Origin of the sequence: Atlanticothrix silvestris CENA357 (assembly GCF_016056295.1) — a bacterium.
Lineage (GTDB): Bacteria > Cyanobacteriota > Cyanobacteriia > Cyanobacteriales > Nostocaceae > Atlanticothrix > Atlanticothrix silvestris.
On the sequence record NZ_JAECZB010000105.1, the window covers coordinates 1 to 115,013 of the forward strand.

A 115,013-nucleotide genomic window follows, 5' to 3' on the forward strand; every position below is an offset into this window, starting at 1 on the left:
ACTAATAAATGAATATGGTCGGAGGCAATCTCTACTGCCTTGATAATCCATTTTTTCTCATTAGCAACAGACTGAAATATCTCAATACATCGCAATTTTAACTTTTCATTGTTAGCAAAAACCCTCCTACGTCTACATGGTATCCAGACTAAATTAACAGTAGCTAATCCGACTGCGTGATTGTAGTGATTATATACAGTTTTCATGTAGATCCACATAGATTGAAGGAAAAGTGAAAACCTTAACTATAAAACGCACTCCATTGGGTGAATAGCGTCTTTGGGGTAGAAAAATATCAGACTTGGCTTTTGGTGAGTTTATACAAATCTTAGAATGGGTTGCCAAAAAGAAGAATAAACTGGTTATTTTCATTGACCAGTGGTATTCCAGTAGTAAGACTTGTTCTGGCTGTGGACACGTTCTAGAAAGTTTAGATTTGTCCATTCGAGAATGGCGTTGCCCATCTTGTCAGTCAGTCAATGGCAGAGACGAAAACGCCAGTCAAAATATTTGTGCAGTCGGGGCATCGACTGTTGGGTTAGGCGATGTCAGACAGGCTGTGCCTGCAATTGCTGTTTGAGCCTAGAATCTCCTGAATTTAGCAAAACCAGATTCGGGGGAGTATGTCAATTTCATTTCTTCTCACTACGCCACAAAGCAATACCGCCTAATAAACCAGTGATATTGGGGATGAGTTTCACATTTAAAGGCAATTGAAGATCTACTCTCACGGCTTCACCACCACCAATATAAAGATAATCATAATTGAACAAATGGTGTAAAGATGCGATCGCCTTTTCTAAACGCCTGTTCCATCTTTTTTCACCAATTTTTTCTAGTTCTGCACGTCCTAGTTGTTCTTCGTAAGTCTCTCCTTTACGAAATGGATGATGTCCCATTTCCATGTTGGGTACAAGTTTACCATCTACAAATAAAGCCGAACCAAACCCAGTGCCCAAGGTAATTACCAATTCCACGCCTTTACCTGCGATCGCGCCAAATCCTTGCATATCAGCATCATTAATTACCCGTACAGGTTTGTTTAAGCGGTTTGTCAATGCTGTTTCCAAGTCAAACCCAATCCAGTCTGGATGTAAATTTACCGCTGTTTCCGTAACTCCAGACCTCACCACTCCAGGAAAACCCACCGAAACGCGATGAAATTCACCTTGAGCAGCTGCCAAAACAACAATTGCATTAATTACAATCTCAGGTGTAGCAGGTTGGGGTGTATCTAAACGCTTCCTTTCCGTTAAAGGAACCCCGGTAATATCTAACACCATAGCTTTGACACCACTACCGCCAATATCAACCGATAAGGTGCGAATCGATCCATTCTCTTCAGTCATTGAGTTTTGTCCTTGTGGTTATTTGTGATTGGGCATGGGAACAGGCAAGATAGCGGTTATCGCTTAGGTACAGTAAAGTTTTGACCTCTCTCCTGCAAGTGAAGAAACTGGGGGTTAGGTCTGTATTCCATGCAATTGAGAAGCGCTATAGGCAATAGGCAATAAGTGGCATTGGTTATTTTATTCTTATCTCCTCTGCTCCCCTGCTCTCTTGCTCACCTTGTCTCAGAATCCAATTAACATAAAAATGACGCGACAGTAGTAAAATGCACAGCTTTATTCCTCCACAACACTTTTTCCCTTACCTTACTTGGACTGATATACAGACAATGCCAAATAAGGAAGATGTAGTCATCATCCAGCCTGTAGGGGCAATTGAACAACATGGCCCTCATCTACCGCTGATTGTCGATGCTGCCATTGGTGTAGGGGTATTAGGCAGAGCATTGGAAAAGCTGGATGCTAGCATTCCTGTTTATGCTTTACCAACTCTTTATTATGGCAAATCTAACGAACACTGGCATTTTCCTGGCACGATTACCTTGAGTACAGAAACTCTCACAGCAATCATTATGGAAGTGGGAGAAAGTATTTATCAGGCTGGGTTTAGAAAATTGGTGCTGATGAATTCCCACGGTGGACAACCCCAAGTGATGCAAATGGCAGCGCGAGATTTGCACGTTAAGTATAATGATTTTTTAATATTTCCACTGTTTACTTGGCGCGTACCTCATATTACTAAAGAATTGCTGACTCCCAAAGAAGCACAGCTAGGAATGCACGCTGGAGATGCAGAAACTAGTATTATGCTGGCAATTTTACCAGAACAGGTGAAGATGGAGAAAGCGGTAGCTGAGTATCCACCAGAACATCCAGAAAGTAGTCTACTAAGTTGGGAAGGTAAGTTACCTGTGGCTTGGGTGACGCGAGATATTAGTAAAAGTGGAGTTATTGGTGACGCAACAACTGCAACCAAAGAAAAAGGCGATCGCATCCTCGAATCTGTTGCTGATGGTTGGGTACAAGTTCTTAAGGATATTTACGCTTTTAAACAACCCCAAACAGATGAGTAATTAGAGAAAACCGTACCTTTATCTTATCTAGATTTGCTACTGTAAGAATAGTGCAAATATGGTTAATAGTAGTGGTATAGCTGCATAACAGCTATCGGGCGACAAATTGTTATTAAAATAACACTAAGAGATCATAATTATGACGGACTTTGAACCTAAGAGCCTCCGTTCTTATAGCCAAGAAGATGTGCAGAAAATTCTTCAGTTTGCGATCGCCCGTCAAGCTGACGACCAAGACAAAGAATTTTCTTATAACCAGCTGTTAGAAATAGCTACTGAGTTAGAAATATCGCCTGAGTCTTTAAACTTAGCAGAACGTGACTGGCGATCGCAGTCCAGTGAAATCCAGCAACGCCAAGCTTTTGACACTTATCGCCTCACAAGATTTAAGAAGCGTTTTGGTAATTATGCCATTATCAACAGTTGTTTAATGTTGGTGGATTTTATCGGCGGTGGCGGTCTGAGTTGGTCGCTGTATATTTTGCTATTCTGGGGAATGACAGTAGGGCTTGATGTTTGGAACACCTTTCAAGCCAAAGGCGAAGAATATGAAGTGGCTTTTCAGAAGTGGCATCGCAAGCACCAATTCAAACAAACTGTTAACACAGTTTTAAATAAGTGGTTTAAGGCTTGGCAAATGTAATGAATTGAGAGCGAATTTTTAGCGATCGCTCTTAGATTTAAAACAATAGTCAACTACCTACACTGACCTGACTACTTATCCATAACTCATAAATAATCTTATACAGCAACAATTATTTATGAGTTCTTTTTCTAAGGATGTATACCATGAACCCACCCCTGATTATAGACCACTAAATCAAAGATTTAGTGGGGGCTTGTACCCAAAATTAATTAATTAAAAATTATTATTTCTTTCAATTTTTAATCTTTAATTTGTAATTTTTAATTAAAACTGGTCAAAGTCTAAGCTTGGGTATTTTTCGAGAAGTCTAAAGAATATGGCTAGATTAACTGTTGTGCTTTGGTTACGCACTGATTGGAATTGTTCGCCTTTCCCCGACTCCACCTTTGCCCTGGATTGCTAGGGCGTATGTAGACTTTTTCCGGGGGACACCGTTACTGGTGCAGATTTTTATGATTTACTTTGGGTTGCCTGCTTTAGCCCAAAATTTTGGTTTCATCTTCAGTTTAAATCGTCTAGCAGCAGCGGTGATTGCATTGAATCTCAATAGTGCTGCCTATATTGCTGAAATTGTCCGGGCAGGCATTCAATCAATTGACCCTGGGCAAACAGAAGCCTCTCAAGCACTGGGTTTAAGCTCAGTGCAAACGATGCGTCACGTAATCTTTCCTCAAGCCCTCCGGCGGATGCTGCCACCTCTGGGTAATGAGTTCATTAGCCTGCTCAAAGACACCAGCTTAGTCGCTATCATTGGGTTTGAAGAATTGTTTCGTAAAGGGCAGCTGATCGTAGCTGAAAACTATCGTTCATTTGAAATTTATGCTACTGTCGCCTTGGTTTATTTGTTCCTGACTCTGCTTTCTTCCCAAGCGTTTAGTCGCTTTGAGCGATCGCTCAATCCCATTAACGAAAAGAGCAATTAATTTTATTCCCGACGACTAAAACATTCGATGGGTCAGAAAGCTGATTAGAGGTGCAAGAAAATTCTCCACTTTTTTTCCACTATTTAGATTTAAATTTAGACTATATCTAAAATTTAAAGTGCATTAAACTTTACTTGTATAACCTGTTTTAGTACTTCAATTATCGCTTTTTTTACTAAGCTGCATCAATTGCATGTATATGGGTAAACAAAAATTAAGTATTAGTTAAATATGAGATGCATTTTGCAAAACATATTCCTTTGGGTAGTAGAGTTATCACCTAAAAAAGCAAGATGGTTAGCCCTAGGAGGTGAAAATGCGTCAACTGATTATTCAAGTGCCACGAGGAAACGGAACAGCAGTCATCGACATTGCTAAATCTCATAACGGCTCAAACCTGGTACGCTTTGAAGGGAATGCAGACGAACCAATCGATGTGGTAATTGTTCACGTTTCCAATCGAGAAGTTGGAAAAGTCCTAGAGGAATTGCAAGACTTGCCCAAAGTACAAATCACGTTCATACCAACTGGTGTGATGGCTCTGCAACCCCCTGCCTCGGAAGCCGCGCAGCAGGTTGTAGATGTAGAAGAACGCAGTCCGATTGAGATTTTTCTTTCTGGTTTGCAAAGTGTTGGCTCCTGGCGAGGCTTTCTTGGTTATGCAGCACTGGCAGGCTTTGTAGTTTGGATTGGTTTGTATACTAATACAAGTTATTTGCTAGTGGCGGCAATGCTGATTGCACCGTTTGCAGGCCCGGCCATGAATACTGCAATTGCTACTGCATGGGGCGATCGCAAACTTCTAGGGCGGAGTATTTTACGATATTTTGCAGCTTTAGCAGTCACAATCGTCACTACTTGGCTACTTAGCCTGATTCTAAGGCAAGAAATTCCTACTAGTTTAATGCTAGATAATAGCCAGGTTTCAGCAGTGGCAGTGATTTTACCATTGGTAGCCGGAGCAGCAGGAGCGCTCAACTTGGTGCAGTCAGAGCGCAGTAGTTTAGTATCTGGGGCAGCAACTGGAATGTTAGTTGCCGCTTCCTTAGCTCCACCTGCCGGAATTGTGGGAATGGCCAGTGCAATTGGTAGGTGGGACATGGTAATTTCGGGGCTGTTTTTACTGTTTTTGCAACTATGCGGTATTAACTTTTCAGCAGCTTTGTTGTTCCGAGTGTTTGGGTTGTCTGCTCAAGAAACTCGCTATCAACGTGGTCAAAAACGGGTATTCGGTATTGCCTTAGTAATAACTGTCATAGCATTGGCAGGCTTACTAACTTGGCAGTTCTCTAATTCTCCCAATTTACAACGTTCCAGCCTTGCCCAACGTGCTAACGCTGAAGTTCAAAAGGCTGTAGAGGAAGTTGGGTTAGCAAAATTAGTCGAGTCGAATGTACGCTTCACACGCTCCAACATTGAAGGTCAGGATACTCTGCTATCGGTTGTTTATGTGCAGCGTCAACCGCAAGTTACAGCGTCTAATGAAGAAATCCGCGATCGCCTCACCCAAGCAATTCAAACTCAATTATTAAAACAGGACTTAAATGTGACACCTCTAGTTGATGTCAACGTGCTAGAAACACCTGCAAGTAAACAATAAGACCAATTCTCTAAAATTCGGCATTAACTTACGAATTACGTTAGCGCAGCGTTAGCGAGTCATCGAGCGTCATTACGAATTACGAATTAATACTATGAGTAGTTCTAAACTTTTAGAAAAACAAGCCCTAGAAAGAGAACGTAACGAAGTCTTGCAACAGTTGGAAGATTGGCTAGAAACTCCCATGCTGGTGCTGGGCTTTGTATGGCTAGCAATATTCATCATCGAAATCATCTGGGGGTTAAATCCTTTACTAGAAGCCTTCAGCATCACTATCTGGATTATTTTTATCTTAGATTTTCTGCTGAAACTAGCGATCGCTCCTCATAAAAATTCCTATATCAAAAGCAACTGGCTAACAGCTATTTCTTTGGTGTTGCCAGCGCTGCGTACTTTTCGGATTATACGAGTTATCCGCGTACTACAAACAACACGCGCTGTGCGAGGGCTACAACTATTGCGAGTTATGACTCGTGCTAACCGAGGGATGCGGGTTTTAGCAGCAAGTATTAGCCGTCGAGGATTTGGTTATGTTGTGGCGTTAACAATGATTGTTACTTTACTAGGAGCAGCAGGGATGTATGCGTTTGAAAATGAAGTTCCTGTGGAATCAGGGCTGCACAGCTACAGCACTGCTTTTTGGTGGACAGCAATGTTAATGACAACGATGGGTTCTGACTATTCGCCCAAAACGCCCGAAGGACGGGTGCTTTGTTTTTTCTTGGCATTATATGCGTTTGCTGTGTTTGGCTATGTCACTGCAACCCTGGCGACGTTTTTTATCGGTCGTGATGCCGATGATGACCAAGCAGAGTTAGCTGGAGCGAAATCGATTCAATTGCTTCACAGAGAAATTGCAGCGTTGCGGGAGGAAATTCAAGAATTATTGCATCAAAATTCTGAGCGTTAACGTTAGCAAAAATTACTTAGTGAGGAAACTACATGAATTTAGAAATCGCTACAGCTTGGGACAAGGTTCAAAGCATGATCAACAATTTCATGGCTTTGCTACCAAACATTGTTTTAGCGTTGATTGTCTTTCTACTGTTTTTGATTATTGCTAGCAGAGTTAAGGCACTGGTCAAGCGATTGACTCGCAACCGTCGTTATGCCCGGAATTTAGGATTAGTGTTGGGCAGGTTAGCGCAAGGAGTAATAATTTTGATTGGGTTGTTTATCGCCCTTTCTATTGTGATTCCTACATTTAGAGCAGGTGATTTGGTGCAACTGTTGGGAATTAGTGGTGTGGCAATTGGTTTTGCCTTCCGCGATATTTTGCAAAATTTCTTAGCTGGGATTTTAATTTTGCTGACTGAACCTTTCCAAATTGATGATCAAATTGTTTTTAAAGGTTTTGAAGGAACGGTCGAGAATATTGAGACACGCGCCACAACAATCAGAACTTACGATGGTCGGCGGATTGTGATTCCTAACTCTGAGTTGTTTACTAATTCGGTAACTGTCAACACTGCCTTTGATAACCGCCGATTAGAGTACGATGTCGGCATTGGCTACGGCGATGATATTGACCAAGCCAAGCAGTTGATGCTAGACGCAATGCATAGCGTAGGCGAAGTTTTAAGAGATCCGGCTCCTGATGTACTGGTAATGGAACTAGCCGAAAGCACTGTTAACATCCGTGTGCGCTGGTGGATTCATCCACCACGAAGGATAGACGATCTTCAATCACGGGACAAGGTACTATCTGCAATTAAGAAAACGTTAGTCGCCAACGGTATTGATTTGCCCTTCCCAACACAACAAATTTTGTTCCACGACCAGACAGAAGAGACAGATGGGAACCGCTCCCGTCAACGCGAAGGTTGGCCATCTGGTAAAGGTGAAGTACCAAAGCCTCGCCGCATCACTGATTCACTCAGGTTATTGGCTCAATTGCGCTCCTCACAAGATGGTAATGGCAAAGTAGATTCTCAACTCAACGAATAATGAAAAATGTCAAGGTAAGCAAACTTTGGGATCAACTCCACTCAAGTTACTGGTTTATACCAGCAGTAATGGCAGTGGGAGCTACTGCTTTAGCCTTTACAATGCTCACTCTTGACCGTACAGACAAGTTAAAAATTGATTATTGGTGGGTTTATACTGGTGGAGCAGATGGAGCGCGATCGCTCTTAGAAGCTGTTGCAGGTTCGATGGTGAGCGTTGCTGCTACAGCCTTTTCAATTACAATCGTGGCGCTTCAACTGGCTGCTTCCAATTTTGGCCCCCGACTTCTGCGTAATTTCATGCAGGACACTGGTAATCAAGTTGTACTTGGCACATTTATTAGTACGTTCATCTACTGCTTGCTCGTGCTGCGAACAATTCATGGAGACGGAGATGGATATAGTGAGTTTGTGCCACAACTTGCGGTAACGTTCGGTATTTTACTAGCAATTATTAGTATTGGTGTTTTGATTTATTTCATTCATCATGCTTCAACAATAATTCAGGCATCTCACGTAATTCAAAATGTAAGTGCAGATTTCCATTCAGCAATTGAGCGCTTATTTCCCCAAAAAATAGGACATAGTGAACCAGAACTTAGACAAACAGTTGAAGAAATTCCCATGTCTTTTGAGGAGGAAGCTTTACCAATTCGAGCTAATGGTACTGGTTATCTACAAGCAATTGATGACCAAGAATTAATGAATATTGCTTGTCAACATCATTTGCTAATACGCCTTCAGACTCGACCAGGAAAATTTGTAATTCAAGGTAGCGATTTAGTCTTGGTTTTTCCTGGTTACAAAGTAAATCAAAAACTTACCAAAAAAATCAATAATGCCTTCATTCTAGGTAAAGAACGTACAGAGCAGCAGGATGTAGAATTTCCGATCAATCAGTTAGTAGAAATTGCCTTACGTGCTATCTCTCCTGCTGTGAATGACCCATTTACTGCAATTCGTTGTATTGACCAATTAAGTGCTGGATTGTGTCATCTCGTTCAAAGGAACTTCCCTTCACCTTATCGCTACGATAATAATAAACTGCGCGTAATTGCCGAAGGCGTAAAGTTTAAGGGATTAACTGATGCTGCTTTTAACCAAATTCGCCAGTACGGGCGGTCTGATGCCGCAGTAAGTATTCGTTTGTTAGAAGCTATAGCTTTAATTGCTAATTACACTAACAATTCTAAATATCAATCAGCACTGCGGCATCATGCTGACATGATTTTACAAGATAGCCGTGAGGGACTTTCACAAGAACAAGACTGCAAGGATGTGCAAGAACGGTATTACGAGGTCATTAAAAGTTTAGATCACAGCAGCACTATTAAGGATTGGGATTAACCAGAAAAATAGCGTTTTAAATTAATAGTTTTATTTAGGATTAGGAATAAATAGTATGAATTGGAAAGGTTTTCGAGTCATGGCGTGGTTTGGACAAGCTCTATTAGCAATATTTGTCATAGCCGCAGCAGCTCAGGGGAAGTGGTCAAATGCCTTGGGTCTAGCATTTTTCCTCATAGCATCTTTTGTGTTTGTAATTCGGGATGATAAATTACCCACTTTGTTTGATTTTCTGTTTGTCTTGGCTGCATTGCTAAATGCTACTGGTTGGGTATGGAATTTATTTGGTATGCCGGGGCCTTATGATGAGATTGTTCATGCTTATACAACTTTTGCAATTACCCTAGCACTCAGTTTTTTAGTCTATAGTTCAATGTTGAATATATTTCGGAATCATACACTTTTGTATCTGGTGACAATTACCAGTTTTGGAATTGCTATTGGTGCTTTATGGGAAGTTACGGAATGGTCTGCTGGTAAGATTCTCAATACTCAAGTAATTGAAAGTTTAAACGATACCATTATTGATTTAATTATGGACTCTCTTGGGGCTGGATTAGCAGCTCTAATTAGCCTTTGGGCATTACGAAAGTGGACAAATCGTCATCCAGATGCAAACAATTACCAAAATGAGACATACGTTTAAATTAGATAATTTTTGATACTTGAGAAGACAACTATGAAGGTTAAATATATACATAATCAACAGAAATTTACTACATCAAATTTGGTGAAATTACAAAGGCATTCAATATGGAAACAATCGACAACTTATCTGCTGTTACCTTTTATAGGAGTAGTGGTAGGGTTTTTGAGTAGCTGTTCGAGAGAGGTTAGTCTTTCACCTGTTGTTTCTCCTACAGTTGGTGAGTCACAAAATCAAAGTTCGCGCCCCTTGACACCAACTGCTGAGGACAGCAACTTTGTAGTTGAAGTTGTGGAAAAAGTAGAACCAGCTGTAGTTCAAATTAATACATCCCGAACTGTCAGAACTGAAGTACCACAATTACCTGATGCATTAAATGACCCATTCTTTAGACGTTTTTTTGGTGAAACCTTACCAACACAGCCTCAAGAGCGAGTGGTGCGAGGTGTAGGCTCTGGTTTTATCATTGATCCCAATGGGCGAATTCTCACCAATGCTCACGTTGTCAACAATGCAGATACGGTGACAGTATCATTTTCTGATGGTCGTACTGTTGAGGGCAAAGTGCTAGGCCAAGATTCGGTGAGCGATGTTGCAGTTGTGCAAATTCCTGGTAATAACTTACCAGCAGTAGAAATAGCAAATCCTGACTCTGCAAAACCAGGACAATGGGCGATCGCGATCGGTAATCCTTTAGGTTTACAACAAACAGTAACAGTAGGCGTTATTAGTGCCATCAACCGTTCTTTAAATCTTTCCACTAGACCTAGTAGCTATATTCAAACCGATGCAGCAATTAATCCTGGAAATTCAGGCGGGCCACTCTTAAATGCTCGCGGTCAGGTGATAGGAGTTAACACTGCAATTATCCAAGGTGCTGAAGGTATTGGCTTTGCTATTCCTATAGATACGGCTCAACGAATTGCCCAGCAATTAATTACTCAAGGCAAAGTAGAATATCCTTATTTAGGTCTTCAGATGCTGACGCTAACACCCGAAGTCAAGGAAAGAATCAAGAATTATCCCAACAGTAACGTCCGCATTTTAGCAGACCAAGGAATTCTTGTTGTTCGCGTTATCCCTAATTCTCCTGCTGCAAGAGTCGGACTGCGCCCAGGAGATGTTATTCAAACAATCAATAATCAACCCATTACCACATCTGAAGAAGTTCAGCAGATTCTCGAAAAGAATGGCTTAAACAATAACTTACAAATCCAAGTGCTACGCAACGGACAGAACTTACAATTTACAGTAAAACCTGAACCACTGCCATCTCTAAATAATACCCAGTCTTAAGTTTGTCAGGTAGGTAATTACTATCTGACTGATTAACTGTTTTCAACCGATGATTCAGACTTGCTATTTACCACAGCTAATACTTTTTGTTCTTGATTATCTTTTTTATTTTCATGCCACTTGTTGAGTACATCCTCGACCAAAACTTCTTTGATCCAAATCTGAAAGACAATTACTAACGGAACAGCCAGAAATACACCTAAAAAACCGAAAAAACTGCCAAAAAAGACCACTGCTACTAATGTAACTGCTGGCAAAAGAGATGCTTGGCTTTTCATCACTAAAGGCACTAGAACTAGACTCTCAATCTGCTGAATTCCAAAGTACAAAGCTATAACAGCGGCGATTTTCCAAGGTTCTTCATTTAATGCTAGCAGTGCAGGCGGAATCACACTCAAGGTTGGCCCAACATTTGGGATAAATTCTAATAATCCTGCCAAAATAGCATTAACTAATGGCAACGGTATTCCTAAAATCAACAGTCCAATATAGCTCAATGTTGCAATGACCAGCATAGTCAGGAGCGTGCCTTTGATCCAGCCAGTTAACGAGACTGCACACTTATTGAGAATGTCATCAACTCGCCGACGATAAAAGGCAGGAAATAGCATTATAAATCCCTGCCGATAGGGCGAGGGATTGGCTAATAACATGATGGTGAGAGCTACAAAAAGCAGTAAACCTAAAATAATAGAAAGTGAGCTACTGACCAAGTTAAAAAAGTTGTTTATTAGGCGATTTAACCAATCTTGTAAACCTTGAGTTAGATACCTAAGTCCCCGAATATTTTCTAAAAGTTGATCAGGAATTACATTGTGTAACCAGTTGTTCCACGATCGCAACCGTTCTAGTCCTATAGGCATAATATTACCAAATTGTTGCAATTGGTCAACAAGACGCGGCACAATCAGTGCAAAAAAACCGACCAAAACCACTAATAAGAGAATAATTGATATGGCAACTGCAATTCCTCGCTTAATGCGAAATCTTTGGAAAAAACTCACTAATTGATTTAGGACTGTAGCTAAAACTACGGCTGCAAATACCACCAAAAGTATTTGCTGAATTTGCCACAAAATATAAAGAGATGTAACAAGAGCGAGAAACCCGATTAATTGTCCGAATCGCACAAGCAGCCCCCAGTTTTTGTTATTTACAGCTATTCTTCTGAGTTTAATTACTTCAAAATAGCTGTATCACTACATTTAAAAAGCCACTAAAAGACTGATTTTTCAAGACTAACAATATATCCATCTTGCGACAGAATTTAGGTGTTTTATAAGAGACTAATCTGAAATAAGCAACCCTTGAAGGCTGTACTCATAAAAATGCAAAAACCACGCCCCAGTAATATGTTGATACGTGCCCTTTGTATTGATTTTTGTCAGTTTAGCTATCTTTGTGATTGGCTCAATATTCTTTAACTTGAGCAAACAATTTCAAGAAAGCCCTGAAAGTATTGAAGAGCCTGAACAAGGATTATTGAAATAATACAGTAGGAACCTCAGCAGCTAAGACTTATCTAAAGTAGTAGGGTTGGTAAATTTGCATCATGTATAAACCGATTAAGTTTATTTGTTGGGTATTGATAGGCATCCTATTTTTTTCAATGTCCGGTTTGTTTAGTTTGGCTAGAGATGTACCCCAATTCCCGCTTTCAGAACCTCAACAGCAGCAACCAACTGAGCCAAAGCAGCCTGTAATAACATCTCCGACTGCACCGGGATTAAGTAATCCCCAAGAATTTGAAGGCTTTGTAGACAAAATTATCAATGAAGAAATATCAAAGTCTCATGTTCCTGGCGCAGCCATTTCTGTGGTTAAAGATGGGAAACTATTTTTTGCTAAGGGCTATGGTTATGCGAATGTAGAAAAAAATATACCAGTTGTCATAGATAAAACTTTGTTTCGCGTAGCTTCTCTTTCCAAGTTATTTACAGCTACAGCAGCAATGCAGTTGTATGAACAAAAAAAGCTTGATTTGGATGCTGATATTAATAAATATCTCACCAGTTTCCAATTAGAAAACCCTTATCCTGAACCAGCTAAAGTTGCTCAGTTGATGACACACACTGACGGTACGACAAAGCGAAGAATTGGTCTTGCAGCTCGTACCGCAGCAGAAATGCAGCCATTGGGAGATTATCTAAGTAAGTATATGCCACCCGTTGTCTGGCAGCCCGGTAAACTCTACAGCTATTCCAGCCATAGCACAGCTTTATTAGGATACTTGGTAGAAAAAGTTTCCGGTATTCCTTTTGTTGAATACATTAATAAAAATATTTTGCAGCCATTGCAGATGGGCCGGAGTACATTTCTTCAGCCACCTCCACCGCCTTTAGCTGATAATTTAGCTTTAGGTTATCAGTATCAAAATGGTAAGTTCAAAGCTGTTCCATATCTATATTTGAATATCGCTCCAGCTGCGTCTATGAGTACGACAGCTACAGATATGGCTAATTTTATGATTGCTCATTTACAATACGGTCGCTACGAAAACGCCCGCATTTTGGAAGAAGATACTGTGCGACTGATGCATAAGCAGCATTTCACCCATCATCCTAAATTGCCAGGTACTGGTTACAGTTTTCGTGAACGTTTAGAAAATAATATTCGGCTGATTGGACATTTGGGAAGTTTACGGGGCTATTCTAGCTCCCTTACTTTAATGCCTGAGCAAAATATTGGCATTTTTATTGCCACTAATAGCTTTAGTGGGGTGGCTGGGAAATTACTAACTCAGTTTCTAGACCGCTATTTTCCCGTTACCAATAAATCCACACCTGTTAAACCTCTTGCTCTGACAAAGGAACAACTTAATCGCTTAACTGGTACTTACCGAGATTTGGAGTATCCCCGCGACACTTTTGCTAACGTAACTGCACCGTTTAAACATATTAATATCAAAAAAGGCGAAAACGGTACTTTGACGATTAGTACCCCTGGTTTGTTCTTTTTGGGACATACTCCAAAGCACACATTAGTTCCTGTGGAACCACTGTTATTTAAGCGACTTGAGGATGATGCGTTTACCGCTTTTGGGGAAGACAGCAGGGGGAATATTGTATTTGTCTTTAATCCACTGTGGTCTAAGATAGGAGCTTATGAGCGGATATCGTGGTATGAAACTATTTGGCTACAGTTAGGAATTATTGGTTTTTGTACAATTGTTTTTCTGTCAGCCTCTATTGTTGGTTTGATACGCCCTCTAATACGTCGCTTCAGAGGAAAGCGTTTTATAGTTGAGCAGAAGTTTAGCAGTGCTTGGGTAATAGCTGGTATTGTTGGTACTCTCAATTTAGTATTTTTGATTGGCTTGCCTTTGTCGCTGTGGCTTATAGGTGTATGGAAACTTGTGTATGGTGTACCTGGCATTGTAGTAGCATTATTTTGCCTACCATTGATAACTACCGTTCTAGCACTTGTACTAACTTTGTTTACTGGATTAGCTTGGGTAAATAATAGCTGGTCTTTTATTGAGCGATCGCACTACTCTTTAATTACTCTAGCCGCCCTAGTTTTTATTCCCTTGTTAGCTTACTGGAATTTGTTGGGCTTTCAATTTTAAATCTTTATCAGATTTTAAATGGTTGCTCTATTTACGCCGTGGTGTACTAGACGGTTCAAAACGCGAGTAGCTAGTTTGGAACCCACAATAGGTTTGCTCACACAATCATCAGCACCGATCGCAAATATTCGCTCAACAATATCTGCTTCTAAATTATCAACAACAAACAGTACTGGTAAGAATTTCCAGTAAGGATCATTACGTACTATTTGACAAAGTTCAATGCCATTGATATGAGGCATCTCCGCATCTAAAATTAGCAAATCTGGGGAAAATTCTGTCAGAGTATCCCAAAAATAGCGTGGATCTTTAAGAGTTTTTAGAGTAAGCCCTAAAGCTTCTAGAGATTGTTTTATAAAAGTTAAAATCAGTGGGTCATCGTCTACAACCATGATTCTCGCTTTAGTAATACGAGTTTGCTGTAAAATTTGACTCACTGCCTCCAAAATTTCGTTAGGAGGCATGGATTTTTGCAAAAAAGCACGACCGCCAGATCGTGCAACCTCAAGGCGTAGGCGAAGCCCGCCGCAGGCATCGCTAAAATTATTTTGTTCTGTAAAAACTAACACAGGTATCTGTGGCGTTGGCGTTTTGCCCACCGTAGGCGATCGCTGGGATAATTCTCTTATTAATTTCAAGCTATCTTTCTCAAGATCAATATCAAGTAGCACCACATCGGGATTTAAAGATGGGATTATTCTTCTAGCGGCGGTGAGATTAGTCTCAATTTTAACTTGTATCTCTTGATTTTCAGCTTCTTTTACCAATTCCTCAACTATTTGGCGATCGTTGCTAATTATTAATAGTAGATTTTGGGTTTGTTCAACTGGGCTTTTTCCTAGCTCTCGTTGCAACTCTATCAAAAGCTTATCTAAATAAAAACATTTAGCTTTGTTAATAAATTTTTTAGTCTGAAATAAATCTTCTATCTCATTGGCTAATAACGAACCTTTTGGAAAGCCAAAACTACCCAATGAACCAGCTAGCTTGTGAGCTTCTTGCTCTGCTTTTTGCCGCAGTTGAGTATCAAGTTTACCTTTTCTTAAAGCATCAGCTGCTAGTTTCAATACTGCAATGCGCGAACCAACCTTAGCTTTGAAATTTTCTCGCTCTTGAGCAATGGCTGTTAGTAGAATTTGCTGTTGATTTAAATCTATTTCTGGTTCATGTGGAGAACAACTTTTCTCATGAGATAGAGCTTTTAAACGATAACCCATTCCGTAAACAGTCTCTATAAAATCGTAGTTAGCACCTGCTGCTTTTAGCTTCTGCCGTAAACTTTTGATATGAGATTTAATCGTATTCTCTTCAGGTGGATCTTTTTCAGCGCTCCAAAGTTGATCTACAATTGCGCCCCGGCTAAAGATGCGCTGATTGTTGCGTAAAAAAAGGTCTAAAAGACTAAATTCTTTTGCTGTTAAGTGTAGTGCAATGTCTGCATAAGTTACCTCACAAGTACTAGGGTCAAGACGTAAGCTTCCCCATTCCAAAACTGGAGGTAAAGAAACATTTCCCCGACGTAGTAAAGCACGAATCCGAGCTGATAACTCTTGAAAATCAAATGGTTTGACTACATAATCATCTGCTCCGGAATCTAAACCCATAATTTTATCGGTTCTAGTATCTTTTGTCGTTAAAAGCAGAATCAGCATTTGATAACCTGACTGGCGTAATTGCCGACAAAGACTTATACCATCGAGTTTTGGCAGAATCACATCTAGCAAAATCAGGTCATAGTTACAAACACTTATCAATTCCCAACCAACTTCACCGTCAGCAGCAATATCAACCACATAATTTTGTTTTGTAAGAGCTGTTGCTACAGCTTGAGCAAGCAAATCATCGTCTTCAACTAACAGAATTCTCATGAAAATGTTTGCTTGTAGAAGCAACCTTGAGCGCTGTAATCAAATTTCTATAACTATTTAGGTTATGCCCTTTTCGGTTTTAGACGACATCTATCAAAGGCAAGGTTTAGGCACCAGATTCGCTCTGTCAACTTATCTTGACAAAACCCCGTGCTTGGGGTTGTTACAAGCTAGGACAGTAGAATACCCCATAGTAATGTAGCATTATCAAAGCCATACTGTTACAGACTAGAGTGAGAACATGATGAACTTGTGATGACTGAGCAACTAAGTAGTCTGACAGAATTAATTACACAATGTCATTGCGAATGGAGCTTTCGCAATAACAGTAAATATTTTGGTTCATCTATAGGACTCATATTTGATTTCTGAACAAAACTCAGTACACTTTTATTCCCTATTCCTTGCCTAGGCAAATGATTTCAGGAATCAAAGCAGATTCCTATAGTTACGACTACCTACGATATGATTACGCCGAACGTCGTTTGACTAACAGTCGCACCAATAATACGCCATCGATTTTGTTAGGGTAACGTCTGTGCAAAGTCAGCAACGCCAAAAAAAACATCTGTCGCAATCATTTTCCAAATGGGTATTAGAGTCTTTTTTACAACCCAGTAAAGTTATAACCTACTCCGATCATCAATCCTACATCTGTTTCATCTAAAAACGCCGCATTCACTCCTGCTGTTGCCGTGAGGTTAGTATTTAAAGGAACATCTACGCCACCAGATAAAAGCAAGCCAACATCTGCATCATCACTAGTTTCAATCGCTACGCCAGCTCCAACGTATGGTGCTACAGCGAATGTATCTTCAAAAGCTTCTGCTGTCCGAAAATTAAAGTCATAAGTGAGAGGAACCAGAATAATGGGGTCGTCCTCAATCGCCACAGATGGTCGTACAGATAAGGTACGTGTCAGCCCAATTTTGCTAATTGCCATAAAGCTGCCTTCACCTAAAGCTGAATCACCACCTAAACCAATGTTGCCAGCAACTCCAATGTAGCTGGAGCCACCACGGGTAGTTCGACCTGGGTCAACATCTACTTGCGCCACTTCAGTAGAAGTTTCAGAAGCAGGTTGTGTTGACTGAGGAACCAAATCGGCTGCTGTTGTTGAAATTTTACCGGGAGTCGATACAGTTTGCGCTTGAGCAGATAATCCACTTCCAAGCATTGTGATTGTGGAGGAAATAAACAACGCGGAAAATCGCTGTAACCATGTACTATTCATTTTTCCAATTTCCAAATAATTTTGTATGAAGAAATCAGGCATCGAAAAGCAATCTAATATGCAACCAAATTGCTGTTACTTTCCTAACTGATTCAAGCTGAACTCAGGCAACTTCATTAACTGCATGGATAACACCATTTTTTGCCTGAATTACACTTTTGAAGTTATCTTGGAAAAGTGGAAAACTTGTGGATATGAACAATGTTTTCAAAATTGCTCAGAGTTTACCAGACATTTTACCCAGACTGGCAACAACCGCAATTAACTCAGCTGCTCTAACCGGTTTAGCTACATGTAGCTGAAACCCAGCTGCTAATGCCTCTTTATAATCTTCTATCCTGGCATACCCCGTCAGTGCAACAGCAGGAATCCGCCCGCCTAGCTCTGGCTCAAGCTCTCTAATTTTACGCATCAGCGTATAGCCATCCTCGCCTGGCATGCCAATGTCGCTTATCAACACATCTGGATGTAATTCTTTTAGTGCCTCAAGTGCCTGCCTTGTGGAGCTAAAAGTACTAACTTTCGCTCCACATTCTTCGAGTACTGCGGTAATCCATTGCCGCACATCCGCCTCGTCATCTACAACCAGCACTCGCAAGTTATTAAGGGGATTGGGCAACTCGGGGCCCCCTCTGGGGATAAGGGGTAATGGGGATTGGGGAGAGAAGTGTAAGTTATTCTCTCCTGTCCCTTTGCTCCCCTGCTCCTCGGTCACTGAGCGACTTGCCTTGAGCGGAGCCGAAAGGAGCCGAAGTGCTGCCCCTCTGCTTTCTTCTAAAATGGGCAACTTGACTGTAAATGTCGCCCCTTGCCCTATTCCTTGGCTTTGGGCTTGGATTGTGCCACCATGCAGTTCTACCACATGACGGGCGATCGCTAGCCCTAAACCTAGTCCTTTATTTGACCGAGTATGAGTACTATCTGCTTGGCAAAAGCGCTCAAATACGTGAGGTAGAAAATCAGCACTGATGCCCTTACCCGTATCACTTACTTCAATTAGTGCTGAGTGCGAAGAGTTAAATTCATGACTGAATGACAACTGCACCTTAACTCGTCCGTCGTTGGGTGTAAATTTGATTGCATTAGTGAGTAGATTTAACACAACTTGTTGCAAGCGATCTGAGTCACCCCAAATTTTTTCTATTGAAGTATCAAGTGTAGTTTCAATTTGAATACTCTTAGCATCTGCCAGTGATTGTACAACCTCGATCGCAGCTGTAATTACTTCTACTAAATCTACCAAATCAATAGAGAGTGAAAGTTCTCCTCTAACAATACGCGAAATATCAAGTAAGTCTTCAATAAGTTGCATTTGCAAGTTAGCATTGCGTTCAATTGTCTCCAGTGCAAGAGATACTTTAGCTTCATCTAGCGCACCTGTTTGCAACATCCCTGCCCAACCAATAATTGCAGTCATGGGGGTACGTAATTCATGGGATACTATTGCTAAAAATTCGTCTTTGGAACGGTTTGCAGCTTCTGCTGCACTTTGTGCCGCTTCGCTAACAGCGCGTGCGGCTTGTTCTCGGAGCAGCAGTTGCTCTTTTTCTTCCTCGGCTTGTTTGCGCTCAGTAATATCTTGCATAATTTTAGAGAAGCCGCGCAAATTTCCATTTTCATCTCGTAAAGGTGTGATTACACAATACGCCCAGAAAAATGTACCATCCTTACGGAGATGCCAACGATTTTCTTTAGAAAAACCCTCAGTGACGGCTTTTGTTAATACTTGTTGTGGTTGTCCACGCTCAATTGCTTCTGGTGAAAAAATTCGCTCAAAAGGTTGACCAATAATTTCTGCTTCTTGATAGCCTAAAATACGCTCGGCTCCAATGTTCCAACTGGTAAAGTTACCGTTTGGATCTAACATAAAAATTGCGTAATTAGTTACTCCTTCTATTAGCAATCGATAACGTTCTTCGCTTTGGCGCAGAGTGTCTTGAATTTGACGTAGAAACTCGTAATTATCCTGGGCGGCTCGCGCGTTTTTCTGAGCTTGCGATCGCGCCTTACGCAATGCAAAGTTAAGTGAACTGATCAACACTGCTACCAGCACAAACTGAACCAACCCTACCACACTGAACCCAGTAACAGCCAGAGAATAAAAAGGAGGCAAAAGGAAGTAGGCGCAGGCTATAGCAGACAAAAAAGTTGCCAACAGTCCTGGGTTTAAACCACCATACCAAGAACTAAGCATGACAGCAGCTAAAAACAGTGGGTAAATGGAATTCAGCCTGTGTAACTGCCATAGAAGCAATGTAAGCAGTAAAGCTAGTAAAACCGTTAAGAATGCAATGCTATAGCCTTGTAGTTGCGATCGCGTAGCGTCTCCGTATGAGAATCGCCCAAGGCGGGGCAAAGTCCATCGAGTCAATCTCCACATTTTCTATTACTTCTGGTTATGCCATCTGTTTATTAAACTTCTACCCTAGTTTTCCACTTTCAAGTTTTACCTTGGAGAATGAATCTTAAGATTATGGTAATTCTAAAAAGTACCCATCATTACGCCGGAGGAATTGAAGTAGGAAGCAATCATAATTTCAAGTAGGAAGATAATAACAATGAATACTAAGCAAATTTTAGTTATTGATGATGAAGATGACATCCGTAAATTGATTCAAACCTGTCTGGAAATAATGGGGGGTTGGCAGGTTTTAACCGCCACATCAGGTAGTCAAGGATTATTATTAGCTCAGTCATCTCAACCCGATGCCATACTTTTGGACGTAATGATGCCTGATATGGATGGTTTGAAAACTTTTCAGAAACTACAGGCTAATCAAATCACTAAAGATATACCTGTAATTCTGCTGACAGCTAGAGGACGAAATACTGACCAAAATCTATTTGCTCAATTAGGCGTTAGAGGCATCATCAATAAACCGTTTAATCCTCAAAAATTAGCTAATCAAGTAGCAGCGGCTTTGAGATAAATAAAGTAAATCTTAAAAATAAGACTACTTTTTCAAGCTCAGCTAGCTATTAATCCATAACTAAATAATTTAAGAGTTTTTTTTTACTTCTAGAAAGACAGTTGCAGCTATATTGGAAAAGTATTAACCCTAACCTTAAAGTGTCGCTGTTTCTCAACCATAAAGTGTGATTCGTTTGCTAGATGTTTTTGCAATGTTAGCAAACGTCAATATGATTTGCGCTCACCTTTTGGGAATAATTACTTCTCTTTATCTACTTCATTGGGCAGACAATTAGTAAAATGTACTGTTTGTTTCATAATACCAGCTATTTCTATTGAAGTAGTAACTCTACTTCTAAAGTAGTATTTACGAAGTGTTTTTGAATTCTGATCGACTTTTCCACTATTGAGATTTAACCTTAAAGCATGGCCTATTTTCATAACTCCTTTTTTGCTAGGTTGAGCGGCTAAACTTTACCTAAATTATATTTCAAGGTTTCTGATTATTACAAATACAAGACGTTATGAATTAAGACTTCATGCTTTTTAAAGTAATCATCAGAAAAATATGTTATGTAAAATTTATTTTTTACTTTGGGTTACTAAATGCAACTCTAAATGCAACTATTTATTTCTAAGTGAATTTTGAACAAAAAATCAAAAAATGAAATTATCGGGAGGTTATTTATGTATAAGTTAAATCGTTCTTTTTTGCGAAAGATTGGATTATTTGGAACGCTTTTTGGAAGTTTACTAGCTAGCTTGTCTGCAATTACTCAATCGGCAGTAGCACAGCAACGAACTCCTAGAGTTAACCCTTGTCCAGGTATTTTTTACGAAGAACCACACCGTAATCGAGTCTTGGTTCCACAGGGATGTCCGCCGAATGCTGCAACTTTAAAGTTCAAAGCACAAGGAGGAGTTGTAGTGCAACCAAGAGTTTTGGTGAAGCCGGAGGGTTTACGTGTCAATCGCCAACCAATACCTGCTCCAGAAAGCCGACAATACGCTATAGCTAACGTCACACCAACAGCAAGTACAGTTGATGTGAAATTGAAAAACAACACTAACGCTGGTATCTCTTATCAAGCAATTGGTCAGACACAACCCCGATATCTTGCTGGTGGCCAAGAGTTTACTTTACAAGATTTACCGACACCTATCAGTATTACTTTGGTACGTCAAGACGGTGGACTGCTAAAAGTTATGCCCATGTCTACCTCTGAAGGCACACTTGCAGTGTCGTTGGATGAAACAACCAATCTTGATAATAATCAAGGCGTATTGAGAATTCAAAAAGATGGTCAAGTCTTTCTAAATTAATATGGTTCACCGCATTAATTTTGTAGAGCATTAAAACAGTGATGACAACAAATCAAAATTTTGTATTTATCCAACAATTTCAGGTTCAGTTGAAGGCTTAGTTATTAGTAATTCATCATCTGAACTTGATATTAGTCAACCCAAATGGAGATCTTGAAATGATTAACTTTTTTCAAACTAAGTGGAGTTCTAAAGGAGCTATTGCTCTAGCACTCTCCGCAGTGTTGCTTCCCGCATGTACCAACAACTTAGAGCGAGAGGCTGCAGTTCCTGAAACTAACGTTACTACAGAGGAAGTCACAGACAATACAAACCAGCTAATCGGCAAAACTGTAACAGTTAGAAGTACACCCATTACAAAATTAGGGCCATCAACTTTCACAGTTAGCGATAAGGAATTCTTTGGCACTGAATCCATCTTAGTTGTAAATGCTTCTGGTAAAGTTTTTACTCTGCCTACTGACCCAAATACACCAATTCAAGCGACAGGCCCAGTTAGTAAATTTGTGATTGCAGATATTAATCGAGATTACAACTTGGGTCTAGATCCCAACTTATATGTAGATTACGAAGGTAAACCTGCAATTATCGCTCAATCACTGGCACTTGCTCCTAAACCAGGTGAACTTACCACAAACCCCAGCCTATACTACGGTAAAACTCTAGCGGTAACAGGTGAAGTGGAAGATATTAGAAATTCTAGTTCGTTTACCTTGGATGAAGAAAAATTGTTTGGTGGACAAGACTTGTTAGTTATACGCGCCGGTACTCCCAAAGGAGTTGTCAACGAAGGAGAGAAGGTTGCAGTTACGGGAGTGTTGCGTCCGTTTATTGTTGCTGAATTAGAACGGGATTACGACCTGAACTGGGATTTAACTTTGCAGAGGAAACTGGAAGCAGAATACAGCAATAAACCTGTGTTAGTTGCGAATGAAGTTTACCCCTCAGCAATTCCGCAATAATTCTACAGCACTGTCTATCAGGAAAACTTTGCATAAATAACCTCAAGATAAATAACAATAAGGGCAATGAGTGACAATTCCCAAAGCGGAGGTTTATTACAAGCACTGGGTCAAGCAGGGGTGTTAGTTTTCCTGGTAGCGATCGCTATAGTAATGAAAAGTTGTACTTAGCAACAGACCTATTTTAGTTGCTAAAACTGTATACCTTTCTTAGAAATTCTCAGTTTGTCATGTCCGTCTTAAATACTATACTTTCTGTGAGGTTTTATGGGTATCCTCAACGAAGCATTTCTTAACCTACGAACAATTAAACTTCGACGGTTTTTAGGATCGCTGTTCTACCCGCTGCAACGAGATTGGTTAGAACGTCAGCTTCGTAAGTCTCAAACTTTAGAGGCTGTTGAGGAAACTGGAGAAATTCAGAGGGCTGAAGCAACTAAGAGAGGCGGACAATTTCACTTCAAACACATTGAGTTAGAAATTTATTTTCTGAGCGCCGATTTAGTCCGAATTGAGTGGAAACCTGGGATATATCCCATTTCTTATGGCATCTCGCGTAAAGATTGGCCACAGATAGAAACGACGTTTCAAGAGATGGAAGAGTGCTGGACAATTTCTAGTCCACAGCTAAAGGTGATTGTTGGCGTTGACGGCAGTTTGAAATTTCAAAATCTTTCTGGGCAGACACTACGGGAAGAACTACCTCCCCAGCGACCAACAAAACTATCGCGCCAAACACAAGATGAGACTTGGCTACATCAAGCGAAACTACGTCCACAGGAACATATTTATGGTTTGGGAGAAAGGGCGGCTCCTTTAAATCTCCGTACATCGGGCGATAAAAATAAAGCCAGAACCTACCGGATGTGGAACTATGATGCAGGAGGCATATATGGGCCGGGAACTGACCCATTATATCTTTGCATTCCACTCTATTTAGGTCTGCATGAAGAAGGTAGTTACCTAATTTTCTATGAAAACTCCTTTCCTGCTAGCTTTAGTTTTCAAGAGTTAGCTACAGCCGAGTTTGAAGGCGGGGCGTTGCGCTATTACTTTACTGCTGGCACATTGCCTCAATTGTTGGAGCGATACACAGAATTAACAGGTCGCCCACCCCTACCACCCCGTTGGGCATTTGGCTATCATCAATCACGTTGGGGATATGACAAAGAAAGCGCACTGCGGGAAGCCGTAAAGGGGTTTGAGACACATGACATTCCAGTGAGTGCAATGCATCTAGATATAGATGTTCTAGATAATTTTCGTGCCTTTACCATTGACCCCGATCGCTTTCCCCATATTTCTGAGTTAGCTGAAGAGTTGGTAACGAAGGGAATACGGTTAATTACCATTATTAACCCTGGTGTCCGAGCATCTCGAAAAAACAGACTTTTTGAGGAGGGACGCGCCCAGGATGTATTTTGCAAACTCCCAAATGGTAAACCTGCAATCGCTCCTGTTTGGGCAGGTTTATGCGCTTTCCCTGACTTTACCAACCCCCAAGCCCGTCACTGGTGGAGCAGACAATATGAATATCTGCTCGATCTAGGCATTACTGGATTTTGGCATGATATGAATGAACCAGGGGTTTTTGTCCTTTGGGGCGACCCTTCACTACCGCCCCATTCAACTTGGCATTCTTTGGAAGGTAGAGGCGGCGACCACCGCGAAGCTCATAATTTTTATGGATTACTTCAAGCTGAAGCTGGATACGAAGCCCTATCTGAGTATCAACCTGAACGACGGCCTTTCATCGTTTCGCGTTCTGGTTGGGCAGGTTTGCAACGCTACGCCTGGACTTGGACGGGCGATATTGAAACTAGCTGGGAAGGACTACGCCAAACTATTCCCACAGTTTTAAACCTGGGATTATCAGGAATTCCCTACAGTGGCTCTGATATTGGTGGATTTAAGGGCAATCCCAGTGCAGAATTATACTTGCGTTGGTTTCAAATATCCTGCTTTATGGCATTCTGCCGCACCCATTCTGCCAACAACACCAAGCTCCGTACACCCTGGAGTTTTGGCGAACCAACCCTGAGTATTGTAAGGCAATTTTTGCAATTACGGTATCGGTTGATGCCCTACTTCTATACCTTAGCTTGGGAAGCGTCTCAAACCGGACATCCTTTGGTACGTCCTTTATTTTGGGCAGATACAGACAATCCTCAACTTTGGAGTATAGATGATGCCTTTTTGTTGGGCGATGCTCTTTTAGTTGCTGCGATCGCCCAAGAAGGCGCAACCTCACGAGCGATCGCATTACCTAAAGGACACTGGTATAACTTTTGGAATGATGCACTCCTAGAGGGAGGAAAGCAGGTCAACTTAAAAGCACCTCTAGAACAGATACCGCTATTGGTAAAGGCTGGGAGTATTTTACCAATGGAGGAAGATAATCAACTGATTCTTCATATTTACCCGTCCGCGTTCTTAACTAGTGAAGGTCAGGTTTACAGTGACGCGGGAGATGGCTATGGGAAATCGCGGTTGGATAGTTTTTACTTAACGCAGAATCAAGACTGCTTGGAACTAACTTGGAAACAACAGGGAGATTATGCTTTTCCTTATGCGGGGATTAAATTGCACCTCCACGGATTTGAGCCGCAACAAGTTTGGGTGGACAGCAATGAAGTTGTCAATCAAGGACAATGCTTAAGTGTAGAGCAGTTTGAGCAAGTTCGCTGGCAGGGAGTGTTCACCAATTACGAACACCGTAGTTAACTTGAATAAGCTTATTTCATTGTTTGACCTCTTGATTTAAGGATTCCAAATATTTCAGTTAATTGAATATCTCCACTCAAAAAACATTATATTAATTCTTTTAGAGCTTCATTAATTTTATTTTAAATTAATAAAAAATATTTATATTTAGGAATAGTAAACTGAATTAAAAAAACTAGTTGTCAATTTCAACATTATTTTAATAGGTTATGTCAAAAAGTCCCCGTATAGAAAGAAACTTATGTAAGTTGTGTGGAGATAGACTAGCAAGCTCATCAGATTCCACTGTACACTGTTATCAATCACTACGCTGACAAGTTCTGTTTTAGCTGGGGGGCTGGTTGGTTTAGCTATTAGTTTCCGTGATTTGCCAAGTGTTAGAAAAATACGGAATTTTGTACCTGCGGAAACAACTTATATTTATGATATTAAAGGCAGGCTATTAGCAAGTATTCACGGTAAATTCAATCGTGAAGTAGTCCCCTTAAATAAAGTTTCTCCTCACCTAAAAAGAGCAGTATTAGCCACCGAAGATAGTTATTTTTATGATCACAAAGGTATTAATCCTGTAGGTGTGGCGCGTGCTTTAGTAGTTAACTTGGAAGCCGGGCAAGTAGAAGAAGGCGGCTCTACTATTACCATGCAATTGGTCAAAAACCTGTTTTTATCTCAAGAGCGTACTTTCACGCGTAAAATAGCAGAAGCAGTGCTGGCAATTCGTTTAGAACAAGTTCTCAAGAAAAATGAGATATTGGATATGTACCTCAATCAAGTTTATTGGGGTGATAACAATTATGGTGTCCAAATGGCGGCACGTTATTACTTTAACAAATCAGCGGCAAATTTAAACTTGGCTGAATCAGCTATGATGGCAGGGTTGCTTCCAGCACCAGAAAGTTTCAGTCCTTTTATTAACATGGAGTTAGCTAAGCAAAAGCAGAAAGAAGTGCTTTTTAGGATGCTGGAATTAAACTGGATTAGCCAGCAGGATTACAATCAGGCTCTTAAGCAAAAAATTCAACTGAATAAAAATAGATCTTTAGAAGGTAGTGCTTCACCTTATATAACTAATACCGTAGCGCAGGAGTTGGCGAAAAAGTTTGGACGTGATGCGTTGCTCAAAGGTGGAATGCGGGTGCAAACAACCGTTGATGCTAAATTCCAACTCATGGCAGAAAAAACGGTCAAGCGTTGGCATAAAAGGCTAACATATCAAGGGCTAAGAAATAATCAAATAGCTTTAGTAGCTATTGATCCGCGCACCCATTTTATTAAAGCTTTAGTCGGTGGCATAGATGCCAAGACTAGCGAATTTAACCGAGCAACCCAAGCACGTCGTCAGCCAGGGTCTTCTTTTAAACCGTTTGTTTACTACACTGCTTTTGCTAGTGGCAAGTTCACACCCAATACAATTGTGCAAGATACTCCAGTCAAGTATCGTGATGGCAACCGTTGGTACTACCCGCGCAATTATGATAATAGTTTTATGGGAGCAATACCAATTCGCACAGCTTTATCACTATCTCGGAATATTCCGGCAGTCAAACTTGGCAAAGCTGTAGGTCTAAATAAAGTTATTAAAACTTCTCGGACTTTAGGTATTACGAGTCCAATGCAACCTGTAACTTCTTTGCCTTTAGGTGCAATTGGTGTAACGCCTGTAGAAATGGCTAGTGCCTATGCTACTTTAGCTAATTATGGCTGGCAGTCACCATCTACATTAATCATGCGTGTCACTGATAGCAATGGTAACGTTTTGATAGATAATACACCTAAACCTCGTTTGGTTTTAAATCCTTGGGCATCTGCATCGGTGATTAATGTGATGCAATCTGTAATTAATAACGGTACAGGTAAATCTGCTGCTATAGGTCGTCCGGCCGCTGGTAAGACGGGAACAACCTCATCAGAAAGGGATGTTTGGTTTGTGGGTACTGTACCACAGTTGGCAACTGCGATCTGGGTAGGAAGAGATGACAACAGAAGACTAGGTTACGGTGCAACAGGTGGTGGCACAGTTGCTCCTATATGGCGTGATTTTATGCGAAATGCACTTAAAAATGTACCAGTCGAGAACTTCAAGCGACCTTCTAAGTTTCCTCGCCCTCGACCACAGCAGAAATAAGACTTTTGATGATATTACAGCTATTTGAGCAATATCATTGTCATATTGCAAGGGGTAAAAATATACTAACTATTTTTACCCCTTAAGAGCCATGCAAAAATAACTTGGACACTGATGAAATAGCTCTGGTTAAAGGTCATGGTAATTACTGTGTAGTATTAATAGATTTAGATACGTTCAAAGTAATTGCAATTTTAAGCGATCGCAGGCAAGATACAATCAGAAAATTCCTTGTAGAGTGGGGAATTGAGGTTTTAGAGCAAATAGAAGGTTTAATCAAGTTTAATGAGTCTCTGAACTAGATTAGAACATTAATTTGCTCATCTTGGAAACCAGGCTTTTTGAGTTGGCGGAACTAACCCTTGTTCTTCTCATGTAGAAAACCTAGTTGTTTAACTTCAATATAAATAAGAACTTTTTTCTGGCAATTCAAAGATAGATGCTAGCTCTGAGAAAATGCGTGCTATGCCCAGTGCCCATTTAAATATTTTGAAGTTTAGGAGCATTAAAATAAGCTTGTGGATTTTGAGGATCAAACTCTAAGCCGTTAAAAAATTTCTCTACCCCTCGTGATGTGCTTGCGGGGATAGCTTTTTCTTGTCCGATGAATTTGGCTGCTTCTCGCCACAAGTCTTCTCGGTTGACGGCATTAATGATTGGTTGGGGATCAAATTCTTGAGAGCGATTACCCCAACGCATATCTTCAATAAAGAACCACAAGTCGTGACTTTTGTAGGGATAGGAGGCATTTTCTCGCCAAAATTTAATTGCATGGGGACTATTTTCGACTACGCGCCCATTACCATAATCGAACTTACCCAAAAGGCGATCGCGCAAAAATTCACTGCGGACTCCAACCCACTGCCGTTGCGATAAAATCTGAAACAGCTCTGCTTTATTCTCCGGCTGATCGCACCATATTTGCGCTTCTAAAACTGCCGCTAATAAAGCCTTTGCTGCTTTGGGATGTTTATCTACCCATTCAGCACGCACTCCCAAAGCTTTTTCTGGATGATTATTCCATAGCTCGCCACTAGTAACGGTAGAGTAACCAATCCCTTGTTTAATTAAGCGATGATGCCAAGGATCTACCACACAAAAAGCGTCCATTGAGCCGCCCTGCATATTAGCTACCATCTGCGGTGGTGGAACTACAATCAGTGATACATCCTGATCTGGATCAATCCCACCATAAGCTAACCACCAACGCATAAAAAAGTCACCAGTTACTCGGCGATAGGGTATGGCGCAACGCACATTTTCCTCAACTAAACGTTTTTTGGCAAACACTGACTTGAGGGGAGAACTATCTAGTCTCAGTTGCAAATCTTGATAAGCATTAGTAACAGAAACACCTTGTCCGTTAACATTTAACCGAGCCAAAATATACATCGGGACTTTACGCCCATAGCTAATATCGCCAGTGGCCATCAAATACACCATCGGAAACAGCAAATGACCGCCATCCAAACCTTCATTAGCTGAACCTAACATCAGTTTGTCGCGCATCACCGCCCAAGAAGGCTGTTTTAATACTTCGACATTAAGCATTCCATACTTGGCAAAAAATCCCTTAGCTTTAGCCACAATCAACGGACAAGCACTAGTCACTGGAATAAAACCTAGTTTTGCTTCCGTGATTTCCGGTGCATCACCATTGCTATCATACAAATTTATATTAGATGGAATAGCCGCCCAGCGATGACTAACAGTTGTAGACAAGAACGCTGCACTACCAGTCGTTATGAAATTTCTTCTAGTGAACTTTGCCATATCTAAATTACTATGAATATGAAAACAAAATCCTTGTTTTTTTCAGCCAAGGATTGTGCAAAATTAAATTTGGAATTTTTGAACTTTGAGAGAAGTCTGAGTACTTAATGGAAGTGTCAGAACGTTGGCAATTTTGAATTTTTATACAGTCGATTTCAACACGTTTATCCTTAATTAACCCCACTACACCCAGATAGATAATTGCCAGTATTATTTCACTAATATTAGAACTGTTGTAAGCATCCACAATGAAAAAGCCGAGTCCATCATCAGAAAGTAACATTTCCGCAGCGATAACCGCTAACCAAGAAAGACCAATAGCAATTCTTAAACCAGTAAAAATGTAAGGTAGTGTTGCGGGTATCAGGATTTTGTAGAAGTTCTCAAAAAATGAGAGTCCTAAAATTTTTGAGACATTAGTGTAATCCTTGGGAATCATCTGTACACCCAAAGCTGTATTAAAAATGATTGGCCAAATAGCAGTAATAGTGATCACAAAAACAGCCGATGGATTTGGTTTAAGAAATATAGCCTGCGCTAAAGGTAGCCAAGCTAGAGGTGCAACAGGACGTAAAATTTGAATAACCGGATCTATAGCTTGTTTTAAAAATTTATTTAGGCTAATCAAAAAACCAATGGGAATACCAATTACGACAGCGAGCAAATAACCAAACATAACTCGTTTGAGGCTAGCAAGAAGCAACCAAAATAAACCTTTATTTAATCCACCATAATTAAAAAATGGATTAATAATCAATTCTCTAGTATTGTTGATAACGGTGATAGGAGAAGGCAAAGATGTATCAGGACTAAGACTCAGCAAATGCCACAATAGTAAAATACTACTAATACCGCATAATGGAGCAAAAATTCGCTGAAGGATTCCCCCAAAAAACTGCTTGGGTTTTTGATTTTGAGTAATTGCTCTTTCGGAGTGTGTTACCATACTATTTAATTATCAGCAATTGCACTAGCTATTAAAATTACCAATAATTTTGGCATTTTTGACAGCGAATGGCAATTATAACTAGATATTTTAGGAACAACACCATTTACTGGTATTTGATAATATCTGTGTGTATACTTATAGACTAAAATTGTAGATTTACGGATTTATTCAGGATTACTTAGCGATTTATACAGCTACTTTATATCTGAGATGTATGAACCCTTTTATATCAATTTGTTTTGTTAAGGGCTTCTACATTAACGTGAGTTCGATAAGCTGGAAATGACCCCTCTCCAAACCTCTCCCCTGCAAGGAGAGAGGCTTAAAAAGCTGATTATTTCGTACCACGTGAGATATTTTTTGCCCCTTCCCTTGTAGGGAAGGGGTTGGGGTTAGGTTCCGTCGAATTCACGTTACATTAGTAGTCCACCACATTAATTTTGACAGGTAGTGTTCTAAGTGAAAATTTAGTCTCAAAATGCTTCTGCCACCATGCTAGTTAAATATACTATTAACTTAATTAAAGAAAAACCTTAGCAATTAGTGGATTTAACTAAAAAAGAGAAAAATTCTGCTTTAAAGGCTGAGCTTTGATTTGTGATTTCTATTCAGTTCTCACCTACTCAACAGTGAATTGATTATCTTGAACTTTCGTACTCCAGAATTTGTTGCTGTTGCTAATAGTACCAACAAATTGGGATGATGGATAGAAGATTTACCGGATTAAAATTTATCCAAGAGTTAGTGCAAGAAAATAAATATTTTGTTTTGCTGATAAAAAACAATTGGAAACTAGAATTTAAGGACTTAGCTGGGTTGGTCAAAGTTGTTACATTTGATGACGCTCAAGCTTATAAAGTGATTGATCTTTGTGATTTAGAAACAAAAACTTAGTTTCGCTTGGTGACTAATTTACCTGTATCCGGAAGGGAAATTTATCGATACTTTGGGAATTGAAATGTTGTGAGATTTTGTAAAAACGCGCTTAAAATTTTAATGGCATTACCATACAAAGTTACGTTATTTTAATATCTTGTCTGAGTTTACAGCTTTTATCTATATGCGTATGATAGGGACATACACTATTAGATAAATTCCGTTATTTATAATCTGGTATGTGTCAGAAAATCATTTATGTTCGTTGGTTTGAGGAGATAATGTTTTGTTGATTAATTTAGGCTTTTTAAGCCTAGTGTAAATTTTTGTATCAGCACACAATATTTATGTCTTTGTAAATATCAATAAGCACTTATTGAGATAGAATGGTGAAGCAAAGCGCAACATTTATACTGTAAAAAATTTGTTTGATTTTAGTAGTTAATGAAAGCGTAATATGTAAATTTTTTAAGTAACTTTTTGTATGCGTACTATGACATTTACCATTTAAGTTTGTTTACTAAAAATGACACTTAATTTGCTAACAGACAGTCCGCTGATTGCATTTACTATTCTTCTAACAGTAATTTTTACTGTACCCCCTATATTTGAGCGACTACGACTACCTGGATTAGTCGGGTTGCTGCTAGCAGGTATAATTTTAGGACAAAACGGGCTAAAATTATTAGACTCTGAATCAGAAACAGTGAATCTACTCTCAGACATCGGTAAACTTTATTTGATGTTTGTAGCAGGTTTAGAAATCGACTTAGAACAGTTCCGTAAAACTAAAAATCGTTCAATAGTTTTTGGTAGTCTGACATTTCTAGTTCCGCTAATTGCTGGCATTATTGCAGGACGTTTATTTAGTTTTAGCTGGAATTCTTCTGTCCTAATTGGTTCTTTGTTGGCTTCTCATACTCTTTTGGCATATCCAATTGTGAGTCGTCTGGGAGTTGTAGCAAATGAAGCTGTCACTGTTACCATTGGTGCCACAATTTTTACTGATACAGGTGCTTTGCTAGTATTAGCAATTTGTGTTGGAATTCATGGGGGAAACTTCTCTGCTTTAAGCTTAGCAACTTTGTTGGGTGGATTAACAATTTACTCTGTTGTAGTTCTGTTTGGTTTTGACTGGGCAGGAAAAGAATTTTTTCGACGTTCTGGAGATGAACAAAGTAACCAGTTTTTGTTTATCTTATTAGCCTTATTTTTAGCATCTGTTGGAGCGCAGATAATTGGAATTGAAAAAATTGTTGGCGCGTTTTTAGCAGGTTTAGCTGTCAATGATGTTTTAGGACGTAGCCCAGTCAAAGAAAAAATTGAGTTTATTGGCAGTGTTCTATTCATCCCTTGTTTCTTTGTAGACATGGGATTATTAATTAATATTCCTGCCTTTATCAAAACCCTTAGTTCAATTTGGCTAACTTTGGTAATTGTAGTGGCTTTGATTGGTAGCAAATTTATCGCGGCGTTTTTAGCAAAACTACTATATCGCTATAACACGGCAGAAATGTTGACGATGTGGTCATTGTCACTACCACAGGTAGCAGCTACATTAGCAGCAACATTGGTTGCATATCAAGCCGTTAATCCTGCTGGCGAGCGATTAATTAATGAAGGTGTTTTAAATAGTGTAATTGTTTTGATGCTAGTTACTGCCATCCTCGGCCCGATAATCACAGCGAGATTTGCTACTTTTTTACAGCTTTCTTCTACAGGTTTTGAAACAGATAAATTAACAACTTGGTGGGGAAATTCTGAAGATCAGTTGGCAGATAAAAATGATGAACTATTTACTGTCATAGTACCGATCTACAATCCTCAAACCCAGCGCTATTTAATAGAAATGGCAGCACTTTTAGCCCGTCATGAATCGGGAAAAGTTGTGCCATTAGCTATTACCAAAGCTCATGTAAATATGGACAATCCAGAATTAGCAACAGCATTAGATCAAAGTAAGCAAAGATTGGATTTGGCTAGAAAAATCAGTCAAGAATTTGAAGTGGAAGTATCACCCGCAATTCGGATTGATGATGATGCAGCTTTGGGAATTAGCCGCACCAGTCGAGAACAAAACGCTAGTTTAGTTGTGATGGGTTGGTCGCGGACAACAGGCTTGCGTGCCCGTTTGTTTGGTAGTGTAATTGACAGTGTTTTTTGGTCTTCTCATTGTCAGGTAGCAGTAACACGTCTTTTGAGCAGTCCTACAACCATCAGAAGAATTATTGTACCAGTTGGAGACTTAACGCGACAAACCATAGGCGCTGTGCGGTTCGCTCAAATTTTAGCTGATGTGAATCCAGCTGAAGTGGTACTATTGCACGTGAGCGATCGCAAAACACCACCAACTTTGGTAGAAAAATTTACATCTCAATTGTCGGATATCGCTGCTAAAAGTCAGTTACAAGTGAATACAAACATTCAAATAATTAAGGATAATGATATTGCTAGAGTGATAATTCGAGAATCTCAAGCATTTGATTTAGCCGTGTTACGCTCTGTCCGTTATCGTACAGCTGGGGGACTAGCCATAAGCCAAGTGACAACACAGTTACTTCAAGAATTGAAGTGTTCAATTGTGCTACTGGGAGAGCCTAACTCGTGATCAAGCATAAGATTTCACTATGATCAGATATTGCTGTGTAATGTATAGTTAAAGCGATCGCGGGTTGTTGATCGATCATGGCTTGGCTATCAGACAAAGCTAGTTCCATGTCATCTTCTCGCGACATGAATAATGTTGGTCATGCAGAAAAGACTTAGAAAAGCTTAAACTCAGCCTCAAAAACTTGTTCTTCACTAGACGAGCTACTCAAAAATTTGCAAGTCTTAAGTTAATCAATTAACCAATCGGAGCTAGCTAATAATTTTTACTTTTCATAACCTATGAGATAACCATTTGTCATGAGTCACTACAAAATCTTTATTTAGGCAAAAGTATTTAATCAAACTTTAACTAACATTATTTTAATTACCTGGATAGAGTATGGCTGTTTATCTTGTTGTCCAAGATGTGATTAGTAACTCACATCAGTTTAGTCAGTATACCCAGAGTCTGGAATCAATTATCCAACGCTGTGGTGGTCGAATGATTGCTATCTCCCCATTAGATATTTCTGAGGCCCAGCAAACAATAGTTTTTGAGTGCCTGTCACGGGAAGATGCAGTTGGATTTTGGTATTCAGATGAATATGCGACAGTACGCAATTTCCAAGAAACTGCTCCATTTCAAGCGCTCATTGTCGAAGGAGAAATACAGTTATGAGCGTAAGTCAGCAGTGCATATATTTTTTTACAATTCTTGAGCTTCAAAAATCTTCATACTCACCGCAGACTAACTAACTGCTGTGTGGAAGTAACAGATTTAGTTGGAATTACTTGAGAAGATGGAGAGACTTCACATCAGTTGATTGGTAAAGAGCGAATTAACTCTCGAACTACATCTGTTGCTGCTCTGCCTGTGGTTACACAGTATTTTTCCAGCTTTTCACTTTCGGTAGACGTAAGACTTATCATTATTCGTTTAATAGGCCATTTTTTATTCATAATTTCCTTCATCAATTAACTCGTTAATAAAAATAGAATTTCTCGGCATTAGTAGTGTAAATCTTGAGGTTTACAAAGTCTTTCTACCAAGTATCTGTATCTGTGCTTGTAAATTTAAAAACTAAGTTATCAAGTAAAATATTGCCGTTCTTTACCAAAGAATACAATGCCCCCCTTGGGCATTTTTAGCTTATTTTCCCGAATAATAAGGAAATTTTTTATTTCATCTTGCCTGTAAATTGGTTGTCAAACAGCTAAAAAGTGAAAATAAGGTACTGCAAAATTTCAATTGTTACTTTGTATATTTATTCCAATACCATTTTTATATAAAGATGCGTATAACTAGCCTGACTCCGCAGCTACTGAAGAGCAGCATCAACTGATTGTATAAAATCTTGATTTAACCAACCTACCTTATCTGTTAAAGTGTGCTGCTTACAAAGTGTACGTACCTGCTACGCTTTTACCTTGGCTTTTTTTCTAGTTCACATCAGGTGTAAGTTCTATCTTTTGTAAGGTGCGAAAGCCATTTAGAACGCACTAAGCTATCTCTTATTGAAGATGCTTAACTATCCTTAAAGAAAAGATGGATTTCAGCGAAACTCTCATTAATAAAAGTCATGCCATTGTTGATCAATGGGTAGAAGTAGTCTATCAAGATGAACAAATTGAAGCAACAAAGGAGCTAACTTTGAAAGCTGTACGTAATAGTTTACCTCGTGTTTTAAAAGCGTTAGCAACAGTACTTTCTGAGTCTGAAAAAAGCGATTTACAAACAGTAGTCGATGCAAGTTTAGAACACGGCTGGCTGTGTGCTGAACAAGGATTTGAGCCAGCAGAAATTGCGCGAGAGTTCCGTTTACTGCGGTTTGTTATTTTTTCTTTTCTGGAAAAAGATTTATTAAAGGCATCTCCTATAGATATGTTGCGGGCTGTACGCCTGATAGATACGGTAATTGATGAAGCGATCGCTCGTTGCTTTAATAGCTATACTCACGGAAGACTACAAGAGTTAAAACAACTCCAAAGTCAGTTACGCTTGACTAACCAAGAACTAACTCGCTTGGTTTGGGCTACTAAAGATAGCCTATCACAGTTGGCTCATGAACTAAAAACACCTTTAACTTCAATTATTTGTTACGCAGACTTATTTCTCCGCCAGCATCGCCAACAAACAAAACTCAAAAATTCGTATCCCAATCTCGAAAGTATCGAACGAGTTATGAAGAGTGGTAGGCTGATTCTGCGCTTAATTAATGATACTCTGGAAATCTCTCGTTATGATGCTGGCAGAATGATATTACGGCCAACTGCCACTGATGTACGTGGGTTAATTAGCTCAGTTGTCGAGATAATTGAACCTCTGGTACGTAATAAAGAATTATCTTTAGTTGTTGATTGCGATCGCGCTCCAGATCAGGTTACTACAGATCCACTTCGAGTTCAACAAATTCTGACGAATTTGCTTAGTAATGCCATTCGATATACAGAATCCGGGACGATTAGTTTGCAATGTTGTCAGGAATCCGAACAAAAATGGGCTATATCTATTACTGATACAGGATTGGGAATTTCATCCGATGCTCAAACAAAAATCTTCCAACCTTATTTTCGTGCAGTCCGCGATCAACAACAGCAAGATTCCAATGGCACAGGGTTGGGATTGGCGATTGTGTCTCGCCTAGTTCAATTATTGCATGGTGAAATCAAGTTAGTTTCAGAACTGGGAAAAGGATCTACATTTACGGTAATTTTTCCCTTAGATGCAATGCTCATGAGCCAAGTTTCTGCGACAAGAGAAGACACGCCTTTGCTAATTGCTCATCAAGATAAAGTAGAAAATGCAGAATCAGAATTGTGACGATTATTCTATTGAGCAGATAAAGCGAAATGAAAGCCAATTAGAGAAGTTAGCGTGAATTAGCACTCAACTTTGTTTATAAGTAAACATGGAAAATCCATTTCAAAAAATATAGGTTTAGTTTAGTTGCGGAAATCACTGGCAAAACAAATACATCTAATGGCTAGGCACAATGATCTGCCAATTACAATATGCTCATATAATACATTGTTTTTATTTTAGGGAATAACTAGATGTTCATCCTTTACTATTCGGAGGATTTCAAATAATCGCTATACAATAGATATACTGCACACAAGTGTAAAATTATATGGTGATGTTTAAGTTTTAAGCAAGCTAATGAAAACAATAATTTCAATCTTTAATGAAGAACGCAACCAACTTCAGACAGATATTAATAGTTTAACGAGTATTGAAGAGGTAGTTAAACTAATCCAAAGCCGACTTGATCATATAGAAAGATTTTATATTAGCGAATTAAATATAACTCAAGTACGTTTGTCGGCGTTTTTTCTAGAGGTCTTGCGTCAGTCTATTGCCAATCTTGCGGCAGTTCAAATTGCTCAGATTGCTTCAAAAGAACATAAGCAAGCTAATAATTTTGCGGTTACGTCTTCCCCCAGTCGGCTAATCTTAAAAATGCTAAAGGTACTACTTTATGTAGGTATTTTAGGTTGGTTATTTTATTTAACAAAAACTACCATAAATGCATGGATGGGGATTTTACTTGCTTCTGTGCTGTTAGGATTGGAAGTGTTGCTGCAATTTGATAGAAATGATTCAAGTTCACAAGAGATAATAGAACTAGCCCAACCTGTGTTGAAAATTGATAGTTTAATTCTTTTAGATAACCTAGCTGATGCGCTCAACACTATCGACTTAGTAGTTGCTAGATTTGCCGAATCTCACAAAGACGAAGATGAGCGCAACATGGAAGAATTGCCAGAACTATTAAATTTTCTACAAAGGCTGATGGGTGCATCATTTCTGAATAAACCTCAGATGATGATGGAACTCACGAAACTTTTGCCACAAATTTTAATGTCTCAGGGGATTCGCGCTCAAATTTACCAAGCAAAAGAACCTCATAGCGATCGCACTTACTTTGATTTTGAGCCAAGTATCGACCCTGATACCAAAGATTATGTCACGATTACGCCCGCTTTGTTGAAAGGCGATCGCTTGTTGAGACGCGGTAGGGTAATTGAGCCAGCATACTCCCAAGCCAGAGAATCATAGACAATATATTGTATGGAAATTTTAGAAACAGTCGGTTTTGATTTGGGACACGGTGAAACAGCAGTAGCTAAAGCGATTGCCCTGAGCATCGAACCGCCCCAAATGTTGGAGATTAATAATAAAAAGACCCAAATCACCGCCCTTGCTTGGCATCCAAAACTCGGTTATCTAGTTGGCGAACAAGCCTTAATTCAAGCTGGCGTTACTCAATTGGCAATCACTTTCAAGCAAAAACCCAATAACGATCCCAAATATCGCAAGACAATTAGTACTTTTGTTGCCACCTACTACCACCTACTAAAAGAAAGTAGACAAATTGAATCTCAGGACAATACTTACTTTTACGTTGGTTGCCCTTCAGGATGGACAGTTAAAGAACGTTCAGAATACCAGAAACTGCTGCAAGAATCTGGCATTCATTTACTAAATGTCGTCCCAGAATCACGGGCAGCTTTTATGCAGGCCAAAGAAGCCGGTAAACTGGAATACGAAAAACTCCTTTCGTCGGTATTAATTATTGATATTGGCTCCTCAACTACAGATTTTACCTTAGTTAAAAACTTACAAGAAATCCCCTTAGATTTTGGCAATAATACTTTAGGTGCATCTTTAATTGATAAAGCCGTTTTTGCTACCACTCTCGCCAAACACGAACAAAAGTCATTACTCGAAAAAGTATTCCAGGAATATCCACATCATCAAGCGCGTTGTGAATTAGCTTGTCGCAAAGCCAAGGAAGATTACTTTTCTAATGAACAGCTTTACAGCGATGCTCAATCTTTTGCCCGTGGCTTTGAATCTATTAACGAACAGATTTATTTTATCCCCCAAGTCAACAAATTGATGATGGACGAAATATTGAACCAACCTTTACCCGAACTAGAGCAAAAAAGTTGGCTGCAATCATTTCACGAAGCTTTAACAGAAGCACAACAACAGCTAAAACAGCAAGGTATTGTGCCGAAACTAATATTAATGACTGGTGGTGCATCTCGGATGAAATTTACCCACCAGCTTTGTCAGGAATTCTTCCCTGAACCAGAAACCCAACTGCGTCCAGACCCGGAGCCTGAAAGGTGCATTGCACTTGGTTTAGCACGTGTGGGACGCTGGGATTTACGTGCTAATGCCTTCAAGCACGAAGTCAATAAATTGATGGAATCAAACAAGCTCAAAGAATTGATTGGTCAACATATTCCAGAGTTAATAGAATCATTGGCTAAGCCATTAGCTGAGGGGTTAATTGAGAACGCAGTTAGACCAGGGGTAAAAGATTGGCAAAAAAACCAAATTCGTACTTTGGCTGATTTGGAAACCTCAATGAAGCAGCGAGCCCAAGAGTGGCTGCAAGGCGATATCGCTCAACAGATAGTTAACAACCAATGTATCAGCTGGTTTACTCATAAAATTCAACCAGATTTAGCCGCAGAAACTGATCCAATATGCCGAAAGTTCCAGATACCCAGAAGCAGTTTGAGGTTTGAAGATAGTATCGAGCCTGCTTTGGTCAACCCAGAGTTACGCATTGGAGATGCTATTTTGGCTGACACAGTAGCATTCATCGTCAATGTATTAATTGGTGGGGGTACTCTCGCCAGTATCATCACTCTGATATTGACCGGACATTTAACATGGCCTATTGCATTGGTTTATGGCGCTTCAGTAATGGCTGCTGGTATGGAACTAAATCGAGAAACTGTGAAAGAGGCAATTAAAACAAATGTCAATGTTCCTGGTTGGATTCGCTCTAGTTTTTTGAATGACCGGAAAATTGACGATATGTGCAACCAAGTAAAGCCTGAGCTAGATAAGGTTATTCAAGAACAACTGACAGCAAATCAAGATGCTTTTGATAAACTAATTACTAAAGTTGAGCAAGGTTTGCAAAAAGCTCTATCTACTAAGGTTCAAGAGGCAATAATTTTGATCCAATAATGTATCTAGATGGTCAATTTGCTCATCTAAAGAAGCTTCGCAGTGGATGAATAGAGATACCCTACGGATTACAATACATACATTGGGCTGGATTCGCAAATTCCATACCATTAGGGAATAGTTTCTCTTGATTAAAACCACATTTTTTACATTGATAAATTGCGGTCAGTGGTAAGGTGGTTGGGATATGACAAAATTCACAGGGTAATCCCTGAATTATTTCAGTTATTTCAAAACCAGGGGCATTACATTTTGGGCAACAACTGCTAATTTTATTGAGTAGATTATGGGTAGCTTTTGCGATATTTTTCATCCGGGTGGGATTATACATTGCTCGCATATCTGTCTCGATATTTACCTGATTATTTGGCGAATGACGCAATGCCAAATCAACTGATGTTATCAAATCTATTTCTTTTGTAATACCTTTCGTTATCTCATTACATCTATTCTCTAAGTTTTCAAACCAGACAACTAATCCATGTTCTGGAAAACCAACTTTATTAGCAAAAATATATGTCTCATCTAAATTTGTTATAATTTGATGATTAAAGTTAGTATCTATAGAAATTTCCTCACCAATAATTTCTAGATTATTAATTTTATCTAAGAAAATAACTATTTCTCTATTAGAGTAAATATAAGGGACTAATGGATGGGGTGTAAAATTACCTTCGCTGGCGATCGCTAAATTTCCTCGTGTTAATTCTAAGGCTTTCTCTGCTTTGAATTTAGCTGCGGCAATTTGTGTTCCCGGACGTTTTACTTCTCTAGTAAATGTGCCAAAAATATCAGTATTAAAATTCTGTGGTACTATAACGTTGATGCCCAACTCTTGTTCTAATAGTGGAGCAATTACCTTTTCTTTTTGGTGCATTGTCGCCAACACAGCCAGACGATCATTAAATAATTGCTGGTCATTCATTCTGCGCTAATCCCTATTGTCACCTGAATCCTTACAAATTTTTTAATTACGAACCGCCCTACGGGTGACGCTCGCAAGCTCGCTACCGCTACGCTAACAGCAGTTCCTCATGGGGGAAACCCCCAAGACCGGACTGCTTCACCAAGAACGCCAAAAGCGCCAAGGAAGAAAAGGATAATCATTAAGTGTAAGTTTATAGAGAATTGGTATTAGTTTGAGGACTGCAAAGATTCAGCATTTGGAGGAATAATTTCAAGGCCATACCTGGGAGCAGCAGCCAAAACTTTTTCAATGTCTGCGGGACTCACCGTAGGTGATGACATCCTCTCTAATACTGGCACACCTACTTCTATGAAAAACTTTTCTAACCCTGCTGGCGTGACCCAGCATAGCAGTTTTGCTGGCTCTGAACCGATGTTTGTAAACCTGTGGAGTTGTCCTTTAGGAGAATGAAGAAAGGTTCCAGGAGTTGCTACAATAATTTGCTGATCAAGCTGAAATTCCAATTTTCCCTCTTGAATATAAAAAGCTTCGTCTTCGTGACCATGAATGTGGGGAAGTGTACCGCTTTGTGGTTGAACGATAATCTCAACTAAAGCATAGGCTTGACCCGTTTCTTCGCCTACAGCTTTAAAAGTATATAAATCCCCAAGTACCCAATAGGAAGAACCTTGTCCTGGTTGCTGCAATAGTCCTTTTTGATTCACTGTCATGGTCATGTCCTCACTTGTATACACTAGGAATTGGGTAATTTATCGCTCAGCAACCATTGCCTCTTACCTAAATATCATTTCGCCGCCGCGGCGAAAAATACAGCGTTTGTTGTTATGGTCATGTAGTTTAGCGCAACGCACAGCCTTTTTTCCTTTCAGTCTCACCTAAACTTCTGCTGCTAAACCATTCTTAAAAATGGCGCAGTGAAATAAACCCAGATACCTTTGTTATTATGAGATGGAATTTTCGATAGTTATATAGGAACAGTCAAAGGAATACCGTTATCTGTAGGTTGCAACTTAAGAATAAATGGAACAGCTTTCAATGCCCACTCAGACGCGGGTGTATAGTTAGCAGCTTCTTCGCCAAAGCTAATATCCAGCATATCAGTATGAATAATCCCCGGATTGAGAGGAATAGCTGCCATCCCACTAGGTAACTCTTGAGCTAAAGAACGAGTTAACCCTTCAATTGCCCACTTGGAAGCACAATAGGGCGCAACCTGGGCAGAACCAGAGCGTCCCCAGCCAGAACTAAAGTTAATAATAATACCACGTTTGTTTTTCACCATTGCTGGAACAAAATGGCTAATTATATTAAATACCCCTTTAATGTTGATGTCTATCAACTGAGAAAACTCCTCAGAAGTAACCTGCCACAAAGGCGCTGGGTGATTAATAATCCCAGCATTGTTAATCAGTATATCTGGTGGCTGATATTTGTTCAGTAAGTGTTCTGCCCAATTTTCTACTTGCTGCTCATTTGTCACATCTACAACAGTAAAATCGTTTGGTGTAGTGAACTTCTGACGCAGTTCCTCGATCGCTGCTGATGAACGAGCGCAACCAAGCACAGTATGTCCCTGATGAATAAAATGCTCGGTCATCGCGAAACCGAGACCTCGACTTACACCAGTAATCAAGATGAGCTTGGTCATGTCTTTCTGCTATTAAAGGTATCTTTAACAATCCTATCTGCTTTAAAATAATGTTTAGAGTAGTACAAATAGATCGTCATATCTGTAAACACGAGCCAACAAAACAATAGTTAAGCTTCGACCACCGCGATCGCACTTGCTTGTGCTTTGAGTGTTCAAATTATACAAAACCCTGGCAGGTAAGTATCACCAAAATACAAGACCCACGAAAAGTCAGTCTAAATAAGCAATACAGTATTATTGTATCTGTAATACTAGCTGGATTTGATCCTATTTATCCTGCTAATTCTTCCTATAGCGCCAAATTTAAAATTGCTGAATTACTTGCTACCTCTAGCCTGTTATCATTTTAGCTATAATTAGTTTTTAGCTTTACTACTAGGAGAATAGCCAAACACATCAACATGCTTGTTTTGAGTCTGTTACGGGAGATATTTCTGTGAGTTTAGTTTTAACTAAATATTATTACAATAATGAGTCTATCGGCACTAGACAAGAAGTACGTGTTTATTGCCAAAAACAAGGCGCAAATGGCAGAATCGTTTTAGAAGATATTATATCTGCCTTACTTACTAACATCACATTTTCTATTAAAAAAAAGTCTATACCTGCTAGTATTGACAACAATATTCTACTTATAACGAAAGAAAAAATAGAAAAAGCTAAAATTAATCCATTTATACACGAAGGATTACATCTTGCTGATGTAGAACAGCTTTATGAATTTTACCATTTTTGTAATGATATTTCAGATGCTGAATTTTACAAAATTTTCGGAAATTGGTTGAATTTGGAAGTTTGTTCTCTGATTATTAAACGTTTAGCCCATTTAGGTAACTTAGTTAACCCATTACCTTTTGAGGAAAAATATTCCTTAAGAATAACAAAATTATTTAAGGATAAAGAAAAAGTAACAATTGTCGAATGGCTAACTACAAATTACGGCTTGACCGTTCCTTGGGTAATTACTATTCTGATTCAGAAAGTTAAAATTTTAATACTTGGCGGGTTTCAAATAAATACTGAAGCACCTTCCACTAAAAATCAAACTAACGTCAATATTTATTCTCTTAATACTTTTAGATTTATTGCTCAAGCAATAGAGTGGTTATTTTCTGGCAGTGATAATTGGAATTGGTTAAAAGAATCACTGAGTCATGATTTTGTTCAGAAAGCTGTTGATGCAGATAAGCAGTTAATCAAGTCTCTTCGAGAAAATGGCAAAAATGACGATGACATTATTCAAATTATTTGGATGGTAACTCCCACCTCTAATCTTATTGAAAATAAGAATTATCAATATCAAATATTAAAGGCCTTCCTAGCAATGGTATAAGAAGATGTTTGAAAAGTCCTATTGTCGGTAGCAAAACATTTTAGATCCCTCTAAATCCCCCTTAAAAAGGGAGACTTAAATTCAATTCCTCCCTTAAAAAGGGGGGGTAGGGGGGATCAATTAAGTGCCTAAAATCACAGTTAATCACTTTTAAAACAACCTCTAAGGGTGCAAAATGCTATCTGAAGAAGAAGCAATTATTATACTGGAATCAAACAATATGAAGCCTAGCATACGTCAATTAGGCATCCAGAAGAATTTGATAACAAGATTAATCAATGGATACTCATTTATTGTTACACAAGATGAGTCAAATCCTGACTACTTGTGTGCATTTCTAAATCATCCAAAAAATGGAGTTTTAATCATCTGGCATGAAATTGATCACCAGTCTCTGTCTTTGGCAATAAAAAATGTACAAACACTATTGAAAATCAATTCTAAACCTAAATTGGTTACTGACCGCCAATTTTTAGTTATTACTCTTACACTTTTTAGTGTATTGATAGGTACAGGTTATATTGTTGGCACGCAAGTGGTAAATTATTGTAATATTCAGCGCCCAGAAACACCGCTGTTAAAACCTTAATAGCATTATAATTACCTGCATTGCATAATGCTTTAAGTGAATAAAAAAGAGATGTCTAGCTCTTCTGTTTTTCAAACATTTTTACAGAATGACTAATTTCCAGATAGCGGTGAAGATATTCAGTAATAATCCCATGCATGATTAAATCACGGGCGGCTTGAAAAGGACTGTTTGGTGCCAAAGGATGGCGATTGGTAACGATGTGATTCCAGTTATAATCATTAATAATTGTACTAATGTATACGGCAAAATTTTCATCAAACTGTAGTGATAGTACTGCTCGTGTAAATTCATCACTAGTTAAACACAAGGAATAAAACACTTTAAACAGTTCAATTGTTGATTCCAAGTCAAGAATCTTCCAAGGAGGACGGGTGTCAAAATCTATATCTATTTTTACAGGCGTAATGCTATCGTAATTTAGTTCTCGTTGTTTGAGTTGTTCTAACCATTGGGGATTTGCTTGTTGCGCCTAGTGATAGTCAAGGACAAAGTTATAAAGAAGTAAGTCATGCTCTAAAAAAGCATTTTTTTAGCTAAATCATCAACTGTACGTGGATAAAGTTGAGATTTTTCTATCATTGGGTCAGGGCCGTTATCAATCAGAAAATTGATAATACTAGATCCAAGTCTTGCTTTGAAAGGCTGCCCACCGATTTTACCCAGGTAGTCTTCTATCTGGTTATTGCTAATAGGTTCGCCAGGTAAAACTTACCGATACTATTGATATAAACGCTGTTCATAGTAAAAATTATTTACTCAAGGATAAGTACATATACTGCCCTTTTGAAAATGAAAATATGTAATAAATTCTCATTAATCATTAGAAAAAAATAAAACTGTAAATGCTGAGAAATTATCTAATTGCAGTATGTAATTATACTGCTAACATTCCATAAATATTGTGACAGTTTGATTAACGCACGTTTAAAACCTAATCAAATTACTCAATGGAAGTGAATAGAATACAAACCATATTCTCGAAAGAATGTGACAGTTTGATTAACGCACATTTTTCCGAAATCCTCCGCAACGAATTGGGATCTAACACTATCCAAAATACTCAAGTTAGGTGAGTTATGAATAATGGAAATTTTAAGAACACATCTATTAACTTTGGTAAAGCGTTTCTAGCCGCTACAATACTGATTACGGCTTCTGTTGATCCGGCCCTTGCTAACGACAAAGTTGAGATTTTAGGCGCAGAATATGGTGGTAACGGTTGCCCTGATGGTTCTGCTAGCGTCAGCGTCAGTCCCGATGGTCAAGAGCTAAGTATTCTATTCGATCAGTTTATAGCTGTGGGGAATAAGGTTGCACAAAGCCGCAAAAGCTGTAATATGAGCATCCCCATCAGAGTGCCCCAAGGCTTTCAAATTTCCCTCTACGATGCTGATTATCGAGGCTATGTTGCTCCCTCCACAATTGGGAGACTAAGAGCAGAGTACTTTTTTGCTGGTCAGCGTGGCCCTGTTTTTTCTAGGACATTTAGAGGCGAAAGTGACTACAATGTTCGAGATCAATTAGTGACTATGGCTGATGTCTGGTCACGCTGTGGCGACAGTGTAAATATGCGTGTAAATGCTGCAATGACTGCTAATGGTCAAGGGATGGCGACTGTTGACTCTTTTGACCTTGCCCACCGTGGTTTAGTTTATCACATCAAATATCGCCAGTGTCGTTAGTCTTTGCAACTAGACTGTCAGGAGTCCCTCACTGATTTTGAGTACAAAATTAGTGAGAGGGATGCCAGTTCCCCCAGGGAACTGGCATTGGCGTTTTTACTTATCCTGGAACACAAGGATTGCTGGACAAAATACGGCTTAAAACTTTTTTTCTCTTGTTACACTGAATTTACCTCAACTAAAGATACACTTTTCCTGGAGAGTTTATTAAATATCGCTACAATAATTTGATTTTAAAAAACATTTGCTAACCACCTATTAAGAGAACGGCTAGCTATGATTATCAATGGGACTCCAGAAATAGCTAGCAAAAGTACGTCAGGTGAAATTCATATAAACCATTGCCTCAAGGGGGGCAAACCCCAAGTATTACCTGAAAGTACCTTCAAGCAGATATTAAGGTGCAAAAAACAGAACAATTTTTATTAAGGATAAGGCTATGGCGACTGAACAGTTAACTAAAGACAGCGACAATTTAGATTTAAATCAGCTATTAAAAACGTTGAGTGCTGTCAAACGAGGTGACTTTTCTGCTCGGATGCCCATAGACCAAACTGGTATGGCTGGAAAAATAGCCGATACCATCAATGATATTATTGACCAAAATGAATGCATGGCCGCAGAACTACAACGAATTGGTAATGTAGTTGGCAAAGAAGGCAAAATCAGTGAACGTGCTTCTCTTGGTGATGTGCGCGGTTCTTGGTTAGATTGTGTAAATTTTGTCAATACTCTCATTACAGATTTAGTACAACCAACAGCGGAAACAGCACGTGTGATTCGAGCTGTAGCTAATGGCGACTTATCCCAAACCATTGCCCCAGAAATTGAAGGCAGACCCCTCAAAGGTGAATTCTTGCAAACTGCCCAAATGGTTAACACGATGGTTGGTCAACTTAATTCCTTTGCTAGTGAAGTAACACGGGTTGCTTGTGAAGTGGGAACCGAAGGAAAATTAGGTGTGCAAGCCGAAGTCCAAGGCGTTGCAGGCACTTGGAAAGATTTGACTGATAATGTTAACTTGATGGCAGGGAACTTAACGGCACAATTACGCAACATTGCCGAAGTGACGACTGCAGTAGCGAATGGCGACCTCTCGAAGAAAATTACTGTCGATGTCAAAGGCGAAATTTTAGAGTTGAAAAACACCGTTAACATTATGGTGGATCAGCTCAATTCTTTTGTAAGTGAAGTGACACGGGTTGCTTGTGAAGTGGGAACCGAAGGAAAATTAGGTGTGCAAGCCGAAGTCCAAGGCGTTGCAGGCACTTGGAAAGATTTGACTGATAATGTTAACTTGATGGCAGGGAACTTAACGGCACAATTACGCAACATTGCCGAAGTGACTACAGCGGTAGCAAATGGCGACCTCTCGAAGAAAATTACTGTCGATGTCAAAGGTGAAATTTTAGAGTTGAAAAACACCGTTAACATTATGGTGGATCAACTTAATTCTTTTGCTAGTGAAGTAACGCGGGTTGCCCGTGAGGTAGGTGCAGAAGGTAAACTGGGTGGTCAAGCTCAAGTACAAGGCGTTGGTGGCACTTGGAAAGATTTGACTGACAGTGTAAATTTCATGGCGGGTAGCTTGACAGCACAGGTACGCAACATTGCCGAAGTGACAACTGCTGTAGCAAACGGCGACCTTTCTAAAAAAATTACTGTCGATGTCAAAGGCGAAATTTTAGAGTTGAAGAATACCATAAACACGATGGTGGATCAACTCAATTCTTTTGCTAGTGAAGTGACGCGGGTTGCCCGTGAGGTGGGAACCGAAGGAAAATTAGGTGTGCAAGCTGAAGTCCCAGGAGTCGCTGGGACTTGGAAGGACTTGACCGATAATGTCAACTTGATGGCTGGCAGCTTGACGGCACAAGTACGCAACATCGCTGAAGTCACAACAGCGATCGCAACTGGCGACCTTTCTAAGAAAATTACTGTCGATGTTAAAGGCGAAATTTTGGAGTTGAAAAACACCATCAATATTATGGTGGATCAACTAAGTTCCTTTGCCAGTGAAGTAACGCGGGTAGCCCGTGAGGTAGGCAGTGAAGGAAAATTAGGTGTACAAGCAGATGTGAAAGGGGTTGCTGGTACGTGGAAAGATTTAACAGATAGTGTAAACTTCATGGCGGGCAGTTTAACTGCACAGGTGCGGAATATTGCCGAAGTGACGACAGCTGTAGCAAATGGCGACCTTTCTAAAAAAATTACTGTTGATGTCAAAGGCGAAATTTTAGAGTTGAAAAATACCATCAATATCATGGTAGATCAACTCAACTCCTTTGCAGGTGAAGTGACGCGGGTGGCTCGTGAGGTGGGTGCAGAAGGAAAGTTGGGTGTACAAGCAGAAGTTAGAGGTGTTGCTGGTACTTGGAAAGATTTGACTGATTCAGTTAACTTCATGGCAGGTAGCTTGACGGCACAGGTGCGGAACATTGCCGAGGTGACAACAGCAGTAGCAACTGGCGACCTTTCTAAGAAAATTACCGTCGATGTCAAAGGCGAAATTTTAGAGTTGAAGAACACTATTAACACAATGGTAGATCAACTCAGTTCCTTTGCTAGTGAAGTCACACGCGTCGCCAGGGAAGTGGGAACTGAAGGAAAGTTGGGTGTACAAGCTGAAGTCCCAGGTGTTGCAGGTACTTGGAAAGACTTGACCGACAGCGTAAACTTCATGGCAGGAAGTTTAACGGCACAGGTGCGGAACATCGCCGACGTGACAACTGCGATCGCTAACGGTGATTTATCTAAGAAAATTACTGTACAAGTAAAAGGCGAAATCTTAGAGTTGAAGAACACCATCAACATCATGGTGGATCAACTTAACTCTTTTGCCAGTGAAGTCACACGGGTGGCACGTGAAGTGGGTAGCGAAGGCAAGTTGGGTGTACAAGCGGATGTACGCGGTGTAGCTGGAACTTGGAAAGATTTAACCGACTCGGTTAACTTTATGGCAGGAAGCTTAACCGCACAAGTTAGAAATATTGCGACAGTCACAACAGCCGTAGCGACAGGCGACCTTTCTAAGAAAATTACTGTACAAGTAAAAGGCGAAATCTTAGAGTTGAAGAACACCATCAACACGATGGTAGATCAGCTGAACTCTTTTGCCAGTGAAGTAACGCGGGTGGCGCGTGAAGTGGGAACTGAAGGTAAGTTGGGTGTGCAAGCCGAAGTCAGAGGTGTTGCCGGCACATGGAAAGACCTGACTGATAGCGTAAATTCAATGGCAGGAAGCTTAACTTCACAGGTGCGGAACATTGCCGAAGTGACGACGGCGGTGGCAAATGGCGACTTATCCAAAAAAATCACTGTCGATGTCAAAGGTGAAATTCTCGAACTCAAGAACACCATTAACACAATGGTAGATCAACTCAATTCCTTTGCTGGTGAAGTGACGCGAGTTGCCAGAGAAGTGGGAACCGAAGGTAAGTTGGGCGTGCAAGCTTATGTCAGGGATGTTGCCGGTACTTGGAAAGATTTGACCGATAACTTTAACTTAATGGCAGGTAACTTAACGGCACAATTGCGAAATATTGCCGAAGTTACGAAAGCAGTGGCAAATGGCGACTTATCCAAGAAAATTACCGTTGATGTCAAAGGTGAAATTCTCGAACTCAAGAACACCATTAACACAATGGTGGATCAATTGAGTTCTTTTGCCAGCGAAGTAACGCGGGTTGCTAGGGAAGTGGGAACCGAAGGTAAACTCGGTGGACAAGCTGAAGTCCAAGGTGTTGCAGGTACTTGGAAAGACTTAACTGATAATGTGAACTCAATGGCGAATAATTTAACCGCCCAAGTTCGAGGCATTGCCAAAGTCGTGACAGCAGTTGCTAATGGGGACTTGAAGCGAAAATTGATGCTGGATGCCAAGGGAGAAATTGAAACTTTGGCAGAAACAATTAACGAGATGATTGATACCCTAGCGACATTTGCCAACCAAGTCACGACTGTAGCGCGGGAAGTGGGTATTGAAGGGAAGTTGGGTGGACAAGCAAAAGTACCAGGGGCGGCAGGAACTTGGCGAGATTTGACAGATAATGTCAATGAATTAGCTGCTACTTTAACTACACAGTTAAGAGCGATCGCAGAAGTTGCAACAGCAGTTACGAAAGGCGACTTAACTCGTTCCATTGCCGTCGATGCCGAAGGTGAAGTTGCCATCCTCAAAGACAACATCAACCAGATGATTGGCAATTTGCGCGAGACAACGCAGAAAAATACAGAACAAGACTGGTTAAAAACTAACCTCGCCAAGTTTACCAGAATGTTGCAAGGTCAGCGAGACTTAGAAACTGTATCCAAACTGATCCTCTCAGAACTAGCACCATTGGTAGGAGCGCAACATGGTGTATTTTACTTGATGGACGGTGCGGAAAACATTGCATATTTGAAATTAATTAGTAGCTATGCTTACCGCGAACGCAAGCATTTGGGTAATCGCTTCTACTTGGGCGAAGGTTTAGTGGGACAATGCGCTTTAGAAAAAGAGCGAATTCTGTTAACAGAAGTACCGAGCGATTATATCAAGATTAGCTCTGGTTTAGGAGAAGCAACTCCGCTGAATGCCGTGGTGTTACCTGTGCTATTTGAAGGGCAAGTAACGGCGGTAATTGAATTAGCTTCTTTCCGCCACTTTAGTGAAATTCATTTAACATTCTTTGACCAGCTTACCGAAAGCATTGCGATCGTTCTCAACACGATCGCCGCTTCGATGCGGACTGAAGAATTGCTCAAACAGTCACAATCTTTAGCTGAAGAACTGCAAACCCAGCAAAACGAACTCAGAGAAACTAACAAACGTCTAGAACAACAAGCCCAATCGCTCAAAACTTCAGAAGATTTACTCAAAGGACAGCAAGAAGAATTACAACAAACTAACACCGAGTTAGAAGAAAAAGCAGAAATGTTGGCACTGCAAAAGAAAGAAGTAGAGCGCAAAAATCGTGAAATTGAACAAGCAAGACGGTCTTTGGAAGAAAAAGCTGAACAACTAGCCCTTTCATCGAAATATAAGTCTGAATTTCTTGCCAATATGTCCCATGAACTACGGACACCGCTTAATAGTTTATTGATTTTAGCCAAATTATTGACGGATAACGTCAACGGCAATTTGACTACTAAACAAGTCGAATATAGCCAAACAATTTACTCAGCAGGTAACGACCTTTTGGCATTGATCAATGACATTTTGGATCTCGCCAAAATTGAATCTGGAACTATGTCAATTGACATGAATCAGATGGTATTAGTAGAGTTAAGCGAGCAAATTGAACGCACTTTTGGGCAAATAGCTCACAACAAAGGACTTGCTTTCACAGTTGACTTAGCTCCCGAATTACCCAGAACAATATATACTGATGCGAAACGCTTACAACAGGTGCTGAAAAATTTACTTTCCAACGCTTTTAAGTTTACAGAGCGTGGAGAAATACGCTTGCATATTCAAGTAGCTAAGCAAGGATGGAGCCCCAATCAAGAAACTTTGAATCGCGCCCAGACAGTGATTGCCTTTGCAGTCATTGATACAGGTATTGGTATTGCTCCCGAAAAGCAGAAAGTTATTTTTGAAGCCTTCCAGCAAGCTGATGGCACTACTAGTCGTAAATATGGCGGAACAGGTTTGGGCTTGTCAATCAGCCGCGAAATCGCCCATCTTTTCGGTGGCGAAATTACACTTGTCAGCACCCCAGAGCAAGGTAGCACCTTCACATTGTACCTACCGCAATTAAGTCCTGAATCAACAATCCTTAATGCTGAGTCTACATCCCCAACACTCAGACCTCACTACTCAACACTTAGCAATCTTAACTCAGCGCTTCTTAATGACGATCGCGCTGATATCCAAAATGGCGATCGCGTGTTGTTAATTGTCGAAGATGATATTAACTTTGCACGTATCCTAATAGAGATGGCGCACCAGCAGGCATTCAAAGTTATAGCTGCTCAAAACGGTGTTGCAGGTTTAGCGTTAGCACAGCAATTTCACCCTTCAGCAATTTTGCTGGATATCAGAATGCCTGAAATGGATGGTTGGACAGTGTTAGATCGCCTCAAACATAACCCGAATACGCGTCACATTCCTGTACATATCATGACAGTTGAAGAAGGACGACAACGCGGTTTACAACTAGGAGCGATCGCATATCTGCAAAAACCATTAACTAGTGAAACAATATCCGAAGCATTGACAAAAATTAAAGGTTTTGTTGAGCGTCAGGTGAAGAATTTGTTGATAGTTGAAGATGATGATATGCAACGGCTGAGTCTTGTAGAATTGATTGGTAACAGCGATGTTGCTACTACTGCCGTAGGAACTGGTGCAGCAGCCCTGGAAGCGATTCGCACCCAGCATTTTGATTGCCTTGTTCTCGATTTAGGGCTACCAGATATGACTGGGTTTGAACTAATCGAGTATATTAAGCTTGAACCAAATGGTGAAGCATTGCCAATCATTGTCTACACTGGCAGAGAAATTAGCAAAGCTCAAGAAACTGAACTCAGACGCATAGCCGAGACAATCATCGTCAAAGACGTGCGATCGCCTGAGCGATTGCTTGATGAAACAGCTTTATTTTTACACCGAGTCCAAGCAAATCTACCTGCAACCAAACGCCAAATACTAGAACAGCTGCATTCACAAGACCACTTCCTTGTAGGGAAAAAAGTATTAATTGTAGACGACGATATGCGTAATATCTTTGCCCTGACAAGTATGTTAGAGCAATATCAAATGCAGGTGTCGTATGCTGAAAACGGCAGAGATGGAATTGTTTCCTTAGAAAATACACCAGATATTGATATTGTTTTAATGGATGTAATGATGCCCGAAATGGACGGTTACGAAACAACACGCCTAATTCGCCAGAACGAGCAATTTAAAACTTTGCCGATTATTGCATTGACTGCTAAAGCCATGCAAGGCGATCGCGAGAAATGTATCGAAGCAGGTGCATCAGATTACATTACCAAACCCGTAGATACTGAACAGTTGCTTTCACTCTTACGTGTTTGGCTGTATCGGTAAGGAAAGAATGAAACAAAACCAGCAGTTTGCCGAAGCAGCCAGCGCAAAACGTGCTGGCTGCTCATAGCTGGGATTACTAACTGAAACTTATTTAAAGGCTAGATGTACTTAGCACCTTTTGATCAGCTCCAAAGTAAAGTTCGCCCAATTCTTCCAAAAAAACATCGGTCTGCGATTCTGGATTACGAAAGTAGGGATGGATGGGAAGCAGTTCAGCACGAGGGCGGGTTTCTGGTGAAGACAGAATCTGCTCAAGCAAAGTCAGATAGTTTTCAGCTGTACATTCCCAAGTGTACGTCTTCAGCACTCGTTGCTGACCAGCTTGGGCAAAATACTCCCACTCCTGAGTATCACATAGCAATCGCTCCAAACCCCGTGCAATATCAGCAGGATCTTCTGGGTCAACGAGTACGCCATATTCCTTATTTCCCTGTCGCAAGCTCTCGCTGGTACCACCGTTTTTGGTTGCTACCACTGGTAAACCTGCAACTGCTGCTTCTAAGGGAGCAAGCCCAAAGGGTTCATAAAGTGCGGTCAGCGCAAATACTGAGTGGCGTTTAACCATAAACCGATAGGCTGCTGCCAGTGACTCTTGAGACTGATCTGACAAGCCAAAGGCACTGATTTTGCCCCACAAGTCATTTTCTTTGACCACCTCCCGAATGGGGGCTAATACCTCTTCAGCTAAGTTGTCACTAGCTTCCTCTCGTAAAGGATCGTCTAGCCCTCCTGTAATTAGCATCAAGTTAGCTCGTTCCTGGAGTGTTGGACTCATTGCGAAGGCTTGCACTAGCCCTAATATATTTTTTTTAAGCTCTAATCGACTAGATGCTAAGATGACGGGCAAATCTCGACGGGCTTCTGCAATGTCCCGTGCCAATCGCTCCTGAATCAACTCTTCGGTAGCTTCCTCATTTTCGGAACGTGCCTTTGCACCAAAAATCGAAAAATCTGCTCCCGGTGGAATCACTGCAAAGCGGTTGTCGTCGTCTACATCTACTGCACCACTATAGACTCGATGAGAATACTGCTCAAAGCGTTCTTGTCGTGTACTGGTGATATTAATAGCCGAGCGATTCATGCTCAGGCGTTCGGCTAAAATGCGATATTTAAAATGAAATTGATCATCTATTTCTGGCAGATTTTCTGGGTTGGCTTCTAGTTTGTCCATCTTTTGAGCGCCGAGAGAATGAGCAGTAAAGGTAAAAGGTATTCCTGTCTCCTCTTCAATCAGAACGCCACACAGTCCCCCATCGCCGTAGTGAGCAGTCATAGCATCGGGTGAGCCACCTTGTTGTTGATAAAATTTCAAGATGTTGGGAACCCAATCAGTAACCAGATAAGGCCACAATAACTCTTTAGGTAAGAATTCTTTTGGCCCTGCTGGTAAGCGGATAATGCGGACGTTATTGACTCCTGGGTATGTCTCAAATGTTTCAGCAAACTCTGGCCATTCTGGGTCAATAATTTGACGGGTAAGAATATCAACTTTATGACCCATTTGAGCTATGGCTAGGGCGACTTGCTTAACATAGATCAGCTGACCCCCAAAATCTGGGTGTTTCGTGATATGACTATTGGCTGAATCAAAATTGCCTTGAGGGTTGAGAAATCCAATGTGCATCGCCCACTTCCTAATACAGGTTGATTTCTATTAGAGATTTTTGCCTAAAGACGGCAGCATCAGAGCTTAGTGAGCTTGTTAAAACTCCCAAGGCTGAAAAACGCAGGCAGTCAGGCTGTATATAAATGCCATCAAAAGCAAGCCAAAGGGCTTTTATTGCTTCCCTTTAACTTAAACCCAGTTAATTCGCGCATTTTCCTAATGCTTAAGTTACTCGCTACTGCGACTCACGCACATATACCGGATGACATAAATGGTAAGGTGATATTTGTCCTTAAAATTCCACTTCTTCTCGCTCTTTTCCTGTAGTTCTAGTCTTATCCACACCTTTTGCTGCCCAACACATTGTATCAATGCTCTTAGCAAGTTGTTCAATAGTTGGTGCTTCAAATAAATTGCGTACAGTTACATCTATTTGAAATGTATCTCGGATTCGGGAAATTAACTGAGTCGCTAGTAGAGAATGACCGCCCAATTCAAAGAAATTATCATGAACGCCTATCTGCTCTTTACCAGAACTTTAGCTTAAATTTCTGTAAGTAACTCTTCAACTTGCGATCGCGGTGCCACATAATCATATCTATCGAAAGTTACTATATCTGTTCTAGGTAAAGCACGACGGTCTACTTTGCCATTCGGTGTTAATGGTATTGATTGAAGTAAAGGAATTTTGAAACAGTCTCTGTAATTGTGTAGTTAGATCTGAATAGCTCTTTTATTTCCTCACACAATTCTCACAAGACAAATTCACAATAGAAGCTGATGGCAATCAAAGTAAACCTCAGACCATTTTGGCTGGAGGTGAAAACAATGAAATTTAATCTACTCAAACCAAAACCTATTTTTTGGGTGAGTGTCTTTTCCTCTGTCATCTTTCTTTTCCCTCTTTCTGGCTTGGCTGTAACCGTACAAGAAGTTCCAAATCCCCGCAAAGAATATGGTGGTTGGGTAACTGATATGGCAGGAATCCTCAGCGACGAGACAGAAGCCCAAATTAATCAGATGATTTCTGAATTGGAGGCAAAAAAAGGCACGGAAATGGCGGTAGTAACTGTACCAAAAACAAGCCCTAGTGCATCACCGAAAAAATTTGCCACGGAATTGTTTAATTATTGGGGAATCGGTAAAAAAGGACAAGATAATGGCATATTATTGTTGATTTCCGTAGGCGATCGCCGCGTAGAAATTGAAACTGGTTATGGTGTAGAAGCGATTTTACCCGATGCCAAAGTAGGCAATATTATCGATACCCAAATCATCCCTCAGTTCAAAAAAGGAGATTTTGCAGGCGGTACGCTAGCAGGAACTAAAGCATTGATAGTAGTTCTCAAGCCTGATCAACTATCATCTGCAAATCAGGTAACACCTCCAAACACTCAAACAACCCCGAATAACACAGGTGGCAGGATGCTATGGGGAATTTTAGCTGGAGGTGGAATCTTAACACTGGCAGCCGGAAGCGCTGTTTACCTAACTCGTCCTCGGAAAATCTTCATTACACCAGAAGGGCACACTCGTAAGAGTGAAGGCAATTACACTTTTTTGTGTGCAGATTGCCAACAGTTAATGAAACAAGTAGACGATTCCACAGTCCAATCCTATCTGAGCAAGCCAGAAATAGTAGCACAAAAACTAGGCAGTGTTAAGTTTCAAGGTTGGAGATGTTCTAATTGCTCTGAAAAACAAACTGGTAATGGTTTCCACATTGTCGCCCAACAGTCCCATTCCTCCCGATTTCATCAATGTCCTCAATGTCAAGAATTGACGGTGACTCATAATGAAAAGACTGTTCAATCACCAACTCAATACACTTCTGGAAGGCGGCTAATTACTGATGACTGTCACAGTTGTGATTACCATCATCAGCAAGAGGAAATAATTCCTCGTTTGCCTCCCCCTCCTCCGCCTCCTCCTCCCAGCAGTTCTTGGGGTAGTGGTGGTGGCTTCAGTGATGGTGGTGGTGGTAGCTTCGGCGGTGGCAGTAGCGGCGGTGGCGGTGCTGGTGGTAGTTGGTAAATAATTTTATGAACAATCAAGATAAAAGAATTCCCGAAGATATTGCCCCAGAAGTATTAGAGTTAGCTTCGCGCTACTATGCCCATCGCACACAAAGTTATTCAACTTCTGAGTTAGTAGCCGCAGGGAAGGAAGTTGATATTCCTGCCGAATTTATTCAGCAAGCCATTCTGGATGTACAGGCAAAGCACAAACAACAGCAACAGCAACAACAGCGATTAACCCACCTGCGTCAAAGACTACTGATCGCGGCTGCCGGCGTGATAGCTGCATTGACTGTCTGGAGTACTTGGACTTACAACTCCATCCAAAACAGTAACTCCAGAGTAGAAGCAGCTTGGGCACAAGTAGAAAATCAACTCCAGCGACGTGCTGATTTGATCCCCAACCTTGTGAATGTTACCCAATCTTATGCCAAACAGGAAAAAGAGTTAGTTTCTTTATTAATGCGATCGCGCCAAGCTTATTTGCAGGCGACGACTCCCAATGAAAAGGTTGCTGCAACAGTGCAAGTCAATCAAGCAATTGACCGTTTCCGTGATTATGCCAGCCTCAATTCCCAATTACGATCAAGCCAACTATTTATCAATCTTCAATACGAACTCACGGGTACTGAAAATCGATTAGCTGTAGAAAGAATGCGTTATAACCAAGCAGTGCAAGCTTATAATCAAAAAATTCAAAGTTTTCCTAATATCTTGGTTGCTAATACTCTTGGGTTTGAGAAGAAAGAATTTTTCCAAGCTACAAATACTGATGTTCCCCAAATTCCTAGGGAATGAAAGTAATAATAATAGCTATTACACAAAAAGCTTACAACGCTGAGCCTTAATCCTTTCTTGCTCTGCGTTAACGTGACGGTTCATCGAATTCACGTTGCGTTAATGCCTTGGTTGGCAGTCAAACCTAACCTTTCATGATGCACCAAAAAAATAAATCGCTCAAGTCAAATATATTTAAACAGTTGCAGGAGAGTGACCAAAGCCAATCACTACCCTGCAACTCTAAACTAGCTATTGAGCTTTTGCTTATGCTGGAATTAACACAGTATCAATTACGTGAATAACTCCGTTATCAGCAGCAACATCTGGTGTTGCAACAGTGGCATCATTTATCTTGACACCATTTGACGCATCGATTTTTACGTCAGAACCTTCAACAGTGGTAGCTGATTTTAGCTTCACTACATCGGCTGCCAAAACTTTACCTGAAACCACATGATAAGTCAGGATTTTCTTAAGCTTCGGAATATCTTTGAGCAATGCATCTACTGTACCTTCTGGAAGCTTTGCAAACGCTTCATCAGTCGGTGCAAAAACGGTAAATGGACCCGCTCCTTTAAGAGTATCGACTAGGCCAGCAGCCTTAACCGCAGCAACTAGAGTGTTAAAAGAGCCAGCATTCACAGCAGTATCAACAATGTCTGCCATAATTTTTTGATTTGTCCCTTTACATTTCGTTATAAATTTAAACTTTTGGACATCAAATAATATCTATCTTCAGACATATACTTAATCACAATTACAGATAAATAACTAAATGCTATGTATAGTCTTTATCTATGGATTGTTTGCCCTTAAAATAAAATCTTTATGGGCAGTAACAAGCATCTGTGCCTGTCTCAAAACATTGCCAAATAAATAACTAGGAATCTGCCAAGCAGCAACAGTAACTTCTTTGGTAATATCTTGTACACTAATTGCTATTAGTTCATGCTCTGGCGGCTCTCCCTCAACTGCACCAGACCAACTAAAAGCTAATAAAAAATCATCGTATCCAGGTAAGGATGCAACTAAGCACTCTTCTGGCACTGCATGGCAATTAATTCCATGTTCATTTGCAATTGCGATTAGTTTTTGGTAACTATTCAAATTCGTCATTTCTTGTTAAACCACTAGCAAATTTTTTAAAGGTCAAAATTTAATTATTTGGTTTTAGCCAAGCTGTTAAAGGGTTGTCAAGGGTAATCCCAAAATACTATCGCAAGCTACTAATTCTATTAGCAACAATTGTTACTGTTTCATAGAAATTTACTTACCTATCGACACCACAAAACGACTACCTAGAACAGTATGAAGAAGAGGGAACCCCATGTTTAAAAATAGGCGAAGTCTTCCGGACAGAGGATTCTGCCCAAAGAGCTTCGCGCGAAGCTCGCCACGTGGAATCTTCCATGTGGCAGACTTCGCGGGCTTTATACCATCTGGGGAAAAGTTTTAACTTTAATTCCTTTACCCCTTATAACATTTCACTAAAAATATGATACAGATTTAACCATTGAAAACTTTGCTGCATCTAAGTTCTTTAATTGCGAATTGCGAATTGCGAATTGCGAATTGGTATTACCCCAATACTTCTCGGTTAAAGGGAAAAGGGAAAGAAAAAACCTTTAACCCTTCCCCTTTAACCTTTTCCCAAAACCCGATCCGAATTAAAAATACTTAAGCGAGAAGTATTGGGTATTATCCCTTATCCTTTACCCCTTCTTGATAAATTTAAGTGAATAGAAAAAGTCTTGACATTCACGTTGTCAAAAGAGCATTTAAGAAGTTTTCATTGCCAAAATCTTCAAAGCCACTGCTTCTAAAATAGGCATTACTAATAACCGATTCCTAGTCTGACAACCATTATCCCTGTTCTGTCACTCTCGGAAAACAATAATCGAAGCAATATTCTGAAACTTTGATTGAGCCAAGCTTTGAGGCTTTATTTTCTAACAGTAACTAAAATTTATAGCCAAAACTTAGAAATTAAAGCCTCGAAAGGCTTTCAGCGATTGGGTTCTCCCAAAGTGATAAAAGAGGGTTATTTATAGGACTTACGCATTGACAAAGTAGACAAACAATGAAGAGACAAGAATCAGGATAAAACAGGCGATCGCTAATCGTAATCGTAGCGAACTAGAGAGGTTAATTGTTTTTTTTGTCAATAGTTTAGTGCTACGTAGCGATTTATCAGGGAACCCGACATTTCGAGAATTATTAAAACGAGTGCGAGAGGTGACTTTAGGAGCATACAGCCATCAGGATTTGCCCTTTGAAAAGCTAGTGGAAGAACTTCACCCAGAGCGAGATTTGAGCCGCCATCCCTTATTTCAAGTTGTATTTAACCTGCAAAATACTCCTATTGAAGCCCTAGAGTTACCTGGGTTAAAGCTAGGGATTCAGGTCTAGAATTCGGGTCTTCCTGTTTTATCACTCTCAGAAAATAGCTGATTCTCAAACTTTATGCTGTTAGCACAAATGATAATGTAAATCAACATAGATCCTAATTTTTCACCGCAGACGTGTATTGAAAAATGATAATTAATTTAGCCTATAAAGAAAGCAAAATTTTAGAGAAAAAATTATATATTTTTAGATACAGCACTTTGTGTAACGATTTGGTACAGTAATTAAAAAGATAAAAGTAAAAAATCAGATGAAACCCTACTCAGTAGATCTGCGGGAGAAAATTATTAGCGTTTAAGAAGCGGGAAATACATTTATTCGCAAAGTAGCAGAAAGATTCAAGGTAAATAAGAGTACAACTGTTGTCACTAGGAGGCCTCTTATGCTCAAGCCAGTAACTCCAAAACTATTTTTCTCACTGCTGCTACTGTACCAGTTAGTCGCGCAAAGTGCTGTATTATTAGCTCTCAAGCCTTCCATAATAGAAAAATAGCTCTAATCAAAATGGCACTAAAAAAAGGTGAAACTTGGAGAGGATTCTTTGTTGGAGGTAGGTGTAGGATATAGGAAAAAATCAAGAACAGTAAAAACAAGCGCAAATATTAATAAACTTCTTGATTACTACACCCTATACTCCAATCCAACAGCCTTATAAATAATGGATTTGCCGTTATCTTAGTGCCATTCAGATCTGATTAGTACCTCACCTAAAAAGCAAATATTTTTTTAGTATTTTTAGGTGGAACGTGGAAGTATCTCTGCCAAACTCAGGCAGTAGCTTGGGCAACATTGACATAAGAGCCATGCTTTAATTCATTAAGAACTGATGGAGACTGAGGTTTCCAATCTAATAATTGTGTTGCTTTTGTGCCTGAAATTTTTTGGTCAAGCACTAAGGCATCTGCAAATGGCCCCATCAGCTGCCGCGCCTGTTCAAGAGGCCATGCCTGTGTTTGTCCGGAGATACCCACTGCCTCACTCACCGCTTGTGCAATCTCGCTAACTTGTACTGGCGAACCACTAGCTGCAATCCACAGTGTCTTTGCTGGTGCTTTTTCCAAAGCTTGCACATATAGTTTGGCAAGATCCTCGACATGAACTAAAGTCCAATAATTTGCTCCCGTACCAATAAAGCGGACAATACCATTTTCCCGCGCAGAATGGACTATATTTGCCAACACTCCACCGCCACGACCGTAAACAAGGGCGGGGCGTATAACTACCGTACGCACTCCACGCTCGGCAGCTTGAAGAACTTGTTGCTCAACAGCGGGACGCCAAGCTACCAGAGGAGTAGGATCAATCCGGCTTTCTTCGTTGGCAATATTCTCGCCTGTGTTACCCATTACCCAAGTGCCACTAGTATAGATTAATGGCTTACCTGTTCCTTCTAAAGCAGTGAGAATAGCCTCAAGTGCCGTGATGTCGGCTTCTGGTGCATCAAAATTGTTGGTCGATGCGGTGTGAATCACGCCATCAGCTTGGCGGGCTGCTTCTATTAAACTTTCAGCAGACTTCAAGTCTCCTATATGTGCATCAATGCCTCGGTCTTTCAGGCGGCGTACCCCATCTTGAGAACGGACAAGACCAATCACCGTGTGTCCTGCGGTCTGGAGTGTATCTGCGACAGCACTGCCAATGTATCCTGTTGCGCCAGTCAAAAATACTTTCATGTTTACTTCTCCAATTTCTATTTGAATAAATAATCAAAGTCTTCGCCTACATCATTACTCACCAAGTTCTATAGCAGTCCTAAATCATTTGTAAAAATAATTTAACCGCAGAGAGAAATTAGAGATTTTCACGACTCATTTAGGATTGCTATAGATTTAGGGTTTATACCAATTCACGAAAAAAATGAAACATATGAGTAGGTTGGGTTGAACGGAGTGAAACCCAACAATAACAAGACTTTGAGGTATTGGGTTTCGTCCCTCAACCCAACCTATACCTGCATCATATTTTTAATGAAATGGTATTACTTAGTCGAAACTCAGACAAATGAATTAACTTTAAAGTCACACCACAGATAGATGTTTCCAGCTTTTTAGGGCTGTTGAATTCCAGAAATGCCCCAAGCGAGTGACTGTGTAAGTTGCTGATACTTGAAAGGGAACAAGAATCGCAGCGTGGCCATACGGAATGTTCGATCCACAAAACCTAAAATTGAAGGTGACCATATTAACCAAGCCATGTAGTGAGCCCGATTAATTACGTTTTGGTTGAGAGGACGGCGAATACTTTCATACGTTGCGTAAGCGTTATCCAAAGAGCATTCTGCACTAAAAGCTCTTTGCAATTGTTTTGCAAGTATTTCAGCATCTTGCAAAGCCATATTCATCCCTTGCCCCGCAGCAGGGTGGGTTACATGGGCAGCGTCTCCTAAAAGAACAATCCCTTTATTTGCATATTGCTTTGCGTGCATCTTTTGGATTCGATAAATGTGTTCTCCATGCTGTTCTAACTCCACATCAGCTAAATTTGGCAGACGGCGGATTAATTGGCGCTGTAGTTCTGACTTAGATAAAGCCATCCATTTACCACCAGTCTTTCCCTTTATCAAACAGACAACACGAATCTTGTTACCAGGAAGTGGCAAAAGCACCACAGGGCCTTCCTGGTGTAAGAAAACTTTTGTACGGAAACGACCAGTAAACCAATGAGGGCGTTTAGTATGCAACACTATCATGTCATGGTCGTATGGCTCAAAAGTTGTTTCGATTTCTGCATACTTACGCAAGAAAGACTTGGAACCATCTGCACCTGCAACAACTGGCGCTTTGATTACAATTTCTTCGCCATTAACTACAGATCTAACTCCTATGGCTTGATTGTTCTCGAATAGAACCTGCTTCACGTCGCCATAAAGAATCTGACAATAACCACTGTTTTGTGCGTGTGCAGCGAGTAACTCTTCAATTTGTGGATGGGGCAAGTTCAACATATATGGATATTGTGTGTTGACGATACCCAAATCAACCTCTAATAACTTGCCAAAAACAGGATGATGTACTTCATTGCCGTAGGAAGGTATAGCACCTGCTTCAATAAAGGCTTTGAGGACACCCCAAGTCTCCATAATCTCTAGAGACCGGGGTTGTAAGCCATCCCCGCGATTTAAATCTCTGGAGTTTTTGCTACGCTCAAACAAAATCGAATGGATACCTTTGTGGGCTAAAGCACAAGCCAGCGAGCTACCTGCTACGCCACCGCCCACAATAATAACTTGAGTTTCGGTAGCACTCATAAGATGATACCTTTGAGTAAAAGTGATGATATTGAATGCTTCAGTTTGGTTAGAATACAATTCTGTTTTTCAGTAATTGTACTATTTCTAAGTTGATAAAAGTAGCGTTTTAGAGCTTAACAGCCTTGCCAATATAAAATACAGAGGTATCATTATTGACTACGATGTTGAGATCACCAGTTTCTTTATCTCTCCCTTTGATACTCAAGCCTTTAGTGACTACATTGCCAAATCCAACTGTTTTTAATAAACTCAGTAGTTCTTTTGGCTTGATAAATTTTCGCCAGTCATGGACTCCCTGATCAATCTCCTTAGTAATATATTCTAGGAGCCAGATCATAATAGCTTTAGATTTAAAGTTTCTGTTGATTGTATCGAACAGAAATAAACCATTTGGTTTTAGTACCCGATGAATTTCTGAAATCACTTGTCTTAAGTCGGCAACGTGTTCTAGAACATCAACACAAGTAATAATGTCGAATGAATTGCTATCAAAGGGTAAATTTTCAGCAAAACCATACTTGTAGTTAATGTCTAGATTATTTTTATTGGCATGGTCTTGGGCTACTTTGAGGGATTCTAAAGATTGATCTAAACCTGTGACACTAACACCTCTTTTTGCCATGAATTCACACGTCAAACCTCCTCCACAACCAACATCTAATACCTTCAAACCATTCCAGTTAGCAACATAATTGTCAAAAAACTCGAATCTGGGTTTGTTGAAATAATACAAAGAGTGCAAATTAGTGTTTTCTTCCCACCATTTACTGGCATTTGCGTTGTAGTATTCAAGGTCATTAGCTTTAAATGTCTGCATTTTTTCTCCTTTTAGTTGAGTAATAGTAATCAAGGAAATTGGATAGTAATATCATGTCCGAATGAAGGCTTATAATTAAGACTGACGCTGAAAGTTTTAAATTATAAGTCATCAAGCGAACTTGATATAACAGGCAACTACAACAAACCTAAGAATCATGAATACATTTATCTGCTTTTTAGAGTATTAAGTCTATTGAATTGCCTGAAATAGATTTTAAGAAGCGGATGAAGCAATTTTCTTCGCTATTTTATTACTTCCACCCTCTATTCGATTAATGAGCCATTCCGCAAGTGCTGGTACCCAGCGTTGCATAGCCATCAGTAATCGAATAGATCCGGCCAAAACAGGTGTAGGTTTTCCTTTTGCTATGGCCTCTAACAACTGTCGTGCAGTATCTTTTGGTAATAATTTGTTAGAGGACTCAAGATGCCATGATGGTAATTGCTCTAACGGTAAATGTGCGCCAGCTTCAGTTAATGTGGGGCCTGGATAAACTGTGATAGCACGGATGCCAGTGTTAGCTAATTCGCGACGGACAACGGAAATAAAGCCGTCTGCTGCTGCTTTTGTGGCTGTGTATCCACTTGACCAAATAAATCCCAATTGAGCTATAGGTGCAGAAACATGGACAATAGTACCTACTTCTTGCCGATGCATAATCGGTAGCACAGCCTGGGTTAAATGAAATAGACCAAACAGATGAGTATCGACCATAGCTTGAAGTTCTGAATCTTTCAGAAACTCAACAGGGCCAAGATACTCAATACCTGCATTGGCGATCGCGACATCAATACGACCAAATCTTTTCACTGCCTCATCTATGGCATACATAAGCTGCTTTTTGTTCCCCACGTCAGCAGTCACTGCTAAGGCTTGTCCTGAACTTTGGTTTATTTCAGATGCCAATTCTGCTAAAGAAACCTCTGAGCGTGCGATAACAATTACTTTAGCTCCAGCTGCTGCGGCCTGTCGTGCCACTTCCCGACCAATTCCTTTAGAAGCCCCAGTAATTAAGACTACCTTGTTCGAGTACCAATCTAGAGACATTAGTATCACCTCCTCACAACTTCATAATTTATGACAGGATCTAGCGCAGCCAAGTTAGGTATACAGTTAATACCAGAGCCAAAATCAAGACACAAATAGTCCAAAATGCCAGTTCCTTTTGTTCATCATCATCTACCGAAGAACCGTGAGCTGGTAAACCCTGAGTTAACCGTTTTTCCAGACGTTGGTCAATAATAAGCTTTCGACCTAATGCCAACACAATGAGTGAGGCAGCAATTAAGGGTACATACGAAACATATCCTGTACCAATAGTGCGTACTCCCTGTACAGCTACCACAATTATTGCTGCAAACAAAGCAGTTCTGTTGTAGTTTTGCCAAGAATGTACACGAACATCATCTATTACATCTACTACGGATTGTTGAACCCCAGGGGTTATTGCTTTTAAAAATAGTGGACGTACACAAGCAGACATAACGATTCCACCACCTAGTACAAATGCCAATGAGAAATTTTCTAAAATCGTTAAAAGCTTTTCCATGATGACTCCTTAATTCAAACTCATTCTGTGAGTTAAGTGTTTACAATTTCTTCTGTTCTGGATTCATAGGCGTGAATTTCCCAATCAGAAATTACACCAATGAAAATATTTCTTGTGATTCTTGATGCTTATTTTGCAAGAATGCAATGCTTTTTTGAGAACAAATATTGTAGAGAAGTCTTGCAAAACTCTTGATAAATAGCAGCCTTTTTTTGCTTTATTTGCTGCCACTAGTTAGCTGCTCAATTTTCTACATTAATTCACTGTTAATACTTACATCAATTAAGTATTAACGATTGCCTGAAAACTTTTTTAGCTTTTGAGAAAATTGTTTTTTCAACGCTAACATTTACTTTGATTATTGCTTGTTTAGTGTAAATTGTCAAGTAAAAATTGTGAAAAAATAATTTCAGTAGTATTTTACGGCATCGGATTAAACTCCAATTCTTGTGTTTAATTAGTGTCATACATCAGCACATTTTTGTTGATGAAATTGAAGACTAGAGCGACAGTATACTAATCTCAAAAAAACGCTTTATTTGAGTTCTAGCAGGAGGCAGGAGGCAGCTATACTGGAGGTAAAATATTACTATTCTTAATATCCATGCTTGTCATTATGCCCTGACCTTTATTCGCTTGCTGTACTGTCGCTCTAGTTATTTAAACGCAGACAACAGTTTTGCTTAATGCCTGTAACGTTTTATCAATTGAAGTTCGATCTTCGACGTTTAATGTTTGAACTCCATTAACGGTACGCTTAATAAGGTTAGAAAGCGTCCGACCGGGGCCAAACTCAATAAAGGTATCTATGCCATCGCGCACCATGTGTTGGACGCTTTGTACCCAAAGAACTGGATTAGCTACTTGCCTAACCAGCATTTGTCGAATCTCAGTAGCTTGAGTTATTGGTTGTGCTGTGACGTTGGTAATGACAGGAAAAAGTGGATCGCGGATAGGGACGCTTGCGAGAATCTCTGCAAAGCTCTCTGCTACAGGCTGCATAAGATGAGTGTGAAACGGTGCAGAGACTGCTAGCGGAACTACTCCACTTGCGCCAACTTCGTAGGCAAGTTTGCTGACTTGCTCTACAGCAGGTGCATCACCGCCGACTACAGTTTGGCTTAGTGAATTGTAGTTTGCTGGTTCACATACACCGAGTGCAACCACCTGCTTACACAAGTCTTCGATCTGCGCTGCATCCAATCCTTTAATAGCTGCCATTGCCGTATCTCGACTGGCGATCGCTTCTTCCATAAGAAGTCCTCTTTGCCTGACGAGAAAAACGGCATCCTCAAACTCCAATGCCTTTGCTGCAACAAGCGCGGTGTATTCTCCAAGGCTGAGTCCAGCTGCTACTGCTGGTTTAAAATGTTCGGATTCTAGGGCGGCTAAACAAGCAAGGCTAGCTACAAGGATCAATGGTTGTGCATTTTTAGTCTGCAATAACGTCTCTTTAGAACCGAATTGAGACATTTCTAACAGATTAAAACCAAGTATTGCGGAAGCGCGATCATATAATGACCTAGCTGAAGAATAGCATTCAGCAATTTCTACACCCATTCCAACACACTGACTACCTTGCCCAGGAAAGACATATGCTATTTTCATGAAACCTCACAGAAATTTGAGAAACCATTTGGCTTTAACCTATGTAAGAAAATGACAAAACAGATTTATTCATTGACTAAAGAATGATTGCTTTTGATTGCAACTTCTACGATAGAGAAACTAAATCGAGTTGCTTTAACATACCAAGCTGGTCAAAATTATCCCAGAATTCCACAATTTTTCCGTTAGCAATTCGACTGATAGTAACTCCTTTTACTATCATTTGCTTATTGGTAGGCGCAGCGCCCATCAGATCGCCTTTGTGTGTACCGCGTGCTGTCCAACGAGCCATAACCTTATCTTCTTCAGCAATAATATCCTCAATGGTGAAGTGGATATCGGGAAATGCAGTGAGATATTGATTAACTAAGTTTTTGGCTGCTGCAACGCCTGTTGGTTGTCCAGGGTAATCATGAGCAACGAAATTAGCATCAATTAACTCGTCTGCTAAAGCTATATTCCTTTCGTTCCAAGCTTTTTCGTACCAATTACGAATGACCGTTTTGTTTGTATTCAAAGACATGAAATACTCTCCTACACATTAACGTTTGCATTTTTGTCTGAGTAACGCAGACACGACAATTAAAAAAGCTTTTATGACTTGTACACTGAAGCGGCTGTATACTAATACCAATTCGCAATTAAGAAATTCAGATTATATCTAGGTTTCAAGGTTTGAATCTATTGCCGAATTTTAGAGAATTGGTATAAGTCACATTATCTTGTTTAGTTTGCAAGGAAGAAACTGCTTTGCTTGCTTTTCTAATTACAATTTTGAAGAATAATACTAGGTAAGCAAAACAAATTGATTAGGATTACTAAGGTTCAAATCCTGAAGTGCAACTCCTTGAACAATGCCAATTAATTCAGGAGATTGATTGCCTGCTGTTAGAGCGACAGATCTAAGGAAGATAGCTACACCAGTTGGTAAACTTTCAGGAGATGAAGCTAGAAAGTAGTTATTGAGTGAGCCACTAAGCTGGATTTGATCTAAATTTTGTAAGCTAAAGTCTGTAATGTGGGCATAGTCTTGAACACCCGTTGTTGTAGAGTCGCTATCGTTGTAATAAACATTGTTGGCAGATCCAAGGATAAATTTATCACTTCCTAATCCACCTGTTAAAACATCAATTTCACCTTTGCCATACCCAAATGTTGGATTAAATGGGTCAACACCAATTAGTAGATCATTGCCCTTACCACCTTGCAAATAGTCATTACCTTGACCACTTTGCAGATAATCATCACCTAAACCACCAAAAAGCCGATCATTCTCAGTATCACCATAAAGCTGGTCATTACCTTGACCACCTTTGATAAAGTCATTACCACCACCACCACCTATAATATCATCACCATCTTCACCAAATATCTGATCATTTCCTAAACTACCATTGACGCGATCGCTGCCTAAACCAGTATAGATAATATCATCATCATATCCACCATTGATTAAATCTTGACCAGCACCTCCATAGATGAGATCCTTACCATCACCACCTGTAATAATGTCATTACCTTTACCACTAATGATAATGTCATCACCATCTCCAAGACTTGGTTCTTCACCATTACCATTCAGATAATTATCTCCATTACCGCCAATAATAATGTCATTTCCTGCACCACCATTGATGTTATCACCTCCACCTCTACCAATGAGAATATCATTGCCTAATTCACCTCTAATTTCGTCTTTACCATTGCCACCGACAACAATATCATTTCCACTTTGGCCATTGAGAACATTAATACCAGAATCGCTGGCATAAATCAGGTCATTGCCATCTAAACCATAAATAATATCATCGCCGCCTACCCCGTAAATTATGTCATCTCCGGGTGAACCAGCAATAAACTCATCATTAGCAGTACCAAAAACTTGAAAAGCATCAGAATTTGCTCCTGCATTGGAAATAGTATCTTGAAAAACATTGAGAAAGTAATTTACTGATGGATTGTTTATGACTGACACCAAAATTTGCTCTTTTAGTAGTTGGATTTCTTCGATAGATTGCATAATTTTTTCCTCATTGATTTGATTTTTATTAACTAAGCAACAGTTACGCTTAGGTAAAAAGAAGATATGCAAACTTGCTAGTTTCAAAAATTTAGACTAGATGGCTCATGCAGAGCCATCTATCAATAGAATTTCTAGACAATTAGTGAGGGTGTTTGTATAGGAATTGCCAAATTTTTCACGTAATTATGTTGACAATACCAATTGACTTCATCACAAAGTGTATTTTCCAGAGGGCGAAAAGTCGCACCTAATTCTCTAATGGCTTTATCAGAAGAAACTTGCACTCTTTTACGCATAGCTTTTATGCCATTGAGAGATATAGAAACCTCTTTGTCAGATAGTCGAGCATACTTTTCAGAAAACCAGGCGTAGGCTACAGTTACAGCGTGAGGAAGTTGAATTGGAGATGGAATACCGGTAATTTTTTCGAGGGCTGTAAAAACATCTTTAATACTGAAGTAGCGCCCCCCTAAAATGTACTTTTCTCCACTTTTACCCAAGTCAACAGCATTAATCATTGCTTGGGCTACATCTCGCGCATCAACAATACTAGTCCCTCCAGGAATAGTTAATGGAAGTTTGCGTTCGATATAGTCCAGAATTAACTTACCACTATTGGTAGGGGCAGCATCCCCAGGGCCAAACATCCAGGCTGGCAAGATAGTTGTTACTGGTAGGGTGTGTTCCTGTAAAAATTGATGAATTGCTTTTTCGGTAAGAATTTTGCTCTTGAAATAGAGGTTTTTCTCTGCTATTGGATGAGGAGGTGTCGTTTCATCTCCAGGAGCGCCATTCGGTTTCATACCGATAATGCCAGCAGAACTGACGTAAACAACTTTCTTGATACCAACCTTTTCTGCCGCAGTCAGTAAATTGATTGTGCCGTTGATATTGATATCTTCAAGATGTTTCCAATGATTTCCCGGTTGATAATATTCCCGGAAATATGCTGCTGTGTGGAATAGAACATCGCATCCTTCTAAGTCTGGCACAAAGTCGTTGACATCGAGCATATCACCAGGAATAAAAGTTACATTCGAGTTTTTCAGAAGACTGAATGCTTTTTCTGGAGAACGAACCAGTGCCTTGACTTGATGTCCCTGCTCAACTAGCGATCGCACCAAATTATTACCGAGTAAACCTGTAGCGCCTGTAACAAAAGCTTTCATTGTTTGCCTCCTGATTGCAATTCCAGAGTGGGGCTAGAGCTGATAATTCCCTGAGATTGAGAATCTTCGGAATTGAATGCTTGAACTTGAGGTGCAGTGAGCGCTTGAGCTTCATTAGCTCTGAGTTCAGGATGGGCAATTAGAGAACCGATTTCGTCTGTTTTAGCAAAGAATACTGTCCCTACAAGGGTCATAATCAAAACTATTGCTGAAAAATATTTCGGTACTTCTTTTTTTCCCCAAAACAGTACAATCCCAAGTAAAGCAAGCCCACCGAGTATCCCCATTGAGATAGAGGCTTTATTTGCCATCTCCATGTGACTGGCAATGAAAGCAGGAGAAACATTAGAAAAAGAACTCACATAAGCTACAGAATTCTTTCCCGTCCAGTAAACACTGATAGTCATCAGTGCAAAAAGAACCGACAACCATAACGCAACTTTGGCAACAAAGTTATTGTTGTAGAACAGGGCTACCCCAAGCAGAATTGTTACTACTGAAATACCAATAACTGGAAAATGATTCAATGCAAGGTGAAAAAATGGATAACTCATCTGTATTTCCTCTTAATAGTAAAGTGCTGAATATAAACCCGGTTGCATCAAAACTGAATACCATTAGTTTTCAGTGCTGCTGGATCTTTTCTGCATACCTGCAACATAGTTAGCAATAACCACTTCTGGTAACTCTGGTACCCACGGGATGCGCCGAATGTTGATTAGAAAATCAGATACCCCGTGTAAAGCACACCAAAGTCCTTGGGTAGCAGCCTCAACAGGTTGCTGTGCAAAAATTCCTTCTTTGATGCAGCGTTTTACCATCCGTTGCATTTGCACTCGGAAGAGAATGACTCCTGGTGCTGGTTCATCTGGTTCTGGCATAGAGTCAGAACGAGGCATGGTGAGAAAGCGGTAAGCATCAGGGTTTTTCTTAGCCCATTCCACAAACGCCAAACAAGCTTGATGAAGTTGCTCTAGTGGGCTTTTAGCAGTGACTGCCTCTACAGCTTGTTGCAGACCTTCAGATGCTTGACAAAGCGCTGCATACCATAATTCGTACTTGCTAGAGTAGCTTTGCTGGAGAAGTTCTGGTGATAACCGCAGACGCTCGGCTACTGCTTGTATGGTAGCTTCATCGTAGCCACGTGAAAGAAAAACTTCGTATGTCGCTTTAGCCAGTTCGGTTTTCTGGGGAAACGTCTGAGGCTTTGGCAGCAAGAGGTTGTTCATAGTTGCAATTTTAATTCCAATTGTTTGCTGCACAAGGTTCTGCCGACCAGTCTAGAACTATACCAGCGTATAACCACTTGCTTGTTTCGATCGCTAAGAGCATAATCCTGTCACCTGACTTCAGTTTTCCTGTCTTCCAGGCATAATCTAAAGCTAAAGGTACTGCTGCTGAACCAGTATTACTGACTAAGGAAAGATTCTCAAAGATTTTGTCACCAAGAACAACCCACTCTGATGTTTGCAGATGGGAATGCTCAATTTCAGAGCGCAGGTACCCTGCGTTGCCTTCAGGCAGGAAACACAAATCAATTGATTCAGCAGTCGTGCTACTGCGTTTTAAAACATCGACAAGAGCTTCATTCAAGACATGAGGTGTAAATTTGCCTGAGTTAGTAAAATCAACTTTTAGCTCCATCAAGCAAGCTTTCTTCTGGTCTAATGTTGTTAGCAAAGCATTAGTACCACCACCGGGAATGATCATACCGGGTTTTTTATTGCCGCCTACACACGCCATAGCTGACCCAACAAATCCCGGCTCATCCTCAGTGGCTGTCAAAACCATTGCAGCAGCCCCATCACCAAAAGAGTAAATATTTAAGCGATCGCGCGCCCGTAACGAAGACGGATCTTTACCGAGAAATTGCGGTGCTAGTAGTGGAGAGATGGCTTCACTACCAATAACAATAGCAGTTTGATAGATACCTCTTTCCAGATAAAGACGCGCTACATCTAAAGCTTCTACAGTTCCACAACAACCAGAACGGACTTCCAAGGTAGCACAACGGCGTAGCCCCAATTTTTCCTGCACCAGAGTCACCATCGGCGGTAGGGGATAATCTGGGCTAGCGGTGGAGAGAACTAAAAGATCAACATCATTGGGATCGATATTAGCCAGTTCCAGAGCCTGCTTTGCAGCTTTAGCCGCCATATCAGAATTAGTTTCGTGATATTCACCTGTAATTGGATTAACTAACCAGTGGCGGCGTTCTACCTGAACTTGCTCGAGTAATTCCGGGCTGAGTGGCCCTAAAATAGATTCTAAAGTTTCGTTAGTCAAAGGTTCACCAGGCAGGTATGAACCAGTACTAACAATCCGGGCTGATTTAATCATTTACTTGTCTTGTTTTGTTGTTGAACACGAATTTAAGGCAATTGAAAAATGAGTTCCACCTAAAGAGCAACTATTGACTAAAACTGTCCCGGTTGGTGTGGGATAGTATCCTGGTTGCTGCCATGCTTTGAGAGCTAAGGCAGCATTTAACATCCCGCCAACTCCTATTGATTCACCCAAAACCCTTTTAGGTGTAATTACATCCAGCTTGACTTTATTAAATAGATGTCGCACAGCTGTGGCTTCAGCGATATCAGCAGGGCGATAACCGGCTGCATTAGCCCAGATAGCCATAACATCCGCGGGTTCTATATGCGATCGCGACATGGCTACCTTCATGGCTTGCTCTAGTCCAACTCCTCTAAGATTGAAACGTCCTACACCTTTACTATCCGATGCAATCCCGTAACCTTGCATTTGCCCATATATGCGAGCCTGTCGAGCTTTAGCACTAGACAGTCGTTCTAAGACAAGTGCTACACTACCTTCAGCGAGAGCAAAGCCATTACCAGCCGATGAAACAAGCGAATTGCTAGACAGCAGTTCTAATTCTTTGTAGCCAAGAATTACGTGATCAGTCAGGGTATCAGTTGCAATGCAGACCATAGTATCCGCTTGACCTGAAGCAACTAAATCATATCCATAACACAGTGCTGATGCTCCGGCTGCGTGTCCTGCGGTTACCGTGGAGGATGGGCCGACAATGCCTGTGTGAATTGAAACAAGACCTGCGGCGGCATTGTAAACTGTGTTGGGGAAGACCGCCGGATTTGCTCCTTTGATTCCTTCTTCTAACAGAGGATGGAAAAACTTCTCCAGACTCTCGATTGGGCCAAGTCCAGTGCCGAACATCACACCAATCCGATTTTGATTTTCTGGTGTTACCTCAATTCCTGCATCTTGCAGAACTAATTGAGTGGCAACAACAGAGAGGACACCCAAGCGATCCATGCGCCGACGATCTCTCGGTGTTAAGAAGCCCGAAGGGTCTAGGTGTACACGACCTACTTGGACACCATTTTCTACTTGTGTACAAACTTGATTGGTTACAAAAGCGTTCCAGGCTGCATCCAAAGAGTTGCCAGCCGCGGTCAGGGTGGAAATACCAGTTATTACAACCTCCTCTGGCTCTATGGTAGGAGGCGAAGCAACATTGGCATCACTGCGCGCAAACACAACACAAGCGTTATGACCACCAAAAGCAAAGTTATTGGAGATGGCCACATCCATAGACAGGGGGCGGGCTGAGTTGGGGACATAATCGAGATTGCATTCGGGAGCTTTTCCCTGGAAATTAGCAGTCGGAGGAGCGATTTGTTCTTGTAGAGCTTTGAGTGTGACAATTCCTTCGACAGCACCAGCCGCACCTAATAAATGACCAATCATTGATTTGGTACTGCTGAGAGCTACGCTGTCAGCAGCATCACCCAAAGCCAAACGAACTGCCTTTGTTTCAGCTGGGTCGTTCTTGGCAGTGCCAGTTCCATGACCATTAATATAACGTACTTGAGTCGATGAAACCCCAGCTCTGGCGATCGCCGATCTAATTGCTTGTGCGGCCCCCACTCCTTCAGGGTGAGGAGCTGTCGGATGGTATCCATCAGCTGAAAGACCATAGGCGAGGATTTGACCCAACAGGGGAGATCCCAGCCGTCGGGCGATGTCTTCACGCACAAGAACCAGTATACCGCTACCTTCACCGAGTGAAAGCCCTTGTCGGTGCTGAGAATATGGACTTGCGGGTTCAGGAGAAAGGGATTCTAGAGAGTTGAAGCCAGCAAAAAGCACGTCTGAGAAAGCATCAGAACCGCCAGCAAGAACAACGTCTGCGTGACCATTGCGGATTAGTTCAGCCGCATAGCCGATGGCATTGGCTCCTGCTGCACAGGCTGTGGAAATAGAAAGCAAAGGCCCTTGTAACTTAAAAGTACCGCCTATAGCTTCAGCAAGGGCTTGGGGCGGGAAAAACAGCAGTAACTCTGGTGCAGGAGATTCTTGAAAAACTTTGCCAGAGTACCACTGACGAGCGCTGGGAAATCCAGCCATACAAGTACCGATAACTACACCCCAGCGTTCAGGAGGTACTTGCTGAAATCCAATTCCACTATTAGCGATCGCTTCTTCAACAGCTTTCAGGGCAAAGTCGATAGTTGGCTCTCGGAACCCCCTTGAATGCCAGTGTGTCAGCGGAGGAAAAACTAATTCTTTTACCTCACCTCCCAAACGGGTTTGGTAAGATTCCATTGGCATGGACTGTACCGGTTTAATGGCAACGCGACCTTGCTTAACTCCTTGCCAAAGGGATTGAGCGGTGGAACCTAAAGCGGTGACTGCACCCAATCCGGTTACCATTACACGTACAGGTTCTTCGTTTAAACTAGTTGTCACCATGAAATTAGCTCCTCTTTAATTAAACTTGGCGCATGGCAAGAGCAACATTTTGCCCTTCCAGACCCCGCGCAAGAGAGAGCACTTGTTTTAACTGCGTTTTTCGGGCTTGATGAGAAACCCAGTCAAGAGCGCACTCAGGATCTAAATCCTCAAGATTTAAGGTAGGTGGCAGGATTTGATGATGAATTGCTAACGCTGCTACAGCTGCGTTGAGAGCGCCAGCTGCGGCTACCAAATGGCCTGTTGAGGGTTTGATGCTACTTGCTGTTAAATGATTAGCAGCAGTGCCAAAGACTTTGTGCAATGCTTTGGCTTCGCTAACGTCACCTAGTTTTGTGCCGCTACCATGAGCGATAACATAGTCAATAGCTTCGGGGGATGTATCTGCTTCCCGTAAGGCACTGGACATAGCTCGCGTTAAACCTCGTCCTTCAGGATGGGGGGTGATTAGCCGATGAGCATCGTACCCATTGCCAAAGCCAGTAACTTCGGCGTAGATATTAGCTCCTCGTTTGATGGCTGCTTGGTATTCTTCGAGAATTAAGAAAGCTGCACCTTCTCCAACAATGGTTCCCGAACGGTTTTTATCAAAAGGCTTGTATGCTTTTGCGCCCAAGTCATTGCGGTCACTCATGACATTTAAGGCTTCGAGCTTAGTTAGATTCCACCAGGAGACTGTATCATCAAAACCACCCGCGATCGCCACATCAACTTCACCCCGGCAGATGGCTCGATAAGCACTGCCAATGGCTATAGCACTAGCATCAGCTGTGCCAGCAAAGAAAGTGTTAGCACCTTTAATGCCGTATGCTTCTGATAAGTAATATAGACAAACGCCTGGCAACCCAACTACAAATAATAGCGGATTTACTTTGGATGGAGCAGATTCTTGGAAGCGATGCATATCTACGGTGCCGTCAGAGTTGCGGGCATCCAAAATTGCATCGGTCATATTTGTCAAATCGCAGACATCTTTGTTCGCACCGATGAACAGACCTGTGCGATCGCCATCCAACTGCTCAATCTTTAGATGTGAATCCCGTAAAGCTAAGGTAGCACCAGCAAAGGCAAGTTGTTCACCGCGAGTCATCAGCCGCAGGGTACGCCGATTAGTCACAAAATCCTTAGGATTGAATGCAACTTCGCCAGCTAGTTGAGTTCGCAAGGAAGAAGCGTCTAAAAGAGTGATTTGACCAATGCCAGTACGACCTTCAATCAACCCATTCCAAGTCGCTTCCGTGCTCGCCCCCAAAGGAGTCACAAGACCAATGCCAGTGATCACAGCACGTTTCACGAGTCTACTCCTTTGCCAATGGGAAATAAGCGAATCTGACGAGCAGTAACAACCACTTTTCCTGCTACCTGGATTGTCCCACTCAATAATGCAGACTCAACTGATAACTTCTTCAACTCTACTGCGACTTCCATCTGGTCTCCTGGTTTTACGAAATGCATAAAACGGACTCGTTCTGCTCCAGCTAATTTCCACTGCTGTCCGGTTTGCTCATTCAACAACCAAGCTGCAAGTTCTGCAAAATTTCCTAGTAGCAGTACCCCAGGGACTACAGGAAAGCGAGGAAAGTGGGTTGAGAAAAATGAGAGGGTATGAGGAACATTTTGCCAAGCTTGGGCTTTTTTCCCAGGATCTATAGTGGTTATCCGCTCTAGTGGGAAAAGATTCATAGCTGTACCTCCTGGAAGTTAGGATGACGCACCACTAAACTTGCATTAGTACCACCAAAAGCAAAAGCGTTAATCATAACAGCTCTCACTGGGGTCGGCTTGGCATAATTGGGTACATAATTGAGGTCAAGCTTGGGGTCTGGATACTCGTAATTGATCGTTGGTGGTACTATCTGGTCACGCAGGGAACACGCCGCAACTAACAAGTTTAAAGCTCCAGATGCAGCAGTCAAGTGACCTGTCATCGACTTTGGCGAACTCACAAGTAGACGATAAGCGTCCAATCCAAAAACTTTTTTGATTGCAACAGTCTCACTCGTATCATTGCCCGGAGTACTTGTGCCATGAGCAACAATATAATCTACTTGATCGGTGCCTAAACCTGATTCAGTTAGTGCGTTAGCCATCGCTAGAATCGCACCACTACCATCGGGTGGTGAATCCGTGACCCTGTAAGCATTTAAGCTAGACCCGTAACCAACCAATTCGCCGTATATGTATGCGCCTCGCTCCAAAGCAGAGTCCCAATCTTCTAAAATAACGACTACGCCACCTTCTCCTAGAACAAAGCCGGAGCGTTTCCGGTCGAAGGGGCGAGAACCTCGACTCGGATCATCATTATAGGAAGTGGTTAATGCCCCCAACATACTAAAACCGAGGACATCAAAGTAAGAGGTCATAGCATCATATCCACCCGCAGCCATCAGCCTCGCTTCGCCTTCCTGAATTAGGCGGAATGCTTCACCAATGGCATGGGCAGAACTAGCACAAGCTGTACTAATACTGATCATCGGGCCTTGACAGTTGCCAATCAGCGCCATAGTTGCCATACCGCTATTATGAGAACGGAGTAGCACATCCGACGGAGCTAGAGAGGGAAGCTGTTTTCCGTCACTGGAGTGCATTGTGTAAAGCATATCGGATAACTGCTGTAGCTCAGGCCATTTTAAGCCACAGCCAATTGCAATACCTGTTTCATGCGGCTGATAAGTATCTGGCTGAATCTTGGCATCTGCCATTGCTTGCACAAAAGCAGCAACACCAAAGCTAGCCCCATTGTAAAGATAACGATTTAGACGATAATTTGAAAGCTCACTATTCACGTCAAAGTTTTTTACAGTACCTGCAATATGAACCGAGTACTTATCCGGGGAGAAACTAGTGATGGGTTCAATACCGCTTTGACCTGCTAGTAGTGAATTCCAAGTGGTAGATGTATCATTGCCAACAGGAGTAACAGCGCCAAGACCTGTAATTGCTACTCGTTTTTTCATTACGCACCTCTTCGTGTGAGCAGATGTTGCATCCGGGTAGTTTCTTGTGGGTCTTCCAATTGACTGGCTTCAGTCAGAGCTAACAAAACCTCCTTTACCTCCATTACTGTCTGCTGTGCTACTAATGCCCGACCGGAAATAGCGGCAACTTCATCGCCCATAGCAGTCAAGTTAACCTCTAGCTCCAGCACATCAGATGGTTGAACAGATCCCTGGAATTCTACCGAACCTATAGAAAGCAGGGCTGCACGTTGGTGACTTGCGGTAGAAATAAATATTAACCATGCACCAGCTTGACAAAAAGCCTCTAGAATCAATGGTTCTGGCATCACTAGCTTTGAACCAATGCTGTCCCAGTACTCTTCTTGGGAAGAAGTTATTTTCCGAGCTTTTATGGAGCGCTTTGCTTCCCACGTTTCAATTTGGTCAATTAAGTAAAAACGCACAAAGATTCCTCTAAGTCATTTCCAAACTGCTACAGCACAAGCGATCGCCATGCCTACTGTATGAGATAAGGTAATATCTAAATCTACTAGTCCTCGCCGTTGTGCAGATGCAGCTACCTCGTTATGTAGGCAAATATGCGGCTTGCCGATAACATCGTTAATAACTTCTACGTCAGTCCAATAAACTCCCTGACCAATCCCAGTTCCAAATGCTTTCAGTACTGCCTCTTTAGCAGCAAAACGAACTGCTAGACGCTCGTATTGGCCACGCTTCCCTACACAATAGGCACTTTCATGGGTGGTGAAGATAGTATCGAGAATATCGGGGTTCTCAGTAATCAGTCGAACTACACGCTTAACCTCAACAATATCAACACCAATTCGGATGCCTGACTTATTCCTCAGTGGAAAGTTTAACACGTTCAAACACTATATCAACGAAGTTTTCTATCGTAAATAAATCAAGAATCTTTTCAACTTCTAGTTTGCCAGCTAGTTCATCAGAATTGATTTGTGGCATAACTTTCTGTAATTGGGCTAAACCTACCGCAGAGATAATACCCTGCTCGTCAGCAAACTCTTCATCTGGAATACCGCCTTGGACATAGGCAGCAAGGTCAGAAGACTTAATTTTCACTCCCAGTTTGCGCTCAATACGGAACAGAATATCTAACAAATCAATGGATTCGGCTCCCAAATCACCTAATAAAGTTGCTTCGAGAACCACCTCATCTTCGCTCACTCCCAGCGCATCGACAATAGCAGATTGAGTAGCGCTGAAGATTTCTCCTTTGCTATTTATTACAGTTTTAGTCATGAAAATTCTCCTCGGTTTGCTAGTTAAATTAGGAAAATGTGGATTTATACGGACGGTTTACCCATCGCTAAAGGGGTACTTAAGCCACCATCTACAGTGACTAGAGATCCAGTCACATAACTGGAGTCAGAAGTTGCTAAGAAAGTAACTACTTTTGCTACTTCTTCTGGTTTAGCAAAGGTACGGGATGGAATCTGCTTGAGAATTTTGTTACCTTCTTTAGCAAGCAAATCTGTAACCAGGTCAGTAGAGCAAAAACCTGGTAGCACTGCGTTAACACGGATATTAAAGCGAGCAAGTTCCATAGCACAGCAGCGAGTGAAGGCGTTGATAGCACCTTTTGATGCAGCGTAATTGGACTCGCCAATCCAACCTCTTTCACCCATTACAGAAGATATGTTCACAATTGCGCCGCTCCGCTGGCTCATAAAATGTGCGATCGCAGCCTTGGTGCAATTAAACACACCACCGAAGTTCACTTGCATCACATCGAGCCAATCACCAGGTTCTAAGTTAAAGATTAATCCATCTTTTGCAACTCCAGCATTGTTAACTAGAATATCTAAACCTCCTAGTTTATTGATAATGTCCTGTATCATGGCATTGACTTGCTCGTAGTCAGTCACGTCGGATTGTATAGCTATTGCCTTACCACCAGATGCGTGGATTATATCCACTACTTCCTGTGCTTGAGACTCACCAGAACGGTAATTAACAACAACAGTTGCTCCCTCCTGTGAAAGGTCTAGAGCAATGGCCCTACCAATACCACGAGAGCCACCTGTTACCAGAGCGACTAGCCCATTCAACTTCTTTTGCATAATCCCTTTTTGGTTACTTTGAGAAAATAAAAGTTAAGAACAGAAAAAATTATGCAGCTGCCATAATAAAGCAAGTATTTCAACAAATTGTTCATGATTAGTAAACTACAAATTTTAGTTATCACCTGAGTCTTTGAACATATTTTTTCAAATCTTGTATGACTTTCAACATTTATAAGATAAGTATTATTCAAGGTATTTTCAAGGGAAAATATTGCATAAAAATAGGATATTTATTATCATTACACCAAAAAATTTTCTCGAAAGGGCGATCACTACGCACGACGCAGGCATCACCAACAAATGACTACAGAAAACAATAAGTATTAAATCAGATAAATATTGTTGTGCCTTTTGAATACCGACAATACTAGTCCCAGTGCTAATAGTGTAAAACCCTTCGTTTTTAAGGCAATTAATAAAAAGATTGCGGGTTTGAGATGGTCTTAGCATTTATTTGTCAAGCTTTTTCAGAAAAATCATTTGTAACAATCAATCGCAAAATACTATCTGCACCTGCAACTACATTTATTCGCAAAATTCTTATTTATCAACTTGCCACTTTTTTAGTATTTTAACCAGTAAATATCTAAATTTTAAGGATCAATTTAAGAGGATGTTTGAAAAGTGAAGTGTAGCGATCTCAGCTGTAAAAGATGCGGGGTAAGCAATACAGCCTTCATCGCCGATTGTAAAGCAGGCTCTGTTGCAACACGGGGGCAAATTGTAGGCAATGGCGGAATTTATTGTGTTCCCCTATAGTTGCAGTTAATCCTGGCTGAAATTCAACTATTTTTTTCTATAAGTCAGAGGGTTTTTTGAGCAAACTTTCAAACTACCGTTTGATGGGACTTTCGGTTAGTTGCATTTAATCCTGGGTCTTGGCAACTTTTGATGATCTTGGTTGGGGTAAGGCAGAAGGAAGAAAGATATAATTGAGACACTTCAAACTTCACTCCATCAAACATTTGAGGGATAAGCCTCAGCAAGCCTTATGTCGGTGCTAACCCACCTCTTACCAGATTCAACCAATTTGAAACTTGAGAATTGTCTTCTTGACGAGATAAAAACTCAAATAAAATTGATTGTTTCCGCAATCAAAACAGTAGTTAATTGTCCAGTTTGTAACCAACCAACTCATAAAATTCATAGTCGCTATGAACGCTTCTTAGCATGGCTAGTGCTACGGAAACCGGAGTCGCAACAGCCAGATTCGGAAGAATTGATTGCACTACTAATAGCGCAACATCCAGATTTAGCCAAAGCCATCAACTTAGCTCAAGGTTTCGCTCAAATTGTGCGCCAGCGACTGCCGAGAAAACTCCAACGGTGGCTAACTGTTGCAGAAAATAGTAATTTGACTGCTTTTCGTCGCTTTGCTAAACGATTGCATGAAGATTATCCCTGTTCTGTCACTCTCGGAAAACAATAATCGAAGCAATATTCTGAAACTTTGATTGAGCCAAGCTTTGAGGCTTTATTTTCTAACAGTAACTAAAATTTATAGCCAAAACTTAGAAATTAAAGCCTCGAAAGGCTTTCAGCGATTGGGTTCTCCCAAAGTGATAAAAGAGGGTTATGATGCTGTGAAAGCAGGTGTAACTATGTCAGTCAGCAATGGGCCCGTTGAAGGGCATATTAATCGACTGAAAATGTTAAAGCGGCAAATGTATGGACGCGCCAAGATAGACTTGCTTGAGCGACGATTCTTGTTAGCAACCTAAAGGGTATAATTCTTGTACTTCAAACTTTTTCTTGACTTCTGAAGTCAGACTTCAAACTTAGTTATGAGCTATAGAAATCAGTTCATTTGGCAAAGAGCAGTTCAACTTGCCATCAATTGTTATAAATTTACACGCCTATTTCCTCAATCAGAATTGTATGGCTTAACTAGCCAAATACGGCGTTCTTCTGTATCTGTAGCATCTAATATAGCAGAAGGCTATGGCAGGCGTTCCAAGCCAGAATATATACAGTTTTTACATATTGCTTTAGGTTCTTTGAGAGAACTAGATACGCAATTAATCATTGCCAAAGAAGTAGATTTAGCCGAGAAAAATCTTTTCACACCCTTATTGACCATCTCAAAAATATGTTTCAAGTAGAACATTCAAGGCATCGTAGTGTATTTAACTTTTTAGTCAACTTAATGGCGGGTTTGGCTGCTTATACCTATTTACCTAAAAAGCCGTCTATTGATATTTATCCAAAAGACTTGCCTGCTTTACCTCCTGCCATTTTTTAGTTAGTCGAACTCACGTTCAATTAATCGTAATGATGTCTTTGCCACTTTGTGTGATCGCTGCTGTGAATGCCACTTGAGCAAATTCTTACACAGCAAGCTTTTTGCGCCTTCCTATTCGTCGAACTCACGTTGGATTAACAGAATTTTATTAGTGGGATAGGTTCCTCATAGCTGCTGGAAGTGCTGTAGCTCTGATTAGAAATTTGTTAAAAGTCTTGCTTTTCTGAAGAGAAACTGTAGTACTGTTTCTTGAGAAGAAATGATGTCTGCTCTCCCTTCCATGCCAGATTGAATTGTACACTGGCGATCGCCAACACTTAATACTAGCTTTTCTGGTTGGATAGTAATATCATAATTAGCAGCATTTTTATCTTTATTTTCAGATATGTTGGCGTAGCCCAACTCAGACATCGCATCTGGAGAAATGGCGCTGACTTTACCTTTTAGAGTTCCGTATTCAGTATACGAACAGCCAGAAACCCGCATTTGTACTTCTTGACCTTTTTCTACTTTGCGGATATCTTGAGATCCCACTAATGCCTTAATTATTAAGGGTGAATCATTAGGAGAAATTTGAGCAACAATCTCACCAGAACGCAACACTTGGGAAGGATTACGCAAATTTAATTCCTGGATAACGCCAGATGCTGAGGCACGAATTGCCGTATCTGCAATCTCTCGAAGAATTTGTTGAAGTTCTTGTTGATCGCGGTTAAATTGTTTTTGAATTTCAACTTTTTGTTGTAATAATTGCTCGCGTTCTTGATTTAATTTTCCCAGGCTGACTTTACCTGTAGCACTTTCAGCAGCAATTTTCTCTTGAGAAATTGCAACACTAGCATCACTAGGATTGAGATTAACAAATGTGCTTTGTAATCTAGCTGTAGCTGCTTCTACTGCTTGTTGCTGTTGCTGGATTGCTTGTTGTTGTTCTTCTACACTAGCTTTTTGAGATTCTAGGAGTTGTTCTTGTTGTTCAACAGCTAGTTGCACTTCTTGAAATTGATCCTGAGAAATCGATCCGGTTTGGAGTAAGGGTTGATATCTGTCTCGCTTTGCCTTTGCTGCCCTTAATGAAGCATCGCTAGACTTTAAATTCGCTATTACTGATTTTAACTGTGTTTGAGTTTTTTGTAATTCCTTTTGAGCTTGCCTTAAATTTGCTTTAGCTTCCCTAACTTCAGCAGCTGAGGTGATTCGCCTATCTTGCACCTCGCGTTGACTGCGATTAAGTTCAGCTTTAGCTGAGGCGATAACTCGGCTGGTGCGATCGCTTTCTGCTGCTATTTGCCCATCTAAAGCCAAAATTTGGGCATCAAGTTGAGATAGTTGCAGTTTAGCTTGTCGAATATTTGTTTCCAATTGGCTTTTTTGAGTCTGAAGACGATTATCTTCTATCAGCGCGATCGCATCTCCCTTTTTCACTGGTTGATTTACCTGCACAGCAATGCTTTTAATCGTTCCCTCTGTTGCTGCTTGCACCAGGCGCAGTTCTCCAGCAGGGCGAATAGTCGCTGGGACTTTGACTGTAATTTTATATTTAAGAACGCTTGCCAAAATAAGACTAGCAGCAAAGATACTAAGGAGAACTATACCGCCGATAGTTGTCCAATTACTAATGGGGGGCAAGAATTCATTAGGAGTAGCTGGGCGCAGAGAGTCGGGGTTAGTTACCTTTTCTGCATTGGTGTAAGAAATTGCAGGTGAAGATAAGTTTGCATCAGCCATTTTTGAATTCAATATTTTTTAGTTTTATTTTAGACAATAAAAGTTGGAATTTACTTAATTTATACTTACTTAACTGAATTCTGTAGAACTTCAGCGATCGTTTGTGAAATCGGTAAGCCAGGACAGTGTTCCAACCAGAAGAACTCGCCAACTGGGTTAACTTCAAGGAACACATACCGACCATCAGGAGTCAAAATAATATCAATAGCTCCGTAGTTCATACGGAATTCTACCATGAGTTTGAGCAATTTCTCTTCCACATCTTGAGGCAGAGTATATGACTCCCAAGCGTTAAGTAAGGCAATTCCTTGTTTACGCCAATCGTAACGCGCCTTATCCAAAGCTTGAGAATCAACCGCAGCCGTCAGAACACGCTTACCTACAATAATTGTCCGCAATTCCAATGCTTTAGGAATTTTCTCCTGAAATGTCATTGGGCAGAAACGTAAGCCATCAAGGTTATCCAGATCCTCAGATGAAATTGGATTTGTAAACACAACTTTTTCTCGTCCTTGTTCATCGTAAATAGCGAAGGAAGAGAGCATTTTTGTAATTATTCTCTGCTGGCACTCTTGGGCAAATTGTTTGACTGCCAGTGGATTATTTGTAGTTAGGGTGCGTGGTGTATCTAGACCTACCTTCCGCGCTATTTGTAATTGCAGTTGCTTATTTTCGGCTCGGCGAATATTTGGTAGAGGGTCAAGATGAAATCCCTTAATACTGGCAATCATTCCCTCAATGGTGACGCGAGATTCTTTCAATGAAGCTTGTCTGAGTTGCTTATCCATCGAGTCGGGAATTTTTGAACCAATTGCAATACGTCGATACCAAACTGCTGAGACTTTATTTAAATCTAATGTCTGGTCATCAACATTTAGAGTAACTCGCTCAGTTTCACCATAGTAAACATCTAACTGGATTTCTGTGGGAAATCGATCTGTGTCAAAACGAAATGCTTTGCCTCCTTGGGCTTCAATTGCCTGAATCACTAGAGGAATACTTTCGTTGTCTTGGCTGTGAGTAATTATTAAAACAGTCACGTTGCTTCGCTCCGAATTTTAAACTCAAAATTAACAACTTCCTAAACTTATAAAGCCTGTTAGCTAGGTTTGAATTTTTAAGTAAGGGTATTAGATTTAGGACTTGTTGAAAGTAGTGCAGATGCGATCGCATCTGCAATGGGATAGTCCAAATCTCTCTCTAACATCCCCCACTCTCCTGTGGGATTAATTTCTAAAAAAACGTATTCGCCTGATGGCGTTTTAATAAAATCAAAGGCTCCGAAAACCAGTCCAAACCTTGCCATAAAAGCATCCAGACAACGGATTAGTTTGTCGGGTAATTGATATGGTTGCCATGTAAAAATCTCTTTCGTCCCACGTCGCCAATCTTGCGTATATGCTGCATACTCAGACGCATCTAGCGCCCCGACAAAGAGATTGCCATTCACATACACTGCTCGTAGTTCCTGCTGTTTGGGGATTTGCTCTTGAAACACAGTTGGACAATAGCGCAGTGTTTCAGCATCAAGTAAATCTTCTTCTTTAACGGCACTGGTATACATGAAAAATGAGGAGGCTTGCATACCATAAGAAAGGGGTCTGAGCAGCTTGGCAACCATTTTTCCCTTAACTTGGTGGAAAAACTCTCGTGCTTCTTGAGGGTTGTTGGTGACAAGAGTCCGAGGTATGACAAGGCCTACTTCCGATGCAATCCGCAGTTGGCGTAACTTGTTTTCAGCTGCACTAATCCTCTGTAAATCATCCACCCACCTAGCTCCTCTGAGGCTATCCCAAAAGCCATCTAAAACTGCCAGTGATTCAGTAGAGCAGGCTGCTTGAAATTGTGGAGCCAATTCTTTACCTAAATCGGGTTGCCAAATACGTCGCATCCATACTGCTTGCACTTGCTTGGTGTTAAAGGATAAATCCCCATATTTCAGCCTATGATTGCTATCATAATTACTTAAATTAGCCTGGAGTTGAAGTGTCATTGGAAACTTATCAGTATCAAGGCGAAATGGCTGTACGCCTCGTTTTGATACAGCTTCTGCAACTCTATCTATTGTAAAGAAATCACCACTATGGGTAATTAATAAAACCACATCACGCTCAAGGTGCATAAACTGTCTTCATTCAGTTTTTGAATTTTTCCTATTGTCAACTATTGAGGAAGCAAGGTTTTTAAAAAAGTAAACTTAGTTTTAATGGGAAGCCAACCCCTAAATGGAGTTGGCAAAGCTAACAATATTTTTGTTGTCATAATTTTTCAAAACCGCATTTTTGATGTACTCAAAAGTATGCAGTTATCGTAACTAAGCTAGCTCATCATTATCAGATGGGTACTTTCTCGTTTCTATCGGGCTTGGGCTATCTTCTTGATCAGATGGGAATTTTAGAGTTTGGACAAGTTCATCATCCTTCTTCTTGGTTACACCACAAGTTCCACCGCTAATCGCTTCTGATTCTTGATCCGATAAGTCTTCAAAGCTTTGCCCTTCTAAAAATCGGGCAAAAAACGGTACTGCTTGAGAATTTAGTTTTTCTAGTTTATTTTCAGACATAATTTTTTCTTCCGGTAAAGTGAAGATAAACCTACACTTTCTGCATGGTATTACATAGAGTATAATATTTCAAGTATTAATTTATTCTTAAATAAAATTTAATTTTTAAGTAAAAATCCCTTAAAATAAAGTAACACTTTCATCAAGAAGATCTTTTAAAAGTATAGGGCGAATATATAATCCGCTACTAGACAAACTCTCGTCCACACTAATTGACTATTTGCTTTAGTTTTATTTTTCTAACGATTATAAACTATCAAACAGCACACTAAGAGGCAAAAATAGAATGAATTTACTGTCATCTGCTAATTTTGTCATCTAGAAAGAATGAAATATCAAATCGTTCTGCAACATAGTGAAGAAGACTGTGGAGCAGCGTGTATTGCAACTATTGCCAAACATTATGGACGTAGTTTTGCGATCGCTCGTGTTCGGGAAGTTGTTGGTACAGGAGCGCAGGGTACAACCCTTGTAGGTTTGAAACGTGGTGCCCAAAGCCTTGGATTTAACGCCCGTCAAGTTAGAGCTACGCCGCAACTAATTGAGAAACTTCATGAAGCACCTCTTCCCGCAATTATCCACTGGAAAGGATACCATTGGGTAGTTTTATATGGAAAAAAAGGTAAAAAATATGTAATTGCCGATCCTAGTAGTGGCATCCGCTATCTCAGTCGTGAAGAATTAACTACAGGTTGGGCAAATTATGTCATGTTACTGTTATTACCAGACGAAATACGCTTTTATCAGCAACAATCAGATAAAATTAGCGGTTTTGGTCGTTTTTTAGCACGAGTTTTACCCTATCGTCATATTTTAATCGAAGCAATTTTGATTAACTTGGCGATGGGAATATTTTCCCTTGCAACCCCTTTTTTAATTCAAATTCTCACTGACGACGTACTAGTGAGGGGAGATACACAACTTTTAACCACGGTTGCTATTGGTGTGCTGGCAATAAATACCTTTAGTAGCACCCTAACACTGGTACAGTCTAACTTGATTGCTCACTTTGCTCAACGCCTAGAATTAGGACTTACTTTGGAATTTGGCAGACAAATTTTGCGCCTTCCTCTTACTTATTATGAAGCTCGTCGTAGTGGTGAAATTGTTAGCCGTCTCCGAGATATTCAAGAAATTAATCAGATGGTTTCTCAAATTGTTATTGCTATACCGAGTCAGCTTTTTGTTGCGGCAATCTCATTGGTTTTTATGGGATTTTATAGTCATAAATTATTAGGTTTGTCGGTGGTAGTCGCTCTAATAATGTCTCTATCGACAATTATTTTTCTGCCTACTTTAAGCCAAAAAATTCGTGGTCTTATTGTGGTAAAAGCTGAGAATCAAGCAATACTGGTCGAGATATTTAAAGGCATACTTACCGTAAAAACTGCTAATGCGGCTCCCCAAGCTTGGGAGGAAATTCAAAGTCGTTTTGGAAATCTTGCTTATCTGACTTTTAACACTGTTCAAATTGGCATTATTAATAATGTATTCTCTGGATTAGTTGCTGGCTTTGGTAATCTTGCTATACTCTGGTTTGGCAGTAGTCTAGTTATTAGTCATGAATTAAGCATTGGTCAACTGCTAGCATTTAATGCGATGAATGCTAACTTTCATATATTGATTACTACAATCATTAGTTTTGTCGATGAATTTACTAGAATTCAAACTGCAACACAACGGATTACCGAAGTCATTGAAAGTACTCCAGAAGACCAAAATGAAGAGAAGAAGCCTTGGGCAGTAATCTCTGGTAACGCTGATATTATTTGTACTAATGTCAACTTTCACCATACAGGTAGGGCAGACTTATTACAAGATTTTTCTCTAACTATTCCAGGAGGCAAAGTCACAGCCTTGATTGGTAAATCTGGCTGCGGGAAAAGTACTTTAGCTAAATTGATGGCTGGGTTGTATCCCTTGCAATCAGGTAATATTCGTTTTGGCATTTATAACCAGAAAGATTTATCCTTGGAATGTAGACGGCAACAGGTAGTATTAGTCCCACAAGAACCCCACTTCTGGAGTCGCTCAATTTTAGATAACTTTCGCCTGAGCTACCCTCACACTACATTTGAACAAATTGTTCAAGCTTGCCAAATTGCATCTGCTGACGAATTTATCTGTGAATTACCGGATAACTATCAAACTGTATTAGGTGAATTTGGTGTAAATATTTCAGGTGGACAAAAGCAGAGATTAGCCTTAGCTAGAGCAATAATTACTGACCCTCCAATATTAATTCTAGACGAATCTACTAGTGCATTAGACCCAATATTAGAAGCTCAGGTATTAGATAAAATTTTACATTCTCGGCAAGGCAAAACCACAATTGTAATTAGCCACCGTCCCAGAGTTATCCGACGTGCAGATTTTATTGTCCTATTAGATAAAGGGCAGTTAAAAATGCAAGGCGTTTTAGAGGAAATGCAAGTTACCTCTGGAGAACACTTAGATTTTTTAACACCTTAGATAAGGAAGATAGCTCAATGCTACACTCCAAACTCGGCATTATCCCTGTTCTGTCACTCTCGGAAAACAATAATCGAAGCAATATTCTGAAACTTTGATTGAGCCAAGCTTTGAGGCTTTATTTTCTAACAGTAACTAAAATTTATAGCCAAAACTTAGAAATTAAAGCCTCGAAAGGCTTTCAGCGATTGGGTTCTCCCAAAGTGATAAAAGAGGGTTATTGATTGGAAGCAAATTGCTGATACTGCCACTGACCGCCGGGAATATGGTCACTTTGTTAATGGTCGTGGTGTTAACCGATTTAGTGATGCTGACGCTCTAGCCAGCTTTGGCATTCCCTACCAAAATATTGGTGTCTTGGCAGCAGAACATCAGGTGATAACTGGGCAACCTGTCAACCTGGAAGATAAAAACAGCACTTTCCAAAAGTATCTCACCGAGCTGATAAATGCCGAAATTATCTAAGAGATTGGGCGATTACGCGCTCATCGTCGCTCCAATGTGGATCTAACATTTTACTTCTGCGCTGACTATGACCTTAGTTTCCTCCTCGCGGAACTGCCAGGAGTCAAATTAGAGGTTGTCGATGCCAGTGACTTCTACATCGAAGCTGGTAGCCGAGATCAGCAGACCGGACACGCCATAGTCAACGCTTTCACTCAGCTTTGGCAGTCGCACCAGAAAATTGGCCAAACGGCGATCGCTTCCCTTGCTGATGTTTCCCAAGCCTGGGTAAGCCGATTTACCCAACGGTGGGGAGGCTGGCAACGCTTTAAAAAAATATTACTCCTGCTATTAGACAGTCTTTATAGCGGTAGTAATGAAAATTTTACAGACATGAGCGAGGACGAAAGATGGTTAGCCCGTGAATACTTCCCCATCCTGATTACTGAGTCAGAATAATCATAACGAACATCGCGTCGTTTGCCAAAGATAATCTCTCTAATATATCGAACTTCCTGTTTAGCATTCGAGAAAATACGGCCAAATTTTCGCCATTTGTTATACCTGATGCTTTGCCCTTTTGATAGCCAAACTCCATGATTACTACGTATAGCTACAACAAAATTGAGTTGTAATTGATTCAAAACACTAATAAAATTTCCATCACTTTCCCTATACAGGCTTAACGGGTGACAAGGGAACTCTAAGCTATACGGGACAAAACTTTGAAAAAATGGTGAGGACAAAAAATAGGGAGCACTTTTGTAGCTCCCCTGTGAAAATATGTTGCCTGTATCTTACCAAAAAACCTTGCGTGCCCATCTGAATGAAAGCCAGTATCTAACCATACAAATTCTGTTAATATTAATACAGGCTCATCGGCAGGTAAAACTTTCCATATTAGCCAGTGTCTTTCCGCAACCGATTCAATATCAAAGTCGAAAACGGAACTTGCAACGCTTTTTAGTATTACCGCAATTGAGCATCAAAGCCTTATGGTTTCCCTTGATTAAATATTGGATAAGACTTGAGCAAACCGGAATCTGCTGCAATTTCTGGCTTGGTTTTATATTTATCTCCTGCCTTCAATCTCTCGCGTGGTTTACAAAGAAAGAAATGTTAATGGAAAGGTCATATCTTCAATCACACCATAGGGTGTCACTACCACTATTCCATTTTCTATTTTGCCTAAGTTCCCAATATACTGCCGTTTTACATAGTCTGTAGTACGACCTTGTTTTTTGTCTCCTGTTTCATCAATTATTAGAATTAGCGATTGCTCATTTAACACTCGCAGTATTAATTCTAATCTTCGCTTCTTCAATGATTCTACTGACCACGGTGATTCTGTTAAAAAATGGTGTAATGATTGCTGATTTTCTAAACCTACTACCTTGGCTATTTCTGGTAAAGATTTCCTTTTTATTTCTGATATCATTCCCAAATGTAAATCTCGGAAATTTTCAAAACTCCTGACTTCTGGAAAGATGTTTCTGTAGATTGCACAATATTCATCCACAAATTTGATGCTGGGTTTGGGGCTTCTTGGCTGTGTCATCGTCCCCTCCTGCCTTTCAGACTTCTTTTCTGATTTTACTCTTCCCCGAGTGACAAAAGAAAGATAAAATCAGAACAAATTTGAGAACAGGTTTTAATGAACCCTATGTCAGGAAGCATCCCGTTTTGGCGGATCGCCCGCTACGCGAACAGACTAGAAGTCTGGGGCTATAAAAGCCACTCAAATTGAAGGCTAGGTTTCTTAGGTTATTTTTAGAGTTTCTGCTCGTAGGTTTCTAGCTGAATTAATCGGGGATCAGTCGCTCCAATCCACGGGCAATCCAGGGTAAAAATCCTAGCACTAACAATACTCCTAGCAAATTAAATATCAACTGTGCATTAGCAATCTGACGTGCCACATTATCCCCTACCCCTGCTAAGCTAGAAACCCATAGAGATAATGCTGCCAATTGACTAGCAAATAAAAGCCCTATAGAGGCAGAAGCCAGATTAAATATTAGATGAAACACTCCCGTTCTGATGGCGGGACGCTCACGCCCAATGGTAGCAACTAGGGTATCAGCACAAGTGCCAACTTCAGCACCCAACATAAGGGCAATACCTGTGGGTAATGAAATCAAGCCTTGGCTAGCCAAAGTGACAACAATAGCTAGAGTAGCAGAGGAAGATTGAATCAAAATTGTAAACAATCCTCCCACTAAAGCACCTTGTAAAGTGTTATGCCCTAAACTCTCCATCCAATTAATAAACTGCGGGTAATCTCTAAATGGTGCTGTGGCATCCTCAATGTAGCCAAGACCAAAAAAGAGTAAACCGATACCCAGTACAATTAGGCCACTTTGTTTGAGAGGTTCATTTCTTCCCAGTAAAAATAATAAAAAACCGATGAATAATGCGATGGGTGCATATTCGTCAATATTAAAAGCAACAACTTGCGCTCCAAAAGTTGTACCTATATTAGAGCCTAAAACTACACCCAGAGATTCGACAAAAGTTAATAAACCTGCACTCACCATTGCAATCACAATGATAATTGTTACTGATGATGAATCTAAAATAGTGGTAGCAATTGTGCCAGTCATCACTCCTGCTAAGGGGTTTCTAGTAAAATTACGGAGGATATTTCGGACGCGATCGCCTGCCAGTGCTTCCATACCTTCCGCCATTTTGGTTACACCATACAAAAACAGCACCAAACCTGCAATTACGCCCATCACAATATGAAAAGTATTTAATTCTTCCTGTGGTTTTCGTTGATTAACTGCGCCTATAGTTTCGGTCTTCTGGAATTGTTGCTGATTTTCAATCTTTTTAATACTTATTGCTGTTACTTGCTGTCCGATGATTGAAGATTCTGTGACAACAGGATAGAAATCATTTTTTAAATTGAAGACACTAATAAATAAAAATAAAGACAAAATCAGTAAAAATATAAATTTGATAATAATTTTTTTGAAGGACATTTTTCCCTCCTAAAAATTGAAGAATATGAGAGTTTTGATAGCTTTTGTGTCCATATTGCTGCCAAATTCGCATTTCCTACACTAATTTGTTGCTTTGTCGTAGTTTTGGCAATTATGTTAAAATATTCCCAAGTAATCTTGTTTAATTGACATCAAGCGGAACTTGATTTTTTACAAAAAAGGGATGGGTAAAATATCCATCCCTCAAAAGGTTGATTGATTAGGAGCACGCCCTAGCTAACTTCCTCTTCTGTTGAGGCAGGTTCTATATTACTAGTATGCTGTTCAGCTAGTTCAGCTTTGGCTTCAGCAATGATATCTTCAAAATTTTCACCAACTTCTGCAATTACTCCTTTACCCTTTTCATAAAGGACAATTCCACCTTTGATAGTTGCCTTGGTTAAGGATTTACTAATACCTCCTACCGCAGGAATAATTACAGGTAGAAGAACTATTGCAGCAATACCAGGGACACCAAGACCTTCAACTACTTCGTCTAATTCAGGTATCATTTTAAGAGCCATGAGGATTCTTAACTCCTAAATTCCTACACCTTAATCGTACTAATCTTGATTAAATGGAGAACCCAGCATAATTGATATTGTTATCAATATTTACATAATGATTTTCTGAGCATCTAAATAAATTGCTCTAGTTTATACCTAGTTACAAAAGCTAGCTTTCTTTGAAATCAAATTAGCTCTTATACTAATTTTTGAGCTAATAACTTACTTAAAAGTTTTGTTATATAAGCTTGGAATCTGTAATTTAAGGCAATATATTGCGAATTGCCTTTATAGTGGTGATGGCTGTAAGGGTGGTTGGCGATCGCTAATTGGCGATGGTGATCGCTTGTTGGGTAAAATAAACATCGTAGCTGATTTTATGCCCTTGATGAAGGTTTTTGCACCCTCTAATACCCGTTCCCAAATATCTTTTTTAGACTGTTGATAGCTACTAGCTTGTCGTGCTTGGTTAATGTTACGTGTACTATCGATAAAATTGATCACAGCATCAAAAATAGCTCCCACAATTGGCTTTGTTGTGGTTTTAGCAGGTAAAGCTATATTGGGTGCATTTTGGATGAGATGAATTAAATGCGATCGCATTTTACTATCAGTAACATTTCCTCGTTGATAACTGATCACAATGGATGCTGCACTAGGATTAATACGGACATCTTTAATCCTAGAATCTGATGCTATTAGTTGCTGAAGTTTATTAGCATACTCAGAATCTCCACCAAGTCGAGGAATCCGAAAACGTATACGCCCTGGAATTGCATGGGCAACAGTATATGAGATCTTTGGCGGTACACCTGTTTGATTAACTGAGTTTTTAGTATTTTTTTGATGCTGTTGTTTATGCAGATTGCTAGTAGCATTCTGGCCAGAGTGGGGCAATTTTTTAGAAGTCATCTTCTTAGATTTCAATTAAATCACAATGAATTTTGTCACCTAAGACCTGCACCAACCCGTTTGCAATTATTACACAAGTAACACCAGCTTTTGCTAAATAATCAATAACCTTAGATACTGTTGCAAGTCACATTTAATGTACAAAATTCTAATTAGTTTTTACCTATTTATGTTAATCAATTCACCCGTCGCTATCATCTTACTAGGGACAGGTGATAATGGCATCTACTATTATCAACGGATATATAGGAATCCGCTTTGATTTGGGAAATTATCTACGTAAATATGGAGCAAGTAGTAAGAAAAAATACTTCTAAAGTCTACAGAGTTTTTTTAGAAATCAAATATGAGTCTTATATCAAATTTAACTCCCGGTTCGCCCATTTTTTACGGAGTTAAAAAAATAAATATATCGAAAGGCATATTTCCAAAAATGAGTAAGTATAAGTTTGGAGATATGGCATCCTTCCTATATAAATCTGTAGCGGAAATTATTTGTCAGATATTATTTTACGCAACTATCTATATAGGTATAAATAAAAAAGCTCATTTTTAGAGAATTATATCTCTAGATCAACGTAATTTGAATTTAAAAACGTTAACACTAAAAAAGAGTTTTATTAACCATTAAAACTGGTTGTTAGTAAAAACTCTACGTCTAAAAAAACACAACAGAGAATAATACAATAAATGACAACTTCTACAGACCGCAATCAACAGATTCAAAAACTGCGTGAACTAATAGCAGATATTGACTGTGGTATGTTGACCACAGTAGAAGAAGATGGCAGCTTGCATAGTTGCCCAATGTCCAAAAATGGTGAAATAACCTCTGAAGGGACACTTTGGTTCTTCATTTATCGCAGTTCCCATAAAGTTGCTGAAATTGAACACAATCAGCAGGTAAATGTGAGTTTTTCATCAGCCGATCAGCAGCAATATATTTCTTTATCCGGTACAGCACAACTGGTGCAAGACCGAGATACGATGCAAGAAAAGTGGGAGTCAAAACTACAAACTTGGTTCCCAAAAGGATTAGATGAACCGGACATTGCATTGCTAAAAGTGAATATTAATAAGGCGGATTACTGGGATAGTCGAACAAGTTTCAAAGCACAAACAATTAATTTATCTACACTATCATCTCGCTAATTTGCTGAATTTTTAAACTTGATTAGCATAAGTTAAATTTTCAATTACAACGATTAAATAGCAGGCAAAAATAACTATGAAGCCGCCAAAAAGCATTTATCTTTAAAAATAAAGCGGCGGCAATTTTTACAGGGGATCGGTTTTATTGGTGCAGGCGCGAGAGCAATTTTTTCTGAGCATATCCTCAATTAAAGAACTTGATGCTAATGTAGGCAGAATCCAACACAGCTTTCCACCTCAAAGCCAAACGGCAAGTTGATAATTGAGAATTGGGGAATGGCGCATAGGGCATTGAGAAGAAGGGCAAGTGTTAAGGCATAGCCCTTTCAAGGTAACTAGAAAAATCTCTTGTTTTTTCTCAGCGCTCTCAGCGACTCTGCGGTTTAAAAGTAATTTATTTAATTACAGAAACACTGAGATTTAACCCTTACCCCATAACCAATTCCAAGCTAAAAATACTTAATTGAACAGTATTACCTAGCCTCTAGCCCCTACTAGATTGCATACAACCAGGAAGTGTTATGTGCCTTATCAAAAAATTGATGATTTACCAGATTCAGTCAAAGAACACTTACCTAAACACGCTCAAGAAATTTTTCAGGCTGCATTTAACAACGCTGAAGAAGAATACGACGAAGAAGAACGTGCTTTTCGTGTTGCTTGGAGTGCGGTGAAGCGCGATTATGAAAAAGGTGATGATGGGCAGTGGCACAAAAAGCCAGAATAGCTGCTAAATAGCAATTTTTTTATGAATGTAATACCAATTTGAAAAAAGAATGCGACAGATTGTAGGGGCAAGGCAATGCCTTGCCCTTTAGAATATATTTATCTGTCGTAAACATTATTTAATTTGGTATGATACATTCCTAGTCCCTAGTCCCGCTGCGCGTAATTAGTAATTCGTAATTACGCTTTTGCAAGGGTTTGAGACATTTCTTATGGGTGGTTTATTTCCGCCGTACTATACTAGCCCCTAGTCCCTACTAACTACTTTTTGTTGCTGATAAAGCTGTTTAAACTGTTGTTGCTGCTGTTTATGATCCACAATAGGCTCAGGGTAGCCGATACCATGACGCTCTAAAGGTGAAATTTTATTAGTTACTAAATATTCTGTATCTACAGAACGTAATTCAGAAACCCATTGTCGGATGTATTCGCCTTCTGGATCAAATTTTTGTGTTTGACTGGTTGGATTAAAAATCCGCACGGGTTTGGGATCCATCCCACTAGAAGCACTCCATTGCCAACCGCCATTATTTGCAGATAAATCGCCATCAATCAGTTTCTGCATAAAGTATTTTTCTCCTAATTGGGGATTAATTAGCAAATCTTTAGTTAAAAAACTAGCAACAATCATGCGACAACGGTTATGCATCCAGCCAATTTCATTTAACTGTCGCATTGCTGCATCCACAATAGGAAAACCTGTTCTTCCCTCGCACCAAGCCTGGAAATTTTCTTCGTTAGTTTCCCAAGGAAAGTCTTTGAAGGTATCGCGGTAAGCACCCTCTGCCAATTCTGGGAAGTTATACATTGCGTGTTGATAAAATTCTCGCCAAGCTAGTTCCTGTTGCCAAGTACGGATACTTGCTTGTGCTTCTTCGCTGCGACTGTTTTCTTGTGCTTCCATTGTGGCTTGCCATACAGTCCGAATGCCAATAACACCAAATTTAAAAGCTGCACTCAATTGTGACGTACCGTCAACTGCTGGAAAATTCCGCTGTTCTTGATATTCAATAATTGCTTGATTAGTAAATTCTTCTAACCTAGATTGTGCTGCTGCTTCTCCTGGTGGAATGATTAATCCTCCATCCCAGATAAATCCTAAATCTTTAGCTGAGGGTAATTCAATTGCCCCTGCTTGTAGGGCAATTTCCTGTTCAGCTTTTGTCAATGCTTCGGTATTTTGGAGAGTTTCTGCTGGTTGAGCCTTGGGTTTACTACTCCAATTTTTCCAGAAGGGGGTGTAAACGGTGTAAGGACTATTACCACCTGTGCGAATCTCCTCTGGTGAGTGGAGGAGTTGATCCCAGTTTGGTGGAAGAAACTCAATGCCTTTTTCTTTTAGCGTATCAATTATGCTGCGATCGCGAATTTGTGAATAAGGTTCTACATCCCAATTCCAAAACACAGCTTTAGCATTCAATGCCGCAGCTAAAGTTGGTATTGCTGCTATCGGATCACCATGTAAGATTAACAATTGGCTTCCCGCTTCAGCATATCGCTGTTGTAATATTTGTAAGCAGCCAATCATGTAAGTCACTCTCGCAGGGGCAACATCATCCCGTTCTAAAATGTTGGGATCAAGGCAAAATACGCCCACTACTTTGGGACTCTGCTCTCTTGCTGCTGCTAGTCCTGTATTATCAGAAATACGTAAATCGCGGCGATGCCAAAACAAAATTAAATCAGACATTCGATATCAATCATAGTTCGCTTGTACTAGATTAGACCCTAGTGATACCCTTGAGCATCATTCTGTTGATAAATTTATTTGGGCTGCACGGGTCAGGTGTCAGTTGTCAGTTGTCAGTTGTCAGTTGTTAGTTGTCAGTGGTCAGGTGTTATTCCCCTTGCTTATGACACTCCCCTGCTTCCTTTTCCCCTTATTCTTCTATATAAACCCCGGTAGATCTATCGGCAATAGTGGCTTGTGGAGTTAAAGTGTAAGTATACTTTTCTTATTCCGAACAGTTAAATTAGTCTTCCTGTCATGGCTACTTTATTATTAGACGACGGCACAGTTGAAAGTGACTTAAGTGAGATAGTTAGTCAACTTGCATCTTTGGGCATTTACCTAAAACGCTACGATCCAGGTACATCGCTTTTCTCTTTTGATTTATTAGAACAGGATTCTTTAACTGATTCAGAAAAACGCTACATTATAGAACTCCATAACAGTGTCTTTGAATTTATCCAGCAAGAAAATGGCTATCTCTGGTGCGATTTGCTGAATTTGCATCCAGGTTCACCCACTCTTCAAACATTAATAGCTACCTACGGTAGTTATCATACTCATACTGCTCCTGAAGCTCTTTATGTACTGTCAGGAGAAATAATCTTTGGGTTTGTTAAACCTGATGGTAGCCAAGTACAGCTTTTGGTTCAGTCGCAAGATTACATTTATATCTCAGCGGGAGTAGAACACTGGTGCAGTCCGGGAGCATCATTAAATTTTAAAGCTGTGCGCTATTTCACGACCGCAGATGGTTGGGTTCCCAACTATACAGGTACTCAGTTAATTGATTCTTTGTACAAGCCTCGCTAACTTGAACTACGAAGCACCAATTTTTTACGCATTTATACTTAAAACGCCCTGGTCTGCATCTAAAGTTGCCAATACACCCACTGGTAATGCTGCATTAGGACTATCGTGACCAAAGGGTAAATCAGAGACAATAGGAATACCCAAATCGCCCAAGCGATCGCGCAGTACTTCTTCAACACTAAAGCTAGGTATGTTTGGTGGGGCTTCACATCGGGTAAAACCTCCCAAGGCAATACCACGAACTTTTGATAAAGCACCACTTAAACGCCACTGCGTTAACATTCGGTCAATGCGATAGGGTGCTTCGGTGACATCCTCCCACGCCAAAATTACACCATCTAAATTTGGCTGTATTGGTGTAGCTAAAAGATGGGTAGCCACAGTCAAATTACTCGGTAATAAAACGCCACTAACAACGCCTCCACCCCAAGCACAACCTTTGAGAGGGGCGAGAGGACGACCTTCTAACAAATCAAATAATCGCTGAATTGACCAATCTGGCTCATCTGCTAAAGTGGTCAGTACGGGAGCGTGAACACTAGAAATACCTGCTGCATAAAGACTCCATAACAGCGTGGTAATGTCAGAAAAACCAATCAGCCATTTGGGAATTACTGGGTTACTTAAAGACTGCCAACTCCAATCTTCTAAAATGCGGGTACTGCCGAAACCGCCTCTCGTGCAAAGGATACCGCGACATTCGGGATCTTGCCAGGCTGCGGCTAATTGTTGGCGGCGGTTTTCATCTTTTCCGGCTAAATACCCCCATTTTTCCTCGATATTGGGAATAACTTCGATTTGATAACCACGCGATCGCCAAATTTCTATACTCCGTCCAAACGCCTCAAATTCTCGCAAAGCACCACTAGGGGCAATTACTCGTAGTAAGTCACCAGGTTGCAAGGATGGGGGTAAGATTTTGGATTGCATGAATAATTGGCGAGTAGTTTAATTTACTTTTAACTTTTGACCTTTTATATCATGTCCGTTTGATTACTTAGTAATTTTTACATCTGTGAAAAAATTTTAAAACCCTCTACCTTATTGCTTGTCTTGAACTAACTCAACCCTAATTCTTGTTTCAACGTTTCTGGCACATTAAATGCTGTTTCTAATCCCCGTACACCTTCCCATTGTTGCTTTTTACCCCAGTTCATCTCTTCTAAGTTGGCATCGCTGAGGTCAGCACCGCTAAGAATGGCTTGGCTTAGATTGGTACGTCTAAGATCTGCACCATTGAGAATTGCACCGCTGAGATTGCTACCACTGAGGTTGGCACTGTTGAGGTTAGAATAGCTGAGGTCTGTACCAAAGAGAATCGCATCGGTGAGGTCAGCGCCTCTAAGATCAGCATCATTGAGAATTACTCCACTGAGATCAGCTTCGTTGAGTGTGACCCCACAAAGTTCTACACCACTAAGATCAGCGCCTAAAAACATTGCACCGTTGAGTTTAGCGTAATTTAATTTGGCACCATTGAGTTTAGCGTAACTCAGGTCTGCGGCAACCAAAATAGCATCACAAAGGTTAGTACTAAAAAGAATAGTGTCGCTGAGGTTAGTACCATTGAGAATAGCGTGATTGAGATTAGCACCACTAAGGTCAGCACGGCAAAGGTCGGCATGGCTAAGGTTGATATGATTCAGGTTGGCATCGCTAACATTTGCACTGAAGAGAATCGCGTGGGCGAAGTTAGCACTACTGAGGTCGGCATTTTTGAGATTGGCGCTACTCAGGTTGGCATGTCTGAGATCAGCATTGTGGAGGTTACTGCTACTCAAATCAGCACTACTGAGGTCGATGCGGTAGAGGTTAGCACTGCTCAAATTAGCCCCGCTGAGATTAGCGCTACCCAGGTCGGCATTACTGAGGTCAGCATTTTTGAGATTGGCACCACTGAGGTTGGCATCACCAAAATTAGCCCCAGTTAAGTTAGCACCACTGAAATTAACACCTGTGAGGTTGGCATCACCCAGATAAGCACCACTAAGATTAGCACCACTGAAATTGACACCTGTGAGGTTGACATCACCAAGATAAGCACCACTAAAGTTGCCACCTTTGAGGAATTCCCCGACTATACTACTAAAATTACCAATTTCAATGGCATCACTGTAGTTAATAATCCGCAGCAGTTGTGATGTAAAAAAGTTATCTGTATCAGGTTTAGTTGATGGATAAAAGGTAATTTGGGGCTGGAACTTCTCTTGCTCTTGTCCATAGCGATGTAACTCTAAAAGTAAAATTAGGACATTAAGTCCAGCATATATATCTACTTGTCTGAGTCCGATCGCAATATCTTGTGCTAAAATTGCCATCATTTTTTTTTGAGGCAAGTTATGACTTGGTGCAGCATCAATAAATTCCCCCTGACACCAGCGAGTATAAAAATCTTCTAGACGCTGGAAAAGTATATCAAGACGAGATGTTTTCTGTTGTTTTAACCAGTCCATTAGTTGGGCGACTATTTCTGGTGTCAATGCGCCATTACCTAAAACATCGTAAATCTCTTCATGCAGCTGGTAATCGCTGGTGTTAAAAGTACAACTTGCGCCAGATTTTATCCATGTTTCCAGACTTTTTTGCAGTCGTTGTGGCGATAAAACTTTCTGTAGGTTATCTTGAAAAAATTTAACACTTTGGTCTTTTTTGCTTGTGGAAAAAAATACTGCTGTTTTCAGAGACTTTGACTTTGATATTTCTTGCAACCATGAACCCTTGGCATAATTTTTCAAAAGCTGCCAAATCTGAGATATTTGTGACATTTTTGTATCCTTTTTTACTATTTAGCTAGTATTTATTTAAAGATTTTCTAAAGATTTATGTTTATTAAGTTAGTTTTTAGAGATCAAACATAAAAACATCAAGTAATATATATATTCTTAGTTGAGAGTTTGTTGCTGAAAGCTCAAGGGCAGGTGTAAAGAGCTTTTTGTCTTGGCAAAACCAAGTTTTAGCTTAAATATTTGTTCATTTTTCAGTAGAATTAATTATTTGGCATTATTCTGACTAGACTGTTATATTTTTTCCAGCATCTTTAAAGGTCTGATTTAAAATCAGACGTAATGTTTGCTACAGATACAATTATTAGGAAGAATATTACAGTAAAACATCGCAATTAAACATAAAAATCTCAGCTAACACTTAACTGAAAATTCCATCTTTGATATTAGTAAGCTAGGAGCATTTTCAAGTTGGCTGCATTAGATGAGATTAAGATGCTTTAGTTTGTCAAAAATTAAAAATTGATTAGTGGTATTTATCAGGGATGGTTTGAATGAACAGAGTAACTTTTTATGTAATTTTGTTGCATAGCTTATTTTTAGGAATCTCAACTTCTAGTGCTAAGGTGCTACCTAGTAATAGGATCAATACAACGTTACCTGCTAACCAGAAAGCAGATAAGCTGCTGGTTAATCCAGGAGTAAAGATTGATCCCAAAACAAGTTTTTTGGGAGCATTACAGCCGCATGAAAAAGCAGGGGAACAGCTTCGGAAAGCAGCAGGAAAAGAGTTGTCCCTCCGCACTACGTACCCTGCCTCATATCAATCTTTGGGACGAATGCCTGAACAGGTATGGGTGATTAATCATCATCAACAAGCACAGCACCAGCCTTTTAATTGGGTAGTTAAAGATACAAAAAAGGCAGGGCAGCAACCATTTTTGCAAGCTGGCAATATTGCCAGCAAACCTAATACAAATAACAAAACCCCAAAAAAGGATGACTTAGAACCCTTTGATGAAGTAATTAAAGATACTAAAAAACAGGGGGGACTTTTTACCCTATATCGCAATCAAGAAAAGAATAAAATTTATCTAGAAATTAAACCAGAGCAGCTGAATAAAAATTACTTAGCTACGGCAACACTAGAATCGGGCATTGGTGAACAAGGCATTTACAGTGGGATGCCATTGCAAGATTTTTTATTTTACTGGCAGCGGGTAGATAAAAACTTACACTTTGCTGTCCGCAATGTCAATTTTCGCACTCGTGAGGGAGATCCGCAAGCGCGATCGCTAGCTCGGTCGTTTAGTGATTCTGTTCTTTACAGCATTCCCATCAAAAGCATTCATCCAGAACGCAAAACTATTCTCATCGACTTGAGCGATTTGCTGCTTCAAGACTTGGCTGGGTTGTCTTTAAGTTTGGGTCTTTCTGCAAGCACAGACCAGTCGTATTTTGGCAATGCTAAGGCTTTTCCTCAAAACTTAGAAGTTGAATCGGTTTTGAATTTTTCTAGCAGTAGCAAGAAAGACATACCCAATTTTGCCGTCTTAGCTGACGGACGTGGCTTCACTTTACGCGTTCATTACAGTCTTTCTCAACTCCCAGACAACGATTTTCGTCCACGTTTGGCTGATGAGCGTGTTGGTTATTTCGTTACTGCTTACCAAGACTTAACCAAAGACGATCGCGGTGATCCCTTTGTCCGCTACATTAATCGCTGGCATTTAGAAAAACAAAATCCAAAAGCAGCAATTTCTCCACCCAAAAAACAGATTGTTTTCTGGATTGATAACGCTGTGCCACTTGAGTACCGTGATGCCATCAAAGAAGGGGTACTGATGTGGAACAAAGCCTTTCTCAAAGCCGGATTCAAGGATGCAATTGAAGTGCGGCAAATGCCGGATAATGCGACATGGGATCCCAGCGATATTCGTTACAACACAATTCGTTGGATTAACACAGTAGATGGTTATTTTGCGATGGGGCCATCCCGCGTTAACCCGTTGACTGGAGAAATTCTGGATGCAGACATTCTCGTAGATGCTAGCTTTGTGCGGGCACTCAAAAGTGAATATCGCCAAATTGTCCAACCCAACCAAATGTCAACGCGCACTTCTTTATCAGCATTAATGCAAAATCGCCTGCTTTGTGCCAATAGCTTAGATGCCAAAGATAAAGACACTGACGAAGAGGAAACATCAGAACCCAAGAAGTTGTTTCCTCAGTTATCTAAAATGGCAAGTGAGTACGATTTGTGCTATGGGATGGAAGCTGCCAATCAGTTTGCCTTTGGCTCTCTGGCAATGACACTGTTGCCTGATGCCGCAGCAAGCCAAGACCAACTCAAAGAGTATATCCATCAATATTTACGATTAATCATTGCCCATGAAGTTGGACACACTCTTGGTTTACGTCACAACTTCCGTGGTAGTACCTTGTTACCACCAGAGCAGATGAATAACACCGAAATCACTCGCGCCAAAGGTCTGACTACTTCGGTGATGGACTACATTCCGCCGAATATTGCACCTGAAGGCACAAAACAAGGTGATTATTTTCCTAATATGGTGGGAGTGTACGATGACTGGGCGATTAAGTACGGTTACATGCCAACTCAAGCAACAAGTACAATAGCTGAAAAGCCAATTTTGCAGGAAATTGCTGACCAATCTTACAAGCCTGAGTTAAGTTATTCCACTGATGAAGATGTGTATGACCTTGACCCGACTGCTAATGCTTGGGACAACAGTAACAATGTGTTGCTTTATTCTCGTTGGCAGTTAGATAATTCACGGTTGATGTGGGAACGTCTCAATAAACGTTTCCCAATGGCAGGGGAAAGTTATAGCGATTTGAGCGATCGCTTTAGCACGGTATTGGGTAGTTATTTCCAGCAAATATACTATACAAGTAAGTATATTGGAGGACAGTCTTTTCACCGAGTCAAGGCTGGTGAAGTGTCATCTAGTAAGACACAACAACAGCGATTACCCTTTGAGTCAGTACCCGTCGAAGAACAACGACAGGCATTAGAGACACTGCACAAGTATATGTTTGCAGAAGGTGCGTTAAACTTTTCACCAGAATTGCTGAATAAATTAGCACCTTCGCGTTGGCGACATTGGGGTAGTAATCCACGGATTGGTCGCTTGGATTATCCCATTTCTGAGTTAATCTTGTTCATGCAGAGTGCAGTTTTGCGGGATTTACTCTCAGCCGATCGCCTCTTCCGCCTCAAAGATATCGAACTCAAAACTCCAGCAGATGAAGCACTTTCACTACCAGAATTATTTGAGACTTTACAAAGTGGTATATGGACAGAGGTGTTAAAACCAAAAGGCGAACCACTGAAAATTACAAGTCTGCGGCGGGGCTTACAAAGAGAATATTTAAACATCTTGTCAGCGATGGTGTTGCGAAAAAAATATGTCCCCGAAGATGCTCGTACTTTAGCTTGGTATAAACTTGGGCAACTAGATAACAAACTCAAGCAGGTTAATTCCAACGATGAGTATACCAAAGCACACATTTTAGAAACGCGCGATCGCATCGACAAAATCTTAAATGCCCCATTGCAAGGGAATTAATTACTAATTCGTAATTCGTAATTAAGAGGGTACAGAGCTAACACCTTACAACTACAAATTACTTTGACGGTCTTTTGTAGTGATTTTGGATTATAAGGGTAATATGAACCCGGATCAATAATCCAAAATCGCTTATGGCTGAAGCATTAAGTTTTCAAGGCGATGGTAGCGATCGCCTACCACCCCAAAATATTGAAGCAGAAGAAGCGATCTTAGGGGGAATTTTACTAGATCCGGAAGCGATCGGTCGAGTGAGCGATCGCCTGGTTCCAGAAGCCTTTTATATTAGCGCTCACAAAGATATTTACCAAGCTGCTATCAGGTTGCACGCTCAAGGTAAACCCACAGACTTACTTTCAGTTACAAGCTGGCTGGCTGACAACGATATTTTGACCCGCATTGGTGGGAGAAATAAATTAGCAACTTTGGTAGATCGCACAGTCTCAGCTGTTAACATTGATGCCTTAGCCGGGTTGGTAATGGAAAAATACCTCCGGCGGATGTTAATTAAAGCTGGTAATGAGATTGTCCATCTTGGTTACGAGACTGAGACCGAATTACCAATCGTCCTTGATCAAGCAGAACAGAAAGTTTTTGGCGTAACTCAAGAACGTCCTCAATCAGGCCTGGTACATATTTCTGATACCCTAATTAATAACTTTCAAGATATTGAAGATCGAAATCAAGGTATTGCCTTACCTGGCATTCCCTGTGGATTTTACGATTTAGATGCCATGACCAGCGGCTTTCAGCGTTCTGATTTGATTATTGTCGCCGGCAGGCCATCAATGGGAAAAACAGCATTTTGTTTAAACCTTGCTCATAATATTGCCGCTTCTTATAAATTACCAGTTGCTGTTTTTAGCTTGGAAATGTCCAAAGAGCAACTAACACAACGTTTATTAGCTAGCGAAGCGCAAATTGAAAGTGGTTATCTGCGGAGTGGGCGGCTAAGTCAAACACAATGGGAACCGTTAAGCCGTGCTATTGGTATACTCTCCGAGATGCCAATTTTTATTGACGACACACCCAATATTACAGTTACACAAATGCGTAGTCAGGCAAGAAGACTGCAAGCAGAACAAGGAACACTGGGTTTGATTGTAATAGATTACTTGCAATTGATGGAAGGAGCAGGCGATAACCGAGTTCAAGAATTATCAAAGATTACTCGTCAATTAAAAGGTTTAGCACGTGAATTATCTGTACCAGTTATTGCCTTATCTCAGTTGAGTCGAGGGGTGGAAGCACGAACTAATAAACGTCCCATGTTGTCAGATTTGAGAGAATCCGGTTCGATTGAGCAGGATGCAGATTTAGTAATAATGTTATACCGCGATGAATATTACTCTCCAGATACTCCCGATCGCGGCATTGCAGAAGTAATTGTAGCTAAACACCGTAATGGCCCAACAGGTATTGTTAAACTTTTATTCGACCCGCAATTTACAAAGTTTAAAAATTTAGCTGGACAAAAAAATTATTAAAATGGGGCTTCCTTTCGGGAATTAAAAATTAAAAATTAAAAATTAAAAATGAAATCTAATCGATTTAATTTTTAATTGAGCAAAGCATGAGGCATTGGGAAGAAGGGGGAAGGTGGGGTTCCCTCTGGGGATAAAGGACAGGGGTTTGCTTGTTCATCCTTTACCCCTTTTGTTGCTCCTCTGCTCCCCCTATTTTCTCTATTCCCTATTCCCTAGCCTCTACTTAATATCCAACAATTCAACATCAAATAGCAGTGTAGCATTGGGTGGAATTACACCACCAGCGCCACGGGAACCATAACCTAACTCTGAGGGAATGATTAGCTGACGACGACCGCCTACTTTCATAGTGCTAAGTCCTTCGTCCCAGCCTTTGATTACCTGTCCAACGCCGATTTTAAAGCTGAAGGGTTGGCCGCGATCGCGTGAACTATCAAATTTAGTACCATCTTCTAAAGTGCCGGTGTAGTGAACTACAACCGTTTTTCCAGATTGAGGAGTCGCCCCAGTCCCCTCTTCTAATTCAACGTACTTCAGTCCAGAGGGGGTAGTTACGACATTAGCATCAGACATAGGCTTGCTCGCAATCAAAGTATTGTTTTCAATGACACTTGTGGGTGCTGGTCTGGTTTGGCTCAAGTTAGCAGCAATCGCAGAGTCTTGTTTACTGCCAACTTGTGCTAACACCAAAACAACAACACATACCAGCATGAAACCCACGCTGAGTAAAATTGCTTTCAAAATGAGTTCTCCCTACTTAGGTAATCTGCCAATTATTTTAGATTACCGACAGGACACAATCAGTTTAAATCACAAACAACATCTTAACGCCAAAGCTTATTTTCTAAATCGCGCACTTGACGCTCTAAACGGTCAATTCTACCCCGCAGTTCATCAACTTCAGATTGACGAGCCACCCCCAAATCCTGCATCATGTTTCGCATTTGCCGTTGCATTTGGGCATCCCAGTTTCCCTGCTCCGATTTTAATTGCTGTACAACATCATCCATCACCGCTTTAGCCTGCTCAGGATTCAGCTTACCGTCTTTAACTAGGTCGTCACCAACTTGCTTCAGTTTTTCTGCTACCAAAGAAGTTGTGCCAATACCAACCATCATTAGCTGTTGCAACCAGTTGTTGCTGTCCATACTCCCTTCCTCTCCATTTTTCAAACCAGCCGTCCTTTGCTCAAGCTATGCTGGAAGCGTGGTTATTTTAGCCTACATCTCTATTTTGGCAAATTAGTAAACACAGGTGAAAGGTGTGGTTATAGAACTGCTTAAATTTAAACTAACTCCAAACATCCGAGAAAATTACATCCAGCAAGATGCGGAAATTTGGACAACAGCACTGGCTGAGTATCCAGGATTTCTTGGTAAAGAAGTTTGGATTAATCCCAACGACTCTACAGAAATTATTCTCATTATGCGTTGGGCCACACGGGAACAGTGGAAAGCTATACCCTTAGAAGATTTAGTCGCTATTGAAAGCAGATTTGCCCAAGCACTCGGAGAAACTTATAAATTGGTGGAATCAGCAGAGTATCAAGTGCGAAAGTTTCCTCATTCTTAATTAAAGTAAAATATTTATAAATCTATTTTATTAATTATTTATGTTTGAACGAGTTTTAATTTGCACAGACTTTTCTGACGGTTTGCATCGTCTTTCGCATTTTGTTTCCAGTCTTGGGCTTGCAGGGATAAAGCAAATTGTTTTTCTGCACGTTGTTCCGTTATGGGAAAAAGGTATTATTCCGCGAGTCGATAGTGAAAAAATAGAACAAGCTCAAACCCGTTTAGCAGAAGCTGTTGGTGAAAGTCCTGCTGATATAAAAGTAAACGTAGAAGTTCAATCAGGCAAGCCAGTTGAGACAATTCTCAAAGTAGCACAAGCTTATCAGTCTGGATTAATTATATTAGGTTCTCAAAGTCGCAACGTACTCACAGAAAAACTAGTGGGTAGTACAATGGCTGATTTATCGCACCAAACAACAATTCCTCTACTAGTAGTGCGTCCTCAGTTAATTTCTGCTTATACCTGTGAGGAATTAACATTGCGTTGTCAGCACCTTTTTCGCTCTTTGCTCATTCCATATAACGATAGTAAAGCGGCGAATTATTTAGTGCAACAGATAAAGCATTTAGCAAAGCAACAGCCTGGAAGATTTTTGCAATACTGTAAACTTTGCTGGGTTTTAGAAAGCACTGGTCGCCAAGGAATACCAAGAAAAGTTCTACCACAACAGGCTCACGAAACCCTATCTCAAATAAAAGCTGATTTGGAAGGGGTAAATTTACAAGTAGAGACAGAAGTCCGGGAAGGAAACTCTGTCACTGAGATTTTAGAGACAGCTTTTATGGATGATATTAGCGCGATCGCGGTATCTTCAGGAATAATAGGTAAGCTTCAAGAATGGTTAATTTCCAGTTTTGCAGCTGAAGTATTGCGTCAAAGCTGGTATCCTGTATTGTTTTTCCCATCCCAAGACGAATAAAGTCGGGTGGAGTAGTAACACTCCACCCTTCTCATCCGAAACCGTGCGTGAAACTTTTCCGCCTTATCCTTGTTTAAACTTCCGGTTCATATTTTCTAATTGCTCCTCCGTATAAGTCTACGTAGTATATACTGCCATCCTTGCCAGTTCTAAGTTGTACGGCTGCTCCGACATTAGAAGCAAAACGTCTAACTGAAACAAATTTGCCCTCACTGTCCAATGTCAAATTATCAATAGTTCCTTGACTAGAATCAGCGACAAACAAGGTATTTTGATAGATCGAAGGGAAAGTATTGCCCGTGTAAAAATCACCCACTATGATCGCGCTAGAACCGTTATGTTTGTAAGTATAAGTTGGTGAATTTACAGGCTCATCACTGTTATAAAAAGTGTTAGCTATTGAACTTATAGCTGCGTTGGTACTATATGACGGTTGTTTGAGACTGACAATATTCCCACTTGCATTTAAACCGCCTTCAAAGAAAGGCCAACCAAAGTTAGCTCCTTTTGTGCCAGTATTGACTTCTTCCCAAGTGTTCCAACCTACATCACCTATATATGGGGTGTTGGTTCTTTCGTCTACGGTAAAGCGGAAGGGGTTACGCAAACCTAAGTTCCAAACTTTAGAGCGATTGCTATCAGCATCACCGTTATAGTAAGGATTATCCGTTAAGCCTTCACCAGTAATTGGGTCAATCCGCAGAATTTTTCCGGATAGATTATTGATATCCAAAACTCTAATCCCTCTGGGATCTGCCCGATTGTAAGAAGTACCATCACCACTACTGACAAACAGACTACCGTCGCTACCAAAGCGTACAGTACCAATGGAGTGAGACTCGCTATCAGTCGCTATAAAGTCTCTGACGTTTGTAATATTGCTGAGATTGTTAAGATAATCCTGGGTGCTGGCATAGAGCTGACCATTTTGGTTGACAATTCCTGAAGGCGCATTATTGAGGTTATTGTCAGAGTTAACATTCGTGCTATTACCATCTGGGCGACTAATATTTTCCCAAGTGCTATTTGTGCCTAGTAGCACAACTTCGCTACCAGCCTTTGCAGTAGTGTAGTTGGTGTTGGGATCAGCTTCTACGCGAATTAATCGGGCAGCACGGTTGCCAGTCTGATCGGGATTGTCCAATGTGCTATTGGGATTGTTTTTGGGATCGTTAGGATTGGTCTCTGGTGGATCGTAGGTAAATAATAGGTAAACGTAGTTTTTGGGGTTAGTAGCTTTACCAAAATCGGGATGTACGGCAATGCCTAACAAACCGCGATCGCGTACATTATTTACCTGGTTAGAAATATCGATAAATGGCGTTGCTTGTAAAGTGCCATTATTTACTAACCTGACTATCCCACCTTTCTGGGCAATGAACATCCGCGTACCATCAGCTGTCCAGTCAATAGCTGTAGGTTGAGTCAACCCAGTCACTACATCCTTTTTTACAAATGTACCTGGGTCATTATCGATGATCGAAACAGTTGTTTGTTGGGTAGCTAATTGCACTCCAACGGCGTTGCTGAACTTCAAAATAAAACTTTCATTCGGTTCGCCAATGGTGTCATCGATGACTGGGATAGAAATTGTCTTACTGGTTTCTCCTATTGCAAAGCTTAATGTTCCGGATACAGTTGTGTAGTCAGAACCATTTACAGCAGTATCATCTGCGGTTTGGTAGTCCACACTAGCATTTGCTGAACTGTTACCTCGTGTAACTGTCACCGTAGCAGCACCGACATTTTCATTAACTACTGGTTGATTAATATTCAACTCTAGACCATCGTCGTCTTGAATTGTAATTCCAAGAGTTCTTTGAACTCCTAAAGTTGCCCTATCTGGTTGATCGATAGCGAAGTTAAAAGTCTCACTTGATTCTGCTACAGAATCATTAATGATCGGAATCAAAAGCTGTTTGCTAGTTTCTCCTGGTGCAAAGGTGAGTGTACCAGTGACTTCACTTTCTACATTTGTCCCGTAGTCAACTCCTGGTAAAGCAGTTACACCTGTAGTGGCATACTTAACTGAAGATGTACCATTTAAGTCGTTACCACTCCGAAGCACATTGATAATCACATTACCGCCAGATTCTCCAACAGTTGTGACAGATGGCCCCAATGTAATAACAGGTTCAAAGACTGGTACATACAACTGAGACTGGGGAATAATTTGCTTGGTTTGAGAAGCGCTAGACCAAGAGAGTTTGGCAACTGCATCACCGGTATTTTCATAGTATTCCATCCTAATGTCATACTTTTGACCTGCTTGCAAGGCGATCACATCACTCCACTCTGTAGAAGATTGATTGACAAACTTATTGATGATTTGCTGACCATTAACCCACAGTCGCACCCCATCGTCAGTAGTGGTAGAGAAGGTATAACTCTCGTTGTACTTGGCTTCTACTTGACCTGTCCAACGCACTGAGAAAGTATCAGCACCAATCAGTGAGTTAGGAGAACCCTTACCCCAGTTAAAGTCTATTGCTGCATCTGTGCGAGTTAGCTTTAGATTGGTGAAGTCTCTGTTGTCGTAATATTCAGCCTTTAATCCTGTACCTGTGCTAGGAGTTATGGGAGTAAACAACTGAGACTGGGGAATAATTTGCTTGGTTTGAGAAGCGCTAGACCAAGAGAGTTTGGCAACTGCATCACCGGTATTTTCATAGTATTCCATCCTAATGTCATACTTTTGACCTGCTTGCAAGGCGATCACATCACTCCACTCTGTAGAAGATTGATTGACAAACTTATTGATGATTTGCTGACCATTAACCCACAGTCGCACCCCATCGTCAGTAGTGGTAGAGAAGGTATAACTCTCGTTGTACTTGGCTTCTACTTGACCTGTCCAACGCACTGAGAAAGTATCAGCACCAATCAGTGAGTTAGGAGAACCCTTACCCCAGTTAAAGTCTATTGCTGCATCTGTGCGAGTTAGCTTTAGATTGGTGAAGTCTCTGTTGTCGTAATATTCAGCCTTTAATCCTGTACCTAAAGAGGACGTGTTGTTAGCTTGTAATGTAGGAGTGCTACTAGCTTTAGCAAAAGTTTGGGGTTGCCCCAGTTCAAGAGTATTTAAAGACGACTGAGGAGTAATTGATGAATTTAGGGGTTGGTCAAGAACTGATGAACCTTGAACTTTGGAGAAGTTATTCATGGAAATGTATACCTTGTAACAATATTTAAAACTAATGCCTAAATTATTTATTCGGGTATTAATTTTATCTGGACTACTTAAAAAATTTATGCATGAAAGTGCGATCGCAAATTAACTTGCAAATCCTAATTGACCTGTTATTTAATTGATGAAAATTGTCGCAACAGATCTTCTCATATCTTCTAAATAAGCAGATATAAGCGGAAATGCTAGAGATAGCTTTAATGGTCTACGTAAGCAGATACTTACTATTCTTGATAGCTTTTAATCCAACTGATGTGCGAGTACGAGTGCATGAAGTTGGAAGCAAGCAGTTATCATCTTAGTAAAGTAAGTATATACTTATATTTATATATAAATTATTAAAATATTTTACACATTTGTATTTGATTTAAATTAATTAATTACATACATGACACCATATTTCTCAATGATTTTGGCTGTTATTTTTTATACATTTTTGAAAAATTTATAATGGTATCTAGTTTTTTAAAGCTAGCTAAAATTTTTGATGAATTTTAGATGAAAATTACAAAAATAAGAGATAATATCACAATAATCAATATATAAAGAATTAACAAAGAAAAATCTGATATTTTAAAGATTCCAATAATAGGGTATTGTAATTGTACCCAACAAACAAGCACTATATTTCTTCAAATATCCTGAAATTCAGAGCAATTTATGAAGCTGATGTATATACTCGAAGTCTAAGACAGAGCAGACTTTGAGTATGATAATAGACTGGTTGGCTATTTGGGGAGTAACTCAGGCTGTCGGTTTTGTGTTTAAGACGATTTTTGAAGACTTAGCAAAAGACGCGGCTAAAGATTGGGCTAAAGATTTATTGAAATGTATTCCCAAAAATATTTTACAGCAACTCAAAAAAGAAGATATTGAAATTGCTGCTGGTAAAGCTCTCAAGGAATTTTTACAGCTGATGCAGCAGGAATTAGAAGATGCAGATTTAGAAGAAGTTGAACTTAAACAGTACATTCAACCTTTAAAAATATTTATTTATCATAAATCTCTTACAGAAATTCTGGGATATCCTTTTCAACCAGACTGTCAGTTAATAGACTCTCAAGTTTTAGCTAATACTTGGTATCAAATTAATTTGCCCATTCTTCCCCAGGAATTTGACTGGGAAAGACTTACTAAGCGGTATCTCAAAAAAGTTAAAGCAATTATTAGAGAATCAGATAAGTTACGTTCTATCCTAGATTCACAACATCTAGAAGCAGCAAAGGAGAGTTTGCAACAAATCGCTGGTATTCCTACAAATTTTGATTTACCAGGATATCAAGAAGGACTACGTGAACGATATGGCAACCTAAAATTAGATAGTTTAGATACGACTGGTTACGCCTACAATGAATTGAAGTTATGGCGCATGTTTATTGCTCCTAATGTACGAGAAGTTCATCAAGTTTTACCCCATGTTCACGAACTTCCTAAAGAACATTTAAGACGATTACGAGAAAGTAACCAACTAGAAGAAGAAATTGCTTTAGAAGAGTTAGAAGGCTACAAAAGAGTTTATTTCGAGCAGCCATTTTTTTCAGTATTGGATATTATCAATGATCCACTAGATAAATATATAGTAATTTTGGGAGATCCTGGATCAGGAAAGTCTACATTATTGCAATTTCTAGCGTTAAATTGGGCAGAAACACCCCTAATAAATGCAACTTCTCAACCGATTCCTCTTTTGATTGAATTACGCACTTATATGCGGCGACGAGAAAATAATGAGTGCCATAATTTTCTCGATTTTTTTCATAAATGTAGCGGTACAATCCATCATCTTAATCAAAATCAACTTGATGAACATCTCAAGGCTGGTAATGCTTTAGTGATGTTTGATGGTTTAGATGAAGTATTTGATTTAGGGAAACGAGAAGATGTGATCACGGATATTCATCGCTTTACAAATGAATATCCTCATGTGCGAGTAATTGTTACTTCACGTGTGATTGGCTATAAACCGCAACGCCTACGCGATGCTGAGTTTCGGCACTTTATGTTGCAAGATTTAGAACCAGAACAAATTCAAGATTTTATCAATCGCTGGCATGAATTAACTTTCAATGATAAAACAGATAGATTGCGTAAACAAGAGCGATTGCAAAGAGCAATTGATACATCCAAAGCTATTACAGAGCTAGCTGGTAATCCGCTATTATTAACAATGATGGCGATTCTTAATCGTAATCAAGAACTGCCCAGAGATAGAGCAACACTTTATGAACAAGCATCGCGGGTGTTACTGCATCAATGGGATGTGGAACGTGCCTTGGTTGAAGATTATCGGCTAGATCCTAAGACCATTGATTATAAAGATAAACAGGCAATGCTGCGTCAAGTTGCCTATCGAATGCAAACTAGCGCTAAAGGTCTAGTTGGTAATTTAATTAGTGTAGGTGAGCTAGAAAAAATTTTAAGCCGCTATCTAAAAAATATAGAGTTTGATCATCCCACAAAAGTTGCCAGAGTGATGATTAATCAACTGCGGACTCGCAACTTTATGTTATGTTTTTTGGGTGCAGATTATTATGCTTTTGTCCATCGAACTTTTTTAGAATATTTCTGTGCTTGGGAATTTGTATGGCAGTTTAAAGAAACACAAACACTATCAATCAAAGAACTAAATAGTGAAGTTTTTGGTAAACACTGGCAAGATGAAACATGGCATGAAGTTTTGCGTTTAATCACAGGCATGATTGAACCGAGATTTGTTTGCGAAACTTTGGATTATTTAATGTCTCAAAATGGCGAAGAAGAAAAATTTATTAATCTGTTTTTGGCAGCTAAATGTCTCGCAGAAGTAAGAAATCGTTTATTAATTGCGACAACAGCAACTAAATTATTGCATCAACTAAAAGATTTAACGAAGTATGATCTAGATTATTATTACCAACCCTATTTAGATGAAGAAGATACTAAGCTAGTGCAGGAAATTCGTACTAAAGCTGTTGCATCTGTTGCTACAGTTTGGAAAGATGATCCTGATACTATTGTTTGGCTCAAACAACTTGCTCTTGCTAATGATCATGAGTATGTGCGACGTACAGCTTTGCAAGAATTAGCCAGAGGATTCAAAGATGATCTTAATATTCTCCCGTGGCTGAAACAACTTGTCACAACTAATGATAATTGGACTGTGCGACAAGCAGCAGTGCAAGAATTAGCCAGAGGATTCAAAGATGATTTTGAGACTCTTGCTATCTTAAAAAAACGTGCTACTACTGATGATAATGAGTATGTGCGACAAGCAGCAGTGCAAGAATTAGCCAGAGGATTCAAAGATGATCTTAATATTCTCCCGTGGCTGAA

The 115,013-nt window shown here is 40.3% G+C and carries 88 protein-coding genes and 11 pseudogenes; 46 read left to right on the forward strand and 53 right to left on the reverse strand.

All coding sequences use genetic code 11. The features are described from left to right. The coding region (locus tag I8751_RS27625) for a transposase (protein ID WP_214442282.1) at positions 1-206 on the reverse strand (206 nt) is incomplete at its 3' end. Positions 207-274: 68 nt separating this feature from the next. Here I8751_RS27625 and I8751_RS27630 point away from each other — a divergent pair. Next, a pseudogene (locus I8751_RS27630) lies at positions 275-580 on the forward strand (zinc ribbon domain-containing protein); the annotation flags it as partial. A gap of 52 nt (positions 581-632) precedes the next feature. Here the strand turns inward: I8751_RS27630 and I8751_RS27635 are convergent. Beyond that, the gene (locus tag I8751_RS27635; protein ID WP_214442283.1) at positions 633-1,349 is read right to left on the reverse strand and encodes an ROK family protein; all 717 of its coding nucleotides are present in this window, start codon (positions 1,347-1,349) and stop codon (positions 633-635) included. 266 nt (positions 1,350-1,615) lie between these two features. Here I8751_RS27635 and I8751_RS27640 point away from each other — a divergent pair, with 266 nt between their 5' ends. The 9 genes and pseudogenes from I8751_RS27640 (at position 1,616) to I8751_RS27680 (ending at position 10,826) form a co-directional block, all read left to right on the forward strand. Then, entirely contained in the window at positions 1,616-2,422 is an 807-nt protein-coding gene (locus I8751_RS27640) for a creatininase family protein (protein WP_214442284.1), read from the forward strand. A 139-nt stretch (positions 2,423-2,561) separates the two neighbouring features. Further along, the gene (locus I8751_RS27645) at positions 2,562-3,065 is read left to right on the forward strand and encodes a 2TM domain-containing protein (protein WP_214442285.1); all 504 of its coding nucleotides are present in this window, start codon (positions 2,562-2,564) and stop codon (positions 3,063-3,065) included. A 344-nt stretch (positions 3,066-3,409) separates the two neighbouring features. Further along, positions 3,410-3,991, forward strand: a pseudogene (locus I8751_RS27650) (amino acid ABC transporter permease); the annotation flags it as partial. Between the two features lie 316 nt (positions 3,992-4,307). Further along, positions 4,308-5,591, forward strand: a complete 1,284-nt coding sequence (locus I8751_RS27655) for a TIGR00341 family protein (RefSeq protein WP_214442286.1) — start codon at positions 4,308-4,310, stop codon at positions 5,589-5,591. 94 nt (positions 5,592-5,685) lie between these two features. Continuing rightward, positions 5,686-6,501 carry a potassium channel family protein gene (locus tag I8751_RS27660; RefSeq protein ID WP_214442287.1) on the forward strand — a complete coding sequence of 272 codons (816 nt, stop codon included), beginning with the start codon at positions 5,686-5,688 and terminating at the stop codon, positions 6,499-6,501. 32 nt (positions 6,502-6,533) lie between these two features. After that, on the forward strand, positions 6,534-7,538 hold the full coding sequence (locus I8751_RS27665; RefSeq protein WP_214442288.1) for a mechanosensitive ion channel family protein: 1,005 nt from the start codon (positions 6,534-6,536) through the stop codon (positions 7,536-7,538). Next, entirely contained in the window at positions 7,538-8,884 is a 1,347-nt protein-coding gene (locus I8751_RS27670) for a DUF2254 domain-containing protein (RefSeq protein WP_214442289.1), read from the forward strand. The genes I8751_RS27665 and I8751_RS27670 overlap by 1 nt, the downstream gene beginning before the upstream one ends. Positions 8,885-8,930: 46 nt before the next feature. Beyond that, positions 8,931-9,530 carry a hypothetical protein gene (locus I8751_RS27675; RefSeq protein WP_214442448.1) on the forward strand — a complete coding sequence of 200 codons (600 nt, stop codon included), beginning with the start codon at positions 8,931-8,933 and terminating at the stop codon, positions 9,528-9,530. A gap of 33 nt (positions 9,531-9,563) precedes the next feature. Continuing rightward, positions 9,564-10,826, forward strand: a complete 1,263-nt coding sequence (locus tag I8751_RS27680) for an HhoA/HhoB/HtrA family serine endopeptidase (RefSeq protein ID WP_214442290.1) — start codon at positions 9,564-9,566, stop codon at positions 10,824-10,826. A gap of 32 nt (positions 10,827-10,858) precedes the next feature. Here I8751_RS27680 and I8751_RS27685 read toward each other — a convergent pair whose 3' ends face one another. Further along, positions 10,859-11,956 (reverse strand): AI-2E family transporter, encoded by a 1,098-nt coding sequence (locus I8751_RS27685; RefSeq protein WP_214442291.1) that lies wholly within the window; start codon positions 11,954-11,956, stop codon positions 10,859-10,861. Between the two features lie 479 nt (positions 11,957-12,435). Here I8751_RS27685 and I8751_RS27690 point away from each other — a divergent pair, with 479 nt between their 5' ends. Continuing rightward, the gene (locus I8751_RS27690; protein ID WP_225894464.1) at positions 12,436-14,394 is read left to right on the forward strand and encodes a serine hydrolase domain-containing protein; all 1,959 of its coding nucleotides are present in this window, start codon (positions 12,436-12,438) and stop codon (positions 14,392-14,394) included. Between the two features lie 14 nt (positions 14,395-14,408). Here I8751_RS27690 and I8751_RS27695 read toward each other — a convergent pair whose 3' ends face one another. The 3 genes from I8751_RS27695 to I8751_RS27705 all read right to left on the reverse strand — a co-directional run bounded on the left by I8751_RS27695 (position 14,409) and on the right by I8751_RS27705 (position 19,876). Further along, positions 14,409-16,262, reverse strand: coding sequence for a response regulator (locus I8751_RS27695; RefSeq protein WP_214442293.1), 1,854 nt, complete (start codon positions 16,260-16,262; stop codon positions 14,409-14,411). Between the two features lie 607 nt (positions 16,263-16,869). Then, positions 16,870-17,496: a hypothetical protein gene (locus I8751_RS27700; protein ID WP_214442294.1), complete on the reverse strand. Its 627-nt coding sequence runs from the start codon at positions 17,494-17,496 to the stop codon at positions 16,870-16,872. A 217-nt stretch (positions 17,497-17,713) separates the two neighbouring features. Continuing rightward, positions 17,714-19,876, reverse strand: coding sequence for an ATP-binding response regulator (locus I8751_RS27705; RefSeq protein ID WP_214442295.1), 2,163 nt, complete (start codon positions 19,874-19,876; stop codon positions 17,714-17,716). A 178-nt stretch (positions 19,877-20,054) separates the two neighbouring features. On the opposite strand from I8751_RS27705, the gene I8751_RS27710 reads away from it, so the two are divergent. The 7 genes and pseudogenes from I8751_RS27710 to I8751_RS27740 form a co-directional block, all read left to right on the forward strand. Continuing rightward, positions 20,055-20,426, forward strand: coding sequence for a response regulator (locus tag I8751_RS27710; protein WP_214442296.1), 372 nt, complete (start codon positions 20,055-20,057; stop codon positions 20,424-20,426). 166 nt (positions 20,427-20,592) lie between these two features. Continuing rightward, on the forward strand, positions 20,593-20,703 hold the full coding sequence (locus tag I8751_RS27715; protein ID WP_214442297.1) for a DUF3611 family protein: 111 nt from the start codon (positions 20,593-20,595) through the stop codon (positions 20,701-20,703). A 391-nt stretch (positions 20,704-21,094) separates the two neighbouring features. Beyond that, positions 21,095-21,730, forward strand: coding sequence for a hypothetical protein (locus tag I8751_RS27720; RefSeq protein ID WP_214442298.1), 636 nt, complete (start codon positions 21,095-21,097; stop codon positions 21,728-21,730). Positions 21,731-21,888: 158 nt separating this feature from the next. After that, on the forward strand, positions 21,889-22,692 hold the full coding sequence (locus tag I8751_RS27725) for a hypothetical protein (protein ID WP_214442299.1): 804 nt from the start codon (positions 21,889-21,891) through the stop codon (positions 22,690-22,692). A 267-nt stretch (positions 22,693-22,959) separates the two neighbouring features. Next, positions 22,960-25,416, forward strand: coding sequence for a glycoside hydrolase family 31 protein (locus I8751_RS27730; protein WP_214442300.1), 2,457 nt, complete (start codon positions 22,960-22,962; stop codon positions 25,414-25,416). 289 nt (positions 25,417-25,705) lie between these two features. Beyond that, a pseudogene (locus I8751_RS27735) lies at positions 25,706-27,541 on the forward strand (transglycosylase domain-containing protein); the annotation flags it as partial. A gap of 104 nt (positions 27,542-27,645) precedes the next feature. Continuing rightward, a pseudogene (locus I8751_RS27740) lies at positions 27,646-27,810 on the forward strand (transposase); the annotation flags it as partial. 211 nt (positions 27,811-28,021) lie between these two features. Here I8751_RS27740 and I8751_RS27745 read toward each other — a convergent pair. Then, on the reverse strand, positions 28,022-29,314 hold the full coding sequence (locus tag I8751_RS27745; protein ID WP_214442301.1) for a CmpA/NrtA family ABC transporter substrate-binding protein: 1,293 nt from the start codon (positions 29,312-29,314) through the stop codon (positions 28,022-28,024). A gap of 10 nt (positions 29,315-29,324) precedes the next feature. Continuing rightward, positions 29,325-30,260, reverse strand: a complete 936-nt coding sequence (gene ntrB / locus I8751_RS27750) for a nitrate ABC transporter permease (protein WP_214442302.1) — start codon at positions 30,258-30,260, stop codon at positions 29,325-29,327. Between the two features lie 696 nt (positions 30,261-30,956). Between ntrB and I8751_RS29940 the strand changes: the two are divergent. Together I8751_RS29940 and I8751_RS27760 are read left to right on the forward strand one after the other, a co-directional pair. After that, positions 30,957-31,372 (forward strand): annotated as a pseudogene (locus tag I8751_RS29940) (hypothetical protein); the annotation flags it as partial. A gap of 293 nt (positions 31,373-31,665) precedes the next feature. Further along, a complete protein-coding gene (locus I8751_RS27760; RefSeq protein WP_214442304.1) occupies positions 31,666-33,747 on the forward strand; it encodes a cation:proton antiporter domain-containing protein in 2,082 nt (693 codons plus the stop codon). Here I8751_RS27760 and I8751_RS27765 read toward each other — a convergent pair. Continuing rightward, entirely contained in the window at positions 33,737-33,874 is a 138-nt protein-coding gene (locus tag I8751_RS27765; RefSeq protein WP_214442305.1) for a hypothetical protein, read from the reverse strand. The two genes, I8751_RS27760 and I8751_RS27765, sit on opposite strands and share 11 nt — an antisense overlap. 254 nt (positions 33,875-34,128) lie before the next feature. On the opposite strand from I8751_RS27765, the gene I8751_RS27770 reads away from it, so the two are divergent. After that, positions 34,129-34,407 (forward strand): DUF1330 domain-containing protein, encoded by a 279-nt coding sequence (locus tag I8751_RS27770; protein WP_214442306.1) that lies wholly within the window; start codon positions 34,129-34,131, stop codon positions 34,405-34,407. Between the two features lie 137 nt (positions 34,408-34,544). Here I8751_RS27770 and I8751_RS29945 read toward each other — a convergent pair whose 3' ends face one another. Further along, positions 34,545-34,688: a CopG family transcriptional regulator gene (locus I8751_RS29945; protein WP_225894465.1), complete on the reverse strand. Its 144-nt coding sequence runs from the start codon at positions 34,686-34,688 to the stop codon at positions 34,545-34,547. Positions 34,689-35,274: 586 nt separating this feature from the next. On the opposite strand from I8751_RS29945, the gene I8751_RS27775 reads away from it, so the two are divergent. The 3 genes from I8751_RS27775 to I8751_RS27785 all read left to right on the forward strand — a co-directional run bounded on the left by I8751_RS27775 (position 35,275) and on the right by I8751_RS27785 (position 39,723). Beyond that, positions 35,275-36,549: a sensor histidine kinase gene (locus I8751_RS27775; RefSeq protein ID WP_214442307.1), complete on the forward strand. Its 1,275-nt coding sequence runs from the start codon at positions 35,275-35,277 to the stop codon at positions 36,547-36,549. A 339-nt stretch (positions 36,550-36,888) separates the two neighbouring features. Then, entirely contained in the window at positions 36,889-37,788 is a 900-nt protein-coding gene (locus tag I8751_RS27780; RefSeq protein WP_214442308.1) for a hypothetical protein, read from the forward strand. A 12-nt stretch (positions 37,789-37,800) separates the two neighbouring features. Further along, the gene (locus tag I8751_RS27785) at positions 37,801-39,723 is read left to right on the forward strand and encodes an Hsp70 family protein (RefSeq protein WP_214442309.1); all 1,923 of its coding nucleotides are present in this window, start codon (positions 37,801-37,803) and stop codon (positions 39,721-39,723) included. 61 nt (positions 39,724-39,784) lie between these two features. On the opposite strand, the gene I8751_RS27790 is transcribed toward I8751_RS27785, so the two are convergent. The 3 genes from I8751_RS27790 to I8751_RS27800 all read right to left on the reverse strand — a co-directional run bounded on the left by I8751_RS27790 (position 39,785) and on the right by I8751_RS27800 (position 42,299). Continuing rightward, positions 39,785-40,648, reverse strand: coding sequence for a DUF6671 family protein (locus I8751_RS27790; RefSeq protein ID WP_214442310.1), 864 nt, complete (start codon positions 40,646-40,648; stop codon positions 39,785-39,787). A 209-nt stretch (positions 40,649-40,857) separates the two neighbouring features. Beyond that, a complete protein-coding gene (locus tag I8751_RS27795) occupies positions 40,858-41,361 on the reverse strand; it encodes a cupin domain-containing protein (protein WP_214442311.1) in 504 nt (167 codons plus the stop codon). Positions 41,362-41,615: 254 nt separating this feature from the next. Then, the gene (locus I8751_RS27800) at positions 41,616-42,299 is read right to left on the reverse strand and encodes an SDR family oxidoreductase (RefSeq protein ID WP_214442312.1); all 684 of its coding nucleotides are present in this window, start codon (positions 42,297-42,299) and stop codon (positions 41,616-41,618) included. Positions 42,300-42,738: 439 nt separating this feature from the next. Here I8751_RS27800 and I8751_RS27805 point away from each other — a divergent pair, with 439 nt between their 5' ends. After that, positions 42,739-43,635, forward strand: coding sequence for a hypothetical protein (locus I8751_RS27805; protein WP_214442313.1), 897 nt, complete (start codon positions 42,739-42,741; stop codon positions 43,633-43,635). 175 nt (positions 43,636-43,810) lie between these two features. Then, a complete protein-coding gene (locus tag I8751_RS27810; protein WP_214442314.1) occupies positions 43,811-44,224 on the forward strand; it encodes a hypothetical protein in 414 nt (137 codons plus the stop codon). Positions 44,225-44,279: 55 nt separating this feature from the next. Here I8751_RS27810 and I8751_RS27815 read toward each other — a convergent pair. Then, positions 44,280-44,675: pseudogene (locus I8751_RS27815) on the reverse strand (DUF6999 family protein); the annotation flags it as partial. A gap of 628 nt (positions 44,676-45,303) precedes the next feature. Between I8751_RS27815 and I8751_RS27820 the strand changes: the two are divergent. After that, positions 45,304-45,909, forward strand: a complete 606-nt coding sequence (locus I8751_RS27820; protein WP_214442316.1) for a DUF4360 domain-containing protein — start codon at positions 45,304-45,306, stop codon at positions 45,907-45,909. Positions 45,910-46,348: 439 nt separating this feature from the next. Then, positions 46,349-52,945: a HAMP domain-containing protein gene (locus tag I8751_RS27825; protein WP_214442317.1), complete on the forward strand. Its 6,597-nt coding sequence runs from the start codon at positions 46,349-46,351 to the stop codon at positions 52,943-52,945. Between the two features lie 91 nt (positions 52,946-53,036). On the opposite strand, the gene I8751_RS27830 is transcribed toward I8751_RS27825, so the two are convergent. Both I8751_RS27830 and I8751_RS29950 read right to left on the reverse strand, forming a co-directional pair. Next, entirely contained in the window at positions 53,037-54,569 is a 1,533-nt protein-coding gene (locus I8751_RS27830) for a glycosyltransferase (protein WP_214442318.1), read from the reverse strand. A 274-nt stretch (positions 54,570-54,843) separates the two neighbouring features. Then, positions 54,844-55,044, reverse strand: a complete 201-nt coding sequence (locus tag I8751_RS29950) for a phosphopantetheine-binding protein (RefSeq protein ID WP_225894466.1) — start codon at positions 55,042-55,044, stop codon at positions 54,844-54,846. A gap of 287 nt (positions 55,045-55,331) precedes the next feature. On the opposite strand from I8751_RS29950, the gene I8751_RS27840 reads away from it, so the two are divergent. Together I8751_RS27840 and I8751_RS27845 are read left to right on the forward strand one after the other, a co-directional pair. Next, complete coding sequence (locus I8751_RS27840) at positions 55,332-56,585, forward strand: TPM domain-containing protein (RefSeq protein WP_225894467.1); 1,254 nt, start codon at positions 55,332-55,334, stop codon at positions 56,583-56,585. An 8-nt stretch (positions 56,586-56,593) separates the two neighbouring features. Further along, the gene (locus I8751_RS27845) at positions 56,594-57,367 is read left to right on the forward strand and encodes a LemA family protein (protein WP_214442319.1); all 774 of its coding nucleotides are present in this window, start codon (positions 56,594-56,596) and stop codon (positions 57,365-57,367) included. Between the two features lie 246 nt (positions 57,368-57,613). On the opposite strand, the gene I8751_RS27850 is transcribed toward I8751_RS27845, so the two are convergent. Then, complete coding sequence (locus tag I8751_RS27850; RefSeq protein WP_214442320.1) at positions 57,614-58,015, reverse strand: fasciclin domain-containing protein; 402 nt, start codon at positions 58,013-58,015, stop codon at positions 57,614-57,616. A 129-nt stretch (positions 58,016-58,144) separates the two neighbouring features. Next, positions 58,145-58,465 carry a hypothetical protein gene (locus tag I8751_RS27855; protein WP_214442321.1) on the reverse strand — a complete coding sequence of 107 codons (321 nt, stop codon included), beginning with the start codon at positions 58,463-58,465 and terminating at the stop codon, positions 58,145-58,147. 978 nt (positions 58,466-59,443) lie between these two features. Between I8751_RS27855 and I8751_RS27860 the strand changes: the two are divergent. Continuing rightward, positions 59,444-59,743: pseudogene (locus I8751_RS27860) on the forward strand (condensation domain-containing protein); the annotation flags it as partial. A gap of 779 nt (positions 59,744-60,522) precedes the next feature. On the opposite strand, the gene I8751_RS27865 reads toward I8751_RS27860, so the two are convergent. The 20 genes from I8751_RS27865 to I8751_RS27960 form a co-directional block, all read right to left on the reverse strand. Next, on the reverse strand, positions 60,523-61,428 hold the full coding sequence (locus I8751_RS27865) for an SDR family oxidoreductase (protein WP_214442322.1): 906 nt from the start codon (positions 61,426-61,428) through the stop codon (positions 60,523-60,525). A 374-nt stretch (positions 61,429-61,802) separates the two neighbouring features. After that, positions 61,803-63,002 carry an FAD-dependent oxidoreductase gene (locus I8751_RS27870; protein ID WP_214442323.1) on the reverse strand — a complete coding sequence of 400 codons (1,200 nt, stop codon included), beginning with the start codon at positions 63,000-63,002 and terminating at the stop codon, positions 61,803-61,805. 109 nt (positions 63,003-63,111) lie between these two features. After that, complete coding sequence (gene ubiG / locus I8751_RS27875; RefSeq protein WP_214442324.1) at positions 63,112-63,822, reverse strand: bifunctional 2-polyprenyl-6-hydroxyphenol methylase/3-demethylubiquinol 3-O-methyltransferase UbiG; 711 nt, start codon at positions 63,820-63,822, stop codon at positions 63,112-63,114. A gap of 216 nt (positions 63,823-64,038) precedes the next feature. Beyond that, a complete protein-coding gene (locus I8751_RS27880) occupies positions 64,039-64,872 on the reverse strand; it encodes an SDR family NAD(P)-dependent oxidoreductase (RefSeq protein WP_214442325.1) in 834 nt (277 codons plus the stop codon). A 40-nt stretch (positions 64,873-64,912) separates the two neighbouring features. After that, positions 64,913-65,374, reverse strand: coding sequence for a hypothetical protein (locus I8751_RS27885; RefSeq protein WP_214442326.1), 462 nt, complete (start codon positions 65,372-65,374; stop codon positions 64,913-64,915). Between the two features lie 660 nt (positions 65,375-66,034). After that, entirely contained in the window at positions 66,035-66,982 is a 948-nt protein-coding gene (gene fabD / locus I8751_RS27890; protein WP_214442327.1) for an ACP S-malonyltransferase, read from the reverse strand. 106 nt (positions 66,983-67,088) lie between these two features. Continuing rightward, on the reverse strand, positions 67,089-67,505 hold the full coding sequence (locus tag I8751_RS27895) for an ester cyclase (protein WP_214442328.1): 417 nt from the start codon (positions 67,503-67,505) through the stop codon (positions 67,089-67,091). Between the two features lie 264 nt (positions 67,506-67,769). Further along, a complete protein-coding gene (locus I8751_RS27900; protein ID WP_214442329.1) occupies positions 67,770-69,002 on the reverse strand; it encodes a calcium-binding protein in 1,233 nt (410 codons plus the stop codon). Positions 69,003-69,136: 134 nt separating this feature from the next. After that, positions 69,137-70,174 carry an SDR family oxidoreductase gene (locus I8751_RS27905; protein ID WP_214442330.1) on the reverse strand — a complete coding sequence of 346 codons (1,038 nt, stop codon included), beginning with the start codon at positions 70,172-70,174 and terminating at the stop codon, positions 69,137-69,139. Further along, entirely contained in the window at positions 70,171-70,728 is a 558-nt protein-coding gene (locus I8751_RS27910) for a hypothetical protein (RefSeq protein WP_214442331.1), read from the reverse strand. Before I8751_RS27910 ends, I8751_RS27905 begins: the two co-directional genes overlap by 4 nt. Before the next feature lie 63 nt (positions 70,729-70,791). Next, complete coding sequence (locus I8751_RS27915; RefSeq protein WP_214442332.1) at positions 70,792-71,436, reverse strand: TetR/AcrR family transcriptional regulator; 645 nt, start codon at positions 71,434-71,436, stop codon at positions 70,792-70,794. After that, the gene (locus tag I8751_RS27920) at positions 71,414-72,514 is read right to left on the reverse strand and encodes a 3-oxoacyl-ACP synthase III family protein (RefSeq protein WP_214442333.1); all 1,101 of its coding nucleotides are present in this window, start codon (positions 72,512-72,514) and stop codon (positions 71,414-71,416) included. Before I8751_RS27920 ends, I8751_RS27915 begins: the two co-directional genes overlap by 23 nt. Continuing rightward, positions 72,515-74,905: a beta-ketoacyl-[acyl-carrier-protein] synthase family protein gene (locus I8751_RS27925; RefSeq protein ID WP_214442334.1), complete on the reverse strand. Its 2,391-nt coding sequence runs from the start codon at positions 74,903-74,905 to the stop codon at positions 72,515-72,517. It abuts the gene before it with no gap. A gap of 19 nt (positions 74,906-74,924) precedes the next feature. Then, the gene (locus tag I8751_RS27930) at positions 74,925-76,199 is read right to left on the reverse strand and encodes a beta-ketoacyl-[acyl-carrier-protein] synthase family protein (RefSeq protein ID WP_214442335.1); all 1,275 of its coding nucleotides are present in this window, start codon (positions 76,197-76,199) and stop codon (positions 74,925-74,927) included. Beyond that, positions 76,196-76,588, reverse strand: a complete 393-nt coding sequence (locus tag I8751_RS27935; protein ID WP_214442336.1) for a 3-hydroxyacyl-ACP dehydratase FabZ family protein — start codon at positions 76,586-76,588, stop codon at positions 76,196-76,198. Before I8751_RS27935 ends, I8751_RS27930 begins: the two co-directional genes overlap by 4 nt. Beyond that, a complete protein-coding gene (locus I8751_RS27940; RefSeq protein ID WP_214442337.1) occupies positions 76,585-77,862 on the reverse strand; it encodes a beta-ketoacyl-[acyl-carrier-protein] synthase family protein in 1,278 nt (425 codons plus the stop codon). Before I8751_RS27940 ends, I8751_RS27935 begins: the two co-directional genes overlap by 4 nt. After that, positions 77,862-78,308: a hotdog family protein gene (locus I8751_RS27945; protein ID WP_214442338.1), complete on the reverse strand. Its 447-nt coding sequence runs from the start codon at positions 78,306-78,308 to the stop codon at positions 77,862-77,864. Before I8751_RS27945 ends, I8751_RS27940 begins: the two co-directional genes overlap by 1 nt. Positions 78,309-78,323: 15 nt before the next feature. Next, positions 78,324-78,728 carry a holo-ACP synthase gene (gene acpS, locus I8751_RS27950; protein WP_214442339.1) on the reverse strand — a complete coding sequence of 135 codons (405 nt, stop codon included), beginning with the start codon at positions 78,726-78,728 and terminating at the stop codon, positions 78,324-78,326. Then, positions 78,703-79,125, reverse strand: a complete 423-nt coding sequence (locus I8751_RS27955) for an acyl carrier protein (RefSeq protein WP_214442340.1) — start codon at positions 79,123-79,125, stop codon at positions 78,703-78,705. Before I8751_RS27955 ends, acpS begins: the two co-directional genes overlap by 26 nt. A 44-nt stretch (positions 79,126-79,169) precedes the next feature. Beyond that, positions 79,170-79,946 carry an SDR family NAD(P)-dependent oxidoreductase gene (locus I8751_RS27960; protein ID WP_214442341.1) on the reverse strand — a complete coding sequence of 259 codons (777 nt, stop codon included), beginning with the start codon at positions 79,944-79,946 and terminating at the stop codon, positions 79,170-79,172. 994 nt (positions 79,947-80,940) lie between these two features. On the opposite strand from I8751_RS27960, the gene I8751_RS29955 reads away from it, so the two are divergent. The 4 genes and pseudogenes from I8751_RS29955 to I8751_RS29960 form a co-directional block, all read left to right on the forward strand. Then, complete coding sequence (locus tag I8751_RS29955; protein WP_449658083.1) at positions 80,941-81,378, forward strand: DesA/ISL3 alpha bundle tail domain-containing protein; 438 nt, start codon at positions 80,941-80,943, stop codon at positions 81,376-81,378. 25 nt (positions 81,379-81,403) lie between these two features. Then, entirely contained in the window at positions 81,404-81,670 is a 267-nt protein-coding gene (locus I8751_RS27970; protein ID WP_214442457.1) for a hypothetical protein, read from the forward strand. A gap of 63 nt (positions 81,671-81,733) precedes the next feature. After that, positions 81,734-82,051, forward strand: a complete 318-nt coding sequence (locus I8751_RS27975; protein WP_214442342.1) for a four helix bundle protein — start codon at positions 81,734-81,736, stop codon at positions 82,049-82,051. Beyond that, positions 82,015-82,191: pseudogene (locus I8751_RS29960) on the forward strand (IS982 family transposase); the annotation flags it as partial. The gene I8751_RS27975 and the pseudogene I8751_RS29960, both read left to right, overlap by 37 nt. A gap of 195 nt (positions 82,192-82,386) precedes the next feature. Here the strand turns inward: I8751_RS29960 and I8751_RS27980 are convergent. The 4 genes from I8751_RS27980 to I8751_RS27995 all read right to left on the reverse strand — a co-directional run bounded on the left by I8751_RS27980 (position 82,387) and on the right by I8751_RS27995 (position 86,482). Then, on the reverse strand, positions 82,387-83,919 hold the full coding sequence (locus tag I8751_RS27980) for an HlyD family secretion protein (RefSeq protein ID WP_214442343.1): 1,533 nt from the start codon (positions 83,917-83,919) through the stop codon (positions 82,387-82,389). Between the two features lie 65 nt (positions 83,920-83,984). Beyond that, a complete protein-coding gene (locus I8751_RS27985; protein ID WP_214442344.1) occupies positions 83,985-84,959 on the reverse strand; it encodes an MvdD family ATP-grasp ribosomal peptide maturase in 975 nt (324 codons plus the stop codon). Between the two features lie 77 nt (positions 84,960-85,036). Then, positions 85,037-86,041 carry an MvdC family ATP-grasp ribosomal peptide maturase gene (locus tag I8751_RS27990; protein WP_214442345.1) on the reverse strand — a complete coding sequence of 335 codons (1,005 nt, stop codon included), beginning with the start codon at positions 86,039-86,041 and terminating at the stop codon, positions 85,037-85,039. A 192-nt stretch (positions 86,042-86,233) separates the two neighbouring features. Beyond that, complete coding sequence (locus I8751_RS27995; RefSeq protein WP_214442346.1) at positions 86,234-86,482, reverse strand: microviridin/marinostatin family tricyclic proteinase inhibitor; 249 nt, start codon at positions 86,480-86,482, stop codon at positions 86,234-86,236. Between the two features lie 327 nt (positions 86,483-86,809). Here I8751_RS27995 and I8751_RS28000 point away from each other — a divergent pair, with 327 nt between their 5' ends. Further along, positions 86,810-88,954, forward strand: coding sequence for a peptidase domain-containing ABC transporter (locus I8751_RS28000; RefSeq protein WP_214442347.1), 2,145 nt, complete (start codon positions 86,810-86,812; stop codon positions 88,952-88,954). Positions 88,955-89,455: 501 nt separating this feature from the next. Continuing rightward, positions 89,456-89,857: a hypothetical protein gene (locus tag I8751_RS28005; RefSeq protein ID WP_214442348.1), complete on the forward strand. Its 402-nt coding sequence runs from the start codon at positions 89,456-89,458 to the stop codon at positions 89,855-89,857. Between the two features lie 2 nt (positions 89,858-89,859). Here the strand turns inward: I8751_RS28005 and I8751_RS29965 are convergent. After that, positions 89,860-90,081: pseudogene (locus tag I8751_RS29965) on the reverse strand (IS701 family transposase); the annotation flags it as partial. 100 nt (positions 90,082-90,181) lie between these two features. Here I8751_RS29965 and I8751_RS28010 point away from each other — a divergent pair. Beyond that, positions 90,182-90,430, forward strand: a pseudogene (locus I8751_RS28010) (IS4 family transposase); the annotation flags it as partial. 12 nt (positions 90,431-90,442) lie between these two features. Here the strand turns inward: I8751_RS28010 and I8751_RS28015 are convergent. The 4 genes and pseudogenes from I8751_RS28015 to I8751_RS28030 form a co-directional block, all read right to left on the reverse strand. Beyond that, positions 90,443-90,956 (reverse strand): annotated as a pseudogene (locus tag I8751_RS28015) (transposase); the annotation flags it as partial. A 244-nt stretch (positions 90,957-91,200) separates the two neighbouring features. Next, positions 91,201-92,379, reverse strand: a complete 1,179-nt coding sequence (locus I8751_RS28020) for a Na/Pi cotransporter family protein (protein WP_214442350.1) — start codon at positions 92,377-92,379, stop codon at positions 91,201-91,203. A gap of 233 nt (positions 92,380-92,612) precedes the next feature. Then, positions 92,613-92,903 (reverse strand): DUF5132 domain-containing protein, encoded by a 291-nt coding sequence (locus tag I8751_RS28025; protein WP_214442351.1) that lies wholly within the window; start codon positions 92,901-92,903, stop codon positions 92,613-92,615. Between the two features lie 270 nt (positions 92,904-93,173). Then, positions 93,174-93,797, reverse strand: coding sequence for an HMA2 domain-containing protein (locus tag I8751_RS28030; RefSeq protein WP_214442352.1), 624 nt, complete (start codon positions 93,795-93,797; stop codon positions 93,174-93,176). A gap of 690 nt (positions 93,798-94,487) precedes the next feature. Between I8751_RS28030 and I8751_RS28035 the strand changes: the two genes are divergently transcribed. Both I8751_RS28035 and I8751_RS28040 read left to right on the forward strand, forming a co-directional pair. Further along, positions 94,488-94,949, forward strand: coding sequence for a pyridoxamine 5'-phosphate oxidase family protein (locus I8751_RS28035; RefSeq protein WP_214442353.1), 462 nt, complete (start codon positions 94,488-94,490; stop codon positions 94,947-94,949). Positions 94,950-95,472: 523 nt separating this feature from the next. Then, a complete protein-coding gene (locus I8751_RS28040) occupies positions 95,473-95,676 on the forward strand; it encodes a ChaB family protein (RefSeq protein ID WP_214442354.1) in 204 nt (67 codons plus the stop codon). Between the two features lie 246 nt (positions 95,677-95,922). Here the strand turns inward: I8751_RS28040 and I8751_RS28045 are convergent, their stop codons facing one another. After that, a complete protein-coding gene (locus I8751_RS28045; protein ID WP_214442355.1) occupies positions 95,923-97,365 on the reverse strand; it encodes an FAD-binding domain-containing protein in 1,443 nt (480 codons plus the stop codon). 297 nt (positions 97,366-97,662) lie between these two features. On the opposite strand from I8751_RS28045, the gene I8751_RS28050 reads away from it, so the two are divergent. After that, the gene (locus tag I8751_RS28050; protein ID WP_214442356.1) at positions 97,663-98,217 is read left to right on the forward strand and encodes a 1,2-dihydroxy-3-keto-5-methylthiopentene dioxygenase; all 555 of its coding nucleotides are present in this window, start codon (positions 97,663-97,665) and stop codon (positions 98,215-98,217) included. A gap of 24 nt (positions 98,218-98,241) precedes the next feature. Here the strand turns inward: I8751_RS28050 and I8751_RS28055 are convergent, their stop codons facing one another. Together I8751_RS28055 and I8751_RS28060 are read right to left on the reverse strand one after the other, a co-directional pair. Next, complete coding sequence (locus tag I8751_RS28055) at positions 98,242-99,147, reverse strand: S66 peptidase family protein (RefSeq protein ID WP_214442357.1); 906 nt, start codon at positions 99,145-99,147, stop codon at positions 98,242-98,244. A gap of 128 nt (positions 99,148-99,275) precedes the next feature. Further along, positions 99,276-100,982: a pentapeptide repeat-containing protein gene (locus I8751_RS28060; protein WP_214442358.1), complete on the reverse strand. Its 1,707-nt coding sequence runs from the start codon at positions 100,980-100,982 to the stop codon at positions 99,276-99,278. Positions 100,983-101,494: 512 nt separating this feature from the next. On the opposite strand from I8751_RS28060, the gene I8751_RS28065 reads away from it, so the two are divergent. Next, positions 101,495-104,533, forward strand: coding sequence for a zinc-dependent metalloprotease (locus I8751_RS28065; RefSeq protein ID WP_214442359.1), 3,039 nt, complete (start codon positions 101,495-101,497; stop codon positions 104,531-104,533). Between the two features lie 134 nt (positions 104,534-104,667). Further along, entirely contained in the window at positions 104,668-106,020 is a 1,353-nt protein-coding gene (dnaB, locus tag I8751_RS28070) for a replicative DNA helicase (protein WP_214442360.1), read from the forward strand. A gap of 219 nt (positions 106,021-106,239) precedes the next feature. On the opposite strand, the gene I8751_RS28075 is transcribed toward dnaB, so the two are convergent. After that, complete coding sequence (locus I8751_RS28075) at positions 106,240-106,761, reverse strand: FKBP-type peptidyl-prolyl cis-trans isomerase (protein ID WP_214442361.1); 522 nt, start codon at positions 106,759-106,761, stop codon at positions 106,240-106,242. Positions 106,762-106,844: 83 nt separating this feature from the next. Then, positions 106,845-107,168, reverse strand: coding sequence for a phasin family protein (locus I8751_RS28080; protein WP_214442362.1), 324 nt, complete (start codon positions 107,166-107,168; stop codon positions 106,845-106,847). A gap of 115 nt (positions 107,169-107,283) precedes the next feature. On the opposite strand from I8751_RS28080, the gene I8751_RS28085 reads away from it, so the two are divergent. Together I8751_RS28085 and I8751_RS28090 are read left to right on the forward strand one after the other, a co-directional pair. Beyond that, complete coding sequence (locus tag I8751_RS28085; protein WP_214442363.1) at positions 107,284-107,592, forward strand: TIGR03792 family protein; 309 nt, start codon at positions 107,284-107,286, stop codon at positions 107,590-107,592. A 40-nt stretch (positions 107,593-107,632) separates the two neighbouring features. Further along, positions 107,633-108,514, forward strand: coding sequence for a universal stress protein (locus tag I8751_RS28090; protein WP_214442364.1), 882 nt, complete (start codon positions 107,633-107,635; stop codon positions 108,512-108,514). A gap of 73 nt (positions 108,515-108,587) precedes the next feature. Here the strand turns inward: I8751_RS28090 and I8751_RS28095 are convergent, their stop codons facing one another. Beyond that, positions 108,588-111,677 carry a PA14 domain-containing protein gene (locus I8751_RS28095; protein ID WP_214442365.1) on the reverse strand — a complete coding sequence of 1,030 codons (3,090 nt, stop codon included), beginning with the start codon at positions 111,675-111,677 and terminating at the stop codon, positions 108,588-108,590. Positions 111,678-112,410: 733 nt separating this feature from the next. Between I8751_RS28095 and I8751_RS28100 the strand changes: the two genes are divergently transcribed. Next, positions 112,411-115,013, forward strand: a 2,603-nt coding sequence (locus I8751_RS28100) for an NACHT domain-containing protein (protein WP_214442366.1), incomplete at its 3' end; no start/stop codon positions are given.

Bases quoted from the DNA above. Each gene is read 5' to 3' on its own strand.
- I8751_RS27635 (WP_214442283.1), bottom strand. From the start codon at position 1,349: ATGACTGAAGAGAATGGATCGATTCGCACCTTATCGGTTGATATTGGC.
- I8751_RS27640 (WP_214442284.1), top strand. From the start codon at position 1,616: ATGCACAGCTTTATTCCTCCACAACACTTTTTCCCTTACCTTACTTGG.
- I8751_RS27645 (WP_214442285.1), top strand. From the start codon at position 2,562: ATGACGGACTTTGAACCTAAGAGCCTCCGTTCTTATAGCCAAGAAGAT.
- I8751_RS27655 (WP_214442286.1), top strand. From the start codon at position 4,308: ATGCGTCAACTGATTATTCAAGTGCCACGAGGAAACGGAACAGCAGTC.
- I8751_RS27660 (WP_214442287.1), top strand. From the start codon at position 5,686: ATGAGTAGTTCTAAACTTTTAGAAAAACAAGCCCTAGAAAGAGAACGT.
- I8751_RS27665 (WP_214442288.1), top strand. From the start codon at position 6,534: ATGAATTTAGAAATCGCTACAGCTTGGGACAAGGTTCAAAGCATGATC.
- I8751_RS27670 (WP_214442289.1), top strand. From the start codon at position 7,538: ATGAAAAATGTCAAGGTAAGCAAACTTTGGGATCAACTCCACTCAAGT.
- I8751_RS27680 (WP_214442290.1), top strand. From the start codon at position 9,564: ATGAAGGTTAAATATATACATAATCAACAGAAATTTACTACATCAAAT.
- I8751_RS27690 (WP_225894464.1), top strand. From the start codon at position 12,436: ATGTCCGGTTTGTTTAGTTTGGCTAGAGATGTACCCCAATTCCCGCTT.
- I8751_RS27695 (WP_214442293.1), bottom strand. From the start codon at position 16,262: ATGAGAATTCTGTTAGTTGAAGACGATGATTTGCTTGCTCAAGCTGTA.
- I8751_RS27700 (WP_214442294.1), bottom strand. From the start codon at position 17,496: ATGAATAGTACATGGTTACAGCGATTTTCCGCGTTGTTTATTTCCTCC.
- I8751_RS27705 (WP_214442295.1), bottom strand. From the start codon at position 19,876: ATGTGGAGATTGACTCGATGGACTTTGCCCCGCCTTGGGCGATTCTCA.
- I8751_RS27710 (WP_214442296.1), top strand. From the start codon at position 20,055: ATGAATACTAAGCAAATTTTAGTTATTGATGATGAAGATGACATCCGT.
- I8751_RS27720 (WP_214442298.1), top strand. From the start codon at position 21,095: ATGTATAAGTTAAATCGTTCTTTTTTGCGAAAGATTGGATTATTTGGA.
- I8751_RS27725 (WP_214442299.1), top strand. From the start codon at position 21,889: ATGATTAACTTTTTTCAAACTAAGTGGAGTTCTAAAGGAGCTATTGCT.
- I8751_RS27730 (WP_214442300.1), top strand. From the start codon at position 22,960: ATGGGTATCCTCAACGAAGCATTTCTTAACCTACGAACAATTAAACTT.
- I8751_RS27745 (WP_214442301.1), bottom strand. From the start codon at position 29,314: ATGGCAAAGTTCACTAGAAGAAATTTCATAACGACTGGTAGTGCAGCG.
- ntrB (WP_214442302.1), bottom strand. From the start codon at position 30,260: ATGGTAACACACTCCGAAAGAGCAATTACTCAAAATCAAAAACCCAAG.
- I8751_RS27760 (WP_214442304.1), top strand. From the start codon at position 31,666: ATGACACTTAATTTGCTAACAGACAGTCCGCTGATTGCATTTACTATT.
- I8751_RS27765 (WP_214442305.1), bottom strand. From the start codon at position 33,874: ATGTCGCGAGAAGATGACATGGAACTAGCTTTGTCTGATAGCCAAGCC.
- I8751_RS27770 (WP_214442306.1), top strand. From the start codon at position 34,129: ATGGCTGTTTATCTTGTTGTCCAAGATGTGATTAGTAACTCACATCAG.
- I8751_RS29945 (WP_225894465.1), bottom strand. From the start codon at position 34,688: ATGAATAAAAAATGGCCTATTAAACGAATAATGATAAGTCTTACGTCT.
- I8751_RS27775 (WP_214442307.1), top strand. From the start codon at position 35,275: ATGGATTTCAGCGAAACTCTCATTAATAAAAGTCATGCCATTGTTGAT.
- I8751_RS27780 (WP_214442308.1), top strand. From the start codon at position 36,889: ATGAAAACAATAATTTCAATCTTTAATGAAGAACGCAACCAACTTCAG.
- I8751_RS27785 (WP_214442309.1), top strand. From the start codon at position 37,801: ATGGAAATTTTAGAAACAGTCGGTTTTGATTTGGGACACGGTGAAACA.
- I8751_RS27790 (WP_214442310.1), bottom strand. From the start codon at position 40,648: ATGAATGACCAGCAATTATTTAATGATCGTCTGGCTGTGTTGGCGACA.
- I8751_RS27795 (WP_214442311.1), bottom strand. From the start codon at position 41,361: ATGACAGTGAATCAAAAAGGACTATTGCAGCAACCAGGACAAGGTTCT.
- I8751_RS27800 (WP_214442312.1), bottom strand. From the start codon at position 42,299: ATGACCAAGCTCATCTTGATTACTGGTGTAAGTCGAGGTCTCGGTTTC.
- I8751_RS27810 (WP_214442314.1), top strand. From the start codon at position 43,811: ATGCTATCTGAAGAAGAAGCAATTATTATACTGGAATCAAACAATATG.
- I8751_RS27820 (WP_214442316.1), top strand. From the start codon at position 45,304: ATGAATAATGGAAATTTTAAGAACACATCTATTAACTTTGGTAAAGCG.
- I8751_RS27825 (WP_214442317.1), top strand. From the start codon at position 46,349: ATGGCGACTGAACAGTTAACTAAAGACAGCGACAATTTAGATTTAAAT.
- I8751_RS27830 (WP_214442318.1), bottom strand. From the start codon at position 54,569: ATGCACATTGGATTTCTCAACCCTCAAGGCAATTTTGATTCAGCCAAT.
- I8751_RS27840 (WP_225894467.1), top strand. From the start codon at position 55,332: ATGGCAATCAAAGTAAACCTCAGACCATTTTGGCTGGAGGTGAAAACA.
- I8751_RS27845 (WP_214442319.1), top strand. From the start codon at position 56,594: ATGAACAATCAAGATAAAAGAATTCCCGAAGATATTGCCCCAGAAGTA.
- I8751_RS27850 (WP_214442320.1), bottom strand. From the start codon at position 58,015: ATGGCAGACATTGTTGATACTGCTGTGAATGCTGGCTCTTTTAACACT.
- I8751_RS27855 (WP_214442321.1), bottom strand. From the start codon at position 58,465: ATGACGAATTTGAATAGTTACCAAAAACTAATCGCAATTGCAAATGAA.
- I8751_RS27865 (WP_214442322.1), bottom strand. From the start codon at position 61,428: ATGAAAGTATTTTTGACTGGCGCAACAGGATACATTGGCAGTGCTGTC.
- I8751_RS27870 (WP_214442323.1), bottom strand. From the start codon at position 63,002: ATGAGTGCTACCGAAACTCAAGTTATTATTGTGGGCGGTGGCGTAGCA.
- ubiG (WP_214442324.1), bottom strand. From the start codon at position 63,822: ATGCAGACATTTAAAGCTAATGACCTTGAATACTACAACGCAAATGCC.
- I8751_RS27880 (WP_214442325.1), bottom strand. From the start codon at position 64,872: ATGTCTCTAGATTGGTACTCGAACAAGGTAGTCTTAATTACTGGGGCT.
- I8751_RS27885 (WP_214442326.1), bottom strand. From the start codon at position 65,374: ATGGAAAAGCTTTTAACGATTTTAGAAAATTTCTCATTGGCATTTGTA.
- fabD (WP_214442327.1), bottom strand. From the start codon at position 66,982: ATGAAAATAGCATATGTCTTTCCTGGGCAAGGTAGTCAGTGTGTTGGA.
- I8751_RS27895 (WP_214442328.1), bottom strand. From the start codon at position 67,505: ATGTCTTTGAATACAAACAAAACGGTCATTCGTAATTGGTACGAAAAA.
- I8751_RS27900 (WP_214442329.1), bottom strand. From the start codon at position 69,002: ATGCAATCTATCGAAGAAATCCAACTACTAAAAGAGCAAATTTTGGTG.
- I8751_RS27905 (WP_214442330.1), bottom strand. From the start codon at position 70,174: ATGAAAGCTTTTGTTACAGGCGCTACAGGTTTACTCGGTAATAATTTG.
- I8751_RS27910 (WP_214442331.1), bottom strand. From the start codon at position 70,728: ATGAGTTATCCATTTTTTCACCTTGCATTGAATCATTTTCCAGTTATT.
- I8751_RS27920 (WP_214442333.1), bottom strand. From the start codon at position 72,514: ATGATTAAATCAGCCCGGATTGTTAGTACTGGTTCATACCTGCCTGGT.
- I8751_RS27925 (WP_214442334.1), bottom strand. From the start codon at position 74,905: ATGGTGACAACTAGTTTAAACGAAGAACCTGTACGTGTAATGGTAACC.
- I8751_RS27935 (WP_214442336.1), bottom strand. From the start codon at position 76,588: ATGAATCTTTTCCCACTAGAGCGGATAACCACTATAGATCCTGGGAAA.
- I8751_RS27940 (WP_214442337.1), bottom strand. From the start codon at position 77,862: ATGAAAAAACGAGTAGCAATTACAGGTCTTGGCGCTGTTACTCCTGTT.
- I8751_RS27955 (WP_214442340.1), bottom strand. From the start codon at position 79,125: ATGACTAAAACTGTAATAAATAGCAAAGGAGAAATCTTCAGCGCTACT.
- I8751_RS27960 (WP_214442341.1), bottom strand. From the start codon at position 79,946: ATGCAAAAGAAGTTGAATGGGCTAGTCGCTCTGGTAACAGGTGGCTCT.
- I8751_RS29955 (WP_449658083.1), top strand. From the start codon at position 80,941: ATGTCGGTGCTAACCCACCTCTTACCAGATTCAACCAATTTGAAACTT.
- I8751_RS27975 (WP_214442342.1), top strand. From the start codon at position 81,734: ATGAGCTATAGAAATCAGTTCATTTGGCAAAGAGCAGTTCAACTTGCC.
- I8751_RS27980 (WP_214442343.1), bottom strand. From the start codon at position 83,919: ATGGCTGATGCAAACTTATCTTCACCTGCAATTTCTTACACCAATGCA.
- I8751_RS27990 (WP_214442345.1), bottom strand. From the start codon at position 86,041: ATGCACCTTGAGCGTGATGTGGTTTTATTAATTACCCATAGTGGTGAT.
- I8751_RS27995 (WP_214442346.1), bottom strand. From the start codon at position 86,482: ATGTCTGAAAATAAACTAGAAAAACTAAATTCTCAAGCAGTACCGTTT.
- I8751_RS28000 (WP_214442347.1), top strand. From the start codon at position 86,810: ATGAAATATCAAATCGTTCTGCAACATAGTGAAGAAGACTGTGGAGCA.
- I8751_RS28020 (WP_214442350.1), bottom strand. From the start codon at position 92,379: ATGTCCTTCAAAAAAATTATTATCAAATTTATATTTTTACTGATTTTG.
- I8751_RS28025 (WP_214442351.1), bottom strand. From the start codon at position 92,903: ATGGCTCTTAAAATGATACCTGAATTAGACGAAGTAGTTGAAGGTCTT.
- I8751_RS28030 (WP_214442352.1), bottom strand. From the start codon at position 93,797: ATGACTTCTAAAAAATTGCCCCACTCTGGCCAGAATGCTACTAGCAAT.
- I8751_RS28035 (WP_214442353.1), top strand. From the start codon at position 94,488: ATGACAACTTCTACAGACCGCAATCAACAGATTCAAAAACTGCGTGAA.
- I8751_RS28045 (WP_214442355.1), bottom strand. From the start codon at position 97,365: ATGTCTGATTTAATTTTGTTTTGGCATCGCCGCGATTTACGTATTTCT.
- I8751_RS28050 (WP_214442356.1), top strand. From the start codon at position 97,663: ATGGCTACTTTATTATTAGACGACGGCACAGTTGAAAGTGACTTAAGT.
- I8751_RS28055 (WP_214442357.1), bottom strand. From the start codon at position 99,147: ATGCAATCCAAAATCTTACCCCCATCCTTGCAACCTGGTGACTTACTA.
- I8751_RS28060 (WP_214442358.1), bottom strand. From the start codon at position 100,982: ATGTCACAAATATCTCAGATTTGGCAGCTTTTGAAAAATTATGCCAAG.
- I8751_RS28065 (WP_214442359.1), top strand. From the start codon at position 101,495: ATGAACAGAGTAACTTTTTATGTAATTTTGTTGCATAGCTTATTTTTA.
- dnaB (WP_214442360.1), top strand. From the start codon at position 104,668: ATGGCTGAAGCATTAAGTTTTCAAGGCGATGGTAGCGATCGCCTACCA.
- I8751_RS28080 (WP_214442362.1), bottom strand. From the start codon at position 107,168: ATGGACAGCAACAACTGGTTGCAACAGCTAATGATGGTTGGTATTGGC.
- I8751_RS28090 (WP_214442364.1), top strand. From the start codon at position 107,633: ATGTTTGAACGAGTTTTAATTTGCACAGACTTTTCTGACGGTTTGCAT.
- I8751_RS28095 (WP_214442365.1), bottom strand. From the start codon at position 111,677: ATGAATAACTTCTCCAAAGTTCAAGGTTCATCAGTTCTTGACCAACCC.